At 62.0% G+C, this 109,705-nt stretch carries 105 protein-coding genes and 2 pseudogenes (1 of these 107 running past the window's edge); 62 read left to right on the top strand and 45 right to left on the bottom strand.

Annotated features, from left to right (window positions below; all coding sequences use genetic code 11):
- Positions 1–538, top strand: the 3' portion of a protein-coding gene (locus BP38_RS0112355; RefSeq protein ID WP_026987980.1) for a hypothetical protein. Its footprint begins 440 nt before the window's first position; only the last 538 of its 978 coding nucleotides appear in the window; the start codon falls outside the window, past its left edge; its stop codon occupies positions 536–538.
- A gap of 280 nt (positions 539–818) precedes the next feature.
- On the opposite strand, the pseudogene BP38_RS20520 reads toward BP38_RS0112355, so the two are convergent.
- Positions 819–977, bottom strand: a pseudogene (locus tag BP38_RS20520) (IS5/IS1182 family transposase); the annotation flags it as partial.
- 61 nt (positions 978–1,038) lie between these two features.
- On the opposite strand from BP38_RS20520, the pseudogene BP38_RS23145 reads away from it, so the two are divergent.
- A pseudogene (locus BP38_RS23145) lies at positions 1,039–1,805 on the top strand (IS630 family transposase); the annotation flags it as partial.
- Between the two features lie 197 nt (positions 1,806–2,002).
- On the opposite strand, the gene BP38_RS0112340 reads toward BP38_RS23145, so the two are convergent.
- Positions 2,003–3,046 carry a hypothetical protein gene (locus tag BP38_RS0112340; protein WP_155992412.1) on the bottom strand — a complete coding sequence of 348 codons (1,044 nt, stop codon included), beginning with the start codon at positions 3,044–3,046 and terminating at the stop codon, positions 2,003–2,005.
- A gap of 657 nt (positions 3,047–3,703) precedes the next feature.
- Between BP38_RS0112340 and BP38_RS0112330 the strand changes: the two genes are divergently transcribed.
- Positions 3,704–4,612 carry a DMT family transporter gene (locus BP38_RS0112330; protein WP_051609315.1) on the top strand — a complete coding sequence of 303 codons (909 nt, stop codon included), beginning with the start codon at positions 3,704–3,706 and terminating at the stop codon, positions 4,610–4,612.
- Between the two features lie 155 nt (positions 4,613–4,767).
- Here the strand turns inward: BP38_RS0112330 and BP38_RS0112325 are convergent, their stop codons facing one another.
- Positions 4,768–6,249 carry a peptidoglycan-binding domain-containing protein gene (locus tag BP38_RS0112325; protein WP_026987977.1) on the bottom strand — a complete coding sequence of 494 codons (1,482 nt, stop codon included), beginning with the start codon at positions 6,247–6,249 and terminating at the stop codon, positions 4,768–4,770.
- 534 nt (positions 6,250–6,783) lie between these two features.
- On the opposite strand from BP38_RS0112325, the gene BP38_RS0112320 reads away from it, so the two are divergent.
- Positions 6,784–9,489, top strand: a complete 2,706-nt coding sequence (locus BP38_RS0112320) for a cation-transporting P-type ATPase (protein WP_026987976.1) — start codon at positions 6,784–6,786, stop codon at positions 9,487–9,489.
- Here the strand turns inward: BP38_RS0112320 and BP38_RS22635 are convergent.
- Entirely contained in the window at positions 9,437–9,769 is a 333-nt protein-coding gene (locus BP38_RS22635) for a winged helix-turn-helix transcriptional regulator (protein ID WP_155992410.1), read from the bottom strand. The genes BP38_RS0112320 and BP38_RS22635 overlap by 53 nt on opposite strands.
- Before the next feature lie 117 nt (positions 9,770–9,886).
- Here BP38_RS22635 and BP38_RS0112315 point away from each other — a divergent pair, with 117 nt between their 5' ends.
- The 3 genes from BP38_RS0112315 (at position 9,887) to BP38_RS0112305 (ending at position 12,972) form a co-directional block, all read left to right on the top strand.
- Complete coding sequence (locus BP38_RS0112315; protein ID WP_051609314.1) at positions 9,887–10,750, top strand: pirin family protein; 864 nt, start codon at positions 9,887–9,889, stop codon at positions 10,748–10,750.
- A 351-nt stretch (positions 10,751–11,101) separates the two neighbouring features.
- Positions 11,102–11,986 carry an NAD(P)-dependent oxidoreductase gene (locus BP38_RS0112310; RefSeq protein ID WP_026987974.1) on the top strand — a complete coding sequence of 295 codons (885 nt, stop codon included), beginning with the start codon at positions 11,102–11,104 and terminating at the stop codon, positions 11,984–11,986.
- A 32-nt stretch (positions 11,987–12,018) separates the two neighbouring features.
- Positions 12,019–12,972 (top strand): 2-hydroxyacid dehydrogenase, encoded by a 954-nt coding sequence (locus BP38_RS0112305; protein WP_035725083.1) that lies wholly within the window; start codon positions 12,019–12,021, stop codon positions 12,970–12,972.
- A gap of 16 nt (positions 12,973–12,988) precedes the next feature.
- Here the strand turns inward: BP38_RS0112305 and BP38_RS0112300 are convergent, their stop codons facing one another.
- From BP38_RS0112300 to BP38_RS0112285, 4 genes are all read right to left on the bottom strand, one after another.
- The gene (locus BP38_RS0112300) at positions 12,989–13,720 is read right to left on the bottom strand and encodes an FCD domain-containing protein (protein ID WP_026987972.1); all 732 of its coding nucleotides are present in this window, start codon (positions 13,718–13,720) and stop codon (positions 12,989–12,991) included.
- A gap of 170 nt (positions 13,721–13,890) precedes the next feature.
- A complete protein-coding gene (locus BP38_RS0112295; RefSeq protein ID WP_281174417.1) occupies positions 13,891–15,273 on the bottom strand; it encodes a TRAP transporter large permease in 1,383 nt (460 codons plus the stop codon).
- Entirely contained in the window at positions 15,270–15,848 is a 579-nt protein-coding gene (locus BP38_RS20510; protein WP_035725082.1) for a TRAP transporter small permease, read from the bottom strand. The genes BP38_RS0112295 and BP38_RS20510 overlap by 4 nt, the downstream gene beginning before the upstream one ends.
- A gap of 85 nt (positions 15,849–15,933) precedes the next feature.
- Positions 15,934–16,917, bottom strand: a complete 984-nt coding sequence (locus BP38_RS0112285; protein ID WP_155992408.1) for a sialic acid TRAP transporter substrate-binding protein SiaP — start codon at positions 16,915–16,917, stop codon at positions 15,934–15,936.
- Between the two features lie 416 nt (positions 16,918–17,333).
- Here BP38_RS0112285 and BP38_RS0112280 point away from each other — a divergent pair, with 416 nt between their 5' ends.
- The 7 genes from BP38_RS0112280 (at position 17,334) to BP38_RS0112250 (ending at position 25,568) form a co-directional block, all read left to right on the top strand.
- Positions 17,334–18,914: a UxaA family hydrolase gene (locus BP38_RS0112280; protein ID WP_081816642.1), complete on the top strand. Its 1,581-nt coding sequence runs from the start codon at positions 17,334–17,336 to the stop codon at positions 18,912–18,914.
- A 312-nt stretch (positions 18,915–19,226) separates the two neighbouring features.
- Positions 19,227–19,985, top strand: coding sequence for an ABC transporter ATP-binding protein (locus BP38_RS0112275; protein WP_026987968.1), 759 nt, complete (start codon positions 19,227–19,229; stop codon positions 19,983–19,985).
- Complete coding sequence (locus BP38_RS0112270) at positions 19,978–20,703, top strand: ABC transporter ATP-binding protein (protein ID WP_026987967.1); 726 nt, start codon at positions 19,978–19,980, stop codon at positions 20,701–20,703. The genes BP38_RS0112275 and BP38_RS0112270 overlap by 8 nt, the downstream gene beginning before the upstream one ends.
- A gap of 45 nt (positions 20,704–20,748) precedes the next feature.
- The gene (locus BP38_RS0112265; RefSeq protein ID WP_026987966.1) at positions 20,749–21,960 is read left to right on the top strand and encodes an ABC transporter substrate-binding protein; all 1,212 of its coding nucleotides are present in this window, start codon (positions 20,749–20,751) and stop codon (positions 21,958–21,960) included.
- Between the two features lie 57 nt (positions 21,961–22,017).
- The gene (locus BP38_RS0112260; RefSeq protein ID WP_026987965.1) at positions 22,018–22,908 is read left to right on the top strand and encodes a branched-chain amino acid ABC transporter permease; all 891 of its coding nucleotides are present in this window, start codon (positions 22,018–22,020) and stop codon (positions 22,906–22,908) included.
- 26 nt (positions 22,909–22,934) lie between these two features.
- On the top strand, positions 22,935–23,897 hold the full coding sequence (locus tag BP38_RS20505) for a branched-chain amino acid ABC transporter permease (protein ID WP_155992406.1): 963 nt from the start codon (positions 22,935–22,937) through the stop codon (positions 23,895–23,897).
- 138 nt (positions 23,898–24,035) lie between these two features.
- On the top strand, positions 24,036–25,568 hold the full coding sequence (locus tag BP38_RS0112250) for a malonate--CoA ligase (protein ID WP_026987964.1): 1,533 nt from the start codon (positions 24,036–24,038) through the stop codon (positions 25,566–25,568).
- Between the two features lie 91 nt (positions 25,569–25,659).
- On the opposite strand, the gene BP38_RS23140 is transcribed toward BP38_RS0112250, so the two are convergent.
- Positions 25,660–26,661, bottom strand: a complete 1,002-nt coding sequence (locus BP38_RS23140) for a helix-turn-helix domain-containing protein (protein WP_026987963.1) — start codon at positions 26,659–26,661, stop codon at positions 25,660–25,662.
- Between the two features lie 234 nt (positions 26,662–26,895).
- Here BP38_RS23140 and BP38_RS20495 point away from each other — a divergent pair, with 234 nt between their 5' ends.
- From BP38_RS20495 to BP38_RS0112215, 6 genes are all read left to right on the top strand, one after another.
- A complete protein-coding gene (locus tag BP38_RS20495; protein WP_211250302.1) occupies positions 26,896–27,510 on the top strand; it encodes a sigma-70 family RNA polymerase sigma factor in 615 nt (204 codons plus the stop codon).
- Complete coding sequence (locus BP38_RS0112235; RefSeq protein ID WP_026987962.1) at positions 27,507–27,740, top strand: zf-HC2 domain-containing protein; 234 nt, start codon at positions 27,507–27,509, stop codon at positions 27,738–27,740. Before BP38_RS20495 ends, BP38_RS0112235 begins: the two co-directional genes overlap by 4 nt.
- 40 nt (positions 27,741–27,780) lie before the next feature.
- Complete coding sequence (locus BP38_RS20490) at positions 27,781–29,022, top strand: MerC family mercury resistance protein (protein WP_081816639.1); 1,242 nt, start codon at positions 27,781–27,783, stop codon at positions 29,020–29,022.
- A 143-nt stretch (positions 29,023–29,165) separates the two neighbouring features.
- Entirely contained in the window at positions 29,166–29,735 is a 570-nt protein-coding gene (locus BP38_RS0112225) for a PAS domain-containing protein (RefSeq protein WP_026987961.1), read from the top strand.
- Positions 29,736–29,804: 69 nt separating this feature from the next.
- Positions 29,805–30,281: a nucleoside deaminase gene (locus tag BP38_RS0112220; RefSeq protein ID WP_026987960.1), complete on the top strand. Its 477-nt coding sequence runs from the start codon at positions 29,805–29,807 to the stop codon at positions 30,279–30,281.
- 260 nt (positions 30,282–30,541) lie between these two features.
- Complete coding sequence (locus tag BP38_RS0112215; protein ID WP_026987959.1) at positions 30,542–31,996, top strand: catalase; 1,455 nt, start codon at positions 30,542–30,544, stop codon at positions 31,994–31,996.
- A 26-nt stretch (positions 31,997–32,022) separates the two neighbouring features.
- On the opposite strand, the gene BP38_RS0112210 is transcribed toward BP38_RS0112215, so the two are convergent.
- The 10 genes from BP38_RS0112210 to BP38_RS20475 form a co-directional block, all read right to left on the bottom strand.
- Positions 32,023–33,081: a branched-chain amino acid ABC transporter permease gene (locus tag BP38_RS0112210; protein ID WP_026987958.1), complete on the bottom strand. Its 1,059-nt coding sequence runs from the start codon at positions 33,079–33,081 to the stop codon at positions 32,023–32,025.
- A gap of 19 nt (positions 33,082–33,100) precedes the next feature.
- Entirely contained in the window at positions 33,101–34,135 is a 1,035-nt protein-coding gene (locus BP38_RS0112205; protein WP_081816637.1) for a branched-chain amino acid ABC transporter permease, read from the bottom strand.
- The gene (locus tag BP38_RS0112200) at positions 34,132–34,857 is read right to left on the bottom strand and encodes an ABC transporter ATP-binding protein (protein ID WP_026987956.1); all 726 of its coding nucleotides are present in this window, start codon (positions 34,855–34,857) and stop codon (positions 34,132–34,134) included. The genes BP38_RS0112205 and BP38_RS0112200 overlap by 4 nt, the downstream gene beginning before the upstream one ends.
- Entirely contained in the window at positions 34,850–35,623 is a 774-nt protein-coding gene (locus BP38_RS0112195) for an ABC transporter ATP-binding protein (protein ID WP_035725079.1), read from the bottom strand. The genes BP38_RS0112200 and BP38_RS0112195 overlap by 8 nt, the downstream gene beginning before the upstream one ends.
- A gap of 71 nt (positions 35,624–35,694) precedes the next feature.
- Positions 35,695–36,897: a substrate-binding domain-containing protein gene (locus tag BP38_RS0112190; RefSeq protein WP_026987954.1), complete on the bottom strand. Its 1,203-nt coding sequence runs from the start codon at positions 36,895–36,897 to the stop codon at positions 35,695–35,697.
- 35 nt (positions 36,898–36,932) lie between these two features.
- Positions 36,933–37,322, bottom strand: a complete 390-nt coding sequence (locus tag BP38_RS20485) for a hotdog family protein (protein WP_035725077.1) — start codon at positions 37,320–37,322, stop codon at positions 36,933–36,935.
- Positions 37,319–37,738 carry a MaoC/PaaZ C-terminal domain-containing protein gene (locus tag BP38_RS0112180; protein ID WP_051609313.1) on the bottom strand — a complete coding sequence of 140 codons (420 nt, stop codon included), beginning with the start codon at positions 37,736–37,738 and terminating at the stop codon, positions 37,319–37,321. Before BP38_RS0112180 ends, BP38_RS20485 begins: the two co-directional genes overlap by 4 nt.
- On the bottom strand, positions 37,735–39,291 hold the full coding sequence (locus tag BP38_RS20480; protein WP_035725074.1) for an acyl-CoA synthetase: 1,557 nt from the start codon (positions 39,289–39,291) through the stop codon (positions 37,735–37,737). The genes BP38_RS0112180 and BP38_RS20480 overlap by 4 nt, the downstream gene beginning before the upstream one ends.
- A 16-nt stretch (positions 39,292–39,307) precedes the next feature.
- Positions 39,308–40,078 carry an enoyl-CoA hydratase/isomerase family protein gene (locus BP38_RS0112170; RefSeq protein WP_026987952.1) on the bottom strand — a complete coding sequence of 257 codons (771 nt, stop codon included), beginning with the start codon at positions 40,076–40,078 and terminating at the stop codon, positions 39,308–39,310.
- Positions 40,075–40,704, bottom strand: a complete 630-nt coding sequence (locus BP38_RS20475; RefSeq protein WP_035725072.1) for a TetR/AcrR family transcriptional regulator — start codon at positions 40,702–40,704, stop codon at positions 40,075–40,077. Before BP38_RS20475 ends, BP38_RS0112170 begins: the two co-directional genes overlap by 4 nt.
- A gap of 198 nt (positions 40,705–40,902) precedes the next feature.
- On the opposite strand from BP38_RS20475, the gene BP38_RS0112160 reads away from it, so the two are divergent.
- A complete protein-coding gene (locus tag BP38_RS0112160; RefSeq protein ID WP_155992404.1) occupies positions 40,903–41,769 on the top strand; it encodes an alpha/beta fold hydrolase in 867 nt (288 codons plus the stop codon).
- A 123-nt stretch (positions 41,770–41,892) separates the two neighbouring features.
- Here BP38_RS0112160 and BP38_RS0112150 read toward each other — a convergent pair whose 3' ends face one another.
- The gene (locus BP38_RS0112150) at positions 41,893–42,723 is read right to left on the bottom strand and encodes a class I SAM-dependent methyltransferase (RefSeq protein WP_035725062.1); all 831 of its coding nucleotides are present in this window, start codon (positions 42,721–42,723) and stop codon (positions 41,893–41,895) included.
- Positions 42,724–42,888: 165 nt separating this feature from the next.
- Between BP38_RS0112150 and BP38_RS20465 the strand changes: the two genes are divergently transcribed.
- Positions 42,889–43,638, top strand: a complete 750-nt coding sequence (locus tag BP38_RS20465; RefSeq protein ID WP_051609312.1) for a winged helix-turn-helix transcriptional regulator — start codon at positions 42,889–42,891, stop codon at positions 43,636–43,638.
- A gap of 83 nt (positions 43,639–43,721) precedes the next feature.
- On the opposite strand, the gene BP38_RS0112140 is transcribed toward BP38_RS20465, so the two are convergent.
- The 4 genes from BP38_RS0112140 to BP38_RS20455 all read right to left on the bottom strand — a co-directional run bounded on the left by BP38_RS0112140 (position 43,722) and on the right by BP38_RS20455 (position 48,741).
- Positions 43,722–44,900: a serine hydrolase domain-containing protein gene (locus tag BP38_RS0112140; protein ID WP_026987949.1), complete on the bottom strand. Its 1,179-nt coding sequence runs from the start codon at positions 44,898–44,900 to the stop codon at positions 43,722–43,724.
- A 199-nt stretch (positions 44,901–45,099) separates the two neighbouring features.
- The gene (locus BP38_RS20460) at positions 45,100–46,878 is read right to left on the bottom strand and encodes a SulP family inorganic anion transporter (RefSeq protein WP_035725058.1); all 1,779 of its coding nucleotides are present in this window, start codon (positions 46,876–46,878) and stop codon (positions 45,100–45,102) included.
- Positions 46,879–46,963: 85 nt separating this feature from the next.
- Entirely contained in the window at positions 46,964–47,242 is a 279-nt protein-coding gene (locus tag BP38_RS0112130) for a helix-turn-helix domain-containing protein (protein WP_367401682.1), read from the bottom strand.
- A 179-nt stretch (positions 47,243–47,421) separates the two neighbouring features.
- The gene (locus BP38_RS20455) at positions 47,422–48,741 is read right to left on the bottom strand and encodes a dicarboxylate/amino acid:cation symporter (protein WP_035725054.1); all 1,320 of its coding nucleotides are present in this window, start codon (positions 48,739–48,741) and stop codon (positions 47,422–47,424) included.
- Positions 48,742–48,862: 121 nt separating this feature from the next.
- On the opposite strand from BP38_RS20455, the gene BP38_RS0112120 reads away from it, so the two are divergent.
- Both BP38_RS0112120 and BP38_RS0112115 read left to right on the top strand, forming a co-directional pair.
- Complete coding sequence (locus BP38_RS0112120) at positions 48,863–49,864, top strand: HAD family hydrolase (protein WP_035725122.1); 1,002 nt, start codon at positions 48,863–48,865, stop codon at positions 49,862–49,864.
- Complete coding sequence (locus tag BP38_RS0112115; protein WP_026987946.1) at positions 49,861–50,478, top strand: methyltransferase; 618 nt, start codon at positions 49,861–49,863, stop codon at positions 50,476–50,478. Before BP38_RS0112120 ends, BP38_RS0112115 begins: the two co-directional genes overlap by 4 nt.
- Positions 50,479–50,520: 42 nt before the next feature.
- Here the strand turns inward: BP38_RS0112115 and BP38_RS0112110 are convergent, their stop codons facing one another.
- Positions 50,521–50,991 carry a pseudoazurin gene (locus BP38_RS0112110; RefSeq protein ID WP_026987945.1) on the bottom strand — a complete coding sequence of 157 codons (471 nt, stop codon included), beginning with the start codon at positions 50,989–50,991 and terminating at the stop codon, positions 50,521–50,523.
- Positions 50,992–51,251: 260 nt separating this feature from the next.
- On the opposite strand from BP38_RS0112110, the gene BP38_RS23215 reads away from it, so the two are divergent.
- Positions 51,252–51,383, top strand: a complete 132-nt coding sequence (locus BP38_RS23215) for a hypothetical protein (protein WP_281174416.1) — start codon at positions 51,252–51,254, stop codon at positions 51,381–51,383.
- A 37-nt stretch (positions 51,384–51,420) separates the two neighbouring features.
- Complete coding sequence (locus BP38_RS0112100; RefSeq protein WP_026987944.1) at positions 51,421–51,822, top strand: SirB2 family protein; 402 nt, start codon at positions 51,421–51,423, stop codon at positions 51,820–51,822.
- Positions 51,823–51,843: 21 nt separating this feature from the next.
- Here BP38_RS0112100 and BP38_RS0112095 read toward each other — a convergent pair whose 3' ends face one another.
- Both BP38_RS0112095 and nirK read right to left on the bottom strand, forming a co-directional pair.
- Positions 51,844–52,503 carry an alternative oxidase gene (locus tag BP38_RS0112095; protein WP_026987943.1) on the bottom strand — a complete coding sequence of 220 codons (660 nt, stop codon included), beginning with the start codon at positions 52,501–52,503 and terminating at the stop codon, positions 51,844–51,846.
- Positions 52,504–52,610: 107 nt separating this feature from the next.
- On the bottom strand, positions 52,611–53,660 hold the full coding sequence (gene nirK / locus BP38_RS0112090) for a copper-containing nitrite reductase (RefSeq protein WP_026987942.1): 1,050 nt from the start codon (positions 53,658–53,660) through the stop codon (positions 52,611–52,613).
- A gap of 178 nt (positions 53,661–53,838) precedes the next feature.
- Here nirK and BP38_RS0112085 point away from each other — a divergent pair, with 178 nt between their 5' ends.
- The 5 genes from BP38_RS0112085 to BP38_RS0112065 all read left to right on the top strand — a co-directional run bounded on the left by BP38_RS0112085 (position 53,839) and on the right by BP38_RS0112065 (position 59,295).
- The gene (locus tag BP38_RS0112085) at positions 53,839–54,534 is read left to right on the top strand and encodes a Crp/Fnr family transcriptional regulator (RefSeq protein WP_026987941.1); all 696 of its coding nucleotides are present in this window, start codon (positions 53,839–53,841) and stop codon (positions 54,532–54,534) included.
- A gap of 425 nt (positions 54,535–54,959) precedes the next feature.
- Entirely contained in the window at positions 54,960–56,021 is a 1,062-nt protein-coding gene (locus BP38_RS0112080; protein ID WP_026987940.1) for a TRAP transporter substrate-binding protein, read from the top strand.
- A 16-nt stretch (positions 56,022–56,037) separates the two neighbouring features.
- Complete coding sequence (locus tag BP38_RS0112075; protein ID WP_026987939.1) at positions 56,038–56,640, top strand: TRAP transporter small permease subunit; 603 nt, start codon at positions 56,038–56,040, stop codon at positions 56,638–56,640.
- Positions 56,633–57,976 carry a TRAP transporter large permease gene (locus BP38_RS0112070; protein WP_026987938.1) on the top strand — a complete coding sequence of 448 codons (1,344 nt, stop codon included), beginning with the start codon at positions 56,633–56,635 and terminating at the stop codon, positions 57,974–57,976. The genes BP38_RS0112075 and BP38_RS0112070 overlap by 8 nt, the downstream gene beginning before the upstream one ends.
- Before the next feature lie 41 nt (positions 57,977–58,017).
- Positions 58,018–59,295, top strand: a complete 1,278-nt coding sequence (locus BP38_RS0112065) for a hydroxymethylglutaryl-CoA reductase, degradative (RefSeq protein WP_026987937.1) — start codon at positions 58,018–58,020, stop codon at positions 59,293–59,295.
- Between the two features lie 12 nt (positions 59,296–59,307).
- Here the strand turns inward: BP38_RS0112065 and BP38_RS20450 are convergent, their stop codons facing one another.
- The 4 genes from BP38_RS20450 to BP38_RS20445 are packed head-to-tail and all read right to left on the bottom strand — an operon-like array spanning position 59,308 to position 63,936.
- Positions 59,308–60,081 (bottom strand): HpcH/HpaI aldolase family protein, encoded by a 774-nt coding sequence (locus BP38_RS20450; RefSeq protein ID WP_051609311.1) that lies wholly within the window; start codon positions 60,079–60,081, stop codon positions 59,308–59,310.
- Between the two features lie 14 nt (positions 60,082–60,095).
- A complete protein-coding gene (locus tag BP38_RS0112055; RefSeq protein ID WP_035725051.1) occupies positions 60,096–60,833 on the bottom strand; it encodes an SDR family NAD(P)-dependent oxidoreductase in 738 nt (245 codons plus the stop codon).
- Entirely contained in the window at positions 60,833–63,019 is a 2,187-nt protein-coding gene (locus tag BP38_RS0112050) for an alpha-ketoacid dehydrogenase subunit alpha/beta (RefSeq protein ID WP_026987935.1), read from the bottom strand. The genes BP38_RS0112055 and BP38_RS0112050 overlap by 1 nt, the downstream gene beginning before the upstream one ends.
- A gap of 14 nt (positions 63,020–63,033) precedes the next feature.
- Positions 63,034–63,936 carry an isocitrate lyase/PEP mutase family protein gene (locus tag BP38_RS20445; protein ID WP_162175160.1) on the bottom strand — a complete coding sequence of 301 codons (903 nt, stop codon included), beginning with the start codon at positions 63,934–63,936 and terminating at the stop codon, positions 63,034–63,036.
- Positions 63,937–64,109: 173 nt separating this feature from the next.
- Here BP38_RS20445 and BP38_RS0112040 point away from each other — a divergent pair, with 173 nt between their 5' ends.
- From BP38_RS0112040 to kce, 5 genes are all read left to right on the top strand, one after another.
- Positions 64,110–64,871: an SDR family oxidoreductase gene (locus BP38_RS0112040; RefSeq protein ID WP_026987934.1), complete on the top strand. Its 762-nt coding sequence runs from the start codon at positions 64,110–64,112 to the stop codon at positions 64,869–64,871.
- A 38-nt stretch (positions 64,872–64,909) separates the two neighbouring features.
- Positions 64,910–65,713 (top strand): SDR family NAD(P)-dependent oxidoreductase, encoded by an 804-nt coding sequence (locus BP38_RS22275; protein ID WP_026987933.1) that lies wholly within the window; start codon positions 64,910–64,912, stop codon positions 65,711–65,713.
- Positions 65,714–65,787: 74 nt separating this feature from the next.
- Complete coding sequence (locus BP38_RS0112030) at positions 65,788–66,576, top strand: SDR family oxidoreductase (protein ID WP_026987932.1); 789 nt, start codon at positions 65,788–65,790, stop codon at positions 66,574–66,576.
- Between the two features lie 2 nt (positions 66,577–66,578).
- Positions 66,579–67,517, top strand: a complete 939-nt coding sequence (locus BP38_RS0112025; protein ID WP_026987931.1) for a 3-hydroxyacyl-CoA dehydrogenase — start codon at positions 66,579–66,581, stop codon at positions 67,515–67,517.
- Positions 67,518–67,559: 42 nt separating this feature from the next.
- A complete protein-coding gene (gene kce, locus BP38_RS0112020; RefSeq protein ID WP_026987930.1) occupies positions 67,560–68,498 on the top strand; it encodes a 3,5-dioxohexanoate:acetyl-CoA acetone transferase in 939 nt (312 codons plus the stop codon).
- 19 nt (positions 68,499–68,517) lie between these two features.
- On the opposite strand, the gene BP38_RS0112015 is transcribed toward kce, so the two are convergent.
- A complete protein-coding gene (locus BP38_RS0112015) occupies positions 68,518–70,977 on the bottom strand; it encodes an ATP-binding protein (RefSeq protein ID WP_026987929.1) in 2,460 nt (819 codons plus the stop codon).
- 295 nt (positions 70,978–71,272) lie between these two features.
- Between BP38_RS0112015 and BP38_RS0112010 the strand changes: the two genes are divergently transcribed.
- The gene (locus BP38_RS0112010) at positions 71,273–72,397 is read left to right on the top strand and encodes a zinc-dependent alcohol dehydrogenase family protein (protein WP_026987928.1); all 1,125 of its coding nucleotides are present in this window, start codon (positions 71,273–71,275) and stop codon (positions 72,395–72,397) included.
- A gap of 18 nt (positions 72,398–72,415) precedes the next feature.
- Here BP38_RS0112010 and BP38_RS0112005 read toward each other — a convergent pair whose 3' ends face one another.
- On the bottom strand, positions 72,416–73,591 hold the full coding sequence (locus BP38_RS0112005; protein WP_026987927.1) for an acyl-CoA dehydrogenase family protein: 1,176 nt from the start codon (positions 73,589–73,591) through the stop codon (positions 72,416–72,418).
- A 129-nt stretch (positions 73,592–73,720) separates the two neighbouring features.
- Between BP38_RS0112005 and BP38_RS0112000 the strand changes: the two genes are divergently transcribed.
- Positions 73,721–74,671, top strand: coding sequence for a LysR family transcriptional regulator (locus BP38_RS0112000; RefSeq protein WP_026987926.1), 951 nt, complete (start codon positions 73,721–73,723; stop codon positions 74,669–74,671).
- Here BP38_RS0112000 and BP38_RS0111995 read toward each other — a convergent pair.
- Positions 74,668–75,249: an exopolysaccharide biosynthesis protein gene (locus BP38_RS0111995; RefSeq protein ID WP_035725046.1), complete on the bottom strand. Its 582-nt coding sequence runs from the start codon at positions 75,247–75,249 to the stop codon at positions 74,668–74,670. The genes BP38_RS0112000 and BP38_RS0111995 overlap by 4 nt on opposite strands.
- A gap of 342 nt (positions 75,250–75,591) precedes the next feature.
- Here BP38_RS0111995 and BP38_RS0111990 point away from each other — a divergent pair, with 342 nt between their 5' ends.
- From BP38_RS0111990 to BP38_RS0111945, 10 genes are all read left to right on the top strand, one after another.
- On the top strand, positions 75,592–76,890 hold the full coding sequence (locus BP38_RS0111990; RefSeq protein WP_026987924.1) for an ABC transporter substrate-binding protein: 1,299 nt from the start codon (positions 75,592–75,594) through the stop codon (positions 76,888–76,890).
- Between the two features lie 80 nt (positions 76,891–76,970).
- Complete coding sequence (locus BP38_RS0111985) at positions 76,971–77,876, top strand: branched-chain amino acid ABC transporter permease (RefSeq protein ID WP_026987923.1); 906 nt, start codon at positions 76,971–76,973, stop codon at positions 77,874–77,876.
- Positions 77,877–77,879: 3 nt separating this feature from the next.
- On the top strand, positions 77,880–78,890 hold the full coding sequence (locus tag BP38_RS20440) for a branched-chain amino acid ABC transporter permease (RefSeq protein WP_051609308.1): 1,011 nt from the start codon (positions 77,880–77,882) through the stop codon (positions 78,888–78,890).
- On the top strand, positions 78,887–79,627 hold the full coding sequence (locus BP38_RS0111975) for an ABC transporter ATP-binding protein (protein ID WP_026987922.1): 741 nt from the start codon (positions 78,887–78,889) through the stop codon (positions 79,625–79,627). The genes BP38_RS20440 and BP38_RS0111975 overlap by 4 nt, the downstream gene beginning before the upstream one ends.
- Positions 79,628–79,631: 4 nt before the next feature.
- Positions 79,632–80,309 (top strand): ABC transporter ATP-binding protein, encoded by a 678-nt coding sequence (locus BP38_RS0111970; protein ID WP_026987921.1) that lies wholly within the window; start codon positions 79,632–79,634, stop codon positions 80,307–80,309.
- A 91-nt stretch (positions 80,310–80,400) separates the two neighbouring features.
- Positions 80,401–81,147, top strand: a complete 747-nt coding sequence (locus tag BP38_RS0111965; protein WP_026987920.1) for an SDR family oxidoreductase — start codon at positions 80,401–80,403, stop codon at positions 81,145–81,147.
- Between the two features lie 129 nt (positions 81,148–81,276).
- Complete coding sequence (locus BP38_RS0111960; RefSeq protein WP_035725043.1) at positions 81,277–82,266, top strand: cyclase family protein; 990 nt, start codon at positions 81,277–81,279, stop codon at positions 82,264–82,266.
- 122 nt (positions 82,267–82,388) lie between these two features.
- Positions 82,389–83,111, top strand: coding sequence for a spermine/spermidine synthase domain-containing protein (locus tag BP38_RS0111955; RefSeq protein ID WP_026987918.1), 723 nt, complete (start codon positions 82,389–82,391; stop codon positions 83,109–83,111).
- Between the two features lie 116 nt (positions 83,112–83,227).
- Entirely contained in the window at positions 83,228–84,043 is an 816-nt protein-coding gene (locus BP38_RS0111950) for an undecaprenyl-diphosphate phosphatase (protein ID WP_026987917.1), read from the top strand.
- Between the two features lie 44 nt (positions 84,044–84,087).
- Positions 84,088–84,681, top strand: coding sequence for a class I SAM-dependent methyltransferase (locus tag BP38_RS0111945; RefSeq protein WP_035725041.1), 594 nt, complete (start codon positions 84,088–84,090; stop codon positions 84,679–84,681).
- Between the two features lie 13 nt (positions 84,682–84,694).
- Here BP38_RS0111945 and BP38_RS0111940 read toward each other — a convergent pair whose 3' ends face one another.
- From BP38_RS0111940 to BP38_RS0111925, 4 genes are all read right to left on the bottom strand, one after another.
- The gene (locus tag BP38_RS0111940) at positions 84,695–85,456 is read right to left on the bottom strand and encodes an ADP-ribosylglycohydrolase family protein (protein WP_026987915.1); all 762 of its coding nucleotides are present in this window, start codon (positions 85,454–85,456) and stop codon (positions 84,695–84,697) included.
- A gap of 91 nt (positions 85,457–85,547) precedes the next feature.
- Positions 85,548–86,114 (bottom strand): cysteine dioxygenase family protein, encoded by a 567-nt coding sequence (locus tag BP38_RS22630; RefSeq protein ID WP_051609307.1) that lies wholly within the window; start codon positions 86,112–86,114, stop codon positions 85,548–85,550.
- A 10-nt stretch (positions 86,115–86,124) separates the two neighbouring features.
- Complete coding sequence (locus BP38_RS0111930; protein ID WP_026987914.1) at positions 86,125–86,991, bottom strand: NAD(P)-dependent oxidoreductase; 867 nt, start codon at positions 86,989–86,991, stop codon at positions 86,125–86,127.
- Positions 86,992–87,127: 136 nt separating this feature from the next.
- The gene (locus BP38_RS0111925) at positions 87,128–88,144 is read right to left on the bottom strand and encodes a 1-aminocyclopropane-1-carboxylate deaminase (RefSeq protein ID WP_026987913.1); all 1,017 of its coding nucleotides are present in this window, start codon (positions 88,142–88,144) and stop codon (positions 87,128–87,130) included.
- 139 nt (positions 88,145–88,283) lie between these two features.
- On the opposite strand from BP38_RS0111925, the gene BP38_RS0111920 reads away from it, so the two are divergent.
- Positions 88,284–88,802, top strand: coding sequence for an Lrp/AsnC family transcriptional regulator (locus tag BP38_RS0111920; protein ID WP_051609306.1), 519 nt, complete (start codon positions 88,284–88,286; stop codon positions 88,800–88,802).
- Between the two features lie 5 nt (positions 88,803–88,807).
- Here the strand turns inward: BP38_RS0111920 and BP38_RS0111915 are convergent, their stop codons facing one another.
- The 3 genes from BP38_RS0111915 to BP38_RS0111905 form a co-directional block, all read right to left on the bottom strand.
- Entirely contained in the window at positions 88,808–89,464 is a 657-nt protein-coding gene (locus BP38_RS0111915) for a dioxygenase family protein (protein ID WP_051609305.1), read from the bottom strand.
- A gap of 44 nt (positions 89,465–89,508) precedes the next feature.
- On the bottom strand, positions 89,509–90,477 hold the full coding sequence (acuI, locus tag BP38_RS0111910) for an acrylyl-CoA reductase (NADPH) (RefSeq protein WP_367401683.1): 969 nt from the start codon (positions 90,475–90,477) through the stop codon (positions 89,509–89,511).
- Positions 90,478–90,578: 101 nt separating this feature from the next.
- Positions 90,579–92,003, bottom strand: coding sequence for an FAD-binding oxidoreductase (locus BP38_RS0111905; RefSeq protein WP_162175159.1), 1,425 nt, complete (start codon positions 92,001–92,003; stop codon positions 90,579–90,581).
- A gap of 458 nt (positions 92,004–92,461) precedes the next feature.
- Between BP38_RS0111905 and BP38_RS20430 the strand changes: the two genes are divergently transcribed.
- Positions 92,462–93,304 (top strand): endonuclease/exonuclease/phosphatase family protein, encoded by an 843-nt coding sequence (locus BP38_RS20430; RefSeq protein ID WP_211250301.1) that lies wholly within the window; start codon positions 92,462–92,464, stop codon positions 93,302–93,304.
- 24 nt (positions 93,305–93,328) lie between these two features.
- Here the strand turns inward: BP38_RS20430 and BP38_RS0111895 are convergent, their stop codons facing one another.
- On the bottom strand, positions 93,329–94,456 hold the full coding sequence (locus BP38_RS0111895) for a CaiB/BaiF CoA transferase family protein (RefSeq protein WP_026987908.1): 1,128 nt from the start codon (positions 94,454–94,456) through the stop codon (positions 93,329–93,331).
- 132 nt (positions 94,457–94,588) lie between these two features.
- A complete protein-coding gene (locus BP38_RS0111885) occupies positions 94,589–95,350 on the bottom strand; it encodes a class I SAM-dependent methyltransferase (protein ID WP_026987907.1) in 762 nt (253 codons plus the stop codon).
- A gap of 164 nt (positions 95,351–95,514) precedes the next feature.
- Between BP38_RS0111885 and BP38_RS0111880 the strand changes: the two genes are divergently transcribed.
- From BP38_RS0111880 to glpK, 9 genes are all read left to right on the top strand, one after another.
- The gene (locus tag BP38_RS0111880) at positions 95,515–96,297 is read left to right on the top strand and encodes a DeoR/GlpR family DNA-binding transcription regulator (protein ID WP_081816631.1); all 783 of its coding nucleotides are present in this window, start codon (positions 95,515–95,517) and stop codon (positions 96,295–96,297) included.
- Between the two features lie 126 nt (positions 96,298–96,423).
- Positions 96,424–97,971, top strand: coding sequence for a glycerol-3-phosphate dehydrogenase (gene glpD, locus BP38_RS0111875; protein WP_437123997.1), 1,548 nt, complete (start codon positions 96,424–96,426; stop codon positions 97,969–97,971).
- Positions 97,972–97,975: 4 nt separating this feature from the next.
- Complete coding sequence (locus tag BP38_RS0111870; RefSeq protein WP_026987904.1) at positions 97,976–99,064, top strand: ABC transporter ATP-binding protein; 1,089 nt, start codon at positions 97,976–97,978, stop codon at positions 99,062–99,064.
- 16 nt (positions 99,065–99,080) lie between these two features.
- A complete protein-coding gene (locus BP38_RS0111865; RefSeq protein WP_026987903.1) occupies positions 99,081–100,166 on the top strand; it encodes an ABC transporter ATP-binding protein in 1,086 nt (361 codons plus the stop codon).
- A gap of 3 nt (positions 100,167–100,169) precedes the next feature.
- Positions 100,170–101,051 (top strand): carbohydrate ABC transporter permease, encoded by an 882-nt coding sequence (locus BP38_RS0111860; protein ID WP_026987902.1) that lies wholly within the window; start codon positions 100,170–100,172, stop codon positions 101,049–101,051.
- Positions 101,048–101,845, top strand: coding sequence for a carbohydrate ABC transporter permease (locus BP38_RS0111855; RefSeq protein WP_026987901.1), 798 nt, complete (start codon positions 101,048–101,050; stop codon positions 101,843–101,845). Before BP38_RS0111860 ends, BP38_RS0111855 begins: the two co-directional genes overlap by 4 nt.
- 12 nt (positions 101,846–101,857) lie before the next feature.
- Positions 101,858–102,142: a DUF2160 domain-containing protein gene (locus BP38_RS0111850; RefSeq protein ID WP_026987900.1), complete on the top strand. Its 285-nt coding sequence runs from the start codon at positions 101,858–101,860 to the stop codon at positions 102,140–102,142.
- Between the two features lie 77 nt (positions 102,143–102,219).
- A complete protein-coding gene (locus BP38_RS0111845; RefSeq protein WP_051609301.1) occupies positions 102,220–103,941 on the top strand; it encodes an ABC transporter substrate-binding protein in 1,722 nt (573 codons plus the stop codon).
- A 112-nt stretch (positions 103,942–104,053) separates the two neighbouring features.
- Positions 104,054–105,559 carry a glycerol kinase GlpK gene (gene glpK, locus BP38_RS0111840; protein ID WP_026987898.1) on the top strand — a complete coding sequence of 502 codons (1,506 nt, stop codon included), beginning with the start codon at positions 104,054–104,056 and terminating at the stop codon, positions 105,557–105,559.
- Between the two features lie 5 nt (positions 105,560–105,564).
- Here the strand turns inward: glpK and BP38_RS0111835 are convergent, their stop codons facing one another.
- Together BP38_RS0111835 and BP38_RS0111830 are read right to left on the bottom strand one after the other, a co-directional pair.
- Positions 105,565–106,590 carry a YeiH family protein gene (locus tag BP38_RS0111835; protein WP_026987897.1) on the bottom strand — a complete coding sequence of 342 codons (1,026 nt, stop codon included), beginning with the start codon at positions 106,588–106,590 and terminating at the stop codon, positions 105,565–105,567.
- Between the two features lie 182 nt (positions 106,591–106,772).
- Positions 106,773–107,432: a haloacid dehalogenase type II gene (locus BP38_RS0111830; protein ID WP_035725036.1), complete on the bottom strand. Its 660-nt coding sequence runs from the start codon at positions 107,430–107,432 to the stop codon at positions 106,773–106,775.
- 128 nt (positions 107,433–107,560) lie between these two features.
- On the opposite strand from BP38_RS0111830, the gene BP38_RS0111825 reads away from it, so the two are divergent.
- Genes BP38_RS0111825 through BP38_RS0111815 form a run of 3 tightly spaced genes read left to right on the top strand, consistent with a single transcriptional unit; the run spans position 107,561 to position 109,593 of the window.
- Complete coding sequence (locus BP38_RS0111825) at positions 107,561–108,226, top strand: L-fuculose-phosphate aldolase (RefSeq protein WP_026987895.1); 666 nt, start codon at positions 107,561–107,563, stop codon at positions 108,224–108,226.
- A 30-nt stretch (positions 108,227–108,256) separates the two neighbouring features.
- A complete protein-coding gene (gene otnI / locus BP38_RS0111820; protein ID WP_026987894.1) occupies positions 108,257–109,054 on the top strand; it encodes a 2-oxo-tetronate isomerase in 798 nt (265 codons plus the stop codon).
- A gap of 23 nt (positions 109,055–109,077) precedes the next feature.
- Positions 109,078–109,593 (top strand): CC0125/CC1285 family lipoprotein, encoded by a 516-nt coding sequence (locus BP38_RS0111815; protein ID WP_026987893.1) that lies wholly within the window; start codon positions 109,078–109,080, stop codon positions 109,591–109,593.
- The last annotated feature ends 112 nt before the right edge of the window (positions 109,594–109,705 follow it).

The following is a 109,705-nucleotide window of genomic DNA, read 5'->3' as shown; positions in this document are numbered from 1 at the left end:
GCGCCAGGGCGCGCTGCCCGCAGACCTTGCCCCCGAGGCGCCGGCAGGCACGCCGGAGGATCTCGAGCGCATCCTTGACGAGGCGGCCACGGCGCGCGATCCCGAGGCGCGCCCAGGCGTCAGCGGCACGCAGGCGCGCATGGCCGTCGCCGAGGCGATTACCGGCATGTCCAGTGCGGCAGCCCAGATCGCGATGGAGCCCTACACGAGTACCAAGTCAAGCGGCTCGGCCCAGGTCGTCCATATCCGCCTCGACGAAAGCGACCGTCCGCTCCTGGCAGAGCGCAAGCTGCCCGATCCCTGCGCTGTCCCGCCGGGAAGCCAGACGCCCGCTGACCGCCTCCTGATACTCAAGATGTTTCACCATTCGGATTTCGACGAACACCAGGTCTTTGGCCGCGTCTACGACATGGCCGAGAACGGGATCGCGAAAGCAAGCGAGGGCGATGGCACCGCGGGCCGGGCCGGCCGGGTCGAGGCCGTGCGCGAGGCCATCGACGGTCTGGGGCTCGATATAGATCTCCCAGATCTGCGGTGATGTCGTAGAACCGTGATCGTGACACCATTTTCACACTGACTGGTGCTGCCGCCCCATGCTATCCAACGTAAGTAGTCGGTCTGCGGCGTTGCCGATCATATTTTCATTACCAGTCGAACAGAGGATATACTGGTCGGCATTAAAATATTCAAAGCAAAGAACGCACCTCGGGCATGCAAACGGCTTCAAACGGCAAGGGCGTCGATTGCGCTTGTGAGTTCGGAAGGGCGTTGTTGCGAAATTCAGGCCTGAGGCGTGACTTGCCCTTACCCCACTGGAGTCATGCCATGCGGACGATCTCGGCAGTGCCGAGGGCCGAGAAGCTGTTCATGAGGGCGATGCGGATGTGGATTTCGGCGGTCTGGCGGTCTGGGTCTCTGGCGGCGATGCGTTCGCCAAAGGATTTCAGGCAGCGCATCCTCGCTTCGATGCGGCTTCGGGTGATCGCGAAGACGGTGCAGGAGAGCCCTCTCAATGCCACCCACTGAACCCGCAGTCTGATGGCCGAGGCGATCGGCATCTCGCCATCGAGCGAGGGGAGGATCTGGGCGGCGGCGGGGCTGAAGCCGCATCTGACGAATTCCTTCAAGGTCTCGAACGATCCGATGTTCGAGGAGAAGGTCACCAACATCGTGGGGCTCTAGCTCGACCCGCCGGAGCGGGCGGTAGTGCTCTGCGTCGACGAGAAGTCTCAGATCCAGGCGCTCGACCGGACGCAGCCGGGGCTGCCCCTGGAGAAGGGCTGTGCCGCTACCATGACCCACGACTACAAGCTCCACGGCACGACCACGCTGTTCGCGTCGCTCGACGTCAAGTCGGGCCAGGTGATCGGAGAATGCCTGCCGCGGCACCGCGCAAAGGAGTTTCTGAAGTTCCTGCGCCGCATCGGCCGGACCGTGCCGAAGTCGCGCGATATCCACCTGGTGCTCGACAACTATGCGACCCAAAAGACGCCCGAGGTGAGGGCGTGGCTGGAGAAACATCCGCGCTTCCGACTTCATTTCACGCCGACCAGCGCGTCATGACTGAACATGGTCGAACGGTTCTTCGCCGAGATAACCGCGAAGCGCATCGGCGCGGCAGCTACGCCAGCGTCGGCGACCTCGAAGCCGCCATCTACGACTACCTCCTCCAGCACAACAACAGCCCGAAGCCCTTCACATGGACCAAATCGGCCGAGGACATCCTCGCCCGAGAGCGTCGCGCGCTGAACGCCCTCGATGAAACCCGGGGGAACAGGCAGCAAGCGTCAGACTTGGAACACTAGCACGCCACGAGTGATTGCTGTGCGCCCGAAACCAGCGACATAAAGCTCCGTAGGCCGCAGCCCGAAGGGCTTTCGCGCGTTCGGTGGTAAATCTGCTTTCGGGCCACATTCTCCTAACGGCTACCTACATTCCAGCACCGAGAACGAGCAAGGCCAGAGCGGCGTTTGCGTTCTCAACCCTCTTGTAATGGGGTGGATTAGCCTGAGACCTCGTATTGCAGTTCAAGTTTGAAGCCCGTGGCCGTGCCGGCGCAGACCTTGTTCTTTTTGTACGTATTATAATCCCGGCCTAGCAACGCCAATCCGTGGTTCGGCGAGCTGCCATCCAGCCAATCCTGAACAATGCCGGTGATGTCCACCTCTTTAAAAGGTGATCGGTCGGTAACGGGCACACCTGCCGTCACGGGCATGTGACCTTCTTCCGAAACAGTGTGCTTGCCAGCGGGCCATTCCTCGCTCGCAGGGCCGACCAGGCTTGTCACGTCGCCCGTTGCCCTGCGTTCCACGATTTCCCCGTCTTCGTTCTGCTGCATGCAGAATTCGGTATTATCCGCATGGCCTGCGGTGTTTACGTCAACTTCCGTGAAGTGAAGGAGGGCTTGGTCAAGCGGTCGGTCCGGCAGATCCGAAAGGTCGAACTTCACCAAGCCCAAGAAAGTATCGCTGAATCCCGACTCGCATCGTCTGCGCGGACTGTTGTCCCAGAAATGATCATACCCCACGGGAATGCCGAAATCCCGGTTCCAGAATACCGAGGCAAGCCCATATCTGCGAACCGGACAAAAGGCATTGGGCGCGTCAGAACCATGGCCTACACGAACTCTTTCCGCCCCCGTTTTCATGGGGGTGAGCACTTCCTGCAGGTTGGATTGAAACGGCGCTTCAACAATAAGATCGGTTTCATTGGGGCGACCGGAGTCACCACCAAAATCCAGGCCGTAAGCCCGCAACCGCGTCCTGATTTCCTCCAGGTCTTCTGTATCTGAAGACGAAACCTGCAGATCGCCGGTCAACACCAAAGCTGTGCGCGGGTCTTCGGGCACGCTCCGCACTTCCAGCACGCGCGTGGTGCCGTCCACCTCGTTGGAGACCGATCCAGTGCCCTCGATGGATGAAATATCGACAATCTCGTTGTCCACTTCCAGCCGGGCTGAGGAAACACCGCCTGCGTCGGTGACGGTAAGAGTGAAATCGTAGGGCCAACCAATGACCATACGCCCCGGCGTCGTGTCGGTCTCCAAGCGGGGATCCCCGATCCAAAGGAAGTCGGGCGGGTTGGACATGCGCCCGCCGCCAGGTCCGGTTAGCTGCAATTCCACCCTGGGCGGCGTAGAATCAGTGGTAGGGATTGTCGTCTCGCAAGCCCCCAAGGCAAGCAGGGCCGTCAGACCGGCGAGCCCTGCCGCCACTTGTGGTGCCGCTCGAATAGCCGTGTTCGTGAATAACCCGGGCATGGCGCTGCCGCGCCTTTGGCGGAAAGCGTGCTTCCTGGCTATGGATATCGGCATCGAAAACCCCTTTGTCTGTTCACTGACCTCAGCTTTGAACCGACATGGGAATCCCAATCAACTCTACCCTGTTCGTTACCAGGAACGCAACGAAGGAACGCTCGCCATCGACCTCTATTGTCAATCCGGCGCGGCGCAGGGGGGCGAGGTTGCGCCGTATCGGTGTAAAGGCGGGAATTGGCCTGCTTTATAGAGCTGAATTGGATCGGTTCGGCATGCCAATTCTATGGTAATGCTCGGTCTCATCACTTTAGAGGGAAGCCCCTTTGTCACAATCGAGGAAGTTTTCTTGACGGATCTGAGCAAGCTGCAGCCCGGCTATGAACGTCGGCTGAGCGCCGACAATTTCTCTGCGACAGGAGGTCGGTTGAGCCAGCTGACGTTCGATCGGTGAGCGCCGGTATCGGGGCACAGGCTGACACGTCCGATCCTCTTGGAGCCCGCGCAACGCTGCTGTTGGTCGCGCTCGTGTGGGGCGTGAACTTCGTGGCGACGAGCTTCGCCCTGCAGGGCTTTTCGCCCTGGACCTTCCGCACGCTGTCTTTTTTGGCCGGCGGGATCCTGCTTCTGCCCCTGGCGCGTGCACTCGGCGCCGACCTGCGTGTGCGTTCTGCTCGCGACAGGCTGCATCTGATCGTGTCGGGGATGTTTGCCTGTGGCGGTTTCGGCGCCCTATCGGCGATCGCAATCCTCCTGACCTCGACCGGTCGGGTCGCGATCTGCATCTATACCATGCCCATATGGGTCGTCCTGCTGGCCCGCATTGCGCTGAAGGAAGCACTGACGCCGGCACGCACCTTGGCGCTGACGCTCTGTTGCCTGGGGCTGCTCATCCTTCTTTGGCCGCTGTTGCAGGCCGGGGGCTCCCTGGGTGCGCTGGCCGCAGTCGGCGGAGCCATGAGCTGGGCGATCGGGATCGTTTACCTGAAATGGGCGCGGGTGGCGGCGCATCCCTTGACGGTCGCCGTCTATCAGATATTTGCCGGCGCCCTGGTGTCCGTGTTGGGGATGCTCGTGGCCGGAGAGAGCCTGGAGTTTGCGATCGGCCTGCCACCCTGGTTGGGCCTGCTCTACGGCATCGTGGGAGGCACCGCGCTCGGGTATCTGCTGTGGTTCCGGGTCCTGGAGCGCCTGCCGGCCGGGACGGCCGGTCTTGGCGTGCTTCTGGTGCCGGTCTTTGGCGTAATCGCCTCGGCGGTCATGCTGGGGGAACGGCCTACGTCGACGGACCTGGTGGGCTTCGCCCTGATCCTGGCGGCCGCCCTGGTCGCCCTTAGAGCCCCGGTCCGAACCGCCTGAAGCCAGGTAAAGGTCTATCGCGCATTCGTCATCGGCCTTTCCGGCGGTTCGGTCGAGGCTGCAAAGGCTGATCCCGAAGCGCCAAGGCGGGGAATGCACACGGGACGGGCAGAGTCATCCTGCGCGCGCCCGTGTGGCATTCACCTTCCTGAAGCCTAGTTGCGGCTTTGGACCGTCACGTTGTGAAGGGTCCATTCACCGCCGGCGTTGATCAGCGAAAAGCCGTCGAAGCCGCCGGAGACCCCATTGTCCTGGGCCTGCAGCAGGACGTTGCCGTTCGCAGAGACCGTCATCAGGCCGTTCTCCTGGCGTTCCCAATCCAGCGACACCGTCTCCTCGTTGGACAGCGAGAGTGATGTGCTGTCCAGTACCACTTGGTTGTCACTTGTTATGCGCAACAGTGTCAGGAGTCCTTCATCGTCCTCGATATAGGCCAGTCGATAGCCATGACCGAGTTGGTTGCCGCTATAAGGGCCGATATTGACCTGGCCGTCGGCGAAGTTGCGTCCGGACAGTTCCGCCGTGATCCGGAAGTCGTTGGACATTGATACGGCGGTCTGGGCGGCGTCCACCCCGCCCTGGGACGGCAGGCGGATGCCCAGTTCCCGTTGCAGAACCGAACCCAGCAACTCCATGCCGGTGCCCTGCACGGTATCCGTGCGGGACGCGTCCATACGGCTGGTCAAGCCGCCATTGCGTACCGAGAATTCTCCCGCCGCGATGCGCCATCTGGGGTTCGAGGTGTAATTGCCGTCATCGAAGTTGTCGGACAGCAGGGTTTCGAACTCGCCGTGGTCGCTATCGTCGTCTTCCTCATTCCAGGTGATGTCGTCATCATCCGAGGCATCACCTTGCAGACGTGCGTGCAACTCGTCCGAGACGCGACCGGTCGGGTCCATGCCGGCATCGGACTGATAGGTCCGGATGGCTGTTCGAGTCTTCGGACCAATGACGCCATCGGCCGGCCCGGCATCGTAGCCGCGGTCATTCAGGCCCTGCTGAACGTCGGCGATGTCGCTCGTCGTCAGATTGTCGCTGTCGTCGCTGTCGTCAGACTGCAAGGCTTCTAGCAGTTCCGCCGTGGCGCGGCCTGTTACAAGGTAACCCCGCTCGCGCTCATAGGCGCGGATCGCTTCCCGCGTCGCCTCGTTCATTTCGCCCGAGACAACCGGAATGCGATAATCGCGCTGGCGCAATTCGGATTGAATGGCCGCGATCCTCTCCGATTCCGCGTCGTCGTTCGTGGCCTGGGTGCTGCTAGCCTCTTGGCGTTCCTCAATGCTGTCGCTGATATGGTTCAGCAAAGAGCGCGACGGCTGCCCCGTTACAAGCAGGCCTTCATCTTCCTGATAGGCCCGGATCGCAGAGCGCGTGCGCGATCCCATCAGACCGTCCTCCGGCCCGGCCTCGTAACCGAGACGGTTGAGCTGGGTCTGGACCTCCCGGACATCGCGCGATTGCGCGATCTGGACGGCGCCGGCCCGCCCCGAAGCGGGTTGTACGCCAACGGAACCGCGATCCGCCGTGGTCCAGGCGGGTGTGATGCTGCGCTCGGATGCCGCAAAGGCCGGCGCTGCCATCGCCGTGGTGGCCAATAGAATGGCGGCGAGTGCTGTTGAATGCCGCTTAAGGGTCATTTCCAAATTCCTTCTGATTAGATCATCCGTACAGGCGTAAGTATCGCAACTGTACAGGCCTATAGATGACCATTATGCGCTCAAATTCAATAAGTAGAACTACCTACGCCCAAGAAGCTTGGCGTGACATCTTGGTATTTAAATGAGTTCTTGTTTACATGCATTGATGTATATGCATCGAAAACTTGGCCGGAAGCTTCCGGTTTTGTTTCCGTTTTGTATCCCTGGATGCCGATTGGCGAAAGCGCAGTTGGCGCGTTTAGGCTCAGGAGCCGATCGCGGAAATGTCCTCGAACGGGTTGGGAAACCTGCCATCCTCGACGAAACCGCCAAGGCAGGCGCCTTATCTTCATAGCGCTTGAACCGGACTGGTGGTAAAGGCAGCCAGAAGAGTTGGCCAGGGCTGCATGCTCGGGCACCGGCGAACTGGGGTCTCGGTCGTCTCGGTGGTGATTCTGCCTAGCGTCGGCTGAAACGATGCCGCACTCGGCAGACAGCACCACACATGCTAAGCAGGCGGCCTGGAGAGCGCGAATGGAACCTATCGATAAGACCACCATCCATCACGCCAGGACAGCGTCGGATAGCCTGTCCGCACTGGATGCGACGGCCTCGGGGCTGAGCGAATCCGAGGCGGCCGAGCGTTTGGCGAAGCATGGCCACAACCGCTTGGCGCCACCAGCGAAGCGCAGTCCAATCCTGCGCTTCCTCTCGCATTTCCATAACGTCCTGATCTATGTGCTGCTTGGCGCCGCGGTCGTCACGGCGAGCCTGGGCTATTTCATCGACACCGGCGTCATCCTCGCCGTCGTCGTCGTCAATGGCATCATCGGCTTCATCCAGGAAGGCCGCGCTGAACAAGCGATGACCGCCATTCGCGACATGCTCGCACCCCATACCTCGGTGCTGCGCAACGGTCGGCGCCAAACCATCGACAGTGCCGAGGTCGTGCCGGGTGATATCGTCCTGCTGGAAGCGGGCGAGAAGGTTCCCGCCGACCTGCGTCTGCTGGAAGCGAGCGGCCTGCGTATCGAGGAAGCCATCCTGACCGGCGAGTCGGTGCCGGTGGAAAAAAATACGGAACCGGTGCCGACCGACGCAACGCTTGGCGACCGTACCTGCATGGCCTACAGCGGCACGCTGGTCTCCGGCGGAGCCGGCCGCGGCGTGGTGGTCGCAACCGGCGAGGCGACTGAGATCGGCCGCATCAGTGGCATGCTGTCGCGGGTAGAGAAGCTGACGACCCCGCTGATCCGGCAGATGGACGACTTCGCCCGCTGGCTGTCAGTCTTCATCCTGCTTATCGCGGCAGTCCTGCTGCTCTATGGCCATTTCGTCGGGCACGCCTCGTTCTCGGAGCTGTTCATTGTCGTGGTGGGGCTTTCAGTGGCGGCCATTCCCGAAGGTTTGCCTGCCGTGCTGACTATCACGCTTGCCATCGGTGTGCAGGCCATGGCGCGGCGTAACGCTATCGTCCGTCATCTTCCGGCCATCGAGACCCTAGGCTCGGTTTCGGTCATCTGTACCGACAAGACCGGCACTTTGACCCGCAACGAGATGATGGTCGCCACTGTGGCGACGGCTGACCATACTTATACGGTGGAGGGCAGCGGCTATGCTCCCGAAGGAAGAATCCGGCTTGGTGAAACGGAAGATGATGTTGAAGAAGACGCTATTCTGCCCGAGATCGCCCGCGCCGCGGCCCTCTGCAACGATGCGGTGCTGCACGCCGACGAAAACGGCTGGCATGTCGAAGGCGGTCCGATGGAGGGCGCCTTGCAGGCGCTGGCCGGCAAGATCATGGATGCGAATCCCGACGCGTTCGCCGGATGGACGCGCACCGACAGCATTCCTTTTGATGCCAGCTATCGCTACATGGCCGTCCTCCATCACAATCCCGATGGCCACACTCGCATCAACTTGAAGGGTGCGCCGGAGCGCATCCTGCAGATGTGTGCCGACCAGCGCGCGCCGGGCGGCGGTACCCAGTTGCTGGATACCGACTATTGGCAGGGGCAGGTCGAGGCCATCGCTGCGCAGGGTCAGCGTGTGCTGGCGCTCGCAACGCGAACCATGCCGCAGGAGCATGAGGCAATTGACGCTTCGGACCTGGACGGTCGGATGACATTGCTCGGGATTGTGGGTCTCATCGACCCGCCGCGCAGCGAAGCCGTCGCCGCTGTCGCTGAATGCCACGAGGCCGGCATCCGGGTGAAGATGATCACGGGCGATCATGCCGGTACGGCCCGTGCCATCGGCAGCCAGATCGGCCTGAAGAATGTCGAACAGGTGCTGACTGGCGCCGAGCTCGAAGACATGGACGATGCGCAGCTCACCGCCGCCGTCGTGAGTACAGACATCTTCGCTCGCACCAGCCCCGAGCATAAGCTGCGTCTTGTGATGGCGCTTCAGGCCCATGGGCTGACCGTAGCCATGACCGGTGACGGCGTGAACGATGCGCCGGCATTGAAGCGCGCGGACGCTGGCATCTCCATGGGGCGGAAAGGCAGTGAGGCGGCCAAGGAGGCTTCCGAATTGGTTCTCGCCGATGACAACTTCGCCTCGATTGCGGCCGCGGTAGGCGAGGGGCGGACGGTGTATGACAACATCAAGAAGGTCATCAGCTGGACCTTGCCCACAAACGCCGGCGAATCGCTGACCATCATTACTGCACTATTTTTCAGTATGGCCCTGCCGGTGACGGCCGTGCAGATACTATGGATCAACCTCATCACCGCGACCACGCTCGGCCTGGCATTGGCCTTCGAGCCTATGGAAGACAACACCATGCGACGGCCGCCGCGACCACGCAACGCGCCGATCCTGACCGGTCAACTGATCTGGCATGTCGTGTTTGTCTCGGCGCTGTTCGTCTTCGCCGTGTTCGGCATCTATGCCTATGGGGTCGACAAGGGCTACGCGCCGGAACTGGCCCGGACCATGGCGTTGAATACGCTGGTGGTGCTGGAAATCTTCCATCTGTTCTTCATCCGCAACATCCATGGCACCTCGCTCACCTGGAAGGCGGTGCGCGGGACAAAGGTCGTATGGATTGCCGTGATCGCCGTGACCGCCGCACAGTTCGCCGTCACCTATCTCCCGCCACTGCAGAAGGTCTTCGACACCCAGGCGGTGTCCTTCCTCGACGGCGCGCTGATCGTTGCCGTCGGCTTCGTGTTCCTCGCCATCACCGAGGTGGAAAAGCAACTTCGACTGGTGTTTCGTCGGTCTGAGGAATAGCGGATGTAGAAAAGTGAGGCGAATATGGGCGATGAAGAATGTGCTCTTGTCGTGTGTTCTTCAAAGCGGCAAGGCTCTCCCCATGGCAAACGCCAATCATCTCTGAGCGTTTTCGCCCCGATGGGTAGGTCGCAGTACCTTTGCGCGGCTGCAACTTATTGAACAGCACCGGGTTCCCGAGCAGCCAGTAGATGATCAGCGGGCGCCATTTCCCGCCGAGGAACTCCAGCGTTATCTCGGCCGGACAGCCGGGCGGTTCGGATGCGCGCTGTCTGCTCATCTTCGGTATCCTTTGGGACCGTACTTGCAGAAAGTTTATAGGGCCCCATTGTTATGGCAATCGCAAATACTGTCAGACAGGCGAGCCGGTATCTCGCCTGAATCGAGAGGTGCAGCCATGAAGACTCTTCGCAACATCATCCATCCCCCGGACGGCCACTGGGTCGGTGACGGGTTCCCCGTACGCTCCCTGTTCAGCTATCACGGCGACACGAAGGCCATCAGTCCCTTCCTGCTGTTCGACTATGCGGGACCTCACACCTTTCCGCCCAAGGAGGGGGCGCCGCGTGGCGTCGGCGAGCATCCGCATCGCGGGTTCGAGACCGTGACCATCGTCTATGACGGCGAGGTCAGCCACCGGGATTCGAGCGGCGGAGGCGGAACGATCGGCCCGGGCGACGTCCAGTGGATGACCGCTGGTGGCGGCATCGTCCACGAAGAGTTCCATTCCTCCGGCTATTCGAAAAGCGGCGGGCCGTTCCGCATGGTCCAGCTGTGGGTCAACCTGCCTGCCAAGGACAAGGGCGTGCCGCCAAGCTATCAGGCGATCACCGACGGCGAGATTCCGCTCGTCCCTTTCGAGGGCGGGCGGGCAAGGATCATCGCGGGGGCCTTCGGAGACACGAAAGGCCCGGCACGAACCTTTACGCCGGTCAACCTGTGGGATGTGCGGCTTGATGCCGGGGCGGAGACCGTGCTGCCGCTGCCGGCGGGCCATAACAGCATGGTCGCGGTCCTGTCCGGGCATGTCACGATTGACGGGAAAGGCTGCGGTGAAGCCGAGATTGCGCACCTGTCGACGGACGGCGAAGGCGTGAAGCTGCAGGCCGATGGCGAGTCCATGATCCTGGTGCTGACCGGCGAGCCGATCGACGAACCCGTCGTGGGCTACGGTCCCTTCGTGATGACCAGCAAGGATGAAATCCGCGAGGCGATCGAGGATTTCCAAAGCGGCCGCTTCGGCCAGATGCCGGCCAGCTGATCGGTGACAGCTGGGCTTCAAATGTGGGGCCCGGCTGCTGATCCCGCAGAACTGAGCCGCCGTGCGGATCGACTGCCGGCCCGACCACGTCGCCAATCCGGGTGCACCAAGGGCATGGTTCGAAGACCCGGTTCCCTTGTAGCGACCATGATGCTTCCTCTGCGCGACTGTTCTACCGAAACTGGCACCTGACAGAACGGGCTGATATACTTACCCTTTCAGACTGTTCCAGTAGCGAACGCCTGGACGGACTCACCAGCCTGTGCGGTGTGCAGGAGGGACTGCCCCTGAGGGGGATGCAACCATGGTTCCCTTCACCTGCATTCCCCGCCAACACCAACGGAGGCATTCATGACAAAGCGTATCGGCTTCATCGGGGTCGGGCTCATGGGGTATGGGCCGGCGCGGCTGCTGCTGGAGGCGGGCTATCCGCTCACGATTCTCGGCCATCGCAACCGCGAGCCCGTGGACGACCTGGTCGGGCGCGGCGCGCAGGAGGCCGGGACCGCGGCGGAACTGGCCCGCAACGCGGATGTGATCATCACCTGCGTGACCTCCTCCGCCGTGATGGAAAGCCTGGTGAACGGCGAGCAGGGCATCCTGACGGAGGCGCGTGAGGGGCAGATCCTGGTCGACATGACGACGGCCGATCCCCAGTCGACGCAAGTCCTGGGGGCTGCCCTGGCGGAAAAGGGGGTGCGGATGATCGACGCGCCCATGAGCCGGACGCCGCGGGAGGCGCGGGAAGGGCGCCTGAACCTTTTGATCGGGGGCGAGGCAGCCACTATTGACGAGGTCGAGCCCATCCTGTCGGTCTTTTCCGAGAACCGCTTCCGTGCCGGGCCGTTGGGCAGCGGACACACCGTGAAGCTGGTGAACAACGCGCTTTCGCTGGGGCACGCCGCCCTGGCGGCCGAAGCCGCGGCAACCTGCGAGGCCGCCGGGGTCGATCCCCAGGTGCTCTACGACATCGTCACGGCCGGCGGTGCCGACAGCAAGATGTTCCGCATGGTGATGCCGGCGGCCCTGGAGGGACGTACCGATGGCCTGGAATTCACCCTGCAGAATGCGCGCAAGGACTATGGCTATTACCTGAAATCCGCCCGCGATGCCGGTTGCGTTCCCATGACGACTCAGGCCGTCCACCAGCTGTTCGAGCTGGCCCTGGCCCAGGGCAAGGGCGACGAGTATGTTCCCTACCTCTATCGGTTAATGCAGGGCTGGCGCACCAAGTGATCTGACCCCCAATCGCGCGGATAGGAGAATTCATGTCCAAGTTTCCACTGCTTTCCCTGGCGCCCCTGGGGCCGCCGGACATTCAGGAACAGCTTGATTCGGAGTTCGAGGTCCATCTGGTCGGCCGTGACGGAACGCTGGACGAGCTGATCGGGCGCGTTGGCGGCCAGGTCACCGCCCTGGTCACCACCGGCGGGCGTGGTGCCGAGGCCGAACTGGTCGAAGCGCTGCCGAAGCTGCGCGTGATCGCCTGCTATGGTGTTGGGGTCGACGCGGTCGATCTTGCGGCTGCGGCACGGCAGGGGGCGGCCGTCACCAACACGCCGGACGTCCTGACCGACGATGTTGCCGACCTGGCGGTCTTCCTGCTGGGGGCCCTGCATCGTCTGCTCGTGCGTGGCGATCGCTGGGTCCGTGCCGGGGACTGGTCCCGTTCAGGCGATCTTCCGCTGGGACGCAGCCTGCGCGGACGCCGTGCCGGTATCCTGGGGCTGGGGCGCATTGGCGAGGCCACGGCGCGGCGGCTGGAGGTCTTCGGGATGGAAATTCTCTATCACAAGCGCAGCCCCCTGCCGGACTCGAACTGGACCTACCTGGACAGTCCGCTGGCGCTGGCCCAGCAGTGTGATGACCTCATCGTCTGCTGCAGCGGGGGTGCGGCGACCCGTCATCTGGTCGATGCCAAGGTTCTGGAGGCGCTTGGACCGGACGGGACGCTGGTGAACATCGCGCGCGGCAGTGTGGTGGATGAGCAGGCGCTCGTGGCCGCCCTTCAGTCGGGACGGACCGGGGGCGCGGCGCTGGATGTCTTCGAGAAGGAGCCGGAGGTGCCCGAGGCCCTGGTCGGTCGCGACAACGTGGTCCTGGCCCCACATATCGGCAGCGCCACTTGGGAAACCAGGCGCGCGATGGGCAACCTGGTGCTGGACAATCTGCGGGCCCATCGTGACGGGCACGCGTTGCTGACGCCCGTAGTGCCAGGTTAATCCATCTGAACCCGCGCTAGCGCGATCCCTCCGTTTCGGGTCCGCTTTCCTTCAGGGTCCTGTATGTGCCGTAGTGGTGTTCCAGGTGCCGGCGCATGGCATGCTCGGCCATGTCGGGATTGCCGCTTTCGATGGCTTCGACGATCTCGCGATGCGCCTCGGAGGCCACCTTGTCCTCGCCGGGCCGCTGCAGGACGTGCGCGCGCCGGTCGTCCAGCAGGGTGGACAGCGCGTCGTGCACAGCCATGATGATGGGATTGCCGGTCGTCCGGGCCAGGGCCGCATGGAAGGCGACGTCCGAACGCTTGAAGGCCGGCTCGTCGCCAATGGTGCTCAGGTTGCTTTCCAGCGCCTCGCGCAGGGCCTTGTGGTCGGCCGGCGTTCCGTGCTCGGTGGCGTGGCGCGCAATCGCGACTTCGAACAGGACGCGGGCGTCCTGCAAGGAGGTTTGCCCGTCGGGATCTTCCAGCAGGCTGCGCACCGCCCCCGACAGGCGCGGCAGCACGCTATCCAGCGTGGGCTTGATCACGCGCGGCCGGGTGCCGCTGCTGATGGCGACGAACCCGAGCTTCTGGAGATAGAACAGCGCTTCGCGAATGGCCGGCCGGCCGACGCCGAACTGTTCCATCATTTCCCGCTCGGCCGGCAGCTTGTCGCCGGTCTTGTAGTGGCCGTCGCGGATGTCCTGTTCGAGGCGTTCCGCGACCTGTTCCGACAGCGTCTTGCGCTCGATCCTGTAGGTCTTCATCTCATTCCTCGCGCGCCCCGTATTCAGGCCCGGCAGGACGGTCCGGGTTGCCTACGGCCTGCTACAGCTTTCTGTACGAGGACTCCAGCACGTTTTCCAAAGGCAGGGACCTGCGCCGCCTGGAAAGAAACCGCTTCGTTCCGAGGTCCGCCCCCGAAGCAAGGCAGGGCTCAGCGATAGATCAGGCTCGGCAGCCACATGGAGATCTCCGGTATGAAGGTGATGAGCAGCAGCGAGATCACCAGCGGAATCAGGAAGGGGATGGTGCCCCGCATGCAGCGTTCGAAGGAGACGCCGGATACGCGGGACAGGACGTAGAGGACCATGCCCACGGGCGGCGTCAGCAGGCCGATCATCAGGTTCAACACCATGATCACCCCGAAATGCACCGGATCGACGCCCACCTGGACGGCGACCGGCAGCAGCACCGGGACCAGGATGGTGATGGCGGCCACCGTCTCCATGAAGCAGCCGACCACCAGCATGATGAGGGTCATGATCAGCAGGATGACCGCCTGGTTGTCCGTATAGGCGGTCAGCAGGCCGGCGAACTGGTTGGTGAACTGGTTGCTGATCAGGATCCACGCGAAGATCGAGGCCGAGGCGACGACAAGCAGGATGATCGCCGTGGTCTCGATCGTCTCCATGCTGATGCGCAGCAGCCGGCGTGGCGGCAATGTGCGGTAGACGACGGCGCCGAGGAACAGCGCGTAGACGACGGCGGCGATCGCTGCCTCGGTCGGCGTGAAGGCGCCGGAGATGATGCCGCCGATAATGATGAGGGGCGTCAGCAGCGACAGAAAGGCCTTGGTAAAGGTCGACCACAGGCGGCGGAGGCTGAATTGGGTGTCGCGCGGATAGCCTCGGCGGCGCGCAATCCAGGCGACCATGATCATCAGGGTCGCGGCCATGAGCAGGCCCGGGATCAGGCCTGCGATGAACAGCTGGCCGATCGAGGCGGATGCCATCACGCCATAGATCACCATGGGCAGGCTGGGGGGAATGATCGGCCCGATGGTCGAGGAGGCGGCGGTGATGCCGATCGCGAAGTCGGAGTCGTAACCGCGCTCGCGCATCGCCTTGATCTCGATGGTGCCCAGGCCGCCGGCATCCGCCACCGCCGCCCCGGACATGCCCGAGAAGATGATGCTGGCGCCGATGTTGACGTGCCCCAGACCGCCGCGCATCCAGCCCATCAGCGCATTGGCAAAATTGAACAACCGGTAAGTGATGCCGGCGCCGTTCATCAAGGTGCCGGCCAGGATGAAGAAGGGGATCGCCAGCAGGGGGAAACTGTCCACGCCGTTGATCATCCGGTGGGCCACGACGAAATCCGGAACCTGGCCGGTGACATAGACGAACAGGAGGCTGGCGCCGCCGAGCGACACAGCTACGGGGATGCCCACAAGCAGCATCGTGAAGAGAGCGGCAAACAGGAAGCCCAGGTCCTGTTCGGTCCAGGCCAGCCATACGGAGAGCAGTGTGCCAGCGGCGAGTATAACAGGCGCCACGACCCTCGCTCGCCCGCCCGGTGCCATGGGAGTCACGGTCATCGGGGTGTTTCCTCGTTCTCTGGAGATCCGGGTTGGTGGGACGACTCTGCGCCTCCGAAACGCTGCGGCCAGACGGTCAGAATGCGATAGACCGTTCGCAGGGCCATGAGGGCGAACCCCGCACAGGCCACGTAATAGACGATGCTCTTGGGGATATCGACGGAGGCCATGTAGGAGCCGGTGCGCGCGCCCACTTCATAAGTCAGCCAGGCCAGGATGACGAAGAACACAAGGTTCACCAGGTCGACCAGCGAGGCCAGCGCGCGTCCGAGAGGGGCGGACAGGTAGCGATACATGAACTCCATCATGATATGGCTGTTCCGGCGCACCGCTATGGCGCCGCCCAGGAAGCCCACTCCGATCAACAGATAGCGCGCCATCTCCTCGGTCCAGCCGATCGAATCGCCAAGGACGAAGCGCGTGAAGAACTGGGCGAAAACGTCGAGCGCCAGTAGCCAGAAGACGAGGAGGACGACGTAATCCTCCAGGGCAAACTCGGAGGGGTCGAACGGCGGCTCAGCCTCGAGCTCGAACGATTCTGATTCGGCATCGCCCCCCGGACTCGGATCGGTCATCGTCACCTCCAAGGCTGTAGACGCGGAAGCTGGAAAAGGCCTCCCCGCCGGCCGCGTCAGCGGCCGACGGGGAGGTGATGCGTGATCAGAGGTCCTGGAGACGGTCGAAGGTTTCCTGGGACCAGTCGACGTCTTCACCCGTCAGGTGCGGGCGCACGGTTTCGCGGAAGGCCTCGCGGTCGACATCCTTGTTGACCGTTGTGCCTTCCTCCTCGAACCAGGAGACGAGTTCGTCCTCGGACTCGATGATGTCCTGGGTGGCCCCCTGGGCCGCTTCCTCGAGGACGTTGGTCAGGATCTCCTGATCCTCTTCGGAGAGGGAATTCCAGGTGATCCCGCTGACGATGGTCAGCAGCGAGTCCGTGATATGGCCGGTCAGGTTGATGTAATCCTGGACCTCATAGAACTTCTTCGCCTGGATCGTGTTGAGGGGGTTCTCCTGGGCATCGACCGTGCCCTGCTGCAATGCCAGGTAGACCTCGGCGAAGGCGATGGGCGTCGGGTTCGCGCCGACGGCATTCGGCATCATCATGTAGAGCGGAGCGTTCGGCGTGCGGATCTTCAGCCCCTCCATGTCGGAGGGCGTATCGATCTCGACATTCGATGTGACGTGACGCTGGCCGTAGTAGGTCTGGGTGATGACCTTGTTGTCGGTCTCGTCCCGATAACCCTGGGCCAGATCGCGGAACAGATCGCTTTCGCGATAGGCCTTCCAGTGATCGACGTCACGGAACATGTAGGGCGCGCCGGCAATGCCGATCGGCCCATAGGAGCGGGCGGCAAACTGGTTGCCGGTGTAGATCACGTCGACCGTGCCGAGGCCGAGGCCTTCGTTGATGTCCACTTCCTTGCCCAGCGAGGAGGCCGGGAAGACCTCCATCGTATGGCGGCCGTCAGTACGCTCCTCAAGTTCCTCCGCGGCCCAGACGGCCCATTCGTGGAAGGGTTCCGAGGTTTCGTAGACGTGGGCGAACTTCAGATCCTTGGCGGATGCGGTATGTGCTGTCGCCAGCGCCCCCACCGCGAGTGCCATCAATCCACATTTTCCCAGAAATGAAAGCTTGGTCATGAGCTGTTTTCCTCCGTGTACAGGTCTTATTCTGCTTTTCCAGTCCTGGTCGCGATACAACCGCGACAGACATGTGTCATTCTTGCTTTTGGCGTGGGATAATATACCTTTCATACCAACACACCAAATAATTTTACGTGACTTTACATGGTCATGCGGGCAGGCGCCGTGGACGGAAGCCTCCATAAGCCAGGTCAACGGACAGTACTATTAGCTGAGTGCAAGCCTGGTGGTGTAACTTTCCATCAAGTTTTCCGGGGCATTGCAGCAACCATTGTTTGCAAATCCTGGGACAGGAAATTGCGCAGGATTTGCCATAGTCCCACCTTTCATACTGGTATACATTTATGGGCAACCTGGTGCGGAATCGGACCTGTCGGTTCGGGCGGAAACCAGGACAGGAGCGGAGGACCATCATGACGCAGACCGAGACGCAATTGGCAGAGACGGAACGGAACCCGACGGTGCAAGCGACGCCTGCGCCGGCTGTGGTGCGCCTGAATCCGGATGACAATGTCATGGTGGCCTGTCGCCGCTTGGCGGCGGGATCCGAGCCATCCGCGCTGGGCGTGAAATGCCGCGACGACATCCCATCGGGGCACAAGGTGGCCGCGCGTCCGATCATGGAGGGCGAGGCCGTCCGCAAGTATGGCCAGATCATCGGTTTCGCCACGCAGGACATCGCCGAGGGCCAGCACGTGCATACGCACAACTGCGGCATGGGCGACTTCGAGCGCGACTATGCCTACGGGGCCGAGGCGCGCCCGACCGACTCCGTTCCGGTGGACCAGCGTGCCACGTTCCAGGGCATCGTGCGGCCCGACGGGCAGGTTGCCACACGCAACTATATCGGTGTCCTGACCACGGTAAACTGCTCCGCGACGGTCGCGCGGGCCGTCGCAAGTGCCTTCAATGATCCGGCGCTCGATGCCTTTCCCAATGTCGACGGGGTCGTTGCCTTTGCGCATGGGACCGGCTGTGGCATGGCCGGTTCGGGTGAGGGCATGGAACTGCTGCAGCGCACCCTGCATGGCTACCTGACGCATCCGAATTTCGCCGGCGTACTGCTGATCGGCCTCGGTTGCGAGATGAACCAGATCAATCGCATCGTGGAACGTTTCGGGCTCGAGCGTGGCAGCAGCTTCGATTACATGAAGATCCAGGAGGCCGGGGGCACGCGCGCCGCCGTGCGCGATGGCGTGGAGCGTATCCAGGCCATGCTGCCGGCCGCGAACGAGGTGAGCCGGCAGCCGGTTTCCGCCAGCCACATCAAGCTGGCGCTACAATGCGGTGGCTCGGATGGCTATTCCGGCATAACGGCGAACCCGGCCCTCGGCGCCGCTGTCGACAAGCTGGTGCGCCATGGCGGTACGGCAATTCTCAGCGAGACGCCGGAGATCTATGGCGCCGAACACCTGCTGACGCGGCGGGCCGCCAGTCGCGAGGTGGGCGAGAAGCTGATCGAGCGCATCCACTGGTGGGAGGACTATACCGCGCGCAATTCCGGTTCCATGGACAACAATCCCTCTCCCGGGAACAAGGAAGGCGGCCTGACCACGATCCTCGAGAAATCCCTGGGTGCGGCGGCCAAGGGGGGCACGACACGGCTGGAGAACGTCTACGGTTATGCCGAACCCATCGAGGGCCCGGGCTTCGTGTTCATGGACTCGCCCGGCTACGACCCCTGTTCGATCACCGGCCAGATCGCAAGTGGTGCGAATATCGTCTGTTTCACCACCGGCCGCGGTTCGGTCTCCGGCTTCAAGCCGTCTCCGTCGCTGAAGCTCTGCACAAACTCGACGACCTACCAGCGCATGTCCGAGGACATGGACATCAACTGCGGACCCGTGCTGGACGAAGGTGTTTCCATCGAGGAGATGGGAGACAGGATTTTCGATCTGGTGCTGCGCACCGCATCGGGCGAGCAGAGCTGCAGCGAGGCCCTGGATTTCGGAGACAATGAGTTCGTCCCCTGGCAGATCGGTGCCGTGATGTAGGCGGTTGGCTGGCCGTGTACGGACAGCAGCAGGTTCTCACGAGCACCGGTTGAAATTCTCCAGGGCACTGTCTCTGATTGTCAGAAAAAGTTCTGATTCAACAAGTTGTACCGTTTCAAGCAGCTTGCAATTTTGTGGTTCGCTGTCTAATCTCGCGAACAACAGGTGGTGCCCGCAAAATGTGTCCCGTCAAGAGGATGCGCTCGGGTATCGTAAGCAAGTACCGGCCTTGCATGGCTGCTCTGGGAACGTCGATACGGACGTGGCAGGCGGGGTCGGGATGAACAGGGAAGAGGGGAGTGCCGGACAGGTATGACCGGGTCCGACTATGTGCTGGAAGCCGAAGGGCTGACCAAACAGTTTCGCGGCTTCTATGCCGTGAATGGTGTGAATCTCAAGGTCCGGCGCGGGAGCATCCATGCGCTGATCGGCCCCAACGGGGCTGGAAAGACCACTGTCTTCAATCTTCTGACGAAATTTTTGGACCCCACGTCCGGGCGCATTCTCTATAATGGGGAAGACATCACGCGCAGTGGCTCAGCCGCCATTGCACGCAAGGGTATGGTGCGCTCGTTCCAGATTTCGGCCGTGTTTCCGCAACTGACCACCCTGGAGAACGTACGGGTGGCCTTGCAGCAGCCAACAGGCCTGACCCACAAGTTCTGGAAAGCCGAAAAGGTTCTGGACTCCATGAACGAGCAGGCCATGGGACTGCTGGAAGCTGTGGGGCTGCAGGATTTTGCGCGGGTGCATGCCGGCGAACTGCCCTATGGGCGCAAGCGCTCGCTTGAGATTGCCACGACCCTGGCGCTCGATCCGGAGTTCATGCTGCTGGACGAACCGACCGCCGGCATGGCGCACGAGGATGTCAGCAGGATATCGGCCCTGATCAAGCGGGTGTCGAAGGACAGGACGATCCTGTTGGTCGAGCATAATCTGAGTGTCGTGTCAGATCTTTCCGACACCATCACGGTGCTCCAGCGTGGCGAGATCCTGGTCGAGGGCGATTACGAGACGCTGACGAACAACCCCGATGTGCGAGAGGCTTATATGGGAACGGGTCATGCCTGAGCGTAAAGCGACGGAGGGAACGCCGCTTCTCGAGGTCTCGGACCTGCATGCCTATTATGGGGAATCCCACGTCCTGCACGGCAGCAGCTTTGTCGTGCCCGAAGGACAGGTCGTTGCCCTGCTTGGCCGCAACGGGGCGGGGAAAACGACCACGCTGCGTGCCATCATGGGCATGGTCCGTGATCGGCGTGGCTCGATCCGTTTCCGGGGGCAGGAGTTGATCAAGCTGTCCTCGGACAAGATCGCAAACCTGGGCATCGGCTATTGTCCCGAAGAGCGCGGTATCTTTGCCAGCCTGGATGTCGAGGAAAACCTGCTGCTGCCGCCGACCGTGGCCGAGGGCGGCATGAGCCTGGAGGAGATCTACAGCCTATTTCCCAACCTGAAGGAACGCCGGCGAAGTTCGGGCACACGTCTGTCGGGCGGTGAGCAGCAGATGCTGGCCATCGGCCGCATTCTGCGCACGGGCGCGCGCCTCCTGTTGCTCGATGAGCCGACGGAAGGTCTGGCGCCCGTGATCGTGCAGCAGATTCACGATGTTATCACCCAGCTGAAGGGCAAGGGCTATACGATCCTGCTTGTCGAGCAGAACTACCACTTCGCCGCCACTGTCGCCGACCATCACTTCATCATGGAACAAGGCAAGGTCGCCGAGGAGGTGCGCAAGGACGAGCTGGAAGAGAAACAGGATATGATCGAGACCTATCTGGGGGTCTAGCTGTCCGCGGGACGGAAGCGCCCCCAAAACCACAGGGAGGTAAAAATGAAACGTACAACAACAGCAACTTTCGGAGCCCTGGCGGCGTTGACACTGGCGCTGCCTGCACAGGCCGAAATTTCGGACGATGTCCTGAAGATCGGTGTGCTCAATGACCAGTCCGGGCTTTATACGGACCTGGCCGGGCCTGGGTCCGTCGAGGCCGCGCGCATGGCGGTCGAAGACTTCGGCGGCACCGTCAATGACAAGGAGATCGAAATCCTGTCAGCGGACCACCAGAACAAACCCGACGTCGGTTCCAGTATCGTGCGCGAGTGGATCGACGAGGAAGGCGTGGACGTAATCGTTGACGTTCCCACGTCCTCCGTGGCCCTGGCCGTCAATGAGATCACGCGCGAGAAGGATACGGCGCTGCTGGTCAACGGTGGCGGCACCACGCGCCTGACCAACGATGACTGTTCGCCGACCACCGTGCACTATGCCTATGACACCTTTTCCCTCGCCAAGGGAACGGGCCAGGCCATTGTGCAGGAAGGCGGCGACAGCTGGTTCTTCATCACAGCCGATTATGCCTTCGGTCATTCGCTCGAGCAGGATACGGCGGCCGTGGTCGAGGAGAACGGTGGCGAGGTGCTCGACACCATTCGCCATCCCCTGGATACCTCGGACTTCTCGTCCTATCTGCTTCAGGCCCAAGGTTCTGGTGCGAAGGTGATCGGCCTGGCCAACGCCGGCTCGGACACCACCAACGCCATCAAGCAGGCCAACGAGTTCGGAATTGTGCAGGGCGGCCAGTCCCTGGCGGCGCTGCTCATGTTCATCACCGACGTGCACGCGCTTGGGCTCGAAACGGCCCAGGGGCTGCAGCTGACCACCGGTTTTCTCTGGAACATGAATGATGACACCAAGGCCTTTGCCGAACGCTTTGCGGAGCGCCGGGACGGTCAGTATCCCACCATGGTGCACGCCGGCGTCTATTCCTCTGTGAGCCATTACCTGAAGGCCGTTGCCGAGATCGATGACGATGGCGGCGAAGCTGCGGTTTCTCAGATGAAGCAGATGCCTGTCGATGATTTCTTCGCGCCGAACGGCGAGGTACGTGAGGACGGTCGCATGGTGCACGACATGTACCTGGTCGAGGTCAAGTCGCCGGACGAGTCCGAAGGCGATTGGGACTACTACAACCTGGTTGCCACCATCCCGGGTGATGAGGCCTACAAGCCGCTCTCTGACAGCACCTGCTCGCTGGTGAATTGACGCCAGGGTAACAGCAACAAACGGGGCCGGGACAACCGGCCGGGAGAGGAGGCATCGATGACGGAACTGCTGGGGATACCGCCTCAGGTCCTGTTCGGCCAGGTCATGCTCGGGCTGATCAACGGGTCCTTCTACGCCTTGTTGAGCCTGGGCCTGGCCGTGATCTTCGGCATGCTCAACGTCATCAACTTCGCCCACGGCGCACTCTACATGGTGGGTGCCTTCGTGGCCTGGATGATGCTGAACTATCTGGGCATCGGCTACTGGCCGGCCTTGATCCTGGCTCCGCTTGTTGTCGGGGCGCTGGGCGTGGTGCTGGAGCGCACCATGCTGGCGCGCCTCTATCATCTGGATCACCTCTATGGGCTGCTGCTGACCTTCGGCCTGGCGCTGATCATCGAGGGTCTGTTCCGCAATGCCTATGGCGTTTCGGGAACGCCCTATCCGATTCCCGAAGCCCTGGCTGGCGGCCAGAACCTGGGCTTCATGTTCCTGCCGAATTACAGGGCCTGGGTGGTGGTCGCGGCGATCGTCGTCTGTTTCGGGACATGGTTCCTGATCGAGCGGACCCGGATTGGTTCGTATCTGCGGGCCGCCGTCGAGAACCAGGAACTGGTGCGCGCCTTCGGGATCAACGTTCCGCTGTTGATGACGCTGGCCTATGGCGGCGCCGTGGCCCTGGCCGGTTTTGCCGGCGTCATGGCGGCGCCGATCTATCAGGTCAGTCCGCTGATGGGGCAGGACATCATCATCAAGGTCTTTGCCATCGTCGTGATCGGTGGACTTGGGTCCATCTTTGGCTCGATGGTCACCGGTCTGGGTGTGGGAGTCATCGAAGGCTTGACCAAGGTCTTCTATCCCGAGGCATCCAGCGTCGTCGTCTTTGTTCTGATGGCCATTGTCCTGCTGGTCCGGCCCCATGGACTGTTCGGCAGGCCACGCACATGACGGCCGCAAAGGAAAACACGCAAACCATGTCAACGGGACAGAAGATTTCGAACGCACTGTCCGATCGCCGGGTCCACTTGGCGGGATTCGGGGTCGGGATCCTGCTGATTGCGATCGCGCCCTATCTGGGGCTCTATCCCATCTATCTCATGAAGCTTCTGTGCTTCGCCCTGTTCGCTTTCGCGTTCAACCTGCTGCTGGGGTTCGTCGGGTTGCTGTCCTTCGGGCATGCCGCCTTTTTCGGCATGGCCTCCTATATATCGGCCCATACGATCAAGGTCTGGGGCTTTACCCCGGAACTGGGGGTCGCCGCGGGGACTCTGGTGGCCTGCGTACTGGGACTGGCTTTCGGGTCGCTGGCGATCCGCCAGCGCGGGATCTATTTCGCCATGATAACGCTGGCCCTGGCACAGATGGTTTACTTCTTCGCGCTGCAGGCCCCCTTCACGCATGGCGAGGACGGGATTCAGGGTGTGCCGCGCGGCGAGCTTTTCGGCTTCATCGACCTGTCCCAGACGATGAACCTCTATTACTTCGTCATGGCCGTGTTCATCCTGGGATTCTTCATCATCTATCGGGCCATCCATTCACCTTTCGGCCAGATTCTCAAGGCCGTCCGCGAGAACGAGAGCCGCGTGACCTCCCTGGGCTACAATGTCACTGCCCTGAAGGTCGGCGCCTTTACGCTTTCGGCCACCATCACGGGTCTGGCAGGCGCCACGAAGGCCGTGGTCTTCCAGTCGGCGACACTGACCGACGTCCATTGGTCCATGTCGGGTGAGGTTGTCCTGATGACCCTGCTTGGTGGCATGGGCACCGTTCTCGGCCCGCTTTTCGGGGCAGGCATCATCGTGACGCTTCAGGACTACCTGGCGGGCATGGGATCGTGGGTGACCGTGATTACGGGAACGATCTTCGTGGTCTGTGTGCTGACCTTCCGGCGCGGTGTCGTGGGCGAGCTGACGCGCATGCTGCGCATCCACTCGTAGACAATCTAGCACAGAGCAACCTGCGCGCCCTTTGACGGAACACCGGCGCATGCGCAACCTTGATAATCGGGACGCCTCGATACACCGTGCGGTGCGCCATCCTGTCCCTTTCTCATGACCAAGCACACGTGATCGCAAATGACTGACGAGACCCTCTACAATCGCCTGTTCCGCAATGTTCCAGACGCTGACAAGCTGTTCCTGGAAACAGCCGAAGGGCGAAGCCTGACCTATGCGGATGTGCAGGCCGGGGCTGGACGCATGGCCAACGCGCTGGTGGAGCTCGGTATCAAACCGGGTGACCGGGTCGCAGTCCAGGTGGAGAAGACCCCCGAAGCACTGCTCCTTTATCTGGGCACGATTCGGGCCGGGGCCGTCTACCTGCCACTCAACACCGGCTATACACTCACCGAGCTGGCCTATTTCCTGGAGGATGCGAAGCCCACAGTCGTTGTCTGCGATCCACAGGCGCGTACGGAAATCGCCAGCTTGCCGGAGGCCCAGTCGGTCGCTTCCGTCGAGACACTCGATGCAGCCGGAAAAGGCAGTCTGGCCGAGCGCATGGCGCGGCAGGGTGATGCCTTCGAGACCGTACAGCGCGCAGGCGATGATCTTGCCGCCATCCTCTATACTTCGGGCACGACGGGGCGGTCGAAGGGGGCCATGCTGACCCAGGAGAATCTCGCCTTCAATGCCGGAATTCTGGTCGATTACTGGCGCTTCACGGCCGATGATGTCCTGATCCACGCCCTGCCATTCTTCCATACCCATGGGCTGTTCGTTGCCACCAACACCCTGCTGATGGCCGGCGGCAGCGTTTTCTTCCTGCCCAGGTTCGATGCCGAGACGGTGGTCCGGTTGATGCCGCGGGCCACCGCATTGATGGGCGTGCCGACCTTCTACACGCGCCTGCTCGCCCATGAGGCTTTCACAAAGGAAGTGGCGCAGGGCATGCGCCTGTTCATTTCCGGTTCGGCCCCGCTGTTGGCCGAAACCCATCGTGAATTCAGCGAACGCACGGGACATGCCATTCTCGAGCGCTACGGCATGACCGAGATCAACATGACAACGTCCAATCCCTATGAGGGTGAGCGCCGGCCGGGCACGGTCGGTTTTCCCCTGCCGGGCACCGAGCTGCGCGTGGTCGACCTTGAAACCGGCACCCCGATTGCGACGGATGAGGTGGGCGTCATCGAGGTGCGCGGTCCCCATGTCTTCAAGGGCTATTGGCAGATGCCGGAGAAAACGGCCTCGGAATTTCGTTCGGACGGCTTCTTCATCACCGGGGACCTCGGCAAGATCGACACGGATGGTTATGTCCATATCGTGGGACGTGACAAGGACCTGATCATATCGGGCGGCTTCAACGTCTATCCCAAGGAAGTGGAATCGGAGATCGACGCGCTGGAGGGGGTTGTCGAGTCCGCAGTCATCGGTGTGCCGCATCCCGATTTCGGGGAAGGTGTCACAGCTGTCGTTGTCAGGAAGGCGGGCTCAAACCTTGACGAGGCTGAGGTGCTGGACGCCCTCAAGGACAGGCTTGCACGCTACAAGCAGCCTAAGCGGGCCTTCTTCGTCGATGAATTGCCCCGCAACACCATGGGCAAGGTCCAGAAGAACACCCTGAGAGAGACCTATGGCACACTCTACCAGCCGGCCCATTCGGGTTGATGGAGAATGAGGGCCCTCTTCCCGTTATGTAGGAAGGGCGTGCCCGACACTTTGGCCTGAAGCGCGCCGCAGCAACAGCTTGCTGTTCTGATCATGCAAAGCCCTCGACACGGTGCGGAAGACCGCCGGCTTTCATCGGATTTGGCTGTTGAGCAGCCAAAGGCGTCCTGGTGCGTGTCCGCCGTGCCTCACCGGGTGAAACGCCGTACTGCCTGCCGAAGCGGCGATAGAAGGTCGAGAGGTCGTTGAAGCCGCAGAGAAAGGCGATTTCCGCGATGGACAGCCGTTCGGATCCTGGGTCTCCAAGCAGTGCCAGGCTGTTCTCCAGCCGGCGTCGCGCGACGAGATCTGCGAAACTTTCGCCCATATCCTCAAGCAAGGCATGAAGCCATCGTGACGACATCCCCAGCTCGGCTGCGGCCTGTCGGACGGTCAGGTCCGGATCACGCAGATGCGTTTCGATGTAGGTCAGAACCCGCTGACGCTGAAAGCTGCGATAGTTGTAGTGGCGTTTCGGTTCCGGTCGATCCCTTGCCTCGATGGCCAGGCCCAGAAGACCGCAGAGATGTGTGAGCAGACCCTGTTGAATGCAGTCGTCGAGATTGTCAGCCTCGCGCGCCAGTTCGCACATATGGCGGGTCAGGATCCCCATCAGGCCGTCTCCGGCGGGCAGATGCAGGAGCGGATTGCTTTTCGATAGCGGCAGGAAGGGGTGCACGAGTGACTGGGGAAGACACCAGCGTACAAGGCGCGCAGGCGTGTGCGAGATCACCTGGGAGGGCATTGTGGTGTCCAGCAGGACGATATCGCCCGGCTTCTGTGGCTGGCTGCCGTTCGCCCAGTGATAGGTGCCCTCGCCCTCGAATACGAGAACAAGGTGATAGTGCTGCGCTTCGCTGTCCTCACCGGACAGGCAGTCCTGAGTCACGATGACAGGGGGGGTGGCAATCTCGGACAGTGTGACGTTGGCCACGCGGCGGCTACGGATACTGAGATCCGCCGGGTGATCGCTGAGAAGCTCGACCGTCTTGTCCATCAGCTGAGGACAGGCAATCTGCTTTTCTGCGCTGCACTTGCTTCTTGACTCCATCATGAATCCCTCCCGGTTCTTTTTTCCCTCAAGCCTTAAGGACGCAAAAGCCTGTCGGAAAGTTCCCGAAAACAAGAATTCAGGGGTAATGACCTGAATCTTGCAGGTGAGACTGCCCGGAATGCCAAGCCTCGCTTCGCGGGGTGCGAAGACAGGATTCGGGGCAGCTGCTATCCTTAAGCTGGGTAGTATCCAAGCATGCCGGTTCTTTGGGCTCGGCCTGGAAGGTCATGATACATGACTGGCGACAAGGGAAATGAGATATGGCGGCAATCAGCCCGGGCCTTCTTCCAGGCTGAGGTGGAGCGCCTGATGGATCGCCTTTACGGTACGGCGCTGCGCCTGACGGGCAATCGCAGCGACGCCGAGGATCTGGTGGCCGACAGTCTGGCCAAGGCCTGGAACAGACTTTCCGGATTACAGGACCGCCAGGCCTTCGAGAAATGGGTCTTTCGCATCCTGATCAATGGCTTCATCAGTGATTGCCGGCGGCAGAAAACCCGCCCGTGTGAAGTGGGGGCGGACAGGGAGGGAGAGTTCTCCCTGTTCGAGAAACTGCACCAGCCGTTCCTCCTGTGGTGGGGCACGCCCGAGCAGGAGCTTCTCGACAAGCTCTTGCGTGCGGATATCGAAAATGCCTTGGATGCACTGCCGGAAGAATTTCGGCTTGCCGTCGTCATGGTTGAGCTGTGGGGGCTCAGCTATGCGGAGACGGCGGAGATGCTCGATGTTCCGGTGGGAACGGTACGTTCCCGGATTAGTCGTGGTCGCAGCCTGCTGCAGAGTGCGCTGTGGCATCAGGCCCGTGAAGCCGGACTTCTTAAGGGCGAAGCGAAAGGGACCGCCGGATGACACAGGATCTGCGCTGCGAAGAGGTCATCGACAAGCTGCTGGAGTACCTTGATCGTGAGCTCGACCGCGAAACGGAAGATGCCCTGGCACAACATATGGAAACCTGCCGGGCCTGTTTTTCCCGGGCCGAATTCGAGCGGAGACTGCGGGCCAGGGTTCGCGAGACAGGCAAGGCCAGAGCGCCGGAGTCTCTGCGACAGCGCGTTCATGCTATCATGGAGCGGTATTGAGGCGAGAGACGTGAGGCAGGACTTGTCCGAGGGGGCTTGAATGGTTGCTATCCTGGGATTTTCCAAGGATAAGGTCACGGCTGCCGTGCAGGCGATGTATGGAGATGTGGCGCGCGATCCGCGACAGCATTTTCACTTTCCTGTCGGCCGTACGGCCGCGCGGGCGGTGGGCTATCCCGAAGACACCCTGGACCGTCTGCCGCAGCACGCGGTCGAGCGCTTCGTCGGCGTGGGATATCCTTTTCGCGCCAGCGTAATCCAGGAGGGTGACCGGGTGCTCGATATCGGCTCTGGCGCCGGATGCGACAGCCTGATCGCCAGTTCCCTGGTCGGTGACAGCGGCAAGGTCTGGTCCCTCGACATCACGCCGGAGATGCTTGGCCGTTTGCGAGCGACGCTGTCTGAAGCCGGTATCGACAATGTAGAACCTATCGAGGCCGATGCCGAGCATATCCCCCTGCCCGACAATTCCGTCGACGTTGTCACCAGCAATGGCGTCCTGAACCTGATCCCTGCAAAGCGCACGGTCCTGGCCGAGATCTTCCGCGTGCTCAAGCCCGAGGGCCGGATGCAGCTGTCGGATATTGTCATCGACAGGCCCGTGCCGCTGGGGGGACGGAGCGATCCCGAGTTATGGGCGGAATGCGTGGTTGGCGCCTCGGTCAAGGAGGACTACCTGGCCCTGTTCCGGGAAGCTGGCTTCACGGACATCGTCGAACTGCGCGAATTCGACTATTTTTCAGAAAGCCCCAGCGCGGACACGCGCCGCATTGCGGCCGGCCTGGGTGCACGTTCCATCGATATCGCGATGCGACGGCCCGCACATGCCGTGTCGCCTGGGCGCCTTGACCGCCTCACCAGCCGCCTACACCCGAAGCGGCTGGCTCGTGTCGGTGCGCGCGGCCTGTGGGGTGCCGTGGCCGCAGCGACCGCCATACTCGCCTGCTATGGCCTCGTGGCTCTCTTGGGGCTGGCCTCGCTCTTGGGGCTTGGCCTGACCCTTCCCGAGGGGCTCTGGGCTGTCGCAATCTTTGCCGCTACAGTCCTTGCCGTTGTTGCCACGGCCGTGAACTTGCCCCGCCATGGCCGGCCCTGGCCCTTGCTGGTATCGGGAACTGGGGCTGCCCTTGTCGGCTATGTGCTGTTTGTCAGCTATGACCCCCTGATCGAGGCCCTGGGCTTCATTATACTTGTCGGTGCAATCGGATGGGATCTCTATCAGGTCTACCTTGCCGAGTGCGTTCCGGAGCCCCGCAGGCGGTTGCGCCAGTCCAGGGCTTGATGAAGCGACCCTCCAGATTCTCAAGATAGCGGGCTTTTCTCCGCTTGTTGTCACCGATCCTGGCATTTGGGCTTCAAGGAGCAAAGTTCATGTGTATGGTGATCCAATATGGACCAAGAGCCAGCTGCTTGAGACGGGGTGGAATGCTTCAGGCGCTCGAAGAGGAATATCGCCATTTAATCGGCCTCTGGAAAGGGGCGCGCACGGGGCAGGGCGTGCCCACACGCGAGCGCTTTGACCCCATGTCCTTGCGCGGCCTCGTCGCCCGGGTTCACTTGCTGGAATTCGAGGAGCAGGACAAGCTGATCTTTCGTCTTTCGGGCGCGAACGAGCAGGCGCGTTTGGGAGAGAACCCGAAGGGGGAAGATTACCTGGCCCTGGTCGACGCTCCAGCACGCGCTTACCTTGGGCGGAATATGCACAATATGCTGTTCCATCCGACGGGCCTGGTCTTCACGACGGAAGAGATCCATGCAGACGGCAGCCGCATAACCACGCGCTTCATTGCCTTGCCGCTACGTGATACGAGACGCGGGCGCGACCAGGTGATTGCCCTTGTGAGCGAAAAGGGCCCCAAGCAGCATCTCCAAGCCACTTTTCCGGTGCCGCGCGACCGTGAATGGCACGATGAGGTGATTGCCGTTGAAACCGTGGACTTGGGCAACGGAATACCGGACATTCCCGTTTACAAGCGCGAAGTCCCATCCTCTTGAGCGGATCGCATTGCCGCGGCACTGTCGCTGACAGGATCGAGGGACAGACGGCGCTATGCAGGAGGTGGAATGATTGATGCAACTGACCATGCGCACCTGAAGCGCTGTATTGATCTTGCGACAGTTGCGCTTGAGGCCGGGGACGAGCCCTTCGGCTCGGTGCTTGTCTCTGCCGAAGGTGAGGTTCTGGCTGAGGATCACAATCGCGTGGTCTCCGGGGACCAGACGCGCCATCCGGAATTCGCCCTGGCGCGCTGGGCGGCTGTCAACATGACACCTGAAGAACGAGCAGGCGCGACGGTCTATACCTCAGGTGAGCATTGTCCCATGTGTGCAGCGGCGCATGGTTGGGTTGGCCTGGGACGGATCGTTTATGCCAGTTCGTCTCGGCAACTCAGGTCATGGATGGCGGAGATGCAGGTGCCGCCTGCGCCTGTCCGGGCATTGCCGATCCAGGAGGTGGTTCCCGGGCTGGAGGTCGAGGGCCCAGTGCCCGATTTGGCTGAGCAGGTTCGCAGCTTGCAACAGAAGCGGCACCAATCCTGACACTCTTGGCTGGCGAACGCCATGAGGACTGATCCCTTAATGACGCTGGACGCTTTATATGCAGGGGATAAGTGGACTTTCTTACCACCGATGACGTAGTGGTTACGGCCTGATTCGGGGTCTGCGCGCATTGCCCTTTTCTTCAGAAAGGGTCTAAACTGTGGTCTAAGGTGTATACGTGCTTTAACTCTGGACGTTGCAAGCCCACGTTCTAGTTAGAGAAATTCATTCAATGCAAACCTTGAACCAGGGAGAGAAACATGGCGGGCAAGGACCGAAAGCCGACGACAACGGATGCGGGGATTCCTGTTTCCAGCGATGAGCATTCGCTGACGATTGGGCCGGATGGCCCGATCCTCTTGCAGGATCACTATCTCATCGAGCAGATGGCGAATTTCAATCGGGAGCGGATTCCGGAACGCCAGCCACATGCCAAGGGCGGCGGCGCCTTCGGCCACTTCGAGGTGACCCAGGACGTCAGCAAGTACACCAAGGCCGCAGTGTTCCAGCCGGGCACCAAGACCGAGACACTGATCCGCTTCTCGACGGTTGCCGGCGAGCGCGGCAGCCCCGATACCTGGCGCGATCCGCGCGGCTTCTCGCTGAAGTTCTATACCAGCGAAGGCAACTACGACATGGTCGGCAACAACACGCCGGTCTTCTTTTTGCGCGACCCCTTGAAGTTCCAGCACTTCATCCGTTCGCAGAAGCGCCGGGCGGACACCAACCTGCGCGACCATGACATGCAGTGGGACTTCTGGACCCTCTCGCCCGAGTCCGCACACCAGGTGGCCTGGCTGATGGGTGATCGCGGCATTCCCAAGACTTGGCGCAACATGAACGGCTATTCGAGCCACACTTACATGTGGGTCAACGCAAAGGGCGAGAAGTTCTGGGTGAAGTATCACTTCAAGACTGACCAGGGCATCGACTTCCTGCCCCAGGAGGAGGCCGATCGTCTGGCCGGTGAGGATGGCGACTATCACCAGCGCGACCTCTATAATGCGATCCAGCGCAAGGAGTATCCCAGCTGGACGCTCTACATGCAGATCATGCCCTTCCACGAAGCCGATAGCTATCGCTTCAATCCCTTCGACCTGACCAAGGTCTGGCCGCATGCGGACTATCCGCTGATCGAGGTGGGACGGCTGACGCTAGACCGCAATCCCACCGACTATCACACCGAGATCGAGCAGGCGGCCTTCGAGCCGAACAACCTGGTGCCGGGCATCGGGCCGAGCCCGGACAAGATGCTGCTGGGACGTCTCTTCTCCTATGCCGATGCGCACCGCGCCCGCATGGGGGTCAACTACAAGCAGATACCGGTGAACCGCCCCAAGGCGCCTGTCCACAGCTACAGCAAGGATGGAGCGATGCGGGTTGAGAACGTGTCAGACCCCGTCTATGCGCCGAACTCGAAGGGCGGCCCGGCGGCCGATCCCGAACGCTATCCCGAGGATGCAACCTGGCAGGCTAGCGGAGAGTTCGTGCGCGCACCTTACAGCAAGCGCAAGGACGACGACGATTTTGGCCAGGCCGGTACGCTGGTGCGTGAGGTCATGGACGATGCCGCGCGCGACCGCCTGGTCTCGAACGTCGTGGGGCACCTGAAGGACGGCGTGTCCGAGCCGGTGCTGGAGCGTGCCTTCGAGTACTGGCGCAACATCGACCCGGACATAGGCAACCGCATTGCCAAGGGTGTGAAGGGCGGCTGACCGCCCTGGCGCGCGGGTCGACTGTCCTATCGGCCCGCGCGCAGGCGCCCGACGATGCCGCTGGGGAAGAAGTAGACGCTGAGGATGAACAGCACGCCCAGCCAGAGCAGCCAGCGGTCGGGGTCGATGAGAGCTGGAAGCAGGGGCAAGTCGCCAAGAGCCGAGGCGCCGATGTCCATCAGGTTCTGCAGGTAGTTGCGGGCCAGGATGAAGAGCGTGGCGCCCAGTACGGCGCCGTAGATGGAGCCCATGCCGCCGATCACCAGCATCAGCAGGATATCGATCATGATGGTCAGGCTGAGCGTGGTGTCGGGACCGGTGTACTTCAGCCAGATCGCCATCAGCGAGCCGGCCAGCGAAGCCACACCGGCCGAGAGACAGACCGCGATGGTGCGGTAGATCACCGTGCGATAACCGATCGCCTCGGCGCGGAAGGTGTTCTCGCGGATCGCCTGCAGGACGCGGCCGAAGGGCGCGTTGACGAAGCGCAACAGCAGCAGGACGAGCCCGGCGGAGGCGAGGAACACCAGGTAGTAATTGAGCAGGCGCCCATCGACCTTGACGCCGAGAATCTCCGTGTCGATCAGCTTGAAGGCGGGGCCGAGCTCGCGCGGCACCCGGTAGCTGAGGCCGTCCTCGCCGCCGGTCAGTCCGGAGAGCTGCGAGGCGAGGATCATGAAGGCGCTGGAAACCGCCAGGGTCACCATGGCGAAGAAGATTGCTCTTACACGGAGTGAGAAGAGCGCGATGACGAAGGCAAGGGCAATCGACACCGCCAGTCCTGCCAGGCTGCCGAGCAGTATGCCGCCCCAACTCGCCGGCCAGAGCTCGAGCATGATGGCGACGCCATAGGCGCCGATGCCGTAGAACATGGTGTGCGCGAAAGAGACCACGCCGGTATAGCCAAGCAGCAGGTCGTAGCTCGCCACCAGGACGATGAAGACGCAGATGGTCGCGGCGGTGTTGAGCGAGCGCGTGCCGGGAAAAAGGAAGGGGGCGAAGGCGAGACCCACCAGGATCGCCAGCAGAATGAGCGTCAGGCCGCGGCTGCGCGGCAGGTCGCCGGAGAGCAGAGCGTTCAGCATGTCCTTGATCCTCCCGCGCTCATTGCTTGTTGATCGGCAACAGGCCCTGCGGCCGCCACATCAGCACCGCCACCATCAACAGGATGTTGGAGCCGAGCGCCAGCTTGGGCATCAGATAGCCGGTGTAGTTGGCCAACAGCCCGACCAGCAGCGCGCCGATGAAACAGCCGTGCACCGAGCCGAGGCCGCCTATGATGACGACGATGAAGACCAGCACCAGGACGTCGAGGCCCATCTGGGCGGTGATGATCTGCTCGTAGAGGCCCCACATCACGCCGCCCAGGCCGGCAAGCGCCGACCCGGCGACGAACACCAGGATGAAGATCAGGCGGATGCGATAGCCCAGCGCCTCGACCATCTCGCCGTTCTCGACCCCGGCGCGAATCAGCAGACCGGTCCGGGTGCGTCCCAGCACCCAGAGCAGGGCCAGGAAGATGATGAGGCCGAGAATCACGGAGTAGACGCGGTACTTCTCGATCGCCACCATGCCGAAGATCCAGGCGCCTGTGAACGCTTCCGGGCGCGGCAACGGAATGGCATCGGGCCCCCAGATGAGGCGAATCAGTTCCTCGGCAACGATCAGGCCGCCCATGGTCACCAGAATCTGCTTCAGGTGAGCGCCGTAGACAGGGCGCACGATGACCCGCTCAAAGACGTAGCCAAGACCTCCTGCGACCATCATGGCCGCCAGCATGGCCGGGAGCACTGCGCCCAGATTGAGCAGCACGGAGTCCGCGCCTGTCCACCCCCCTGCAGATAAAAGGACCGTGGCGCCGACGAAGGCGCCGATGGAGATGAAGGCGCCGTGGCCGAAGTTGAGAATGTCCATCAGGCCGAAGACCAGGGTCAGGCCCGAGGCCATGACGAAGATCATCATCCCCATGGCAAGCCCGGCCAGGGTCAGGGTCGCCCAGGTTGGGCCGCTGCCGATCAGGAGGTAGCCCAGGATCAGGAAGACCGGGACGAGGAGATAGGGCACCCACTTTCCGAACCGTTCGGAGAGCGGCGCCCGTGGGGCAGCGGTTTCGGTCTGGCTGGCGGTCTGATCGGTCATTGGTGGGTATCCAGGCTGAGGCCGAGAAGGCGTTGCTGCAGGGCCTCGTTTTCGGCCAGTTCGGACATGGCGCCGGTATGGACGATCTGTCCGTCATCCATCACAGCCACGCTGTCGCCGACAGCGCAGGCCATGCGGAAGTTCTGTTCGACAAGCAGAATGGTGGTTTCGCTGCGCTTGAGGTCGAGAAAGGCCTCGATCAGGGCCTCGACGATCGAGGGGGCGAGCCCCTTGGTCGGTTCGTCGATCAACAGCAGGCGGCGTGGCTCGCTGATCGCCCGGGCAATCGCGAGCATCTGTTTCTGGCCACCGGAGAGATTTCCTGCCGGCAGCCGCCAGAATTTCTTGAGCGCCGGAAAAAGCTCGAAGATCCAGTCCAGCCGCGCATTGTCCATGGGGCCCTTCCGGGCCGCCAGGACCATGTTTTCCTGGACCGTCAGGTTTCCGAAGAGACCCATGTTCTCCGGAACGTATGCAAGGCCCAGGCGGGCGATGTCCGCCGTTCCCATGCCACCGATTTCGGTGCCGTCGAAGACGACCCGCCCCTGAGATGGATTCCAGAGGCCCATGATGCTGCGCAGGGTGGTGGTCTTGCCGGCACCATTGCGGCCCAGCAGCATGGTCAGGCCTCCGGCGGGTACATCCAGGTCGACGCCCTGCAGAATATGGTACTGGCCAATGTGGGTGTGGACGCCCTCGAGACGCAGCAATGGTTCAGGCATGGCCGCTCCTGACGCCGAGATAGGCTTCCTGGACAATGGGCGAGGCGATCACCTCCTCGGGCGGGCCGTCGGCGACCAGGGCACCGTTGTGCAGCACGATGATCCGGTCGGCCAGCGAGCGCACCACGTCCATCTTGTGCTCGACCAGCAGGACGGTCTTGGTGCGATCGCCCTTGATCTCGCGGATCAGGTCGAGAATGACCGGCACCTCGTCGGCGCTCATACCCGCGGTGGGTTCGTCGAACATCAGCACCTCGGGCTCGAGTGCCACAAGCACAGCGACCTCGAGGCGGCGCTGGCCGCCGTGCGGCAGTGCTGCGGCCGTTTCGCCGGCGCGCTCGATCAGGTTTGTGCGGTCCAGCAGGATCTCGGCCTCCTCGATCAGGCTGCCGAGAGCGCTCGCGCGTGTCAGGAGGTTGAGGCCGAGGCCGCGCCGGCTCTGGATTGCCAGGCGCACGTTCTCCAGCACGGTCAGGTTGGGAAAGAGGTTGGTCAACTGGAAGGCGCGCCCGATGCCGCGGTGGGTGCGTGCTGGCGCGCTCAGGCCGGTGATGTCCTCGCCGAACAGGCGGACCTGGCCGGCGCTCGCCTTGAGCTGACCGGAAATCATGTTGAAGTAGGTGGTCTTGCCCGCGCCGTTGGGCCCGACGATGGCGGTCAGGCTGCCGCTCTCGTAGCGGCAGGAGACAGAATCCACGGCGACGTGGCCGCCGAAGCGGATCGTCAGGTTCTCGGTCTCGAGCACAGGGTGGCTGGATGCGGGCATTGGCTTGGCTCTTTGAGGGACGGAACTGGCGGGGCACAGCGTAGCGTGCCCCGCCAGGTTAAGATCGGATCTTACCGATCGTTGCGGATGGGGATGTCCATGTCTTCGATCTCGAGTGTGCGGACAAGCTCGGGGATACCCCAATCGACGTCCTCCTCGACCCGGATCTTGAAGTGGTACATCGCCTGCAGGGCCTGATGATCCTCCTCGCGGAAGCGCATGGTGCCCTTGGGCGTCATGAACTCCATGCCTTCCATGGTGGCGATCAGGTCCTCGGTCTCGGTGCTCTCGGCCCGGCGCAAGGCTTCGACGATGGCGACGCCCGCCGACATGCCGCCGGCAGTGAAGAAGTCCGGCGGTTCGTTGTGGCGCTCGAAGTGCTCTTCGACGAACCAGTCGTTCATCTCGTTCTCGGGGATCTCATAGTAGTAGTAGGTGGCACCTTCCATGCCCGGCAGCTCCTTGTACGCCGCCATGGCGGCCAGGATGTTGCCGCCCGAGGCGAGCTCGATGTCGAAGCGCTCCGGTGCCAGGGCCTTGATCTTGCCCAGCGGGTTGCCGCTGCCGGCCCAGACCACCCAGATGATCTTGCGTTCGCAGTTCTCCGCCGCGTTCAGTTCGTCGAACAGACGCTGAGCGTGGGCGGTGAAGTCCGTCGCATCCTGCGGGGCGTACTCCTCGAAGACCAGGCGCGCGTCCGTGTCGGCGAGCGCCTCCTTGAAGGCGGCGACGCCGTCACGGCCGAAGGCGTAGTCCTGGGCCAGTGTGGCGATGCAGTTGCCGTCCTTGCCGAGAGCGACCGCGTTGGCAATGGCGTCCTGCGAGGAGTTGCGACCGGTCCGGAAGATATAGCGGTTCCACGCCTCGCCGGTGATGGAATCGGCGACCGCCGGCTCGACCAGCAGGATCTTCTCGTACTCCTGGGCGACCGGCAGCATGGCAAGCGCGACGCCGGATGAGACCGCCCCCACCGCCAGGGTGACCTCGTCGTCTCCATAGGCTTCGGCCAGCATGGTCTTGCCGATATCCGGCTTCAACTGGGTGTCCTTCTCGATCACCTCGATGGGCCGGCCGTCGATCTCCATGGTGCCCTCCGTGGCGTACTCCAGGCCCATCATCAATCCGATATGGGACTGCTCGCCGTAGGCCTCGTATGCCCCCGTCTTGCCATAGACATGGGCAATCTTGATGGGATCCTGGGCAAGCGCACTGCCGCCGGCCAGGAGTCCCGCGGCGGCCGTCGCGGCCGCCAGGGTCGATAGCAATCTCCGCATTGGTTTCTCCCTTTCCATGATTGTGGTTATCATTTTTATTCTCTCTTTGCCGCTGCACCCGAAACGCGGTAACCGACATCCTTCACCAGCACCAGGGCCCGCCCTTCGCAGATCGTGCGGCTCTCGCCGTCGCGGCAGAGGGTGGCCAGGTCCACGAGATTCTTCTCCGGCCGGATGCGCGTGATGGTGACGCTCGCCGTCAGCGGTGCGCCCACCTCTGCGGTGCCGACGAAGTCCAGTGTCTGTTTCAGGTAGTTCGTGCCATATCCGGGTAGCTCGGCGCCCAGCAGATAGGAAAACAGCCCGCCAATCAGCGGCTCCGGCACGCCATGTCCTGTATTCGGCGCTCCGCTGAGTGCCTCGTAACCGGCGATGGCCTTGGCATCAAAGGTGCGGGTGGTGCTGGCGGAGTCGCCGGTCTTCATGGCAGTGTCTCCTCACCGAGCGAAATGCGCGTTTCGCCGTCCAGGGTCAGCGTCCCGTCCGCCGTGCGGAGGATCCGTGTGGCGAGGCGGCACTCCCGGTCCGAGGGATAGTCGAGAACCTCCACTTCCAAGCGTACGATCTCACCCGCAAAGGTCGGGGCCGGGAACATCAGGTTCTGCGTCGTCTGCCGCGTCCCGGGGAAATGAGTGGCGACCAGCCCGCGCAGTGCCGCATAGAGCAGCATGCCGTGGGCGACCGTACGCCCGAAGCGGGTCTCCGCTGCGAAGGCGGGATCGACATGGATGGGATTGTCGTCGCCACTGATTGTGGCGAAGCGGTCGAATTCAGCTTGGGTGAACTGGCGATCGGACGAGAAGATCGTGCCGACGGCGGGCTGCTCGCTGTGCGTCCTCATTGCGCTCCTCCTGCCCTGGCGGACGGTTCCTCCTCGCTGTGGGAACGCGCGCGCAGCACGTGCTTCTGCACCTTGCCCGCCGGCGTGCGCGGGAAGTCCTCGACAACGAAGAAGCGCTTGGGAATGCGGTAGCCGGCGAGATGCTCGCGGCAATAGGCGGCAATGGAGTCCAGGTCGATTTCCTCGCCGGGTCGTGGCCGGAGATAGGCGTGGCCGATCTCGCCCCAGCGCTCGTCCGGAACGCCGACCACGGCCACCTCGAGCAGCTGGGGATGGGTCAGCATCATCGCCTCGACCTCGGCCGGATAGACGTTTTCGCCGCCGGAGATGTACATGTCCTTGATGCGGTCGACGAGGTAGAAATAGCCCTCGTCATCCCGGCGCGCCACGTCGCCGGTGTGCAGCCAGCCATCGACGATGGTCTTCTCCGTGATCTCGGGCCGGTTCCAGTAGCCGGGCGTGATGTTGGGCCCGCGCAGCAGCAGCTCTCCCGCCTCGCCGTCGGCGACGTCCCGGCCCTCGTGATCGACGATCCGGGCTTCCACCAGCAGCTGCGGCTTGCCCACGGAGCCGGGCTTGTGGGTCACGTTCTCGGCATCCATCAGGAAGGTCGTCGGTCCGGTTTCCGTCATGCCGCAGCCCTGCTGGATGTAGGCGCCGCGCACGGCGTAGGTCTGCAGCACGTGATCCGGCAGTGGTGCACCGCCGGCGCTCCAACTGCGCACCCGGGTCAGGTCGACCTCCGCGAAGCGCTCATGCAGGCTGAGCGCCTGATAGACCGCCGGCACGGCGAGCAGCGCCGTCAGTTCGCCGCCGCCGATCAGGTCGAGCAGCCGGTCGGCGTCGAAACCGGGCAGCACCTTGACGGAGCCGCCGCAGATCAGCGTGGGCAGGGTGTGCAGGTTGATGCCGGCCGTGTGGAACAGCGGCAGGTAGCAGGGCGTGGTGTCGGCGCCGGTGAGATGGGTCGGCTGTGCGATGTTGATGTAGTTGGCGAGCGCCATGCCGAAGGTCTGGATCACCGCCTTGGGCGTGCCGGTCGTGCCGGAGGTATAGAGCATGTACCAGGCGGCGTCGGGATCGCGCTCCTCGACGCGCGGCGGCCAGCTCGGCGTTTCTTCGGCGGCGATCAGGTCCTCATAGCTTTCCGTGCCCTGCGTTTCCTCCAGCGGGACCAGCGACAGGTCGCGCCCCGTGGCCAGCTTGCCGGCGAGTTCGGCCGTGGCCGCGTCGTGCAGCAGGATGCGGGGCGTGCAGTCCTCGACCACCGGTGTCAGTTCGCTTGCGGTCTGGCGCCAGTTGAGCGGTGTCAGGATGACGCCGGCCTTGCCGCAGCCGAAGAGGATCTCGAAGAAGGCGATGCAGTTGTGACAGAGGATGGCGACACGCTCGGCGGGCTCGATGCCGCGCCGGCGCAGGGCCGCGGCGAAGCGCTCGGCCCGATCGTTGAGCTCGCGATAGGTCACGCTTCGGCCGGTTGCGACCTCGTGCATGGCCGTCTTGTCCGGCGAGAGACTTGCGCGCTTGGCGGCGAAATCGAAGACCTGGAACATCCTGCCTCCTCCTTCGCTAGGCGGCCCGGCCAAGGAACCGCGCCACGCCGGCGCGGGTTTCCGGGCGTGTGACGTGATCGACGAAACTGCGGCGCTCGGCCTCGAGGGCCTCAGCGATCGAGGCGCGGCGAGCGGCATCGAACAGCCGCGCCTTGGCGGCGCGCAGGCCGCCGTCGACCTTGGCCGAGAGAGCTTCGGTCCAGGCCTCGACCTGACGATTCAGCTCCGCTGCCGGCGCGACGGCGTGGGCGAGGCCCAGAGCCTTGACTTCCTCTGCGGCGACCCGGCGGTTCAGCAGCTGGATCTCGGCGGCCCGGGCATGCCCGATGCGCTCGGGCAGCAGCGCGCTCCAGCCGCCGTCGGGGCTGAACCCGACCTCGACGTAGTAGGGGGCGAGGAAGGCATCTTCGGCCAGGACGACGAGATCGGCGGCGAGCACCAGGCCGAGGGAGCCGCCGGTCACCGGACCCTGGACGCGGGCGATTACGGGCTGGGGCAGGTCGAGCAGCGCCAGGATCGCCTCGTTGAGCAGGCCCACGAGCTGCGTTGAATAGGCGGCGACGTCCTCAGCCTCGTGGAAAGCGGCGAGATCGCCGCCGGTGGAAAAGCTGCGGCCTGCGGCGGCGAGCACCATGAGGCGCGCGCTGTCGTTCCGGCGGACCTCAGCGATGGCCGTGAGCAGCTCCTCAAGCAATTCGGGCACCAGGCTGTTGTGCCGGTCCGGCCGATTTAGGGTCAGCCGGGCGATGGCGCCGTCGATCTCGCAAAGGACCAGCGTCCCGCTCATGCCGAGCCTCCCTCGGCGGCGCGCGGCTTGAGACCGTTGGCGATCATGTCCATCACGCTGGCGACCACGGGGCCCGGATCGCGCTCTACTTCCCAGATGCCATAGCGCAGCCCGAGGAAGAGCGAGATTCCCATCAGCGCCCAGCTCTCAGCATCGGCGTCCTGGACGCGGATCTCGCCGCGCGCGGCCGCCGCCTCGCAACGCGCGCGATAGGCCGCACCGAAATCCTGGAAATAAAGACGGAACGCCTCGGGGTCGACGAACTGAGCCTCGAGGACGATACGATAGAGGTCGGGGTAGAGCCGCACGAAGCGGATGAAAGCCTCCATGCCCTGCGCCTCGGCGGTCAGGCGGTCGGCGCCCTCGTCCACATTGTCGCTGAGGAAGTCGCGCAGCCGCCGGCCGAGATCGAAGACCAGGGTGCGGAACAGCTCCTCCTTGCTGGCGAAGTAGATGTAGAAGGTGCCCTGGGCGGTGCCGGCGGCCGAGGTGATGCCGGCCACAGAGGCCTCGTGAAAACCCTTGCTGCCGAACTCAACCTGCGCCGCATCGAGCAGCTTGCGCACGGTGCGCGCGCCGCGGCGCGTCTTCGGCGGGTTGTTCAGTTCCGGTAGGGCCTGGTCCAAGGCGCGACTCCCCAAGTGTTTCTTCCCGTGACAGCTTTCGCCGGACCGATGGCATCGGCTTGCAATTTCCACTGTCGTGCGTTTTCTTATTATGAGACATGACTCAACTGTCATGTTTATACTAAGACCGCTTATAAGCTCCTGTCAATTCGATCGATTGTTTGCAGAGAGCAAAGGGCCGCAAGCCGGGAGAAGGGTGTGAGCGAAACGCCGTGGACGGCACTGCCGATGGAGGAGGGAGCTCCGCTGCACTATCGCGAACTGGGGGAGGGACCGCCGCTGTTGCTCCTGCATGGGTTCGGCTGTGACGGTCACAGTTTTGACGGGCTGGCCGACTGCCTGAAGGAGCGATTTCGCGTCATCATTCCCGACCAGCGCGGGCACGGCCGCTCGGCGGCTTGTACCTTCCCGAATGTACGAGACGTAATGGATCCTCTTGATTGCCTTGCCGACGACGCGGCCCACCTGATCGACCGCCTTGCCGGGCAGCCGGTGGTGGCGCTGGGCTGGTCCATGGGCGCAGCGGTGCTCTTTGCCACCATTGCACGCCATGGTCAGGCGCGCTTTGCCGGGCTGGTCGTCGAGGACATGGCGCCGCGGGTCGCCAATGACTCCGGATGGGACCTGGGCCTGATCGGTGCCGGCTCCCCCAAGGAGACCGCCGCGGTGTCCGAGCGCATGGCGGAAGACTGGCCGCAGGTGGTCGAACGCATGGCGCCGCGCGTCTTTGCCGATGCCGAGACATCCCTGGTCGGCGAACTACAGCGGACCATGCTGGACAGCGATCCCGGGGCCATGGCGCTGCTCTGGCGTGCCCTGGCCACGGCGGATTTCCGCGAGACCTGTTCGGCGATCGATCTCCCCGTCCTGCTGACGCGCGGCGCGCACAGCCGGCTCTATCCTGCCGAGACGATGGACTGGCTGGCCGCACGCATGGTGAAGGCGGAGTGCCGGACCTACCTGCACTCGGGCCACGCCCCCCATCTCGAGGAGCCCGACCGTTTCGCCGCGGACCTTGCTGCGTTTGCCGGGCGATGTGTTGCCGAACGGGGTGAATCCATCTGAGGTGAGGGCTTCTGAACTCCGAGCATGGCGCCAAGGCTTGGTAACCCTGTGGCGGAAGGCGGGAAAAATTGACATTCCTCCCCTCCCTTCCGTTTCCATCGGGTTCGGTTGGGGGACGCTGTCTCAGCGACGCGTGCCCACGATGATCCAGTAGTCACGGGGCACGCAGATGCCGAGTTCGGTGGCGAAGCCATCGTGAAAGGCGATCCAGTCCCGCTTGAGGGATTCGAGCTGGTTGGCGTCCAGCTTGCCTGCCAAGGTGTGGAGGGGGCCATAGCCGTTGAGGAAAGTCTCCCAGGCGGTTTGGCCATCGGGTTCGCGATAGAAGGAGGTGCCTCGCTCCAACCTGAGGTCGAAGGCTTCGCCCAGCAATTCGCCCACGCGTTCCGGCTTGCCCCATTCGAAGGGCGAGGGGGGCGGCGACCCCGCGGGGGCGGGCATGTAGCCCTTCATGATCTTGAACATCTCGAAGACGTTTCCGTCGGGCGTCCAGGTGGCCAGCGCCAGTCGGCCGCCGGGACGGCAGACCCGCGACAGCTCGGCGGCGGCGTCCTCGGGCCGCTGCACGAACATGACGCCGAAGGTCGATATGACCGCGTCGAAGGAGGCATCTCGATGAGGCAGCGCCTCGGCATCGCCCAGGTCGAAGGAGATATCGAGATTGCGGGTGGCGGCGATCTCCTTTGCCGTGGACAGCATGTCGGGTGCAAAATCGACACCCGTGACGTCGAAGCCGCGTTCGGCAAGGCGTCGGGCTGTCCAGCCCGTGCCCGTCGCGACATCCAGAATCCGCTCTTCGGCTACTGGTGCAAGAGCGTTGATGCAGTGTTCGATCGCGTCGAGGATGCCGCGACTGATCTCGTCATAGGCGCGGCCGGCGCTCGACCAGGTGGCCGAGGGCGTTTCGTTGTGGCTCCGGATGGCATTGTCCGGATGTTCCGTTGCTGTCGTCATCGTCGTCTCCTTCAAAAGTGATATACAGCTAAGGAAAACCTGCGATAGGGTGACAGCATTCCCGATCCCGCCCGTGTCCTTCCAGTTCACAAAGTGAACTTCGGATGATCGAATGCGGCGGGTTATGTACCCCGGGGAACCAAGGAGAAGCCGGGAGGCGATCCGATGTTCGAGGACAGTGGGTACGGACAGTTCTGTCCTGTCGCGAAAGCCGCCGAGATCCTTGCAACGCGCTGGACGCCGCTGATCCTGCGCGAGTTGATCAGTGGCAGTTCACGCTTCAACGACATTCACCGCGGCGTGCCACTGATGCCCCGTGCGTTGCTGTCGAGGCGCCTGAAGGAACTCCAGGCCGCGGGCATCGTGGAGCGCGTGCCGGCGGAGCATTCGAAGAATGCAAGCTATGTGCTGACCCAGGCGGGCGCGGACCTGCGCCCGATCATCGTCTCCATGGGCATCTGGGGGCGGCGCTGGGTGGAAAGCGCACTGGAAGGCCCCGACTGGGATGCCGGCGTGCTGATGTGGGACATGCGGCGCAGGGTCGATATCGGCTGTTTGGAGAGACCTCGCATCGTCCTGCAGTTCGAATACCACGACGCGCCCGCTGAAATGCGCCGCTGGTGGCTACTGATCGAGAACGGGGCGATCGACCTCTGCCAATCGGATCCGGGTTTCGAGGTCGATCTCTACGTGCTGACAACGGTGCGGGTCATGAGCCAAGCCTGGATCGGCAAACTGTCGCTGGGGCGGGCCATTGCAAACGAAGAGATCGTTCTGCATGGCGACGCCGAACTGCGCCGGAACTTCAGCCGCCTGTTGCAGCTCTCCGTGATCGTCGAAGCCACCAGCCAGCCGCCGCGCATGCAGTCGCAATCGCACTTGGCACGAAACCGGGCAAGCGGCCCGAGACCTTGAATTACGACATGACGGTCGAGGGAAGCCAGCTACCCGGATCCGCTGGTGGTGTCACAACAGTCCCGCCATGTGTTGCCAGAATTTCAGTCCTCGCCATAAGTGAGATAGAGGGCCTTCATGACTTGGCCTGCGGCCAGGTTGGCCTGCTCGCCGCCGATGTTCGTGGCGACAACGATTGCCAGATCCTGGTCCCGGTCGATCAGGATCTTGGCCAGGTTCATACTATTGGAGCCATTGTGGGTGTGCAACGGGCGTTCGGCCCAGTCGAACTGCTCGAAGCCCCAGCCGAGGGCATAGCCGCCTTCTTCGGGGGTGCCGGGCGGGGGGTTCGGGATTTTTGCCTGGACCTTGGGTTCCATGATGTAGGCCAGGGTTTTCGGTTCGACCAGATCGGGCCCGCTTTCCGCCTGGCCGGCGACCCAGCCGCCCCAGCGCGCGAAGTCCAGGATGGACATGTGGGCTGTCCCGGCCGGCCCCATGACGGGCGGAATATCCGCCGCAGCACCCCAGAGCCTGGCTTCGGGCTGACCGGCATCATCCGGCAGGTGTCCGACAAGCGCATCGATCAAGCCGGGCGTGGCAGTGGCGCCCAGGCCGGCTGTCTCAAGCTCAAGCGGCTGGAAGATCCGCTGCTGTATCAGCATCTCCCAGGGCTGTCCCATGGCCGTCTCGATCATGGTGCCAGCGATGAGATAACCGAAGTTGGCATACTGGAAAGGGGAGTCTTCGGGAACTTTCGGTTCGTGCTTCTTCCAGGCATCCAGTGCCATCAGACGCAAATCCGTCAGGTTGTGCTCGAAGGCATCGACGTTGAAGTAGATGTCGATCATCTCCTGCGTGTCGCTTGGAATGCCGCTTGAGTGCGAAAGAAGCTGCTCCAGACGGACCGCGGCCAGGGTTTCGTTCATGTCCGGGACCTTATCGCCCAGCACCTCCCCGATGGTGCTGTCCCAGCTCAGAAGGCCCTCCTCGACAGCCATGCCCGCCAACAGCGCCGTCATGGCCTTGGTGTCGGAGCCGATGTGAATCCGGTCCTGAACCCGGGCCTCTGCATCATGGCCGAGTGCCCTTAGTCCTGTCGCCCCTGCGGCAACGATTTCGCCTTGGCTGGCAACAGCGGCCACCAGGGCGGGCAGGGCATAGTCTTGCCGCACAGGTTCAAGTTGATCAGCCAGGTTGTCACGCGCCGAGGATACGCCTGGCAAGAAACTGGTGATGACGAGGGTAAGAACTGGCAGGAGAGCCAGGCGGAGAAGCGGCATGTCAGTCTCTTTCTTCTTGGTGGGACCGGTTGGTCCGGGCATTGGTTCCGGCCAGGAACGGGCTGGCTGCAGCCTGTGGCCGGAACGCAGTATGCGCGGAAGCTTCTTACTGCTTCAAGCCTGTCTATCGGGCAAGTCAGCGTGCACTTGCCGATGCGGGTCTTCCCAATAACGGCCAGGGGACGGGTCGAACCTCTGCTCAGGCGTTCGGTCTAGCCCCCAGGCTGTTCCTTGGCGAAGCCCCGGAATCAAAGGTTTTGTCGTGTCTATCCCGGAGGATCAGGCGATGGCGTTCGAGGGCTTTTTCCAGCGAGGCTTCGTATCGCACCAGAGGCGGCTTGAGTCCGTGCAGGAACAACTCCTTGCGCAGGTCGCGGGTTGTGCCGGTCAGGCTGACCTTCACGCCGCGCCGCTTGGCCTTCCTAGCCAATCCTTCCAGTGTGTTGGCCGCCGTGGAATCGAGGAAGGGCACGGCTGAAAGGTCGATCACCAGAGCCCTGTGGGAATCGGAGATACGTTCCAGGACCGCGGCGACCGATGCGGCCGCTCCAAAGAAGAAGGCGCCGGAGATCCGGTAGACCACGACATCGGGATCAGCGCTGGTCTGCTCGTCATAGGGCTGGCGTACGCTGCTTGGGCCATCGGCCTTGTCTTCCGGAACCAGCGGCACATGCCTGGCGACAGCAGTGGTTTTCGACATGCGATGAATGAAGAGGATCGAGCCCAGTGCGACACCCACGATAATGGCTTCGGTCAGGTCGCGGAAAATGGTCAGCAGGAAAGTCGACAACAGGACCGCGGCGTCACCGCGCGAGGCTCGCAGGAGGGTGGAGAAGGCCTGCTTCTCGATCATGTTCCAGGCGACAACGGCCAGGACCCCGGCCAGGCTCGCCAGCGGGATATAGCTGGCCAGCGGGGCGGCAAAGAGAACAAAGAGCAGGAGGAAAACGGCATGCAGCATGCCAGCCACAGGGCCATGTGCCCCGGCCCGGACATTCGTGGCCGTCCGCGCAATCGTTCCGGTCACGCAGATGCCGCCAAAAAGCCCGGATGCGACGTTTGCTGCACCCTGGGCCACCAGTTCGCAGTTGGAGCGATGGCGCCGTCCGGTCATGCCGTCCGCCACCACCGCGGAAAGCAAGGATTCTATGGCGCCAAGCAGGGTGAAGGCGAAGGCGCTTGGCAGGACGGCGAGGAGCTTATCCCAACCGAAATTCGGCAGGCCTGGCCGTGGCAAGCTGCTCGGAATGCCACCGAATTTCGTGCCGATGGTCTCGACCGGCAAGGCGAAGATACCGGCGGCAAGCGACGTCAGCACCACGGCGATCAACATGCCAGGCAAATGCGGCCGCAGCTTCTTCAGCCCCACGATCAGGAGGATCGTTACCAGTGATAGCACCAGGGTGGGCGTGTTGAAGCTCGGCAGGTGGTCCCAGAGGAAAGGCAGCTTCTCCAGCATGGGACCGGGTGCAGCGCGTTCGGGATCGAGCCCCAGCAGTTCCTGAAGCTGGCTGGCGAAGATGATCACGGCGATACCAGACGTGAAACCAACGGTGACAGGATAGGGGATGAACTTGATGTAGGTGCCAAGGCGCAGGAAACCCGTCAGCATCAGCATCAGGCCCGAAAGGATGGTGGCGAGTAGCAAGCCATCCATGCCATGGAGCTGAACCGTGGTGGCGACCAGCACGATGAAGGCGCCTGCGGGACCGCCGATCTGGAAGCGGCTGCCGCCCAGGGCTGACACCAGGAAGCCGCCAATGATGGCGGTATAAAGCCCCTGGGCCGGACTGGCGCCGGAGGCAATGGCAATGGCCATGGACAGCGGCAGTGCAACGATTGCCACGGTCAGACCTGCCATCAGGTCCGAACGCAGCTGAGTCAGGCCGTAGCCTTCCCGCAGGACCGTGAGCAGCTTTGGTGTGAAAAGTTCGAAAAAACTTATAGTGGAAGAGGGCGTGGATGTTTCTGGCTTCATTCTGTCCGGCTGCCTTTTACAAGGCGGCGGGATCGTCGGCATGGCTCGGCGGTCGCCGTCGCGGTGTGTTCTGGACTAAGGCTGTTCAGTTGTGCGGTGTTTCGACCGGGGATTTGAGACGGACCCCCCGACCGAGGGCATAGCTGGTGGCCTTCTCACCGATCAGTTCGATTCCCGCGAGATCCAGGGCCTCGACGACCCGGGTCAGACTTTCCACCACGCCCCGGACATTGCCTTGGCTGGCCTCCATACGCTGGATGGTGGGAAGCGAAACACCCGCCATTTCGGCAAGTGTCCTCTGGTCGATGCCCAAGAGTGCTCTTGCCGCACGCATCTGTGCTGCAGTGATCATTGCCGTGCCCATACTATATCCGTATCAGGATATATATAATATGCTTAATGATGTTTCAAACATTAATATTGATGCTATTGGTGAGTCCAATCTTAGGGCATCAGTGCCATCGGACGACGAGGAAACTTCAGGAGGGGAGAAGCCAGGTGTCTTGGTGAGCCGAAATTTCTGGCGTCTTTGTTCGTGGAGATTCAGGCAGGACTCGGATCGGCCGCCTGCGCCTTGACGCGCGGGTTCAAAAGCCTGGCGGCCACCAGGTCGCCGGTCACGTTTACCGTGGTGCGGCTCATGTCCAGGAGGCGATCGACGCCCATGATGATCACCATGCCCTCGACAGGAATGCCAAAGTTCGCGGCCACGCTGAGCAGGATGGCGATGCTGACCCCGGGTGTGCCAGGGGCCCCTATGGAGGAGGCGACCAGTGTGCCGGTAATCAATAGAGTTTGGGCGAGCGAGAGATCGATGCCGCTCAACTGGGCCAGGAAGAGAATGGCCACACTCTGATAAAGCGCGGTCCCGGCCATGTTCATCGTGGCTCCGAGCGGGACCACCAGGTTCGCTACAGCTTCCGCAACGCCCAGGCGGCGCGCCGTGGCAATGGTCATCGGCATGATGGCCGAGGAGCTGGAGGTTGAGAAGGCGAGCAGCAGGGTGCCCCCGCTCCGCGAGAGGAAATCCCAGGGGCGCAGGGAACTGAACAGCAGCAGGAGTCCCATGTAGAGCAGGAAGAGCAGGGCGAGACCCAGCAGCACGGTTCCGACATAGCCCGACATGCCGATCACGGTGTCGAGGCCGGCGCGCATCACCAGCTGTGCCATCAGCCCGAACACCGCAAAGGGGGCCAGGAACATCGCCCATTTGACGATGGTCATGGCAATGGCCAGCAGGGCGTCCATCACGGCGAGGAAAGGTGCCACCTTCTCGCGGCTGACCTGTATGGCCGCCAGGCCCACCAGCAGAGCCAGGACCACCACGGCCAGCATGTCACCCTGGACAATGGAGGCGGTCGGGTTGGTGGGCAGTATGCCGGTGATCGCCTCCGGAATCTTCGCGCCATCGATGGCCTCGCCGCCGCTCTCGTTGCTTGCCGGCGGAGTGGAGAAGCCGGCCAGCCCGCTGCCGGGCGTCAACCAGCGCGCCAGCCCCACGCCGATCCAGGCGGCCGCAAAGGTGGTGGCCAGGATGAAGCCGGCCAGTTTCAGGCCGATACTGCGCAGGTTCCCGCCGGAGCCTGCGCCGGTGATGCCGCCGATGATCGAGCCGAAGATCAGAGGCACCAGCACCATGGCGATAAGCCCGAGGAAGAGCTGGCCGGGCAGGGCCATCCAGGCGCCGAGCAGGTCCGCCGTGCGCGGGTCGAGCAGCCCCAGGTCCGGGCTGAGCAGGGAACCGACGGCAAAGCCAAGGACCATACCGAACAGGACCTGTGCCCAAAGCCGTGTGCGAATCCAGGCGCGCAGCTTGTAGCGCTGTTGGACGACCTGGAGTGTGTCTTGCCTGCTGTCTGCCATGAACCTGCCGATGCATGCTTTTCAGTCGCTGGGGGCACTATTCCTGAGGCGAGTGACATAGACAAGCAGCAGGGGCATAACAGAGGACTACGCCGATATATTTGGGGCAATGGGTGGCAGTATGCGTATTTCCAAGACCATCATCGGCTTTTTTCTGCTGGCGCAGCTCGCTTTTGCCAGCCTGGCGCAGGCACAGGAGGATCCACTGGCCTCCTGGAACGAAGGGCCGGCCAAGTCCGCCATCCTGGAGTTCGTGGTCGAGGTCACAGAGCCGGACAGCCCGGGCTATCTTGCGCCCGACGAACGGATCGCCGTATTCGACAACGATGGCACGCTCTGGTCCGAGAAGCCCCTGTACTTTCAGGTGCTCTTTGCCGTTGAGCGGGTCCAGGAGATGGCCGGGGACCACCCGGAGTGGACAGATACCCAGCCGTTCGAAGCGGCGCTCGAAGAGGACTGGAAGGCTGTGGCGGCTTCGGGAGGCCAGGGCCTGATGAAACTGCTGGCCGCGACCCAGAGCGGCATGACCGACAGCGCGTTCACAGCGAAAGTTGAGGACTGGCTCGATACGGCGCGCCACCCGCGTTTCGATCGACCGTTCACTGAACTGATCTTCCAGCCGATGCTCGAGGTGCTGACGTATCTGCGGGCCAACGGTTTCCGCACATGGATCGTTTCCGGCGGAGGCATCGATTTCATGCGCGCCTGGACGGAGGAGACCTATGACATACCGCCCGAACAGGTGATCGGCAGCCAGGTCGATCTCGATTACCTCTCCGACGCCGAGGCGCCCACCTTCGAGCGCAAGTCGGGAACCTTCTTCTTCACTGACGGAGCGAACAAGCCCATTGGCATCCAACGTCACGTGGGCCGCCGGCCCGTCATCGCCTTCGGCAATTCCGACGGCGACCTGGAGATGCTCGAATGGACGACGACGGGCGAAGGACCGCGCCTTGGGATGCTCATCCACCATACGGATGCGGAACGCGAGTGGACCTATGATCGCGAGAGCGATATCGGCCGGCTGGACAAGGGGCTCGACGCAGGGCCGGCGCGCGGCTGGATCATCGTCGACATGGCGGCGGACTGGGCGCAGGTCTATCCGTGGCAGAGCCTCCCATGACCACCTGGATTCACGAGCAGAGGCTGGCGGCCGTTCACCAGGCTGTTCTGGACACCGGGGCCCGCACGGTGCTCGATCTCGGCTGTGGCGACGGGGACCTGTTCCTGCGTCTTGTGCAGGAGTCCCGTTTCGAGAAGCTGGTGGGCGTGGAACTTTCGGCAGACGCTCTGGACAGGCTGCGCGCCAAGCTTGCCGAGCAGGCAGAGCCTCCGGCTGCCCACATCGAGCTGGTGCATGCCTCGATGATCGAGCCCGGGCCGGGCCTTTCGGGCTTCGATTGTGCCGTGTTGCTGGAGACGCTCGAGCATCTCGAGCCCGAGCGCCTGACGGTGCTGGAGACCGCCCTGTTCCACAAGATGCGCCCCACAAGCGTGATCGTGACCACCCCCAACGCCGACTACAACGAGCTTCTGGGTGTCCCGGCGCATCGTTTTCGCCATCCCGATCATCGTTTCGAGTGGGGACGGCGGAAATTTCGAAGCTGGGCCGAGGGAGTCGGGCGACGCAACGGCTGCCGGGTTGTGCTGTCCGATCTGGCCGGTGCGCATCCCTTCTATGGGGGCGTCAGCCAGATGGCTGTCTTTACGAAGGAGTCAGTGACGGCCGCGCGATAGGCGTGTCCCACGCGCGGCCGCTACACTATCCGACAGGTCGTATTACTGCGCCTGAGCGGTCTGGCTGGTCTTCAGCTGTTCGAAGAGCTCCGCCATCTTCTGGCCTGCGCGTCCGGGGTGCTTGACCTCCTCGGCTGCGTCGGCATTGGACATCTCATCACCGACCTTGATGACGCCCACCATGCCCATGCCGTAGTGGGGCAGGCACTTGTAGCCATAGAGACCTTCCTGATCGAAGGTCACGGTGAATTCTTCGTTCATGGCGCCTTTCCACGCCTCGGCGCCCTCGGGCAGCATGCCGGGAATGATCTCTGCGTTGTGAGTCCCCTCGGTCAGCACGAAGGTCACGCTGTCGCCGGGCTCGATCTCGAGATAGGCTGGCTCGAAGGCCATGGGCTGGCCATCATTGCCTCGGTTCAACATCTCGACTTCGTAATCGGCGGCCAGCGCCGTGCCCGAGATCAGTAGCGTACCTGCAATCGCAAGGGCCAGCTTGAGTGTCTGCGTTTTCATGGCTCATATCCTTCCTTGGCCGTGATGTCCTCGCCTCTTTGGGCGAATCTCCTCGTCACGTCATCTCGTGACCTGTCCTAGTTTATAGACGAGATGGCCGGAGAGAACTTTGCGCTGGAACAAATTCATGCATTGAAAATACTTTTTATCGCACATACGCTCGAGAAGTTCTCAAGTGAAAGACACCGACAGCATATGACGTTGTTTTGTCTCCACTGCATAAGGGCAGCTGCAAAAATGCAGGCGATAGTTTCGAGGGGATGTCCAAGACGGCGCTGGTGGTGTTCGTCATCCAGCTGTGGGTCTTCCCCCGGCACGAGGATGAGGTTCCTGTCGAAGAGGGTGAGCGTGAGGCTGGCGCCTATGCCGGTTCAACGGGATTGCGCCGTTGACTGGGCCGGTCTGGCAAAAAGGGTGTGGCCTGCCTGAATGATCGAATTCTATTCGGAGATCAGGCAGGTCCACATCTGGGCCGTGCTTGCCAGCGGCGGGCTCTTCCTGCTGCGCGGAATCGCACTCTTTGCAGGCACGCGCTGGTCCATGGTCGCGCCGGTGCGCTATCTCAGCTACAGCATCGACACGATCCTGCTGACGGCGGCCCTGATGCTGATGACCATCGTCCGGCAGTATCCCTTCTTCCACAGCTGGTTGACCGTGAAAGTACTGCTGCTGGTGGTCTATATCCTGCTGGGCTATTACGCCTTCTGGAAGGCACCGACCCGGACGATCCAGGTTGGTGCCTGGACAATGGCGCTGCTGGTCTACGCCTTCATCTTCTCCATCGCGCGCGCTCATCATCCCCTGGGGGTGTTCTACACGCTTGCGGGCTGACGCCGCCGTGCGGGCTTCTTACTAGAGGATGGGAGTGGGTGGGGCAGGTAGGTCCCGGCCCTCCGACAGAACAGTTGCAAAACTGTGATTGATGTCGCGATGAATGGCCTCGTCCTCCTGCATGGCGACGATGGCGTCTCGCAGTCGCGCGTCCGGGGAAAGGTTCCAGTAAGCGATGGCCAGGTCCGGAGTCGGCGGGTTTTCCCGGCGTCCGGCATCGATTTCCTGCAGATACTCGCCATAGCCGCGCACGGCATCCTCCGCAAAGTAACCGGCGATTCGATGCGCCGTTCGTGGCGAGAAGAGACAGATCAGGAAATGGGTGTTGTAGAACAGGCCCTGGGCCAGGAGGATCAGGACGCGTTCGAAGCCGTTCGGCCGGTCGAGGGAGACGAAGACCATCAGGTGTGTCCGCTGGGTCTCGGCTTCGTCCATCAGGCTGCGCACCCAGCCGCGGTCGTCCTGAAGACGACGCAGGCATTTCAGGTGCAGTATCGTGGCGGCCACCATGCCCGGGACGGCCGCGATGGTTTCAAGGACAATCGTACGATTTCCATAGCGGCGCCCGAAAAGGGTTCGTGCAAGTGCGCCGAGACCACGCACCAGGGCCAGGGCAAAGCGGTCCGAAAAACCACTGGGTGTGTGATGGCGTGTCAGGTCCGTCTTGTCGATCTGCAACATGGAGCGGTCTGCACCTGTCAGGGTTGAGGGGGCCACTATACAGATCGGCTGCCCAGAGGGCAGCCGATTCGTTGCAGTTACTGTATCAGTCTATACGATATCAGAACTCAGGAAGTCGGTTCCTTGGCTTCATGCTCCTTGAAGATCTCGGGGTTTTCCGGTCCTTCCACCACCAAGTGTCCGGCCAGGCCCCGTTCGGCCCGCGAGAGGGCATGGTCCACCAGGATGTAGGTGCCCGGCACTTCGAGCTCCATGTCGACGATCGACGCACCGCCCGGGGGCACGCTGATGGTCTGCACGTCCATCAGGGGTTCGCTGGTCAGCGACGCGAAAGGATAGGCGTTGTCAAAGATCTCGCCGATCACGTGGAACGAAGAAGTCTTGTTCGGCCCTCCGACCCCGAAGAAGATCCGGACTGTCTCGCCCACTTCGGCCTTTAGCGGATTTTGCTCCGTGAGCGCCCCGACTGCGCCGTTGAAGACGTAGTACTCGGGTTGTTCGGCCGAGAGCTTTTCGTAGCTCTCCAACAGCTCGCCCTTGGAGCCGAATACCTCCTCGGTATAGATTTCGCCCTGCATGACGTAGTATTCGCGATCCACCGGGGGCAGTCCGCCTTCCGGCTCAACCAGGATCATACCGTACATGCCGTTCGAGATGTGTTGTGCCACACTGGGAACCGCGCAGTGGTACACGTAGAGTCCGGGCTTGAGGGCCTTGAAGGTAAAGCCGTTGGACTCTTTACCTGGATCGGCCCAAGTAGCCTCCGCGCCGCCGCCGGGACCAGTTACCGCATGGAAGTCCACGTTATGCGGCATCCAGCTGTCGTCGGCATTCTTGAGTGAGACTTCCACTGTGTCGCCGGCTCGGACCCGAACCATCGGACCCGGCACCTGGCCGTTGAAGGTCCAGTAGCGGTAGGATGTGCCGTCGGCGAGTTGGCCCACCTTCTCGATGGTTTCCAGCTCAACCTTGACGGTCTCGGGTTCCGTGCGGTCGATGGCTGGTGGTAGATCAGTGGGAGCGCGCACGATGTCGGCAACTCCTGCTGCGTCGGCGCCTGCAGGCGCCTTGTCTTCTGCCAGGGCAGAACCGAAACCGCCAAGGGCTATGGCCAGGGCCAGTGCGCTTGTCGTGGTGACCAGGGTATTGCGTTTCATCGTCTTGCTCCTTGAACTGAACGCTTGTCAGGACATCCCGTGATGTCCCGACCCTTATGGGGCAAATTGCGTGCGCGAACTTTGTTCCGGAACAAACTACGGTGATTTTTATCGCTCAGCCGGGATACAGCCGCTAGACTCCGGGGCAACACGCAAGGGCCCAGGATCGAGAGCGCGTATGGAGGGGAAAGCCGACCTGGATGTGCTGGCCGGAACGGAGTTGTTTCGTGGTCTATCCCGCCAAGCACTTGAGGACATCTGGACCCAGGGATTCCGCAAACAACTGCCGACTGGGGCTGCCCTCTTCCTGCAGGATGATTCCGTCACGGCGATCTATGTCCTGATTGCAGGACGTTTGCGTGTCACTCAGACCACCGCAGAGGGGGCGCAGGTCATCCTGCGTTATTTGGGCCCTGGCGAGTTGGCTGGCTATACCGCCCTGTCCGGAGGTGATAGCTATCCCGGCAGTGTGACGGCCGTTGAGGATTGTCATCTCCTGGGGTGGTCCAGGCAGGGTATTCTGGACTTGATGTCACGCCATGCGCAGGTGGCGCTCAACAGCGTGACGGTCCTGGGGCGGCGCTACCAGGAAACACAGCTGCGCCTACGTGAGCTGTCCACGGAAAAGGTCGAGCGGCGCATTGCCCATACTCTTCTGCGCCTTTCGGTTCAGGCCGGCAGGCGAACCGCCGAAGGAATCGAGATCGCATTTCCCCTGTCGCGCCAGGACCTGGCCGAGATGGCCGGCACTACACTGCACACCGCGAGTCGCATCCTGAGCACATGGGAAAAGCAGGGCCTGGTCCTGAGCGGCCGCCGTCGCATCATGGTCCGGCAGCCGGATCACTTGAGCACGATCGCGGAAAGTGGTTGAATTCTCTCGTGAATTCCTATTCCTGGCTGCAGGCATGAAATTGGCACTGGCGGAGCAGCCCATGGCATTTTGCCCCTGAAATTTTGCTTTAAGTTGTATTTCCTGTTCGAGGCAGACTGTCGAAGGGCAGTTGGTTTTGTCGTTCAGGTAAGGAGTTAGTGAAAGGCCCTGCGCGCTAATAAGTTGTTCTCAAGAAGAAAAGCGCAGATAATTGAATCATGAAAGGTTTGTACAAGACGACGCAATTTTTATGCAGGAGGGGCATAGTCGTTGACATCTTTGCGCGCAGTTTGAAAGACTGAGGCCAATCGCAGTCCTTTGGTGCCGGTTTGGTGTCTGGACATTCAGGCGGTTAACGATACGAAGCGGACAAACTGCCCCAAGAAGCAGGGAAACCGCACAATACAATATTGGGAGGACAGTAAATGAAAGTTTCCTTTAAAACCTGTGCGCCTGTCGCTGCGGCTGCCGCACTGGCCTTTGGCGTCTCCACGTCTGCTGCAGCACAAGGGCCGTCCGAGTTGGACGTAGCCAGTACCTTTCCGAAAAACCTGACTTATCTGGGCGAGGGCGGCGAGAAGTTCGCTGATCTGCTTGCGGAAGTCACCAAGGGCGAGATCACACTGAACATTCATGGTGATGGAGATCTCGTGCCCGCGTTGGAGGTCTTCAATGCCGTCAGCCAGGGCTCCGTCCAGGCTGGCTGGGACTGGATCGGCTATTGGGGCGGCACCGTTCCTGTGGCAGGTCTGGCCGGGGCCATGCCGTTCGGGCCCGATCCGGAGCTGTTTCTCGGCTGGATGTGGGAAGGCGGCGGACTGGAGATTCTCCAGAAGGCCTACGACGAATACAACGTCCAGGTTCTGCCCTGTCACCTGACAGCCCCGGAATCGGGTGGCTGGTTCAATCAGGAGATCAACTCGCCGGAGGACTTCGAGGGCCTGAGCATGCGCATCTCGGGACTGGGCGGAAAGGTCCTGAACAAGCTGGGCGCCTCGACGCAGCTGATTCCGGCCAGTGAGCTCTATGTGGCCCTGGAACGTGGTCGCATCGATGCCACTGAATTCTCCTTGCCGATTATCGACGATAGCCTCGGCTTTGCCGAGATCGCCGACTACTACTACTTCCCGGGTTGGCATCAGCCGGCCAGCTGGAACTCCTTCATCATCAACCAGGATGTCTGGAACCAGTATACTGAGGAAGAGCAGGCTCAATTCTGGGCCGCCTGCAAGGCGAACATCGTCTGGTCCATGGGCTCTGCTCCCGAGGCGCAGGCCGATACCATCGACAAGTTCGAGGAAGAAGAGGGTGTCGAGGTGAAGCGCTTCCCCGACGAAGTCCTGGATGCACTGCGCGAAGCCTCCAGAGAGGTCCTTGAGGAAGAGGCCGCCAACGATCCCCACTTCAAGGAAGCCTATGAATCCCTCCTGGCTTACATGGAAACTGCGGGCCGTTGGCAGGAGCTGCAGACCCTGCCGAAAGAGTGATCAGGGTTCCTGACCCATGTCCTTTTTCAAAGGAATAGAACGAGTGGGCCGCGCGCTGGGAGAGGCCAGCGCGTGGCCCGGTCGTTTGGCATCCTGGCTGATTCTGCCGGTGATCGTGGCAGCGCTCTGGGTTGTGATCGGAAGTCTGTTCGGCGTGGGCACCATCGCCCAGTGGAACGACCGCATCCTGCTTTTCTCCAATCAGTTGAACCTTACCGGTTTGGTCGAACTGCAATGGCACCTCTTTGCCGTCATGATCATGCTGGGCGGCGCCTATGCCTTGCGCGAGAACCATCATGTAAGGGTGGACCTGATCTATGCGAACGTCGGGCAGAAATGGCGGCGGATCATCGACATCGTTGGCGATCTCGTCCTGCTGCTGCCCTACTGTGCCCTGATTGCCTGGTTGTCCCTGGGCTTCGTCGACATGGCCTATCGCTCCGGAGAAGGTTCGGACTACGGCGGCCTGGCGGATCGCTACCTGGTCAAGTCGGTTCTGACCATCGGGCTCTGCATGCTCTTCTTGGCAGGACTGGGACGGATTCTCGAAAACCTGGGCGCACTGCTGTCCGGGTCGGACAGCGAACAGGGTAGAGGAACACAAGAAACCAATGGGTGAATACACACTCCCGCTTCTGATGATCCTGGCCCTGATGGGGGGGATCTTCACGGGCTATCCCGTCGCGTTTGTCCTGGCCGGCCTCGGCATCCTTTTCACGTTCATCGCCGACCTGCCCTTCCTGTTTCTTGGCTCGGTGGTCAATCGGACCTTCACGGGCGTCATCGGAAACTGGCTTCTGCTGGCCGTGCCCCTGTTCGTGTTCATGGGACTGATGCTGGAGAAGTCCGGCTTGGCCAGAAACCTGCTTCTGTCCTTGGAGCGGCTTTTCGTGGGGATGCGAGGCGGTCTGGCCGTGTCCGTGGCGCTGCTTGGAATCGTCATGGCGGCCTCGACCGGGATCATTGGTGCCTCCGTCGTGATGCTCGCCATGCTGTCGCTTCCGGTCATGATGAAACAGGGATATGACAAGTCTCTGGCCGTCGGAACCGTGTGCGCCGCGGGAACATTGGGAATTCTCATCCCGCCCAGCATCATGCTGGTGCTTGTCGGGGATATTCTGCGCATTTCCGTAGGTGATCTCTTCACGGCCGCAATCCTGCCCGGCTTGCTGCTTGGTGTGATCTACATCGGCTACATCATTGCCGTTGCCATTCTCCAGCCACACAAGGCTCCGGTGAATGTCATCGAGGACGACAGCGGGCGGCTTTCGATCATCCTGCAGTTGGCGAAGGACCTGATTGCACCCATCCTGCTGATCATGGGGGTGCTGGGGTCCATCATCGCGGGCATTGCAACCCCCACGGAGGCGGCGGCTGTTGGCGCTGCGGGGACGATCCTTCTGGCGGCCATCAACCGGACGCTGAACCTCGATACCCTGCGCAGCTGCGTGTACGAGACAGGCAAGACCTCCGCCATGATTCTCTTCGTGGCAATCGGTGCGACCTGTTTCAGCGCCATTTTCAAGCGCATCGGCGGCGAGGACATGATCTTCGATGCCACGACGGCACTGGGAACCGGCCCTTACGGTACTTTGATCGTCCTCATGCTGATCATTTTCATCCTCGGTTTCTTCCTGGAGTGGATCGAGATCAGCTATGTGGTGCTGCCACTGTTCGCGCCCATCGTTGCGAGCCTTGAATTCGGATTGGACATGCACAGCGGGGAACGTCTGGTGTGGTTTGCCATCCTGGTGGCCGTGAACCTGCAGACCTCGTTCCTGACACCGCCCTTCGGATACGCGCTTTTCTACCTGAAGGGTGTGGCGCCTCCGGAAATCTCCATGAAGGACATCTACGGCAGCATTCTGCCCTTTGTCATGCTTCAACTTGTGGGGCTGGCATTCTGCCTGGCGTTCCCCAGTGTTATTCTCTGGTTGCCGCGTGTCCTGGGATAGGGCGCAGGGTATGCAAATCCGCAAAATTGTGAGTTGTGACAATGAGTGAGCAGAAGTCTTCGCGTATCGGCGGTTTCTACAAGCTTTCCCGCGAAGAAAGACTCGATGCCGTTAAGGACATGGCCGGCCTGGCGCAGGAGGATATCGACAGGCTGCTGTCCAAGGAATCCCTGCCGTTCGATTTGGCGGACCGCCTGGTCGAGAACGCTGTTTCCAGTTTCGGCGTACCGCTTGGCATTGCCACGAACCTGACCGTGGACGAACGCGATGTCCTGGTTCCCATGGCCACCGAGGAGTCCTCGGTGATCGCGGCGGCCAGCAATGCGGCGCGCCAATGCCGGGATAGCGGTGGGTTCCACACCTCCCTCAGCGCCACGGAAATGATCGCCCAGATCCAGATTCTCGGCCTTTCCGATCCCTGGGCCGGGCGTGCCAAGATCCTGGAGCGCAAGGCAGAGATTGAAGAAATCTGCAATGGCTGCGATCCGATGCTGGTCAAGCTGGGCGGCGGCTTCCGCGACTTGGAGGTCCGTGTCCTCCCATCTGCCTCTGGGGCAATGGTGATCACCCACATCATCGTCGATACGAAGGATGCGATGGGCGCCAATGCCGTGAACACCATGGCGGAGCGCCTGGCGCCGACGCTGGCCTCCTGGACCGGAGGCCGGCATCACCTGCGCATCCTCTCGAACCTGGCCGACCGGCGCCTTGCCCGGGCCAGGGCAGTCTGGCCCAAGGAGGCGATCGGCGGGACGGAGATCGTAGATGCCATGCTGGATGCGGCCGAGTTCGCCGAGGTTGATCCTTACCGCGCCGCCACCCACAACAAGGGGATCATGAACGGAATCTCCGCCGTGGCCCTGGCCACCGGAAACGACACCCGAGCGATCGAGGCCGGCGCCCATGCCTATGCTGCGTCTTCCGACGCCTATCGTCCGCTCAGTCATTACGAGAAGACGGCCGATGGAGACCTGGCGGGCAGCATCGAGCTGCCCCTGTCGCTGGGGCTCGTGGGCGGCGCCACCAAGGTGCACCCCATGGCGCAGGTCTGCCTGAAGATCCTGGGCGTGCAGAACGTAGTCGAGTTCTCGGGCATCGTGGCCGCCGTCGGCCTGGCCCAGAACTTCGCGGCGCTCAAGGCCCTGGCGACGGTGGGCATCCAGAAGGGGCACATGACATTGCATGCCCAGAACGTGGCCATTGCCGCCGGCGCCGTCGGCGAGGAGATCGCCGAAGTGGCCGCGGAGCTGGCCCGACGCGGCGAGGTGCGCGGAGATGTGGCCGAGACGGTCGTCGCGGAGATCAGGTCAAAGAAATAGCGCCCCGCCGTTTCAGCGCTTCAGATGGCCAGTATAGCGGCTGCAATAGTCCGCGAGCAGCAGCTTGTCGGTTCCAATTGTGAAAGCGCTGACGCCCTGGGCCTGCCAATCCCGCATTTCCCTGCGTGCCTGGTCCATGTCCGGCGAGAAGACGGGCATGATGACCGGCAGGTCCGCTGTCCTGGCCTGGGCCGTCATGGCCTCCAGGGCTGCCACGACTTCAGGGTGGCGGAAATCGCCCTCCTTGCCCATGGCGACGGAGAGGTCGAAGGGACCGAAGAGGACGGCTTTCAGCCCGTCTGTCGCGGCAATTTCCGGAAAGGCTTCTACACCGGCCGGGCTCTCGACGAGTGCGATGACTCCGCTGGAGCGGTTGGCCTCCTGGGCATAGGCCGGCCAGTTGCGCACGAACTGCTCGCCCGAGCGCACGCAGGGGCAGGCACCGCGCCGTCCATGGGGTTCATAGCGTGCTGCGGCGACGGCTGCCTTGGCCGCCTCGGCTGATTCGATCTTCGGCACCAGGACCGTTCCGGCGCCCGCATCCAGGGCCTTCATGATCATCCAGGATTCATTGGTGGGTACGCGCACGATGGGCTCCAGGCGGTTGGCGTTGCAGGCCCGTACAAGGTCGGCGGCTGTTTCCAGCCCGAAGACGCCGTGCTCTGTGTCGATGATGGTGAAGGCAAAGCCCGAGGCGCCGATGATGTCGACGACTTCGGCGGAGGCAATCTGGGACCAGGTGCCGAGGATCGGCGCTGGCGTGTCCAGCAGGTCCTGGAAGCTCATGAGGAAAGGCTCCTTCAGTTCATGAAGACGCCGCCGTTAACGTCCAGGATGGTCCCGGACATGTAGCTGGCGGCACCGGTCAGCAGGAAGACGATCGGCCAGGCGATCTCCTCAGGATCGGCCATGCGGCCGAGCGGAATGCGGGAGAGATCGAAGTCCTGGCCGTGTGTCATGGGCGAGGAGGTCGCCCCCGGCGCCACGCCATTGACCAGGACGCCGTGGGGAGAGGCACGCCGGGCCAGCCACTTGACCAGGGTGTTCACGCCGCCCTTGGAGGCGACATAATGCGGACTGGCGTTCAGGCCACCCATCCGTCCCGCCACCGAACTGACGATGACCATGCGTCCGTCCTTCTGCTCCTGCATCACCGGCAGGCAGGCGCGCGCGCAGTGGATCACGCTCAGGACATTGGTCTGCATGACCTCGTCGAAGACGGCATCCCAGCCGTCTTCCATCCAGTCGTCCCAGGGGCACATGGCGGCCAGCGCGACCAGGCCGTCGATGCGCCCGGCCTCGCCGATCAGCTGTTCCACGCTGCGCCGGTCCGAGATGTCGCAGGCTTGCGCCCGGACGCGGGTGCCCTGGGCCTCCAGTTCCTCCTTCAGCGGCTCCAGGCCACCGCGGTCGGTCAGGACCAGGTCCGCACCCAGCTGGGCCGAAAGGCGTGCGACCGCGGCTCCGATGCCGCCCGCCGCGCCGGTGATGACAATCTGCTTGCCCTCGAGATTGAGGCCGCTCGGCAGCTCCTTCATCACGCCGCTGCCCGCTGGGCCGTGTCGGCCAGCATCTCCCGCAGGGTTTCCTCGATGTCGCCGCGTCCGGCGACAGCGGCCTGTTCCAGGGCCTTGGACACCGTGGGTGCCGCCCAGCGACCGACCACGCGCTTGACCGGCTGGTCCAGGTGGTCGAAGCAGCGCCTCTGGATCTCGTCAGAGAGGAAGGCGCCCAGACTGGTGCCACGTGTGCTCTGCTCGACGATGGCCACATTGTTGGTCTTCCTGACCGACTCCTCGATGGCTTCGTAGTCGATATCGCGCTGGGAGAGGCTGCGCAGATCCAGGATGTCGGCAGAAATGCCCATCTCTTTTGCTGTTTCCCGCGCCAGTTCGCACATGGTCAAGGTGGTGAGCAGGGTTACCTGGTGGCCGTCCGCTACCTTGCGCGCCTTGCCGATGGGAATGTGATAGTCGAGCTTCTCCGGGACCGGGCCTGTCTTTTTCTGCAGGGACTGGTGCTCCACGACCAGGACAGGGTCCTGGCAGCGCAGGGCCGCGTTCATAAGACCGGCGTAGTCGAAGGGCGTGGCCGGTGCCACGATGCGCCAGCCCGGGAACATGGCGAAGATGCCCGAGGGGTCCATGGAGTGCTGGGACCCATAGCCTTCCGTGCCCGGAATCCGGCAGCGCAGGACCAGCGGTACGGAATAGCGGCCGCCGAAAAGGTGGCGCATCTTCGCGATCTGGTTCAACAGGGCGTCGGTCGCGTTGAACATGAAGTCCGAGTACATCAGTTCGACGATGGGCTTCAGGCCCGCCGAGGCCATGCCGGCGGCCATGTTGCAGAAGCCGTTCTCGTTGATCGGCGTGTTGACGACGCGCTCCGGAAAGCGGTCCATCAGCCCCTTGGTGGCGCCCACCGTGCCGCCGCCCATGTTGGCGACATCCTCGCCCAGGACATAGATGCTCTCGTCCTCGGCCATGCGCTCGGCCACCACGCGTGGCATGACATCGATCAGGCGGGACTCGTCCAGTTCATTGGCGGCGTAATCCTCCGGCTCCGCAAAGCGCGCGCCCTCGAATTCGCTGAGGTCGCCGGTGATGTCGTTGTCCACCGTGGCGGGATCGGGCCAGAGGTCCGGCTTGATGCGCGCGGAGCTGCCACGCCCCTCGACGCAGCTGTCCACGGCGGCCTGGACCGCGTCCTTTACCAGGCTGTCGATATGCTGGCTGTCGTCCTTGCCCAGGATCTTTCGCTTGTCCAACTCCGCGATGAGGAAGTCGAGGGGGTCCTTCTTGCGCCATGACTCCTCCTCGTCCTTGCTGCGATAGCCGAAGGCGCTGCCTGGATAGGGTGCGCTCTGGTGGTAGTAGCGATAGACGTCCGCCTGGATAAGCACAGGCCCGCGCTTTTCCGAGATTTCCCGGCCGGCCCACTCCGCGGCACGGTAGGCTGCCAGGGGATTCATGCCGTTCAGCTTGAGCGAGGGGATGCCATGGCCCTGGGCCCGGGTCAGCAGTTCGCTCTCGCGCGTCGACTGCTCGATGGACATGGATACGGAATACTGGTTGTTCTCCATGAAGAAGATCATGGGCAACTCATAGAGCGCAGCCAGGTTGAGGGCCTCGTGGGCCGTTCCCTGGTGGATGGCACCATCGCCGAAGAAGGCCACCGTCAGATCGCCGCTCTGCCGCACTTTCTCGGCCCAGGCGATGCCGCAACCGATGGCCATGCCGCTGGCGACGATGGCCTGGGTGCCGACCACGCCGACCGCGTCGTTGCGCAGGTGCATGGAGCCGCCCCGGCCTCCGGACCAGCCTTCCTTGAGCCCCAGGATGTCGGCCAGGAGGGTGCGGGTGATCTCCCGCATGTCCTCGGGCAGCTGCGTGGCCTTGGCCGGGTCGAAGTTCTTTGCCCAGAGCGCGTGCAGCATCTTGGCCACGACCTGGTGGTGGGCGCGGTGGGTCGCCGTGATCTTCGTCGTGGGCGCGAGCGCCGCCAGGCAGCCGGCGGTGGCACCTTCCTGGCCGATGCTGGAATGGGCGGGCCCATGGACGAGACCGCGCTTGTCCAAATCCAGAATGGCCTCCTCGAAACGGCGGGCACCCAGCAGCAGGGTGAGCGTGCGCTTGGCCTCTTCCGCCGTGAAGCTCTTCCAGTCCTTCTCCTCAAGGGACAGTTTGTACATCGGGGTCTGGTTGCGGATCTGCTGTGTCTTCATCTCCGTCTCTTACCTCAACTCTTGTTGTTCTTTTCGGTTTGGAATTGTTCACCGTTTCGGCTGGACGCTTCTTCGCGCTGGCGCATTCCGTCGATGTCGATGAAGTCACTGAACCAGTCGAAGGAGGTCATTTCTCGATCGGCATGCTCCGGCGTAACCTGGTCGGCATCTTTCATCTTCCGATAGAAGTCCTGCATTGCCCGGGCGGCGGTGAAAAGCGATGTGAAGGGATAGATGACCAGTACGATTCCCAGGTCGCGATAGGTTGCACTTGTCTCGAAGGATCCCGACCAGCCGGGTACGCCGCCACAGATCGCCAGGGGGCCATTCACCAGGCGGGACAACTCCTGAAGTTCCGCGAATGAGTAGTTCTCTGCCGCAAAGCCCAGGTCCGCGCCGGCTTCAAAATAGCTGTTCAGGCGTTCTGCAGCCATTTCGAGTCCCTCGCTGTCCTTGGCATCCGTGCGGGCTATGACCAGGAAGTCAGAGGTGCGCCGCGCCTGACAGGCTGCCCGGACCTTCGTCGTCATTTCGTCAATCGGGATCACCTTGCGGCCGGGCAGGCCGCCACAGCGTTTCGGGCTTCCCTGATCCTCGATGTGTATGGCCTGTACACCCTGGCTCTCCAGGCGGCGGGTGGTCTCCCAGACCTGCGCCGGGCCGCCATAGCCGGTATCGGCATCACAAATGACAGGGACATCAACGGCTGTGACAATCCGTCCGGCGATTTCCACCATATCGAACAGACCGGTGAAGCCCAGGTCCGGCAGGCCGAAGCTGCTGGCTTCCACGCCGTAGCCTGATATGGAAATGGCCTCGAAGCCGGCCGTCTCGGCGATACGGGCACTGACGCAATCGTAAACGCCAGGCGCAAGCACACAGTTTCCTTGCACAAGCTTTCGCTTGAGATCGGGCATCTTCCATTCCTCCATTATCATTTTTTAAAAGCAACCCTAGCCCATAAGCTTCCGGCTCGATAGGGTGTATATTGGACCATTCCTGAGGGCGCAGTTTCCTGTGTCCGGAGGCAAACAGAACAAGGCCTGATGCCGCACGCAGAACAGGCTATAGAGGGAGACCAGAGACGGACATGACAAGCGGGGATCAAGACGCCTACGTCGTCGTGACCGGCGGCAGCCGGGGAATCGGAGCGGCAACCGCGCGCGTTGCTGCACAGGCCGGGTACAATCTGGCACTTACCTACAAGAGCAATCAAAGCGCCGCCGATGCCGTCATCCAGGCCGTGGAAGAAGAAGGGCGCCGTGCGGTGGCACAGCCCTTCGACATGGCGACCGGGAATGTCGAAGAGCTGTTCCAGACCTTTGACGCGGCTGGCCTGGGCCGCCTCCATGGCCTTGTGAACAACGCGGGCATCACCGGGCCAATCAAGTGCCTGACCGAGATTGACCAGGCGATGCTGGATGATCTCTTCCGGATCAACATTACCTCCCTGATGCTCTGCATGAAGGAAGCGGCACTGCGCATGTCGACCGCCCGCGGCGGTGCGGGTGGTGCCATCGTCAATGTCTCTTCGCGCGCCGGGCAGCTGGGCGGTGCCGGAGAATGGATCCACTACGCCGCCAGCAAGGGGGCCGTGGATACACTGACGGAGGGAGCCGCGAAGGAGCTCGGCGGCGAGGGGATTCGTGTCAACGCGGTTTCTCCGGGCCTGATCGAGACGGAAATTCATGCAGCGGCCGGTGCGCCCGAGCGTTTGGAGAAGATGGTGGGCGGCGTTCCCCTGGGCCGGGCCGGCGCGGCCGAGGAGGTGGCCGAGGCCATCGTCTGGCTGCTCTCGGGCAAGAGCAGTTACGTCTCCGGCGCCAATATTGCGATTTCAGGCGGCCGCTGAGCCCTCAGGATATCACCAGCCGATCAAGGGAGAGCAGCTTGGACACGTCAGAGAGAGAAAACGGGCGCATTGCCGTCGTGACCGGCGGGGCCAGCGGGATAGGCCTGGCCGCGGTAGAGCGTCTTCTGGCAGACGGATACCGGGTTATTGGTGCTGACAGGAACAGGGAGCAGTTGGCGCGCCTTTCAGAGGAGAAACCGAATGTGGACTGGCAGGGCCTTGATGTCAGTTCGCAAGCGGAGATAGACGGATTCAAGCAGGATGTCGAAGGCCGTTTCGGCTGTCCGCATGTCATCGTGAACGCGGCGGGCATCCTGCAGGACAATGTTCCCCTGGATGCCATGGGCATGGAGGAGCACGACCGTATCTGGGACGTGAATTACCGCGGCAGTTTCCTCATGTGCCGGAACTTCGGCCTGGCCATGTCCAGCCTGGGACGTGGCGTTTTGATCAATATCGCCTCTATCACGGCCTTGCGCCCTTTGCCGCTGTTTGCCTATGGGCCGGGAAAAGCAGCTGTCGTATCCATGACCGAAAGCCTGGCAGGACATCTGGGGCCTACGGGCGTGCGCGTGAATGCCGTGGCGCCCGGTTTCGTTCTGACCCCGCCCATCAAGGCAAAGATCGAGGCGGGCCTGCGGGACGCTGAAGACCTGTCCAGGGCGGCGGCACTCAAGAGAATGGTCACGCCGGAAGAGATCGCCGAGTCGATTGCCTTCCTGGCCAGTGACAGGGCAGCGGCCATCACAGGGATCACGCTGCCGGTGGACGCGGGTTGGCTGGCCGGCTCTGCCTGGGACACCTATGGCGGCCTGGGGACTTCCAGGAAGACAGAAGGATGACTGTGCCAGGAGGTGGCTGAAAGCAAGACGCAGCCAGCAAGAACAAGACCCCCCAATCATGAAGGGATGGATGCATGACACTTGCCAATCTTTTACGACCTGATTCGGGCCTGAGAGTTCTCGTGACCGCCGGGGCCGGGGGGATCGGGCGGCGAATTGTCGAGGGCTATCGCGAGATCGGGTCACAGATCGCAGTCTGTGATGTCTCGGACGATGCGCTGTCGGCCTTTCAAAGCGAGGTTCCCTCTGCGCTTGCCGTCAAATGCGACGTGGCGGATCGCGAAGCGGTGGCGGACATGGTTCGTCAGGCTCGCGAGTCGCTGGGTGGTTTCGATGTCGTGGTCAATAACGCCGGTATTGCCGGGCCCACCGGGGCGGTGGAGGATATGGATCCCATCGAGTGGGAGCGCACGCTTCGAACCGACCTGGACAGCCAGTTCTACCTTGCCCACGAGACGGCTCGGGACCTGAAGGAAAGCCACGGCAGCCTGATCAACATCGCCTCGGTGGCGGGGCGTCTGGGTTACGCCTATCGCACGCCCTATGCCTCGGCCAAGTGGGGGATCGTCGGCTTCACCAAGAGCCTGGCCGCGGAAATGGGGCCGGATGGTGTGCGGGTGAACGCAATCCTGCCCGGGATCGTCGAGGGCGAGCGCATTCGCGGCGTGATCTCGGCCCGGGCGCAGGCGCTGGGGGTTTCCTACGAGGAGATGGAGAAGCGCTACCTGGCGAATGTCTCCCTGCGCCGCATGGTCAGCGCGGATGACGTGGCCACCACCTGCCTGTTCCTGACATCGCCCGGTGGGGCGAACATCAGTGGCCAGGCGATCAGCGTCTGCGGCAATGTCGAGGTGTTGATGTGAGTATGGAGACGACAACAGTCGCCCTGATCGGCGGCGGGCTGATCGGCTACAGCTGGGCGGCGATCTTTGCGCGCGCCGGCTGTCACGTACGAATCTACGATGCCTCCGAAGAGCAACGCGAACGTCTGCCGGGGCTCCTGAAGGCGCAGCTCGAGGAGCTGGAGGCCGCCGGGCTGGCCGAGGATGCCGCGAGCGCCATCGCGCGCATCTCGGTCAGCGACAGCATGGCCGAGGCCATCGAGGGCGCCGATCATATCCAGGAGAACGGCCCGGAGCGCCTGGAGGTCAAGCAGGAACTCCTGAAAGAAGTGGACAGCCTGGCCGATGAAGCCGCCACCATCGCCAGCTCGACCTCGGCCCTGTTGCCCTCGGCCCTGTCCGAGCAGCTCGCCGGCCGGCACCGCTTCCTGGTGGCCCATCCGGTCAACCCGCCGCACCTGATACCCGTGGTGGAACTCTGTCCGGCACCCTGGACGGAGGAGTCTGCCATGGAGAAGGTCCGGGTCCTGACGCAGGCCATCGGACAGAAGCCGCTGATGATGAAGCGCGAGATCGATGGCTTCATCCTCAACCGCCTGCAGGGTGCCCTGCTGCGCGAGGCCTTTTCCCTGGTCGAGCAGGGCTATGCCCGGGTCGAGGATGTGGATGCCGCCGTTTCCGAAGGGCTTGGCCTGCGCTGGTCCTTCATGGGACCCTTCGAGACCATCGACCTGAATGCGCCCGACGGACTGGCCGATTACGGCCGGCGTTATCGGGAGATGTACGCCAACATGGCGGGATCGGAGGCGAAGCCCTGGTCGGACGAGCTGCTCGCCAAGGCCGAGGCCCAGCGGCGGGAGATCCTGCCGGCCGGGGACCTGTCCGCGCGTCAGCGCTGGCGTGATGCCCGCCTGCAGGCCCTGGCCCTGCACAAGCGGGACCAGGACGATCGCGAGAGATAATCAGATCAGTTTGCCAGATTTAGTTTGGAGGACAACAAGCCCATGGCCGCGACGAACAAGAACAAAGTCATCATCACCTGTGCCGTGACCGGCGGCATCCATACGCCGTCCATGTCGCCGAACCTGCCGGTGACGCCGGACGAGATCGCCGAGCAGTCCATCGCGGCCGCCGAGGCCGGTGCTGCGATCCTGCACCTGCATGCGCGCGATCCGGAGACGGGACGTCCCACCCAGGATCCCGAGATGTTCGGGCGTTTCCTGCCGCGGATCAAGCAATCGACGGACGCGGTGGTGAACATCACCACGGGCGGCAGCCCGCACATGAGCGTGGATGAACGCCTGCAGCCGGCCAAGCACTACCAGCCCGAGGTGGCCTCATTGAACATGGGCTCCATCAACTTCGGACTCTTCCCGATGCTGGACCGCTACAAGGAGTTTAAGCACGATTGGGAGCGCCAGCACCTGGAGAACAGCCGGGACCTGGTGTTCAAGAACACCTTTGCCGACATCGAGTACATCCTGGAGACCTGCCAGGCCAACGGCACGCGCTTCGAGTTCGAGTGCTATGACATCGGGCACCTCTATAACCTGGCGCACTTCCTGGACCGCGGCCTGGTGAAGCCACCGCTCTTCGTGCAATCGGTCTTCGGCATCCTGGGCGGGATCAGTCCGCATCCGGAAGACATCATGCACATGCGGCGCACGGCCAATCGCCTGTTCGGCGACGACTATCGCTGGTCCGTCCTGGGTGCCGGCGCCAGCCAGATGCGGGTGGCCTCGATCGCGGCTTCCATGGGCGGCAACGTGCGCGTCGGCCTGGAGGATTCGCTCTGGGGTGCGCCCAAGAAACTGGCAGAAAACAATGCTGAACAGGTGAAGCGGGTGCGCCAGATCCTGGAGGGCCTCTCCCTGGAGATCGCGACACCTGCGGAGGCGCGCGAACTGCTTACCCTCAAGGGCGGTGACCAGGTCAACTTCTGAAGCTGGGGCCGCCTCCAGCTCAGTTTTCCGGAAGGTGGCGCAGCAGCGTTTCCGCCAGGCTGTTCCGGGTATAGGGCTTGCGCAGCACCTCGAAGCCCCGGGCCCTGTCCGGAGACAGCGCTGCCCCCGGATCGTGGCCGGTGGTTATGACGATCGGCAAATCGGGGTGGGTCTTGCGCAGGTCCTTGGCAAGTTGCAGGCCCGAGCGCCCTCCTGGCATGACCATGTCCGTCAGGACCAGGTCAACGGAAAGGCCCTTTTCCATCTGATGAAGGGCGTCCTGGGCGTTTTCCGCGGTTACCGTTGCGAAGCCGATCTGTTCAAGCATGAGTCGGGTCTGTTCGCGTACCAGATCATTGTCCTCGACCAGCAGCAGCTTTCCGCCTCTTGCAGATGTGCGCCGCGTCCCAGATTGCGAGATGTTCTCGACCTCCGAAGCGGCCGGAAAGACAAGCTCGATCATGGTTCCCTGGCCGCGTTCCGACGTCAGGCGTACGTCACCGCCCAGCTGCCTCATGAACCCCTGAACCATGGACAGGCCGAGACCCGAGCCTTTGCCCACTTCTTTTGTGGTGAAAAAGGGTTCGAAGATTCGATCGAGGACTTCCGGCTCAATCCCGAAACCATCGTCCTTTACGCGCAGACCGACATAAGCCCCGGGAGACAGTTCATGGCTGTCCCGGGCAGGCAACAGCTTCTCGGGGTCAACGCGGAAGGTACGCAGGCGCAGGCAGCCACCTTCCGGCATGGCGTCGCGTGCGTTGGCGACAAGATTGAACAGTGTTGTCGTCAACTGTGCTGAATCCGCCGTGCAGGCGGGACAGTCCTGCTCTTTGTCGATTACAAGGTGATTGATCTCACTCAGGGTGGAATACAGCAAGGGTTTGACCTCGTTCAGAAAGGCATTGAGGTCGATGGGGCGTGTGACGAGCGCCTGGCGGCGAGAGTAGGCGAGGAGCTGATTGGTCAGGCCGCCGGCACGCTCCGCGGCAAACATGGCGCTTGATGCCAGCTTGTGATCCCCCGAGCCTTCCTGCAGGTCATCTTGCAAGGCCTCCAGACTGCCGACAATGACGGTCAGCAGGTTGTTGAAGTCGTGAGCCAGGCCTCCGGTCAAGTTCTCGATTGTTTCCAGGCGCACGCGCTCGGCACGCTCTCTTTCCAGGGCAGCGCGGTGGCTGATGTCGCGAATGATGGTCAGGGCGCGGGTTTCCCCGTTTCTCAGGGTTACGAGATTCGAGGTCACTTCAGTTTCCAGGCTGTCTCCATCCTTAGTTCGGAACGTCAGCTCGCCGACGTAGAAGCCGTGCTTGGAACGCTCCACCAATGCAGCCCTTGCGCTCTGGTCCTGCGGGAAGAAGAATTCGGAGCGACTTTTTCCGATAACCTCGTCCGGTCTGTAACCCAACATTCTGCATGCGCGGGGATTGGCCGCCAGAACAATCTCGTCATCCACCACGGCACCGCTGGTGGACAGGTAGACGACCCCATCGCCGATATTGTCGAAAAGGAACTGGTAAAGTGTTTCCTGTTCGGCCTTTTCCTGGTGAACCTTGCCAATTTCCGATTGCCGCGTTTCCACAGCTTGGAGAGTGCTGTTGAAACGTGCAGCCACGCTGTGTGCGAACGCGGAATGACTGCCTGCTATGGGGACCAGTTTGTGGGGCACCAGGATGAGAATGCCACGCAGCCGGTCGTTGTGTCCGCGCAGTGCGATTGCATGGGCGCTGTCTGCCCAACTGGGATCTGTATCCAGTCCGTCGAGTGGGACAGGTTCAATATCCTCGCTGCCATTGCGCAGGGCCTGAGCTGCTAGAGGGCGCAAGGTTCGTGCCATACTTTCGTCCAGGCGCAACTTGCAAATCTCGCCTTCCGGATTGGAAGTGTGCTCATCGACGGAATAGAGTGCCGCTGCTGCGCAATCCATCTCGTTCGGCTCAAGGATTGCGTGCAGGCGTTTGGTCAGGTCTTCGAGGCTTGTGTCGTCCGCCAGACCGGAATCCAGGTTGAAAATGGCTTGCCGCCGTTTCGCAACGACCGCGCTGGTGCGCTCCGTGGCAATCGAGACGACACCCAGGGTTTCGCCTTCCGCTGTCAGTACCGGGCTGTAGGAAAAATCGAAGTAGCACTCTTCCGGAATCCCTTTCTTTGCAAGGGGAAGAAGGCTTCTTGAAAAAGACAATTCCTGCCGGGTTGTGAGAACCTTTTCGAAGGCCGGTCCAAGAAAGGACCAGATCTCCTGCCAGCACTCGCGGGCAGGCATTCCGAACGACTCAGGGTGCTTGTCTCCGAGTATCGGGTTATAGGCATCGTTGTAGACTTGAATGAAATCCTTGCCCCAAGCGGAGTAGACCGGAAACCCAGAAGCCATGGACATGCGGATAATGGCCTTCATGTCGGGGTGCCAGGTTTCAGGACTTCCCAGGGGCGTTTCCTGCCAGGGGTAGGTTTCGAGCAACCTGCTGTTGCTACTGTCCATTATGCCTTCCTACTCTCGGCGTATAAAAAATCATGCATTTTGACGCCAAGTTTTTTTACTTTTGATGCTGTGGAAATAGCGCGATGGCGCCACGAGAGCTGAGCCTGCCTATTTGATTTTTTCCCTCCACATGGCGGGCCTGTGACGGCTCTCGGGAGGCGGGGTATAAGCTTGAATGATGAGCTTCAGAACAAGGCTGTATTGGAGTGATTGCCATTCCCTGCGTGATGGTTAAGCATTCCAGACAGCGAACGCCCGCCTTGGCGGACAGACGAATTGAGCAGAGGAAACACCGATGAAGACACGCGCCGCGGTTTTGAACGAGTCCCCCGTCGAACGGCCCTATGCTGAAACCCGGCCTCTGAGGGTCGAGGAGGTCGAGCTGGACGAGCCTGGGCATGAGGAGGTGCGGGTCCGCATCCGTGCAGCAGGCCTCTGCCATTCTGACCTGTCGGTGATCAATGGCGACCGCCCGCGGCCCGTGCCGATGGCGCTGGGCCACGAGGCTGCGGGTGAGGTCGAGGCCGTCGGCCCCGGCGTGAAGGACCTGGAGCCCGGTGACCACGTGGTGATGATCTTCATGCCGTCCTGTGGCCACTGCATGCCCTGTGCCGAAGGGCGACCTGCGCTGTGCGAACCCGGGGCGGCGGCCAACGGTGCCGGCACCCTGTTGGGCGGGGCCATGCGGATTCATCGCAATGGCCAGGACGTCTATCATCATGTGGGCGTCTCCGCCTTCGCCGAGCGGGCCGTGATCTCGCGTCACTCCATGGTGAAGATCGACCGCGAGCTGCCGTTCGAGCACGCAGCGCTGTTCGGCTGTGCCGTGCTGACCGGCGTCGGGGCCATGGTCAACACGGCGGCGGTCAAGGCCGGGCAATCTGTGGCCGTCATCGGCCTGGGCGGGGTCGGTCTGGCCGCTGTCCTGGGCGCGGTGGCGGCTGGTGCCTCACGGATCGTTGCCGTCGACCTGTTGGAGGAAAAGCGCGAGTTCGCGCGGCAACTGGGGGCGACTCATGCCATCGATCCGCGCGACGACGAGGCGGTGGCGAAGGTCAAGGAGTGGACGAACGGCGGCGTGGATGCCGCCGTCGAGCTAGCCGGCTCCGTGCCGGCCCTGGACTTTGCCTATCGCATCACGCGTCGAGGTGGCACCAGCGTCACCGGCGGACTGGCGAACCCGGAGAAGAAGCTGGAGATCCAGCAGGTCTCGCTGGTGGCGGAGGAACGTACGCTGAAGGGCAGCTACATCGGAAGTTGCATTCCGTCACGCGACATTCCGCGCTACATTGAGCTCTTCCGGGCCGGGCGCTTGCCCGTGGACCGCCTTATGACCGGCCGTGGCACGCTGGAGGACATCAACGAGGCCTTCGACCGCCTGGCTGACGGCACCGCCGTGCGTCACGTCATCACACCTTGATGGGGCAGAGCCTGCTCTTCAGAAGGAGCGGGGCAGGCCCAGGACCTTCTCAGCCACGTGGGAGAGGATGAGGTTGGTGGAGATCGGCGCAATCTGGTAGAGCCGCGTCTCCCGGAACTTGCGCTCCACGTCGTATTCCTCGGCAAAGCCGAAGCCGCCGTGTGTCTGCAGGCAGGTGTCGGCGGCGTGCCACGAGGCCTCCGAGGCCAACAGCTTGGCCATGTTGGCCTCGGCGCCGCAGGATTCCCCGCAGTCATACATGTCCGCAGCGTGCTTCACGGCCAGGTGCGCGGCATGCAGTTCCACATGATTGCGGGCGATGGGGAACTGTACGCCCTGGTTCTGTCCGATGGGCCGGCCGAAGACCTTGCGCTCGTTGGCGTAGTTCGTGGATTTCTCGATGAACCAGCGGCAGTCGCCGATGCATTCCGATGCGATCAGGATCCGCTCGGCATTCATGCCGTCCAGGATATAGCGGAAGCCCTTGTGCTCCTCGCCCAGCAGGGCATTTGCCGGGATTTCCAGGTCGTCGAAGAATATCTCGGTCGTCGAGTGGTTGATCATGGTGTTGATGGGCTGGATGCGCAGCTTGTCGGCCGGGGCTTCGCGCATGTCCACCAGGAAGACCGAGAGGCCGTCGGTGCGCTTTTCCATGGAGCCTTTGGGCGCCGTGCGCGCCAGCAGGATCATCAGGTCCGAGTGCTCGGCCCGGCTGGTCCAGACCTTCTGTCCGCGAATGATGTATTTGTCGCCCTTGCGCTCGGCCGTGGTCGAGATGGACAGCGTATCGGTCCCGGCGCCCGGCTCGGTCACGCCGAAGGCCTGAAGACGCAGATCTCCCGAAGCGATGCTCGGCAGGTAGGCCAGTTTCTGTTCTTCACTGCCGTGCCGCAGCAGGGTTCCCATGGTGTACATCTGGGCATGACAGGCTGCACCATTGGCGCCGCAGGCATGCACCTCCTCCAGGATCGTGGCCGCAACCGACAGGGGCAGGCCACTGCCGCCGTAGGCCTCGGGAATGAGTGAGGCCAGAAGGCCGGCCTCCGCCATCGCATTCACGAATTCCGTTGGATAGGCGCGCTCGCGATCGAGCTTGCGCCAGTATTCGTCCGGGAAGCGCGCACAGAGTGCGCGTACGGTGTCGCGAATGGCTTCGATCTCGGCGCTTTCGGGCGCTGTCGTGGTCTCGTTCATGTTCGGGAAAGCCCTGTGGTACTGATCCGTTCAGCCGATGGCCGCAGGAAAGAATTTGGGATGGTCCATGCTATAATGCAAAGATAATATAAAGCTATCCTCAATAAGAAAATGATATGACTGGGCGCCATGGACATTCGCCACCTGCGCTATTTCGTAACCATCGCCGAACAGGGGTCCCTCTCGAAAGCGGCAGAACGCCTGCATGTGGCGCAGCCGGCGCTCAGCCAGCATGTCCGTAACATGGAGCGTAACCTGCGTACGGAATTGCTTTTCCGGACTTCGCGGGGTGTCCAGCTGACGGAAGCAGGTCAGCGCCTGCTGCAGCAATCGCGCCATCTGATCGATCAATTCGATCAACTGGAAGAGGTTGTGCGCGCAGAAGATGTCGAGCCCTCGGGGGAGGTACGCTTCGGTGTTCCAGGCACGGTCAGCCAGATGCTCAGCGCGCGTTTGATCCAGGAGGCTTCGCGACGCTATCCGGCGATACGTCTGCGCATTGCCGAGGCCATGAGCGGATTCATCTTCGACTGGTTGCGAGAGGACAAGATCGATGTGGCGGTTCTCTATCGCGGCATGGATTCTCGTGGCATTCGCCTGAAGCAGGTCCTGTCCGAGGAGTTGAGACTGTTCGGGCCGCCGGATGCGAAACTTGGTGCTGGCACGTCCCTACAGGAGTCCGTGGATTTCTCGGAAGCCATATCGTTGCCCTTGGCCATACCGAGCCGAGGGCATGGCTTGCGCGACCTGCTGGATGATGTGGCCTCACAGCACTGTGGCCGGACATTTGAAGCCCATACCGAAATCGATTCCTATGCACCGATCAAGACCCTGGTCGAGGAGGGGTTGGCCTTCTCCATCCTGCCGGCCATGGCGATAAAGGCAGAATGCCAGCAAGGGCGCCTGGTTTCCTGGTCCATCACCAATCCGGAACTACGCAGGAACATATTTATTTCAGTGCCCGCAGACCGTCCCATATCGGCGGCCACGCTCGCCATCGAGACGCTGTGTCATGAACTGCTGCAGCAGCTTGTACAGGAAGGAACCTGGGAGGCGCGGCTGGAAGAGGGCCATTCCTAGACGAGAAGGCCGACCTCGACAGCAGACCAGATCGCTGCGGCGCTGAGGACGAGCGAAAGGAGGGCGGTAAAGTAGGCGCATGCCAGCAGAAGGCCATCTTCTTCCAGAAAGGCGAAGGCCAGAAGCATGATGGTCAGGGTGGGGATCACATGACTGAACGGGACGGGGATCAGCATTGTTGCTCCAAGCAAGAGCATGACAGACCCGACAACGCGTTTACGTGTCTCGAAATGTATGCCCCATCGCGGTCGCACAACCCGCTCGAGCAGGCGAAGAGCGGGAATCATGCGCCGCACAAGGCGTTCCAGGCGCGTCGTGGAAAACTTGCGCGCCGCGATTCTTCTGGGCAAGGCCGGGACGGCCCGTCCGAGGATCATCTGGATGGCGGGTACGAACAGCAGCAGACCGGCGAACAGCGATGCGCCGGGCAATAGCCCGACAAGCGCAATGAGCAGCATCACGATGCCGAACGACCGTTCTTTCAGGTGCTCCAAGATCCACCCGAGCGTGACCCTGTCTGTCGGGGCCTCCTGCATCAGTCTTTCCAGGATCTTCGAGGTGGGTACGTGAGAGGGCATGCACTTGGGCCTGATACAGCGAGAGTCTGAGGTGAGGTTCCAGCGCCGCCAACCTGATCATGCAGGCCGACAAGACTCAACGGAGATGTAGGAGACTGCCCGGAGCGGGGCCAGAAGGGGAAGGCAGGGTGCGGGCTTGGGCTGTGTTTCTCCGCCCATGCTACACCTTCTTGCAGCTATAAGAAAATCTTATGGCTAGTAAAGCGAAATAATCTTTGCATCTGATTTAAACTTCAACCACGCTTCTAAATCGATGAAAATGGAAGCTTTGCTACAGCACTTCGATCTGTGGCTGTTCCGATAAATACATCAAAAAACAAAAACTAGGGAGGAAATGAGAAGATGAAATCCGTATCCATCGCGGCTCTCGGACTTGCTGCGCTGCTGCCGTTCCAGGCCGTGGCACAGGACAAGCCCGAAGAAATCAATATCGGCATTACGACCTTCACGTCCGGTCCGGCTTCTGTCTTCGGCGTGCCGGGCCAGGAGGCAGCTCGGATGCTCGCCGAAAATCTCAACGAGGCTGGCGGTATCCAGGGTGTTCCAGTTTCCTTGAGCTTCATCGACGAGGGTGCTGGAGCCGAGACCCTGACCACCGAGTACCGGCGTCTTGTTCAGGACGAGAACGTGGACGTGATGTTCGCGTCGATCTCGTCGGGTAACTGCATCAACATTGCGCCCTTGGCCGAAGACCTGGAGATGTTGAATATTCTCTGGGACTGCGGGACACAGCGGATCTTCGAGGAAGCGGACTACCGCTACAACTTCCGGACCCAGGCCAACGCCACGCCCGAGATGCTGGCGCCGCTGCTTTACCTTCTGAAGAACAACCCGGATTTCGAGACGATTGCCGTGGTCAACCAGGACTACGCCTGGGGTCGTGACAGCTGGGAGTTGTTCTCCACGGCGCTCAAGCAGCTGAAGCCGGATGTCGAGGTTGTCGGCGAGTTCTTCCCGAGTTTCGGTGCCTCGGACTATTCCGCGGAGATTTCCCGTCTGCTGGCCACGCAGCCCGATGTCATTCTCTCGACGTCCTGGGGCGGCGACCTGGATACCTTCGTGCGCCAGGCCAACCAGCGTGGTCTTTTCAGCAACTCGCAGTTTGTTTTGCCTTTGGTGGAATCGTCGCTTGAACGTCTTGGCAGCGACCTGCCGGACGGCGTGATTGTCGGCGGTCGTGGCGACCACTACTTCCTGCATCCCGAGTACAAGGACGGTGAGGAGCTTCAGGATTTCGTTGCCCAGTACCGCGAACGTACCGGCGACTATCCGATCTATCCCGCTTTCCACATGGCCCAGGCCTTCGCCGCGCTGGAGGCGGCCTATGACAAGGCGATTGAGGCCAATGACGGAGGCTGGCCCGACCGCGAGCAGTTGGTCGATGCCATGGCAGGCCTGGAGTACCGAGGTCACGGCCGTCCTTTGACGATCCGTGAAGACAATCAGGCCATCGAGGCCCAGCTGATCGGCACCACCAAGCATGTCGAGGGATATGATTTCCCGATCATCGACAACATGATGATCTTCGACGGTGCGGATCTCATGCCGCCAGCTGGTGAGAATTCGATCGAATGGATCGAAACCCTGGACGAAAGCTTCGTGGAAGAAGTCTCGGCTGACGAGTATCAGCACGAAGAGTGATTCTTTGATCGGGGCCGCGTGGTTGTTCCATCCACGCGGCCCCAGCTTTCCTGCGTAATCCAGAGCTTCGTGTAAAATCCATGTCCCTGCAGATTCTTGTACTCACCGTCCTGGACGGCATAGCCTACGGTTCACTCGTATTCCTGGTGGCTGTCGGGCTGACACTGGTTTTCGGTGTCATGCGGATCCTGAATGTTGCGCATGGCAGCTTCTATGCGCTTGGTGCCTATGCCGCGGCCAGCCTCGGCCTGGTGCTTTCCGCCTACGGCATATCCGCCTGGTTCGCCTACCCGCTGTTCATTGTGGCGGCCGTGGCCGTCGGCGTGTCTGTCGGCGGGCTGATGGAGCGCTTTATCCTCAGGCGCATCTATGTCCGCGAAGAGTATCTGCAACTGCTTGTGACCTTTGCTATTTTCATGATCCTGGACAACGTGCAGCGCCTTGTCTGGGGCGTTCAGCCCTATTTCTACACCGAGCCGCTGAGTCTCATGGGGAACGTCACAATCGTCGGCATTCCCTATACAGCCTACCAGGTCATCTTTCTGCCGCTGGTCGCACTGTTCATTCTTTTCGGTTTGCGGTGGTTCCTGCGCAAGACCCTGGCCGGTTCCCTGATCGTTGCGGTGACCGAGGACCGGGAGGCTGCAACCGCGATCGGCATCAATGCGCGCAAGGTCTTCTTCCTGACCTTCATCATCGGAACGACCCTGGCATCCCTGGGCGGCGCGCTGGCTTCGCCGACAACCTCGGTCCTGCCGGGAATGGGGGCGGAGATGATCGTCCTGTCCTTTGCCGTCGCGGCAACTGCCGGCCTGGGCCAGATCGGGGGGGCGGCCATCGCCGCGCTGCTGATCGGACTGGGGCGCTCGAGTGCTGTCTTCTTCATGCCGGAACTGGAAGTCGTCGTGCCTTACCTGATCATGGTGATCGTTCTGCTGTTCCGGCCCGAAGGCCTGTTTGGCAAAACCACGGCGAGGAAGATCTGATCCATGCTGATGCGCATCGTTCTGCCCGTCGTCGTCCTCGTCGCCATCGTCCTGCCACTTGCGACAAGCGGTTGGGATGCCTTCCTGACACTGGTCTGGGCCAAGGCCCTGCCGGTTCTTGGAATCATCCTGCTTCTGCAGGCGGGGCAGGTGTCTTTCGGTCACGCCATGTTCTTCGCCACAGGCGCCTATACAGCCGGTTTCGTGATACGCGCGATCCCGGGCGGGGAAATTGTCATCGCGCTTGCCGCAGCCATTGGGGCCTCGGTTGTCGCGGGGCTGTTGGTCGGCGTTTTCGTGGTCCGCTATCGCTATATCTTCTTCGCGATGTTCAATCTGGCCTTCTCGATGGTGTTCTATTCCCTGCTGGAGAAGTTCATTCATATCACGGGCGGTTCGGATGGTCTCAGCATTCCCCGGCCCGAGATCCTGGGACAGGCGATGGAGCGTTCGGAGTATGAATTCGTCCTGTATTACCTCGCCTTGGCCCTTCTTGTAATCTGCCTTTACGGCGTACATCGTTTTCTCGACAGCCCTTTGGGCCATACCCTGAAAGCCATCAAGACGAACGAAACGCGTATCGAGTACCTTGGCCTTTCGCCCCGGCGCGTGCTGCTGATCGCCTATATCATTTCGGCGTTCTTGGCCGGTCTGGGCGGGGCGCTGGTGGCTGTGTTCCAGGGGATCGCCACACCGGAATATGCCTATTGGGTGCGCTCGGGCGAGTTCGTCTTCGTGGCCATTCTGGGCGGAACCGGCAATGTCTTCGGCGCGTTGGCCGGTTCGTTCGTCTATGAATACATCCGGGTGACCGCCACGGCCTATGTCGGAGATACCTGGCAATTGACCTTGGGGCTCGTGCTGCTGGTCATTATCCTCTTTGCCCCCAGTGGCCTTGTCGGTGTCTTGAATGACATCCGCGGCTACCTGGGCAAAGGCAGGAGAGAGCCCACTCCCAGTGGCGGCAAGCAACCTTCGGGCAAGACGGAAAAGCAGAGGGGAGAAGAACAGTGACCGCTCTGATTTCCGCCAAGGACCTCGCCATCAGCTTTGGAGGCGTTATTGCTGCCGAAGGTGTTTCCCTGGACGTCTTCGAGGACGACCACCTTGCCATCATCGGGCCGAACGGTGCCGGCAAGACGACCTTCCTGAATATCTGCACAGGTTACCTGAAGCCAAGTGCCGGAAGTGTAACCTTCCAGGGCAGAAGCATTCTTGGGTCGTCTCCACGTGCTATCACGCGCATGGGCATTGCACGTGCCTTCCAGATACCGCAGCTATTCACGGAGCAGACCGTTCTGGAAAACATGCTGATTGCCGCTGCCTCGCAGGCTCGGCGCTTCGCACCCTTTACGCCGCTCATGCAAATACCGGAGCGCAAGGAGGCCGAGCATATCCTGGAACTCGTGGGCTGTGACGATGTATCGGATCGCCCTGCTTCGGAGTTGCCGGAGGGCAAGCGCAAGCTGGTCGACATTGCCCTGGCGCTAGCACTGAAGCCCAAGGTCCTTTTGATGGATGAGCCGACGTCGGGTGTGGCTTCATCGGAGAAGTTCGACATCATGGACACCCTGATCGGTGCCTTGCGGGAACAGCAGGTCACCTCGGTTTTCGTCGAGCACGACATGGAGATGGTCTCGCGTTATGCCAATCGTGTCGCTGTCTGGAATGCCGGCCATATCCAGAGCCAGGGCACGCCGGAGGATGTCCTGCAGGATCCGGAAGTCGTCAGAACCGTGATCGGAGTATAGGGAAATGCTCGAACTCAAGGACCTGTCTGTTTCCATTGCCCGCATTCCCATCCTCAGGAATGTCTCTTTTGAGGTCCAGGAAGGGGAAACCATCGCCTTCGTGGGGCGCAACGGGGCGGGCAAGACGACGACACTGCGCGCCATCATGGGACTGGTCACGGCACAGGGGTCGATCCTGCTGAACGGCCAGGCTGTCGACCATGTGCAGGCCCACGAACGGCCCGCGTTGGGGATCGGTTATGCCCCCGAGGACCGGCGCCTGTTCTCGGCCTTCACGGTCGAGGAGAATATCCTCTTGCCGGCACGGGTTGCGCAGCTGACCCAGGACGAGACCAACCGCCGGCTCGAGCGGGTTTATGGCATCCTGCCGGAGCTGAAGGAGATGGCGAAGCGGCCGGCCGGCTCGGTTTCGGGCGGACAGGGCAAGATGGTGGCGCTGGGGCGTGGCCTCATGCTCGGTACGCACCTTCTTCTGCTGGATGAGCCCTTCCAGGGACTGGCGCCCGTGTTGGCCAATCGTTACGCCGAAGCCTTGCGTGCCTTGCGCGACACGGATCGTTCGCTGTCAGTGATCATAACGGAATCGAATCCGGGCCTGCTGAAGAATTTCGCCAGCCGCGTGATCACCATCGAACGCGGCGAGATAGAAAGTGTCGAGGACGTTTCGAAGGTCGAAGCCTAAAGCGGTCAATGGCTGTCTCCGGGCGCCTGCCAAGGACATCCTTCGAAGCTTCAAGTCATGTTCAAGCAAGAAGAGAAGGGAGATACAAGCCATGCGCCTGAAAGGAAAAACAGCCCTGGTGACCGGAGGTGCTTCCGGGTTCGGGGCAGAGATCGCCGCCGTCTTCGCGCGCGAAGGCGCAACGGTCACCATCATGGACCTCAACAAGGACGGCTCCGAGCAACAGGCCAAGAAAATCGGTTCCGGGACGAAGGCGGTTGCCGGCGACGTAACCAAGCGCAGCGACGTGGACCATGCCATCGAAACGGCCAAAGAGAATGGCCGCCTGGACATTGTGGTCAACAACGCGGGCTGGACGCATAAGAACAAGCCGCTCCTCGAGGTGACCGAAGAAGAATTCGATCGCATCTACGACGTCAACGTGAAGGCGATCTATCACATGACCAATGCTGTGGTGCCCGTGATGAAAGCGGCCGGCAGCGGCGTGATCCTGAACATTGGATCCACGGCCGGCATTCGCCCGCGACCCGGCCTGACCTGGTACAACTCCAGCAAGGGCGCCGTGAACCTGCTGTCGCGTTCCCTGGCGGTCGAACTGGCGCCGGACAAGATTCGCGTGAACTGCGTTGCGCCAGTCATGGGCGCGACGGGCCTTCTGGAGAGTTTCATGGGCGTTCCGGACACGCCAGAGAACCGCGAGAAATTCATTTCCACGATTCCCCTGGGACGCATGTCCGAGCCGCGCGACATCGCCAATGCCTGTCTCTATCTGGCTTCCGACGAGGCGGATTTCATCACCGGCGTTGTGATGGAGGTCGATGGCGGACGCACGATCTGAGTACTGCAGAATTGGTTCAATAAAGAGTGATGGAAGACAGCTTTTAATGGTTTCTGGACGGTTACAGCACCAATAGGGAAGGCCGCCGCAACGGTTTTCCCAGCTCTATCTCAAGAAAGGGAGGAAAGGATGTCAGGAAAACCGTTTGCTTTGGCCTGTGCCGCGATCGTGTCGGCGGGCCTTGTTGCATCGAGCGCAGTTGCGCAGGACGAAGAACAGGAATGGCCCGCCAATGCGCCGGATGCACCGGAATGGTGCCAGTCCGAGTGGGGCGCCGATGATGAGATCGGTGCTGCCAACCTGTTGTCTGAAGAGCTGGTTCTTGAAGCTGCCAAGCTGGTCAAGACCGGCAAGACCTATTCCCTGGGCGCCGAGACCAATTCCGAGACACCGGCCTTCGGCCCGCGCAGCTGGGCCCTGGTGATCAATCAGCCAGGCCAGGTTGGCGGTGTCGGACTTGGCCCTAACAAGATGAACTACAACGACGATATCTACATGGGCTATGTCGGCACGGGCTCGCAAATCGACGGGCTGGGCCATATCGGCGTCGATAATGTCTACTACAACTGTCACCACAACAGCGATTTCGTCCAGGCCGACGGACTGACGAAACTGGGCATCGAGAAGATCCCCAATTTCGTGACCCGGGGCATTGTCCTCGACATGACCGATCACTTTGGCCAGGACGTGCTGGACGAAGGAACGGTCTTCAACAGTGAAGAGATCGAGGCTCAGGCCGATAAGCAGGGTGTCGAGATCCGTGAAGGGGACGTGGTCCTGTTCCACACCGGCTGGCTGTCGCTGGTGGGTGAGGAAGATGACCGCTATATCGCGGGCGAGCCCGGGCTGGGCCTGGATGGGGCCGAGTACCTGGTCGAAAAGAACGTGCTGGCCGTCGGAGCTGATACCTGGGGGCTCGAGGTCATTCCCTTCGAGGAAGGTGTCGGAGTCTTCGAGGTGCATCAGGAACTGATCGCCAAGAACGGCATCTATATCCTGGAGAACATGAAGACCGCGGAACTGACTGCCGACGAGGCCTGGGAATTCATGTTCGTCATGGGGCATTCGAAGTTCACGGGCGGCGTTCAGGCGGTTATCAACCCGACTGCAATCAGGTAGGCTACATCTGTCTTGAAAGCACAGGCCCGGGCAGGCAGAAGGCTTGCCCGGGTCGTCGTTTGTCTTCCTGGCGCGTAGGGTCTTGACTGCAGTCGGAACGGGAGCCTTGTTGGAGCCATGACTTGAGCCTGTATTTCGAAGAGCTCGATTATCGACCTACGGCTATCGGTGCCCTCAGCCTGCGGCGCCGGCGGGAGCTTTCCATGGGCGTGGATGTCTACGAGATCAAGCTGGGCGATGAATTCCTGATGTCCAGCCTGTTCACGGCTTCGGAAGTGGCGTTGGCGCACCTGGGATTGGCCGAGCTCGACAAACCCGAAGTCTCCGTGCTTGTGGGCGGTCTCGGGCTTGGCCATACGGCGCAGGCCGTGCTGGAACATGCGGCCGTGAAAGACCTGGTCGTGGTCGAGGCGCTGGAGGTCGTGATTGACTGGCACAAGCAGGGACTGGTTCCCCTGGGTCGGGAATTGACGGTCGATCCCCGCTGCCGCTTTCACCATGGCGACTTCTTCGCCCTGGCGACCTCGGACCAGGGATTGTCCAGACTTTCGCCTGAGCGCCCCTTCGACGCCATCCTGGTGGATATCGATCACACGCCTGAGTTCCTGCTGGATCCGCAGAATGCAGATTTCTACGGCCCAGAGGGGCTACAGCGTTTCGCGGCGCAGCTTTCACCGGGCGGCGTCTTCGGTCTCTGGTCCAACGAGCCGCCGGATGCAGCCTTCACGGAACGCCTGGCTTCCGTCTTCGCGCAGGCACGCGCAGAACCAGTAACCTTCCATAACCCCCTGCAACGCAAGGACTTCACCCAGTGCGTCTATCTGGCCCGTACCAAGGCCACATGAGTTCTTAAGGTAATTGCGATCGAAGCTTTTCCCGAGGCGCAGGAGGCGATATTTCATGAACTGCCCGTGGAAACGGCTAGGGATATACAGGGTTTGAGAAAGGGCAGGACGGCCTGATGGATATACTGCAGATCGTGGTTCTGGCCATCGTTCAGGGCATTACCGAGTTCCTGCCGATCTCTTCGTCCGCACACCTGATCCTCGTTCCGGTCCTGACAGGCTGGCAGGACCAGGGCCTGCTGATGGACGTAGCCGTGCATGTGGGCACCCTGCTGGCCGTAATTGCCTATTTCCGACGCGATGTGCTGCGCCTGATCCGGGGTGGCTTCCAGGTTCTGGGCCTGAGATACGGCCCCGATGCGCGCTTGGCCCTGCAGATCGTGGTGGCGACGATCCCCGTGGTAATCGTGGGCTTCCTGATGAAGGACCTGATCGCCACGGAGCTGCGCAGCACAACCCTGATCATCGCGACGACGGCGGGCTTCGGCCTGCTGCTGGCCCTGGCCGACTGGCGCGCCCGAACGGCCAGGGGGAGCATGCCGGATCTTGGCTGGCGCGAAGTCATCATCATCGGACTGGCGCAGGTGCTTGCCCTGGTTCCAGGGGTCAGCCGCTCCGGCATAACCATCACAGCGGCCCTTTTCCTGGGTCTGCGGCGGACCGAAGCAGCACGCTTTTCCCTGCTCCTGTCCATACCCACGATATTGGGAGCGGGTACACTGGCCGGTCTGGAGCTGGTACGCTCGGGAGATGCGGCGCTGCAGATCGATGCGGTTCTGGCCGCCGGCCTCGCCTTTGCCAGCGCCCTGGCCGCAATTACCGCCATGATGACCTGGCTGAAGCAGGCCTCTTTCATGCCCTTCGTGGTCTACCGGCTTCTCCTGGCGGCGTTTCTGGCGCTTCTGATTGTCTTGGGTCTGATTGGGGGATGAGTGGTCGCGAGGCCCCAGCTTGCCCGGTTTGTCTTGGAAGGGGTGTGTGGCATTTCGGATGCTTCGAGGCGAAGCACTATTGGCGATGCGAGGACTGCCTGGCGGATCCTGCCGAACGTTTGACCCCCGAGGCGGAGAGGCAGGTCTACCTGGATCATGAGAACGACCCTCATGACCCGGGCTATCGTCGTTTCCTGTCAAAGTTGGCGGACCCGCTTTGCGAACGCCTGTCGGAGCCGGCAGATATCCTGGATTACGGCTGCGGTCCCGGACCTGCCCTGGCCCAGATGCTGCGAGAGGCAGGGCATCGCGTCACGCTTTACGATCCCTTCTTTCACGCGGACGAGACGAAACTCGTGGGCGGCTACGACGCGATAACCTGTACGGAAGTGGTGGAACATCTCCACGATCCGGCCAGCGAGTTCGAGCGCCTTGGGGGCTTGCTCCGACCAGGGGGCTGGCTGGCGATCATGACCTGTTTCCAGACCGAGGATGCGCGCTTTGCCAACTGGCATTATCGCCGCGATCCCACCCATGTCGTCTTCTATCGTGCTGAAACGCTTGAATTCCTGGCGGCCCGACATGGCTGGCGTTGCGAAATTCCGGTCAAGGACTTGGCCCTAATACAGGTTCCCTGAGGGACCCCGGCCTCTAACGTTGGCCCGCTTGCTCGAAGCGATTCAGGACAGTCTGTAGATCCGAGGTCAGGTGGCGTCGTGCCTGTTCGGCCACCTCCCGGGGCAAGCCGTGCAGGGCCTCAGCTACGGCGCCCGTGATGCAGGCCAGGGTGTCGGTGTCACCGCCCAAGCAGACGGCTGTGCGCACCGCCTGTTCCCAGTTGGTCGCCGTAAAGGCAGCCGCCAGGGCAGGTGGCAGGGTGCCGGCTGATGAAACGTTGAACCCTCGGCTCTTGAGCGCACGTTCAGGGCTCAGTTCATAGCCGAACTGCTCGGTCAGGCGTTGCTGTACGCTGGCAGGTTCATGACCCTGCCGCAGGCAGAAGATGGCAAGGGAGACCGCCTGTGCCGCCGTTACGGCCGAGGGGTGGTCATGACTGACCTTGGCCTGGGCTGCGGCCTGGTCCAGGACCGCTTTCTCGCTGTCCGCCAGCCAGCCGATGGCCGCCGTTCGCATGGGCGCGCCGTTGCCCCAACTGCCGTAAGGTCCGGCGTTGTTGCTCATTGCCCAGCGGATGAACATGCCGCCGTAGCCGGCGTCAGGGTACCGGCGTACGAAATCACGCAAACGCGTTGCATAGTCGGCCCGGTCGAGAAAGGCATCGGCGACCGCCAGACTGCAGACGCTGTCGTCCGTGAAGCGGCAGTCGGCATGCCAGACTGTGAAGTCATGCGGCGGTCCGGGGTGCCCCTCGAAGCGTGAACCTATGATATCGCCCGCGATTGCGCCCAGCATTCTCGGCCCCTTTCCGTACCTTGGACGTGGGGTCTCCTTCCTCTTCGTCAAGTCAGGCAGCCAGAGGCTGCGTCGTGCCGTCGAACTTGATCTAGGGAAGCGGCAGTCCGACGGCCTGGTTGGAATAGCCGGAGGTGAAACTGCGATAGGCTTGCCGGTCAGGGTCCCACATGATCCGCTCCAGCCGCCCGATATCCGCGCCATAGACGTGCAGACTGATGCTCGGGACCTCGCTGGCACATTCCACTTCATGGAAGTCCAGTTCGCCATCGCCAACGGTCGTGACATCGCCGGCCGAGAGCAGGTGGCTGTCCAGGAAGCGCGGAGCGTCCCTCATGTCGGGGGCAACGGCATAGCGGCTGTTGCGTTCGCAGCCCTCCAGCGTGCCGACAGCACCCCAGGTGCGATGGTGGTGAATCCCGGTCAGCTGCCCGGGAGCGAAAACGTCCTGAACCACACAGAAATCGCCTTCAGGCGAAAGGTGCAGCAGGTAGGAGCCATAGGGCAGGCCGGGCTGAAGCGTGCGATAGCGGGGATCTGGGGCTTGCCAGCCCGAGGCAATCAGGTTCGAGAGCTCGGCGGCGACGGCTTCGGCCGGTGAGGTCGAGCGCGTCGCCGCCTGTCCGCGTTCCAGGAAGCGCGTAAAGGCATCCTGCATGTGAAGGAACTCAGTCCTTCAGGTTCTTGAGCAGGCTGGAGGTGTCCCAGCGACCGCCGCCCATGCCCTGGACAGCTGCGTAGAACTGGTCGACCAAGGCGGTGACCGGCAGCTGCGAGCCGTTGCGCTGGGCTTCCGCCAGGGCAATGTTCAGGTCCTTGCGCATCCAGTCGACGGCAAAGCCGTGGTCGAACTTGTCTTCCAGCATGGTCTTGTGGCGATTGTCCATCTGCCAGGACTGGGCCGCGCCCTTGCCGATGACATCGAAGACCTTCTCGCAATCCAGGCCGGCCTTCTGGGCGAAGTTGACCCCCTCGGCCAGGCCCTGGACCAGTCCGGCGATGCAGATCTGGTTGACCATCTTGGTCAGCTGGCCGGACCCGGCGTCCCCCATCAGGGTGACGGCACGGCCGTAGCAATCCATGGCGCTCTTGGCGCTGTCGAAGGTTTTCTCGTCCCCGCCAACCATGATGGTCAGCGCGCCGTTCTCGGCACCGGCCTGGCCACCGGAGACGGGCGCGTCCAGGAAGCCCTTGCCATCATCCTTGCAGGCTTTCTCCACCTCGCGGGCCACCTCTGCCGAGGCGGTGGTGTGATCGACCAGGATCGCACCGTTCTTCATACCGGCCAGGGCGCCGTTCTCGCCATATACCACCTTGCGGACGTCGTCGTCGTTGCCGACGCACATGAAGACGATATCTGCCTCGGCGGCCGCCTCTGCGGGTGTTGCGCCCGTTTGGCCGCCGTGCTCCTGGGCCCACTTGGAGGCCTTCTCCGCCGTACGGTTGTAGACGCGAACGTCGTGACCGGCCTTGGCCAGATGTCCCGCCATGGGATAACCCATCACGCCCAGTCCCAGAAATGCCAGCTTTGCCATGTCTTGTTCCCCCTGTATGCATTAGCGTATCGGTGATTGCGCGCAAGGTTAGTGGCTTTGAAGGAAAGCGACAAGGTGTTCCCTGGGCCAAACCCAGATCGGGGTGTTTACCTGTATTGTTTGCACATTTCCTCTATCAGCCGTCCTTGAACAGGTAACTGTAGCCGTTGATGGCCGGCACGCCGCCCAGATGGGCATAGAGCACGCGGGCGCCGGCCGGGATTTCATCGTGCTGGATCATGTCGATCATGCCCTGCATGGATTTTCCTTCATAGACCGGGTCGGTCATCATGCCCTCCAGGCGTGCGGACAGCCGGATGGCTTCCAGCGTTTCCGCGGACGGCAGACCGTAGGCCGGATAGGCATAGCGGGTGTCCAGGACCACGTCGGTGTCCTCTATGGCCCGGCCAGGTTCCACGAGATCGGCCGTGGCCCGGGCGATGCGAAGCACGGCATCGCGTGTCTTCTCCGGCTCGGCCGAGCCATCGATGCCGATGACCCGGTCGGCGCGTCCATCTGCGGCAAATCCGGCCACCATGCCGGCCTGGGTGCTGCCGGTGACAGCACAGACAACGATGTAGTCGAACTTGAAGCCCAGTTCGGCTTCCTGTTGGCGGACTTCCTCCGCGAAACCGACAAAGCCGAGACCGCCCAGCTTGTGGTCCGAGGCCCCGGCCGGAATGGCGTAGGGCTTGCCGCCCCGTTGGCGCACGTCCTCCAGCGCATTCTCCCAGCTTTCGCGGATGCCGATGTCGAAGCCGGCGTTCACCAGTTCCACCTCGGCGCCCATGATCCGACTCATCTGGATGTTGCCCACGCGGTCATAGACAGCATCGTTCCAGTCGACCCAGTGCTCCTGCACCAGTCGACATTTCATTCCCAGTTTCGCGGCCACCGCGGCCACCTGGCGCGTATGGTTCGACTGGATGCCGCCGATGGTCACCAGGGTGTCGCAACCCTGCTCGAGCGCATCCGGCACCAGGTATTCCAGCTTGCGCACCTTGTTGCCGCCGAAGGCCAGGCCGCTGTTGCAGTCCTCGCGCTTGGCCCAGATCTCCACCTTGCCGCCCAGGTGTGCGCTGAGGTTGGCCAGCGGCTCGATGGGGGTGGGGCCGAAGGTGAGTGGATGGCGCTTGAAGCGGTCGAGTTTCATCTGCTGTCTCCGAAGGTGTTGCGGGCGAACGGCGTTTCAAGAAACATCACTCTAGGCGCAATCGAGAGGAAATTCCCTGCTTTCTCTGGCAGGAATCATTCCATAGATTGTTTCGTGAAGCCCAAGGAAAGCAATTGAAATGAACAAGGACGTGCGTCCACGCAATAAGGCACCCGAAGGCGAGGCCTCCCTCTCCGCCCTCGATCGGATCGACCGCCGGATTCTCAATCACCTTCAGCAGGATGCCCGCATCACCAACGAGGAGCTGGCGATGAAGGTCGGGTTGTCACCGGCCCCCTGTTCGCGCCGGGTCAAGCGTTTGCGCCAGGAGGGCTATATCCTGCGCGACGTGTCCCTGGTGGATACGGCCAAGACGGGACATGCGTTGATTGCCTTCGTCAGTGTCGAGCTGGACCGGCAGCGCGAGGATGCGCTGGCCGCCTTCGAGCGGCACATTTCCGCCCAGCCCGAGGTCCAGCAATGCTATTTCATCTCGGGCGAGAGCGATTACCTGCTGCTCGTCTCCTGCCGTGACATGGAGCACTACAACGACTTCGTGCGCGACGTCCTGGCACGCGAGCACAACATCCGGCGGTTTCGCACCAGCTTCACGCTACGCCGGGTGAAGTACGACACGGCCGTGCAGATCGAGGAGTAGAGGGCTCAGGCCCGGCGCGGCAGGACGATAGGGAAGTGCCCCGTCCAGGCGGCCTCTTCGTCTTCCTCGAACGGTTGCAGGGAAACCGTGACAAGGGCCTGCTCTTCAGGACTCAAACGGTTGTAGAGCCAGTCGCTCTCGTTGAGCTGTTCGTCGGCCACGTACATCTGGGTGGTCAGCACTTGGCCGTCGGGATGATGGACCTTGAAATGGATATGCGGTGTGCGCGATCCGTAGGGGACGGGCCGAATGGTGCGGAAGCTGTAACGCCCCTCACTGTCCGTCCGGGTGGTGCCATAGCCCTGAAAGGCCGGGTCCCGCGCGCCCTCTGCGCGATCCTCGCTGTGATGGTAGCGTCCCGCGGCATCGGCCTGCCATATCTCGAGCAGGCAGTCGGCAAAGGGTTGGCCCTCAGGGTCGGTCAGCGTGCCCGCCAACTCCAAGGACTCGCCCTTTGCGTGCCCCTCTTCATCTGCAATGCGCAACAGGTCGTTGTCGCGATCATCCGGCAGGCTGTCGGGATAGAAGGGGCCTTCGGTCTGCGGCGGGGTCAGACCTGGTTCGCTTGCCAGTGCCGGGAACTGCAGGCGAGGGGCCAGGGCCATGCCCGCGACGGCCAGGGGGCCGGCCAGCAGGAAACCACGTCTTGAGAAAATCCACATTCCACTGTCCTTTCCGGCGCGCTGCCAGAGAGGCAGAGGCCGTATCAACGCGCAATATCGACGATCATTCGGCCGCGGACCTTGCCGGCCATGATGTCGTGTGCCGCCGGGATCACTTCTGACAGGCCGACGGTCTGGCTGATGCGTTCCAAGGCTTCGGCATCCAGTTCGCGTGCCAGATGCTTCCAGGCCTCAAGGCGCAGTTTACGTGCGGCATAGACGCTTTCGACACCGGCCAGGGTCACGTTGCGCAGGATGAAGGGGGCTACGGTCGTGGGCAGGTCCATGCTGGCGGCCAGGCCGCAGGCCGTGACGATTCCATCCTGTCGGGTGCTGGCCAGCAGGTTGGCCAGGATCTGGCCGCCCACCGTATCAACCGCACCGGCCCAGATGCCCTTTTGCAGGGGCTTGCCCGGTTCGTTGTAGTCGGCCCGGTTGATCACTTCGCTGGCCCCCAGGGCCTTGAGGTAGGCCTCTTCCTCCACGCGCCCGGTCATGGCGCTCACTTGATATCCCCGTCCGGCCAGCAGCTTGACCGCCACGCTGCCGACACCACCCGAGGCGCCGGTCACCAGGACCGGTCCGCTGTCGGGTCTCAGGCCAAGCTGTTCCAGGCGCATGACGCAGAGCATCGCCGTGAAGCCGGCGGTTCCGATGGTCATGGACTGCGACAGTGTCATGCCTTGCGGCAGGGGGACCAGCCAATCGCCCTGGACGCGGGCGCGTTCGGCATAGCCACCCCAGCGTTCCTCGCCGAGCCCCCAGCCGGTCAGGATGACTTCGTCGCCGGCCTTGAAATCCTCGTGGTGGCTTTCGGCCACGACGCCGGCAAAGTCGACACCGGGAACCATGGGAAAGCTGCGCACCACCGGTCCCATCCCGGTGATGGCAAGGCCGTCCTTGTAGTTGAGGGTGGAATACTTCACGTCGACGAGCACATCGCCCTCGGGCAGGTCCGCCTCGTCCACCTCGGTGAGCTCGGCGTGGGTCTTCTTGTCCTCGCCGCGGGTCAGTAGCAGGGCACGAATGGCTCAATCCTCCTGTTTGCATGCACCGGACAGGGTGGACGATAGCGCAGCATTGAAGAGCCCGCAAATCTTCCTGGCTGCGATTTCTAGAGCACCTTGCCGGGATTGAGCAGGCCTTGCGGATCCAGCGCCTTCTTCAGCTTTTCCATGACGGCGATTTCGGATTCGCTGCGGTAGCGGCGCAGGGCGTCACGCTTCATGGAGCCAACCCCATGCTCCGCCGAGAAGCTGCCGCGATAGTCCTGTACCAGGTCATAGACCGCCCGTGTTACCTCTTTCTTGCGCGTTGCCAGACTGCCGTTGGGATTGTTCTCGTCGTGACAGATGTTGAAATGGACATTGCCATCGCCAACGTGCCCGAAAGCGATCAGCATGGCGTCCGGGGCAATCTCCTGGACCTTATCCGTGGCGGTCTCGATGAAGTCGGCCATGTCGGAAATGGGGACCGAGACGTCGTGCTTCAGCAGGTGGGGCATGTCGTTGTGGGCCTCGACCAGGGCTTCACGAATGCGCCAGAGCTGGGCACGCTGGCTTTCACTGTTGGAAACCGTGCCGTCCAGAACCAGGCCTTCCTCCATCAATCGCTCGATCAGCCCTTCCAGCATTTCCTGAAGGCCAGAGCCTTGCTTGCTGGCGGAGACTTCCAGCAGGGCATACCAGGGATAATCCCCCTCGACAGGGTCCACGACATCTGGAACGCGCTCACAGGCCAGCGTGATGCCGTTCTGTGGCATCATCTCGAAGGCCGACAGACGGTCGTTTGTGCTTTCCCGGGCGATGGCAAAGCTTTGCATGACGGCCGGAAGGGAGGGGAAGGCCAGAAGCGCGCACTCGCGCTCGGCCACGGCCGGATAGAGTTTCAGGACCGCCCCGGTCACGACGCCCAGGATACCCTCGGAGCCGATGAAGAGCTGCTTCAGGTCGATGCCCGTATTGTCCTTGCGCAGCGCGCGCATCATGTCGAGAACCGTACCGTCGGCAAGTACCACCTCGAGCCCCAGGATCAGGTCGCGTGTATTGCCGTAACGCAGAACCGCCGTTCCGCCGGCATTGGTCGAGATCGAGCCGCCGATCTGGCAAGAGCCTTCCGCGCCATAGCTGAGCGGGAAAAGCCGGTTGGCGTCAGCGGCCGCCTTCTGGACATCGGCCAGGATGCAGCCGGCGTCGACGGCCATGGCGTGGTTCTTCTCGTCCAGCCAGCGGACCTTGTTCATGCGCCCCAGGCAGAGGATGACCTCGTGATTGGGGCGCGTTGGGACGCCGGCGCCCGTCAGTCCGGTACGCCCGCCCTGGGGGACGACCGAAAGGCCATGTTCGGTACAGATGCGCAGGGCTTCGGCCACCTGTTCAGTTGTTTCCGGACGCAGCACGGCCAGAGGGGCATTGTCCACTTCCCCCATGAAGTCACGGCCGTACTCCTGGGCCGCCTCACCGGTCAGAAGGCCCTTCGAGCCAAGCAGATCCTCGAGGCCTTCCGGCAGGCCTGACTGCTGCATCTTCAGCGTGGACATGTCCATTTCCTCCATAGTCGCCACAGGGGCGTGTCGTCTTGCGCGCAGGGGAATTGTCTGCGTGATACCCCGATCCTGCAAGGGCATTACAGGGGTCCATGGCGTTGCCAGGCATCGCACACTTTGTCGGACGTGCTCATGATATTGTGATTGGGCTTGCCATGTTCCTGCTTGCCAGAGCGCGGCAGAGCGCTAGCCTTCAAAGGATTCAGTCTATTGAGGACGACAAATGCTGCGTTTGCTGCGGGCCGTACTCTGGGCACTGGGACTGCTTCTTGTGGTTGCGACCCTGCTGCCCTTCTTTCCGGGTGAAGCCTGGTGGATCCGCATTTTCGACTTTCCACGCATGCAGCTGGCCGCCATATTGGCCGTTGTTTTCCTGTTGTGCCTGGCTGCCTTTGATTGGCGACAGGCAAGGTTCTGGTTCCTGGCGGTGCCTGGCTTATCAATCCGCGCGCATGCTGCCCTATACCGCCTACTGGCCGAACCAGGCGGTGACGGCTGTCGAGGCGAAGTGCCCGGACAGCAACCGCTTGAGCCTGATGGTGGTGAATGTTCTGCAGGACAATCGTGACAGCGAGGCCGTCATGGAACGGATCGGAACGCATGAGCCGGACCTCGTTTTCCTGATCGAGACCAATGACTGGTGGGCAAATGCCATGGTCCCGCTGGAGGAAGACTATGCAGAGGTCATGGCCCAACCGCAGGAGAACAAGTACGGCCTGTTGTTCTTTTCGCGCCTGGAGCTGATCGAGCCGGAGGTCCGTCGGCTGGTCGAGGACGAGGTGCCGTCGATCCATACGCGCGTTCGTCTGCGTTCCGACAGGGAGGTGGCCTTTTATGGCCTGCATCCGCGCCCGCCGGAACCAAGCCAGGATACCGAGGAGCGCGATGCCGAGCTGGTGCTGGTCGGCCGCGAAGCGCGCGAAGTGGAGGTCCCGGTGATCGTGGCCGGGGATCTGAACGATGTGGCCTGGTCGGATACCACCCGGCTGTTCCAGGAATTGAGCGGTCTGCTCGATCCCCGGATCGGTCGCAATCTCTATCCCAGTTACCATGCGCAGTGGCCTTTCCTGCGCTGGCCCATCGATCATGTCTTCTTCAGCGCGGACTTCACGCTGGTGCAGATGAGCCGGCTTGAACCCGTGGGCTCCGATCATTTCCCCATCCTGGTCGAAGTCTGTCATCAGCCGGCCAACGAAGGGCAGGAGAACGCGCCCGATGCGGTGCCGGAAGACCAGGAAGAGGCACGGGAGACGGTGGAGGAAGGCCGCGAAGCTGCCGAAGATGGCGAGGAGTAGTCTTCGAATGCATGCTCTGAGGCCTCAGGAACTCGAGAATTCCTCACGAACCTGCGTGTCGTCGGCGCCCAGGTCCGGAACCGCCCCGTAGTGATCCTCGAAGTCCGGGGTGATGGGCGGCGGCGCTAGGACCTTGACTTCGCCTGCTGAGGTCTCGACCTGGATGAAGCGGTTCTGGGGATGGGTAACGACATCTTCCATGGTGGAAAGCTTGCCGTAGGCCACATTCGCTTCATTCAGTCTCGCGATCACCTCTTCGCGGTCCAGTCCGGAGAAAACGCCGTTGATGATCTCGTCCAGGACCGCTCGGTTGGCCACGCGGTCCGGATTGGTGGCAAAGCGTGGATCTTCGGTAATGTCGGGGCGCTGCAGAACGATCTCACAGAGGTTCTTCCATTCGCGCTCGTTCTGGATGGAGAGCAGGACGGCTTTGCCATCCCGGCAGTCGTACGCTCCATAGGGGGCAATGGTGGGATGGCGCAGGCCCTCGCGCTGCGGTGTCTTCTGGCCGTAATGGTGCTGCAGATAGGGCACGTTCATCCAGTCGGAGAGGCTGTGATAGAGCGATACCTCGATGCCACGTCCGCCCTTGCCGCGTTCGCGGGCAAACAGCGCCTGCAGGATGGCCTGCTGGGCATACATGCCGGCGGCAATGTCGCAGACGGAGACGCCAACCCGGGCGCCGGATTCCGGTGTCCCGGTGATGTTGGCCAGGCCAGTTTCGGCCTGGACAAGCAGGTCATAGGCCTTCATGTCGCGGTAGGGGCCTTCCATGCCATAGCCACTGATGTCGCAGGTGATCAGTTGGGGATAGCGCTCGCGCAGGCTCTTGCTGCCAAAGCCTGCGCGTTCGGTGGCGCCCGGGGCCAGGTTCTGGATGAAGACGTCCGCCTTTGAGAGCAGGTTATGCAGCAGTTGCTGGTCCTGCGGATCCTTCAGGTTGAAACGTACGGACTCCTTGCCGCGATTGAGCCAGACGAAATAGGCGCTGAGGCCATTGACGCAACGATCATAACGCCGGGCGAAGTCGCCTTCCTCGCGTTCCAGCTTGATAACGCGTGCGCCTGCATCGGCCAGGCGCGACGACGCATAGGGGGCTGCCACGGCCTGCTCAAGCGTGACAACAAGAAGGCCTTCGAGATCCTTGGGCATGTCAGAAACCGCTACTTCCATCCGTGTCCGGGGTCATGGGAAGACCATCGGTGATTTGCCCGGGAAGTTCAAACCCCGGGACGTTATAATCCTCGCCTACGACGTATCCTGACAGGCCGTTCGGAGGCGCGGTCATCCTTCACGCTTGGCCGCAAAGCGCAGGCGCACGTAATCGGCGGTCCACTTGCCCTCCTCGTCGCAAAGGATGGGGCGCAGGCGATCGGTGACCTCTTCCAGGATCTCGGAGCGCTCATTTTCTGAAAAGGGGGCCAGAAAGGCTTGCGCAAAGATTTCCAGCCAGGCCGGAAGGTGGGACGGCAAGGGGGTGGGGCGCGGGAAGCTGTAGATTTCCTCGACCCGGAAACCATGGTTTTCCAGGCGGCGAGCATAGGCATCGGGCGATGGAAAATACCAGGGACTGAGTGCCAGGGGGTCCTGCTGACGCCGGCTGAGCGCTTCATGGAGAGCCGTGCGAATGGCGGCGACGTTTCCGTGCCCTCCGAACTCGCCAACGAAACGCCCGCCAGGCTTCAACGCCCTGGTGACACCGTCGAGGACACGGTCCGGCTGGGTCATCCAGTGCAGGGCCGCATTCGTGAAGACCGCATCGAAGGGAGCGTCGAATGCCAGTTCGTGCCCGTCCATCAGGCGCGCATCCAGCCCGCGCCCTTGGCTGGCGGCCACCATGTCCGGCGCGGAATCGCTGCCAATGACCTCGGCACCGCTGGCGGCAATCACTTCGGTCAGCGTTCCGTCGCCACAACCGAGGTCCAGAATGCGTTCGCCGGGCCTGGGAGCCAGGAGCTCAACCACGCCCTGGCCCAGTCGGGCCACGAAGCCCGCATCACGCTGGTAGCGTTCGGCATTCCAATCCTGTTTCGTGGGCGCTTCCATTGCTTTCGCTTTCCGCTGGATTTACTGGGATAAAGCTCCGCCGGCGCGACGGGACTGTCAATGCACATGAAGCAAGCCACAGATAATCCGCGCCTTTACCGCCTGCGGATTGTTTTGCAAAAGCGAAAATTTCTGTATGCTCCAGGGCCGTAAAACGAAAATAAATGAACATGGAGGCCTTCGTGCAGGACCTTTCCCCCCGGCTTGAAATGATCCTGGAGCAGGCCCGAGAAGCCGGACGGGTGACCGTGGAAGATCTGGCCGCGTATTTCTCGGTGACGCCCCAGACCATAAGGCGGGACCTGAATGAACTTTGCGACCAGCGCCTGCTGAAGCGTGTTCATGGGGGCGCCGTACTGGCCACGGGAATAGAGAACGTGAAGTACGAAGCCCGCCGCCTGCTGGCTTCCGAAGAGAAGCAGCGGATCGGACGCCGGGCCGCGGAACTGATTCCCGACAATTGCTCTCTGTTCATCAACATCGGGACGACCACCGAGGAGGTGGCGCGCGCGCTGGCGGGTCATCGCGGCTTGATGGCCATTACCAACAACATAAACGTTATCAATATACTGCACAGCCAGCCTGAAATTGAGACGATCGTGACGGGAGGCGTGCTGCGCCATTCCGATGGCGGCATTGTGGGCGAGCAGGCCACGGACTTCATTCGCCAGTTCAAGGTGGACTATGCCGTGATCGGTGCCTCGGCCATAGAGGAAGAGGGCGACCTGCTCGATTACGACTACCGAGAAGTGCGTGTTTCTCAGGCCATTATCGAGAATGCGCGCACGGTCTTCCTGGTGGCCGACCACATGAAGTTTTCGCGTTCGGCGCCGGTGCGGATCGGACACCTTTCGCAGGTGGATCGCCTCATCACGGACGAGCCGCCCCCGGCAAGCCTGCGCCGGATCTGCGAGGAATCCGGGGTCAGGGTCGAAATTGCGACCTAGCTCCTGGTCGGCCGCAAGGCGTGATGGAACTCTTCAATTGAATGTTCGTTTGTTTTCGGATAATGTTCGTTTGGTGGCTATACGAAAATAATAATAATCAAATAGAATCAGGGAGCAGGGAAGCCCTTGGCGAACGAGATGCCCGATATCTACGACATCGCCATCATCGGTGGCGGCATCAACGGATGCGGAATTGCTCGCGATGCAGCCGGGCGCGGCGCCAGCGTATTTCTCTGCGAACAAGGCGACTTTGCCGGCGCAACCTCCTCCTCGAGCACGAAGCTGATACACGGCGGTCTTCGCTATCTGGAATACTACGAGTTCCGCCTGGTGCGCGAAGCGCTGATCGAGCGCGAGGTCCTGTTGCGCGCCGCGCCTCATATCATCTGGCCTCTGCGGTTTGTGCTGCCGCATCACAAGGGACTGCGTCCGGCCTGGCTGATTCGGCTCGGGCTGTTTCTCTATGACCATCTGGGCGGGCGCAAGATCCTGCCGGGGACCAAGTCCCTCGATTTGCGCCGCTCCCCGATCGGGGCACCTCTGAAGCAGGAGTACACGCGTGGCTTCGAGTATTCCGATTGCTGGGTGGATGATGCGCGCCTTGTCGTGCTGAATGCCCTGGATGCCGCGCATCACGGTGCTGAGCTACATCCCCGCACAGCCTGTACCTCGGCCGAACGGCGTGATGGTCTCTGGCATGTGGAGGTAAAGGACAGCGAAACCGGGCAACAGCGGGAAATTCGAGCCCGAAGCCTGGTCAATGCGGCCGGCCCCTGGGTCTCCGAAGTTCTGGCGAACCGACTGCATGTCAACAGTTCCGAACACACGCGCCTGGTCAAGGGCAGCCACATTGTCGTGCCCAGCCTCTTCGAGCATGACCGCGCCTATATCTTCCAGAACTCAGATGGCCGCATCGTCTTTGCGATCCCCTATGAGCAGGATTTCACGCTGATCGGCACCACCGACGAGGATTTCCAGGGGGATCCCAAGGACGTCCATATCTCGCAGAAGGAAACGGAATACCTGGTTTCTGCCGTCAGTCAGTACCTGGAACGGCCGCTTTCCACCGACGATGTCGTTCACAGCTATTCGGGTGTTCGGCCTCTCTACGACGATGGGGCTGGTGCGGCCCAACAGGCCACCCGGGATTATGTACTTTCGCTGGATGCAGGTCAGGATGGCCAGCCGCCTCTGCTGAATGTCTTTGGCGGCAAGATCACGACCTATCGAAAGCTGGCGGAGCACGCCTTGCAGAAACTCTCCCCTCATCTGGAGGGGCTGTCCGGCGACTGGACGGCCGGAGCCACCCTGCCAGGGGGCGACTTTGTTGTGGGTGGGCAGGCCGACCTCAAGTCGCAGATGCTGCGGGACTACCCCTTCCTGACCGAGGCCTGGGCGCGTCGCCTCATACGCTCCTATGGTTTACGCTCAAGGGAGTTGCTTGGAAAGGCGCAGACGCTAGAGGACATGGGGCAGAATTTCGGTGCCGATCTCCATGCACGCGAAGTGGACTTCCTTATGCGTGAGGAATGGGCCCGCAGTGCCCAGGATGTACTCTGGCGGCGCAGCAAACTGGGGCTGCGTTTGACAGGCGAGGAAGTCAGGGCACTTGAAGGCTGGATAGGATCCTGGCTGGATCGACAGGAAGAACAGCTGAAGCAGGCCAAGGGGTAGGGGAATGTCCGTGGAGCTTGTAGAGGTCAGCAAGGTTGTCGGATCGGAAACGCACATCCGGTCGGTTTCCATGAAGCTGGAGCCCGGCAGCCTCAACATTCTCCTGGGTCCCACGCTTTCCGGCAAAACAAGCCTGATGCGCCTGATGGCGGGCCTGGATGAGCCCACATCCGGACGCGTGCTGGCAAACGGCCAGGACGTGACGGCCGTGCCCGTGCGCAAGCGCAATGTGGCCATGGTCTACCAGCAGTTCATCAACTATCCCACACTTTCGGTCTTCGAGAACATTGCCTCGCCCCTGCGTGTTGCCGGGCGCCCGAAAGCCGAGATCGAGAGCAAGGTGAAGCAGGCCGCCGAGCTGTTGAAGATCACGGCGATGCTGGACCGCACTCCGCTTGAACTGTCCGGTGGACAGCAACAGCGCACCGCCCTGGCGCGGGCCCTGGTCAAGGGGGCGGAGTTGGTTCTGCTGGACGAACCCCTTGCGAACCTGGATTACAAGCTGCGTGAAGAACTGCGCGAAGAGCTGCCCCGGGTTTTCAGCGAAAGCGGCACTGTCCTGGTCTATGCCACCACGGAACCGACGGAGGCCCTCCTGCTGGGCGGCAATACGGCCACTCTACACGAGGGGACGGTAACGCAGTTCGGCCCCACGCTGGATGTATATCGACGCCCGCACGACCTGCTGACAGCCCAGGTTTTCTCGGACCCGCCCATGAACCTGATGCAGGTGCGCCTTGAAGGCGGTCGACTCCAGTTGACTGATGGACAGGAGATGCCTGTGGCCGGCCTTCTGCAAGGCTTGCCGGATGGTCGCTACACCCTGGGCATGCGGCCCAACCACCTTGCCCTTGAACGGCCTACCGAAAGCGCCGTCGAGGTTACGGCAGAGGTGACGGTGACCGAGATCACCGGCTCCGAGAGTTTTGTCCACGTTGACTTCGCCGGTGAGCGTTGGGTCGTGCTGGCACACGGCGTGCGGGATCTGTCGGCTGGAGACCGTGTGCCGGTCTATATCGATCCTGAACGACTGTTCATATTCGATGCCGAGCAGCGCCTGAAGGCGGCCCCCGGTTTGCAGGCGGCGGCATAGGGCAGGAGGGAAGACAATGGCGCGCATCGAACTGAAAAATCTGGCGCACTCCTACCTCGACAGGCCGCGGGATGAGGCCGACTACGCCCTGAAGGAGATGACGCATGTCTGGGAGGACGGGGGCGCCTATGCGCTGTTGGGGCCTTCCGGCTGTGGCAAAACCACACTGCTCAACATCATCTCGGGCCTGCTGGTGCCAACGCAGGGACAGGTGCTTTTCGACGGGCGGGACATGACCCGCGAACCACCGGAAGCGCGCAACATCGCCCAGGTTTTCCAATTCCCGGTCATCTACGATTCCATGTCTGTCTATGACAATCTGGCCTTCCCGCTACGCAATCGGAAATTCCAGGCTACGGAGGTGGACCGTCGCGTCAGGGAGGTGGCCGAGATGCTGGACCTGACGGATCGGCTGAAACGCAGGGCGGAAAACCTGACGGCCGACATGAAGCAGAAAATCTCTCTAGGGCGCGGCCTGGTGCGACCCGACGTCAACGCAATCCTGTTCGACGAGCCGCTGACGGTGATCGATCCGCACATGAAATGGCTGCTGCGCGGCCAGCTGAAGCAGCTTCACAAGGATTTCAATCACACCATGGTCTATGTGACCCATGACCAGACCGAGGCCCTGACCTTCGCCGACAAGGTCGTGGTGATGTATGAAGGGGAGGTTGTTCAGATCGGCACCCCCGAGGAACTCTTCGAGAAGCCGGCACATACATTCGTGGGCTATTTCATTGGTTCGCCTGGCATGAATGTCCTGGATTGCCGACTAGAAGGCAGGCAGGCCTGGCTTGGAGAACACAAACTTGACCTGCTGGCGGGCCACCATGTTCCCGCAGCCCTGGGCGACAAGGTCCAGCTTGGCATCCGGCCCGAGTTCGTGACCGTGACCCGTCCGGAAGAGGGCTTGCCGGCCCGTCTGGAACGGGTTGATGATGTAGGGCGCTATCGCATAGCGCGGCTGACGCTGAATGACCAGGCGGTTGCCGCGATACTGCCTGAAGGCAGCGAGCTTCCTTCGGACACGGCAGGGGTGCGCTTCGAGCCCTCGCACCTGCATGTCTACATGGACGGTCATCTCAGCGAAGGGGGGGCCTGAGTCATGGAGCGCAAGGTCAATCAGAAAGCCTGGTTCCTGGTCCTGCCGGTGGTCCTGATCGTCTGTTTCAGCGCGCTCATTCCGCTGATGACCGTGGTCAACTATGCCTTCCAGGATACCTTCGGCGGCAATGAATTCTTCTGGGCGGGACTTGTCTGGTTCGAGGACATCCTGAATTCCAGCAGGTTCCATGACGCCCTCTGGCGCCAGTTCCTGTTTTCCGGTCTGATCCTGTTGATCGAGATTCCCCTTGGTGTGGTGGTGGCGCTTTCCATGCCGCGGCGCGGACTCGGTGTGCCGATCTGCCTGGTCCTGATGGCCCTGCCATTGCTGATTCCCTGGAACGTTGTCGGCACCATCTGGCAGATCTTTGGACGCGTGGATATCGGCCTGCTTGGCTGGGCCGTGAACAGCTTGGGTATCAGTTACAACTACACGACTGATCCGCTCAGTGCCTGGGTGACTGTGGTGCTGATGGATGTCTGGCACTGGACATCCCTGGTCGTGCTGCTGGCCTATGCCGGCCTGCGCTCGATCCCGGAAGCCTATTACCAGGCCGCCCGCATCGATGGCGCCTCGCGCTGGGCGGTCTTCCGTCACATTCAGCTGCCCAAGATCCGCCGGGTCCTGGTCATTGCCATCCTGCTGCGCTTCATGGACAGCTTCATGATCTATACCGAGCCCTTCGTAGTGACGGGTGGTGGCCCAGGGAGTGCCACAAGCTTCCTGTCCGTGGACCTGGTGAAGATTGCCATCGGCCAGTTCGACCTGGGCCGCGCCGCCGCCATGTCGATCATCTACTTCCTGATTATCCTGGCGCTGTCCTGGGTGTTCTACACGGTCATGACGGCGAAGCGGCGCGACGACATGGAGGTTGGACAATGAAGGGACGCTGGCTGATACCGACGATCTATATCATCCTGCTGATGATACCGATCTACTGGCTGGTCAACATGTCCTTCAAGACCAACCAGGAAATCCTGTCGGTACTTTCCCCCATTCCGCTGAACCCGACGCTGGACAACTACCTCGTCATCTTCACGGATGCCTCCTGGTATTCGGGCTACATCAACTCGACGATCTATGTCGTGATGAACATGATCATCTCGGTTTCCGTGGCCCTGCCGGCAGCCTATGCCTTCTCGCGCTACCGCTTCCTGGGTGACAAGCACCTGTTCTTCTGGCTGTTGACCAATCGCATGGCACCGCCTGCTGTCTTCGCCCTGCCGTTCTTTCAGCTCTATTCCTCGGTGGGCCTGTTCGACACGCACATTGCCGTTGCCCTGGCGCACTGCCTGTTCAACGTGCCGCTGGCGGTCTGGATCCTGGAGGGCTTCATGTCGGGGGTTCCCAAGGAGATCGACGAAACGGCCTATATCGATGGCTATTCCTTTCCGAAGTTCTTCGTGAAGATCTTCATGCCGCAGATTGCATCGGGCATCGGCGTGGCCGCCTTCTTCTGTTTCATGTTCTCCTGGGTCGAATTGCTGTTGGCGCGTACCCTGACTTCCGTGAATGCAAAACCGATTGCAGCGACAATGACGCGCACGGTCTCGGCATCGGGCCTGGATTGGGGCGTCCTGGCGGCGGCCGGAGTCCTGACCATCATTCCGGGCGCACTGGTGATCTATTTCGTGCGTAACTACATCGCCAAGGGCTTTGCCCTGGGCCGCGTGTAAGGGAGGTTTGCCATGGAGCTCAATCTTCAATGGATGGCCTGGACCTGGCAGACGGGCCTGTTCTTCGTCGGCATCTTCCTGGGCCTGGTGGCCATGTCGCTGTGGCAGCAGGTTTCGCCCACTGTGGAACGGGTCGGTATCCTGGGAATCGTCACCACGCGCGGGGACCGCTTCTTCATCTCGCTGCTCGGCAGTGCATACATACACGTCATCTGGATCGGTTTTGTCGATCTCGACCTGCTCTGGGCCTCTGCGCTCAGCATCGCCTATGCGATTGCGGTTTTCCGGTGGGTCTAGATCGATGAAGGGGCTGAACGGGCGCCCATGGAAAGCCCGCATAGAGTAGAAAAACCAGAAACTAGGGAGGAAATCAGATGTTGAGAAAAACACTCTTTACCGCCTCCGCCATGGTACTCGCACTGGGCATCCAGAACGCCATGGCGGACATGGAGGCGGCGGAACGCTGGATCGACGAGGAATTCCAACCGTCGACCCTGTCCAAAGAAGAACAGATGAAGGAAATGGAATGGTTCATCAAGGCGGCTGAACCCTTCCGCGACATGGATATCAATGTCGTTTCAGAAACTCTCACTACCCATGAATACGAATCAAATGTCCTGGCCGAGGCTTTTGAGGAAATCACGGGCATCAATGTAACGCATGATCTGATCAGTGAAGGGGATGTGATCGAGAAACTGCAAACGGAAATGCAGTCAGGGCGCAGCATCTATGACGCGTATATCAACGACTCCGACCTGATCGGGACCCACTCGCGCTACGATTCAGTCTTTCCGCTCGAGGATTACATGGAAGGTGAAGGCGCGGATGTCACCAACCCCATGCTGGATATCGACGATTTCATGGGGATCTCCTTTACCACGGGTCCGGACGGCAAGATCTATCAGCTGCCAGACCAGCAGTTCGCCAACCTCTACTGGTTCCGCTACGACTGGTTCCAGCGCGAGGATTTTCGGGAACAGTTCCAGGAGATCTATGGCTACGAATTGGGCGTGCCGGTGAACTGGTCGGCCTATGAGGACATCGCCGAGTTCTTCACCGAGCATGTGGGAGAGATCGACGGCGAGAAAGTCTATGGTCACATGGACTACGGCAAGCGCGATCCCTCACTGGGTTGGCGTTTCACGGACGCCTGGCTGTCCATGGCGGGAGCAGGCGACAAGGGCATTCCCAATGGTGTGCCGGTGGATGAATGGGGCATCCGCATGGAGGAGTGTCGTCCTGTCGGCTCTTCCGTCGAGCGCGGGGGCGCCACCAACGGTCCGGCTGCGGTCTACTCCTTGCAGAAGTATATCGATTGGCTGAAGGCCTATGCCCCGCCGGAGGCCGCCGGTATGACCTTCTCGGAAGCCGGTCCGGTGCCAGCCCAGGGCAATATTGCCCAGCAGATCTTTTGGTACACCGCCTTTACCGCCGACATGGCCAAGGAAGGCCTGCCGGTCGTGGACGAGGACGGCAATCCGAAATGGCGTATGGCTCCCTCGCCGCATGGTCCCTATTGGGAGGAGGGCATGAAGCTGGGTTACCAGGACGCCGGTTCCTGGACCTTGATGAAGGCCACCGAGCCGGATCGCCGTAAGGCCGCCTGGCTCTATGCCCAGTTCACCGTGTCCAAGACGGTCAGTCTGAAGAAGACCCATGTTGGCCTGACCCCAATCCGGGACAGCGACATCCGGCATGAGTCCTTCACGGAGCGTGCTCCGAAGCTGGGTGGCCTCGTGGAGTTCTATCGTTCTCCGGCCCGCGTCCAGTGGACCCCCACAGGCGTAAACGTGCCGGACTATCCGCGTCTTGCACAGCTGTGGTGGCAGAATGTGGCCGAGGCCGTGACCGGTGAAATGACCGCTCAGGAGGCCATGGATAGCCTTGCCCAACAGCAGGACGACATCATGGCGCGCCTGGAGCGTGCAGGCGTCCAGGGTGACTGCGGACCCAAGCTGAACGAGCCGCGTGATGCGCAGTACTGGTTCGATCAGGAAGGGGCGCCGAAGCCCAAGCTGGACAACGAGAAGCCCCAGGGCGAGACCGTCAAGTACGACGAACTGGTTGAGCAGTGGCAGGACGCTCAGGAAGACTGAGCTGATTTCCACAAGGATCTGGGCCGGAAACCATAGAGGTTTCCGGCCCTTTTCTATCTGCCAGGCTGATTATACAACATCGAAACGGGTTCATGCATAGGGAGGCGAAGTCATGGCCAAGTATGTGATGGCAATTGATCAGGGAACCACGTCTTCACGGGCCATCCTTTTCGACAGGGACCATCAGATTGCCGCCGTGGCGCAGCAGGAATTCAAGCAGCATTTCCCGCGCTCTGGCTGGGTTGAGCATGATCCCGAAGATATATGGCGCAGTGTGCTGGAAACCTGCCGCCAGGCCATGGAAACGGCGGGTGCCTCGGCAGCGGACCTTGCCGCGATCGGCATCACGAACCAGCGCGAAACGACCCTGGTCTGGGACCGCAAAACGGGCGAAGCCATACACAAAGCCATTGTCTGGCAGGATCGCCGCACGGCGGACAACTGTGCGGCCATGAAGAAGGCCGGCCATGAAAGCGAGGTGCGCTCGCGCACAGGCTTGCTGTTGGATTCCTATTTCTCAGGTACGAAGGTGGCCTGGATTCTTGATCATGTGGAGGGGGCGCGCGCAAGAGCGGAGCGCGGCGAACTCGTATTCGGGACCGTGGATAGCTTCCTCATCTGGCGCCTGACAGGGGGAACGCGGCATGTCACCGATGCCACCAACGCCTCGCGCACCCTGCTGTACAACATTCACAAGGGAACCTGGGATCCGGAATTGCTGTCCATCCTGAACGTTCCTGAAAGCATGTTGCCGGAGGTGCTGGATTCCGCCGCCGAGTTCGGCGAGACCGATCCGGAGCTGTTCGGGGGGACGATCCCTATTCTTGGCGTGGCCGGCGACCAGCAGGCGGCCTCGGTCGGGCAGGCCTGTTTCGAGCCGGGCATGATCAAGTCGACTTATGGCACCGGGTGCTTCGCTCTTCTGAACACGGGCGCGCAGTCGGTGATTTCGCGCAACCGCCTGCTGACCACTGTCCTCTACCAACTGGATGGCAAGCCGACATATGCCCTGGAGGGCTCGATCTTTGTCGCGGGAGCTGCGGTCCAGTGGCTGCGCGATGAACTGGGGTTGATCGAGACGGCGCCCGAGACAGCAGAACTGGCGGATCGCGCCGACCCGAACCAGGATGTCTATCTGGTGCCGGCCTTTACGGGCATGGGCGCCCCTTATTGGGATTCACGTGCGCGCGGCGCCATGTTCGGCCTGACCCGCGGAACCGGCGTGCCCGAATTTGCCCGCGCGGCGCTGGAGGCTGTGGGCTACCAGACCCGTGACCTGCTTGAGGCCATGCGCGGAGACTGGGGCGGCGGGTCGCTGGGCGACACCATCCTACGCGTGGACGGCGGCATGGTGGCCAGCGACTGGCTGATGCAGTTCCTGGCGGATATTCTGGATGCCCCTGTCGACCGCCCGACTGTCCTGGAGACGACGGCCTCCGGCGCGGCCTACCTGGCCGGTTACAAGGCAGGCTTCTATGAAGAACCGAAGGTCTTTGCCGAACGCTGGCACCTGGACCGGCAGTTCGCACCGCAGATGTCGGAGTCGGACCGGGCGCGCAAGTATGAAGGCTGGAAGGATGCCGTTTCCCGCACCCTTGTGCGTGATTCCAGCGGTTGACCGAGTCAGATCGCCAGCAGGGCGGCAATCACGATTGTGGCGATGAAGACGGTTTCGGCCACGATCATGCCGATGGCACGGCCGCCGACCTTCACCATCTCGACCAGTGAGGTCTTGACCCCCAGAGCCGCAATCGCGGTGATGATACACCAGCGCGACGCCTCGCTGAGCAGGTTCTGAACAGTGGTTGGAATCAACGTCAGGCTGTTGGCGCCCACGATCAGCAGGAAGGCAATCAGGAAGCCGGGCAGCAGGTTCCCGGCCTTGCCGCCGCCTTCGCCATCGGACATACGGCGCGCTGCCAGCGAGATGGTCAGGACCACCGGGACCAGCAGCGCAACGCGCAGCAGCTTGATGATGGTGGCCGTATCGCCTGCCTCGTCCGAGACGCTGTAGCCCGCGCCCACGACCTGGGCAACGTCGTGAATCGTGCCGCCCAGGAAGACACCGGTCTGGGTGTCGTCGAAATTGAATATGCCCGCGATCAGGGGATAGAGGATCATGGCGGCCGTACTGAGCGTGGTGACGCCGATGATGGTAAAGACCGTATCGCGTTCCTTGCTCTTGTAACTCGGCAGGACCGATGAGATGGCTGCTGCGGCCGAAGCGCCGCAGATGGCCACCGAACCGGCGGAGAGGATTCCGAAACGGCTGTTGAGTGCCAACGCCCGGGCGGCCAGGAAACCGAATCCGATGGTCAGGACGACCGCGGCGGCCACGGCCAGCATGACCTCTCCACCCAGTGCCAGGATCTGTTCCACCGTAATGCGGGCGCCCAGAAGGGCCACGCCGATACGCAGGACCTGCTTTGCTGTGAAGCTGATGCCCGAGGCAAAGCGGGGCTCGGCGGAGACAAAGTTGAATGCCATGCCCAGAAGCAACGCAAAGAGAATCGTCGGGCCGCCGTAGTGATCGGTAATGAAATGTGCGGCCATGGCGATCAGCACACTGAACAGCAGGCCTGGCAACAGTCCGGGGAACTCCCGAAACCAGCCATTCAGTTTGCGGGCGGCATCTTTACTTCTTGTCATGTTATCGCGTGTTATCGCGGGACTGACCTGTCCCTCGCGCCTTTCCTCGTGGTTTGTCTTCCGATGGTTCGATCGGGCAGGGCCGATAGGTTTGAGGGGCCCATCATGCACGTGAGGGCGGTGCGGTAAATCGCTATTGCCGTATTTCTGGCATGCGGGCCAAGAGCTGAGGCCGCGAGCGTTCAGTCGATCAGTTCGGCGACGGCATCCAGGTCTTCCAGCTCGTCGAGCGGCGGGCTGTCCGGGTACTCCTGCGGTATGCCACCGCGATTGACCCAGGTTGCGCGAAACCCGAAGGAAGCGGCGCCAGCAGCGTCCCAGGGGTTTGACGACAGAAAGACCACCGAACCGGGACTGACGGAGAAATGATCGCAGCCCATCTGGTAGACACGCGGGTCAGGTTTGTAGATCCCGATCTCTTCTATGGAAAGGACGGCGTCCAGCAGATCGGATAGGCCGGCTGTCCGGACGGCCGGTTCGAGCATTTCCGGCGCGCCATTCGACAGGATGGCCGTCCTGATTCCTCTTTCCTTCAGCTCCTGCAGGCAGGTCACGGCATCGGGATAGGGCTCCAGGTTCAGGTAGGCCTGCAACAGCTCGTCCCGGATCATTTCATCGCGCACGCCGTACACCATCAGCGCGTGGTCCAGGGCACGCTGGGTCAGTGTCCAGAAATCCCGGTGATGCCCCATGAGGGCATGGACCCATGAGTATTCCAGCTGCTTGCTGCGCCAAAGGGAGGATATCGCGCCTGCTTCCGGCTCCAACAGGTCCGCGTGACGGGCAACGGCGGAATGGACATCCAGGAGAGTGCCGTAGGCATCGAAAAGACAGACGGTCATGGAAAGCTCCTTCAGTGGCGGCGATCAACTGCGGCCCTCAGCTTGACAGGCTGTGCCCGGCAAGTCATAGCCCGAAAGGCTGCCTTGGTGCCACAAGGCAGCCGTGAGCAAAACCGACAGGCAAGGTGATGACGGACCGGGAACTGCGCAGCGCGATCATACAGGCCTGCCTTGAAATGAACAGGAACGGTCTGAATCAAGGCACATCGGGCAACATCAGTGCAAGGCTCGAGGCTGGCCTGCTCATAACGCCGAGCGGTCTGCCTTATGAGGCTCTTCAGCCTGAAGACATCGTTTTCCTTGATATGCAGGGACGGCCCGAGGGCCGCTGGAAGCCCTCCAGTGAATGGCGCTTCCACAGGGATATCCTGCACGCGCGTCCGGAAGCGGGCGCCGTGGTACATGTCCACTCACCCTATGCCACGGCGCTTGCCATTCTGGGTCGCGGCATACCGGCCATTCACTACATGATCGCGGCTGCCGGCGGTCCGACCATTCGCTGTGCGCCCTATGCCACCTTCGGCAGCGAAGCGCTTTCACAGTACGCCCTGGAAGCCCTGGAAGGACGCTCCGCCTGCCTGCTGGCCAACCACGGCATGATTGCCGTGGGAGCGGATCTGGCAAAAGCCCTGTGGTTGGCAGGTGAAGTCGAAACCTTGGCGCGCCAGTATCATGCCTGCCTGCAGGTGGGAGAACCTGTTATCCTGTCCGATGCGGAGATTGCTCGTGTGGTCGAGAAGTTTCGTTCCTATGGGCCGAAAGCCCAGGACACTGCTCCACCGACGTCGGGCTGATCGTTCCCCTAGTCGTTCCAAGGAGGTGCCATGCCCCGCTTAGCAGCCAATCTTTCCTTCATGTTCACGGAATGGCCGTTTCTGGAGCGTTTCGATGTGGCGGCAGCCTGCGGCTTCACAGGCGTCGAATATCTCTCGCCCTACGATATTCCCGAGCAGGAACTGGCGAAACGGCTCAAGGACGCAGGCTTGCAGACGGTGCTGTTCAACCTGTCGCCAGGGGACAGGGATGCGGGCGAGCGCGGGCTGGCGGCCCTGCCCGGACGTCAGGCAGAGTTCCGGGAAACGCTTCAGCAGGCGTTGGAATATGCAGCGATTCTGGACTGCCGGCAGCTCCACGTCATGGCTGGCATCCCTCATGCCGATGAGCCGCATGCGGTTTGCCGCGAGGTCTACCTCGACAACCTGCGCCAGGCGAGCGAAGAGGCCGCGAAGGCGGGGTGTCGATTGCTGATCGAGCCGATCAACCAGCAGGACATGCCGGGGTATTTCCTCAGCCTGCAGGAGGACGCCATGACGTTGCTGAGCGAGGTTGGCGCGGACAATCTGGGCCTGCAGTTCGACCTCTATCATTGCCAGATCATGCAGGGCGACCTGGAAAGGCGCCTTCGCGCACAGATGCCACAGATCTTCCACATCCAGGTGGCCGGGGTGCCGGGACGCCATGAGCCCTCCGTGGGAGAGGTCAAATATCCCTATCTTTTCAATGTAATGGATGAGCTTGGCTACGACGGCTGGGTTGGCTGCGAGTATCATCCGCTCGCCGGGACGCTCGAAGGGCTGGACTGGGCGCGGGCGTATGGGGTTTCTGCCCGCTTGCCCGGGTGAAAGGAGCGCTTACATTAGTCTTCATGAAACGCCTCATCACGATTGCCGCTGCCTTTCTGTTTCTGGGCGCTTGCAGCACCTCGCCCTCGGTCTATGCACCGGCCGCGGACGGGAGGTATGGCTATTCAGAGCAACGGCTTGAGGAGAATCGCTACCGTGTTTCCTATGCCGGGAACAGTGCGACGTCGCGTGAAAAGGTCGAGGACTATCTGCTCTATCGCGCCTCGGAGCTTACCCTGCAGACCGGCCACGACTATTTCGTGATAACGGCCCGGGATACCGAACCGCGCACCTCCTATTACGGCACTGGCTCTCCCTATGCCGGCTGGCCGCCGGGTTATGGCTTCTACGGCTATGGTGGCAGCGGTTTCGGGTTGGGTCTGTCCACCAGTACGACCCGCCCCGTCACGCGCTACAGGGCGTATGCCGATGTTGTCCTGCATCGCGGCGAGAAGCCGGAGGGGAACAATTGGGCCTACGACGCGCGGGATGTCATGGACCAGCTGGGGCCAGGAATCGTACGCCAGGTTGAAAATTGACCCATTTGCCCTCGAAACGTCACGGATAATCCATTCGTCAATACAGTGTCCTGATCCCAAATGAAGGTTTCGCCGTCACCACTGAATGGCGGCGATGCAATCGAACCAAGCA

Origin of the sequence: Fodinicurvata fenggangensis DSM 21160 (genome assembly GCF_000686045.1) — a bacterium.
Classification (GTDB): Bacteria; Pseudomonadota; Alphaproteobacteria; order Kiloniellales; family DSM-21159; genus Fodinicurvata; species Fodinicurvata fenggangensis.
This window is presented reverse-complemented; position numbering and strand designations above follow the sequence as displayed.

Excerpts from the sequence above, each read along its gene's own strand:
- BP38_RS0112325 (WP_026987977.1), bottom strand. The coding sequence starts at position 6,249 with ATGACCCTTAAGCGGCATTCAACAGCACTCGCCGCCATTCTATTGGCC.
- BP38_RS0112320 (WP_026987976.1), top strand. The coding sequence starts at position 6,784 with ATGGAACCTATCGATAAGACCACCATCCATCACGCCAGGACAGCGTCG.
- BP38_RS22635 (WP_155992410.1), bottom strand. The coding sequence starts at position 9,769 with ATGAGCAGACAGCGCGCATCCGAACCGCCCGGCTGTCCGGCCGAGATA.
- BP38_RS0112315 (WP_051609314.1), top strand. The coding sequence starts at position 9,887 with ATGAAGACTCTTCGCAACATCATCCATCCCCCGGACGGCCACTGGGTC.
- BP38_RS0112310 (WP_026987974.1), top strand. The coding sequence starts at position 11,102 with ATGACAAAGCGTATCGGCTTCATCGGGGTCGGGCTCATGGGGTATGGG.
- BP38_RS0112305 (WP_035725083.1), top strand. The coding sequence starts at position 12,019 with ATGTCCAAGTTTCCACTGCTTTCCCTGGCGCCCCTGGGGCCGCCGGAC.
- BP38_RS0112300 (WP_026987972.1), bottom strand. The coding sequence starts at position 13,720 with ATGAAGACCTACAGGATCGAGCGCAAGACGCTGTCGGAACAGGTCGCG.
- BP38_RS0112295 (WP_281174417.1), bottom strand. The coding sequence starts at position 15,273 with ATGACCGTGACTCCCATGGCACCGGGCGGGCGAGCGAGGGTCGTGGCG.
- BP38_RS20510 (WP_035725082.1), bottom strand. The coding sequence starts at position 15,848 with ATGACCGATCCGAGTCCGGGGGGCGATGCCGAATCAGAATCGTTCGAG.
- BP38_RS0112285 (WP_155992408.1), bottom strand. The coding sequence starts at position 16,917 with ATGACCAAGCTTTCATTTCTGGGAAAATGTGGATTGATGGCACTCGCG.
- BP38_RS0112280 (WP_081816642.1), top strand. The coding sequence starts at position 17,334 with ATGACGCAGACCGAGACGCAATTGGCAGAGACGGAACGGAACCCGACG.
- BP38_RS0112275 (WP_026987968.1), top strand. The coding sequence starts at position 19,227 with ATGACCGGGTCCGACTATGTGCTGGAAGCCGAAGGGCTGACCAAACAG.
- BP38_RS0112270 (WP_026987967.1), top strand. The coding sequence starts at position 19,978 with ATGCCTGAGCGTAAAGCGACGGAGGGAACGCCGCTTCTCGAGGTCTCG.
- BP38_RS0112265 (WP_026987966.1), top strand. The coding sequence starts at position 20,749 with ATGAAACGTACAACAACAGCAACTTTCGGAGCCCTGGCGGCGTTGACA.
- BP38_RS0112260 (WP_026987965.1), top strand. The coding sequence starts at position 22,018 with ATGACGGAACTGCTGGGGATACCGCCTCAGGTCCTGTTCGGCCAGGTC.
- BP38_RS20505 (WP_155992406.1), top strand. The coding sequence starts at position 22,935 with ATGTCAACGGGACAGAAGATTTCGAACGCACTGTCCGATCGCCGGGTC.
- BP38_RS0112250 (WP_026987964.1), top strand. The coding sequence starts at position 24,036 with ATGACTGACGAGACCCTCTACAATCGCCTGTTCCGCAATGTTCCAGAC.
- BP38_RS23140 (WP_026987963.1), bottom strand. The coding sequence starts at position 26,661 with ATGATGGAGTCAAGAAGCAAGTGCAGCGCAGAAAAGCAGATTGCCTGT.
- BP38_RS20495 (WP_211250302.1), top strand. The coding sequence starts at position 26,896 with ATGACTGGCGACAAGGGAAATGAGATATGGCGGCAATCAGCCCGGGCC.
- BP38_RS0112235 (WP_026987962.1), top strand. The coding sequence starts at position 27,507 with ATGACACAGGATCTGCGCTGCGAAGAGGTCATCGACAAGCTGCTGGAG.
- BP38_RS20490 (WP_081816639.1), top strand. The coding sequence starts at position 27,781 with ATGGTTGCTATCCTGGGATTTTCCAAGGATAAGGTCACGGCTGCCGTG.
- BP38_RS0112225 (WP_026987961.1), top strand. The coding sequence starts at position 29,166 with ATGCTTCAGGCGCTCGAAGAGGAATATCGCCATTTAATCGGCCTCTGG.
- BP38_RS0112220 (WP_026987960.1), top strand. The coding sequence starts at position 29,805 with ATGATTGATGCAACTGACCATGCGCACCTGAAGCGCTGTATTGATCTT.
- BP38_RS0112215 (WP_026987959.1), top strand. The coding sequence starts at position 30,542 with ATGGCGGGCAAGGACCGAAAGCCGACGACAACGGATGCGGGGATTCCT.
- BP38_RS0112210 (WP_026987958.1), bottom strand. The coding sequence starts at position 33,081 with ATGCTGAACGCTCTGCTCTCCGGCGACCTGCCGCGCAGCCGCGGCCTG.
- BP38_RS0112205 (WP_081816637.1), bottom strand. The coding sequence starts at position 34,135 with ATGACCGATCAGACCGCCAGCCAGACCGAAACCGCTGCCCCACGGGCG.
- BP38_RS0112200 (WP_026987956.1), bottom strand. The coding sequence starts at position 34,857 with ATGCCTGAACCATTGCTGCGTCTCGAGGGCGTCCACACCCACATTGGC.
- BP38_RS0112195 (WP_035725079.1), bottom strand. The coding sequence starts at position 35,623 with ATGCCCGCATCCAGCCACCCTGTGCTCGAGACCGAGAACCTGACGATC.
- BP38_RS0112190 (WP_026987954.1), bottom strand. The coding sequence starts at position 36,897 with ATGCGGAGATTGCTATCGACCCTGGCGGCCGCGACGGCCGCCGCGGGA.
- BP38_RS20485 (WP_035725077.1), bottom strand. The coding sequence starts at position 37,322 with ATGAAGACCGGCGACTCCGCCAGCACCACCCGCACCTTTGATGCCAAG.
- BP38_RS0112180 (WP_051609313.1), bottom strand. The coding sequence starts at position 37,738 with ATGAGGACGCACAGCGAGCAGCCCGCCGTCGGCACGATCTTCTCGTCC.
- BP38_RS20480 (WP_035725074.1), bottom strand. The coding sequence starts at position 39,291 with ATGTTCCAGGTCTTCGATTTCGCCGCCAAGCGCGCAAGTCTCTCGCCG.
- BP38_RS0112170 (WP_026987952.1), bottom strand. The coding sequence starts at position 40,078 with ATGAGCGGGACGCTGGTCCTTTGCGAGATCGACGGCGCCATCGCCCGG.
- BP38_RS0112150 (WP_035725062.1), bottom strand. The coding sequence starts at position 42,723 with ATGACGACAGCAACGGAACATCCGGACAATGCCATCCGGAGCCACAAC.
- BP38_RS20465 (WP_051609312.1), top strand. The coding sequence starts at position 42,889 with ATGTTCGAGGACAGTGGGTACGGACAGTTCTGTCCTGTCGCGAAAGCC.
- BP38_RS0112140 (WP_026987949.1), bottom strand. The coding sequence starts at position 44,900 with ATGCCGCTTCTCCGCCTGGCTCTCCTGCCAGTTCTTACCCTCGTCATC.
- BP38_RS20460 (WP_035725058.1), bottom strand. The coding sequence starts at position 46,878 with ATGAAGCCAGAAACATCCACGCCCTCTTCCACTATAAGTTTTTTCGAA.
- BP38_RS0112130 (WP_367401682.1), bottom strand. The coding sequence starts at position 47,242 with ATGGGCACGGCAATGATCACTGCAGCACAGATGCGTGCGGCAAGAGCA.
- BP38_RS20455 (WP_035725054.1), bottom strand. The coding sequence starts at position 48,741 with ATGGCAGACAGCAGGCAAGACACACTCCAGGTCGTCCAACAGCGCTAC.
- BP38_RS0112120 (WP_035725122.1), top strand. The coding sequence starts at position 48,863 with ATGCGTATTTCCAAGACCATCATCGGCTTTTTTCTGCTGGCGCAGCTC.
- BP38_RS0112115 (WP_026987946.1), top strand. The coding sequence starts at position 49,861 with ATGACCACCTGGATTCACGAGCAGAGGCTGGCGGCCGTTCACCAGGCT.
- BP38_RS0112110 (WP_026987945.1), bottom strand. The coding sequence starts at position 50,991 with ATGAAAACGCAGACACTCAAGCTGGCCCTTGCGATTGCAGGTACGCTA.
- BP38_RS23215 (WP_281174416.1), top strand. The coding sequence starts at position 51,252 with ATGTCCAAGACGGCGCTGGTGGTGTTCGTCATCCAGCTGTGGGTCTTC.
- BP38_RS0112100 (WP_026987944.1), top strand. The coding sequence starts at position 51,421 with ATGATCGAATTCTATTCGGAGATCAGGCAGGTCCACATCTGGGCCGTG.
- BP38_RS0112095 (WP_026987943.1), bottom strand. The coding sequence starts at position 52,503 with ATGTTGCAGATCGACAAGACGGACCTGACACGCCATCACACACCCAGT.
- nirK (WP_026987942.1), bottom strand. The coding sequence starts at position 53,660 with ATGAAACGCAATACCCTGGTCACCACGACAAGCGCACTGGCCCTGGCC.
- BP38_RS0112085 (WP_026987941.1), top strand. The coding sequence starts at position 53,839 with ATGGAGGGGAAAGCCGACCTGGATGTGCTGGCCGGAACGGAGTTGTTT.
- BP38_RS0112080 (WP_026987940.1), top strand. The coding sequence starts at position 54,960 with ATGAAAGTTTCCTTTAAAACCTGTGCGCCTGTCGCTGCGGCTGCCGCA.
- BP38_RS0112075 (WP_026987939.1), top strand. The coding sequence starts at position 56,038 with ATGTCCTTTTTCAAAGGAATAGAACGAGTGGGCCGCGCGCTGGGAGAG.
- BP38_RS0112070 (WP_026987938.1), top strand. The coding sequence starts at position 56,633 with ATGGGTGAATACACACTCCCGCTTCTGATGATCCTGGCCCTGATGGGG.
- BP38_RS0112065 (WP_026987937.1), top strand. The coding sequence starts at position 58,018 with ATGAGTGAGCAGAAGTCTTCGCGTATCGGCGGTTTCTACAAGCTTTCC.
- BP38_RS20450 (WP_051609311.1), bottom strand. The coding sequence starts at position 60,081 with ATGAGCTTCCAGGACCTGCTGGACACGCCAGCGCCGATCCTCGGCACC.
- BP38_RS0112055 (WP_035725051.1), bottom strand. The coding sequence starts at position 60,833 with ATGAAGGAGCTGCCGAGCGGCCTCAATCTCGAGGGCAAGCAGATTGTC.
- BP38_RS0112050 (WP_026987935.1), bottom strand. The coding sequence starts at position 63,019 with ATGAAGACACAGCAGATCCGCAACCAGACCCCGATGTACAAACTGTCC.
- BP38_RS20445 (WP_162175160.1), bottom strand. The coding sequence starts at position 63,936 with ATGCCCGATCTCAAGCGAAAGCTTGTGCAAGGAAACTGTGTGCTTGCG.
- BP38_RS0112040 (WP_026987934.1), top strand. The coding sequence starts at position 64,110 with ATGACAAGCGGGGATCAAGACGCCTACGTCGTCGTGACCGGCGGCAGC.
- BP38_RS0112030 (WP_026987932.1), top strand. The coding sequence starts at position 65,788 with ATGACACTTGCCAATCTTTTACGACCTGATTCGGGCCTGAGAGTTCTC.
- BP38_RS0112025 (WP_026987931.1), top strand. The coding sequence starts at position 66,579 with ATGGAGACGACAACAGTCGCCCTGATCGGCGGCGGGCTGATCGGCTAC.
- kce (WP_026987930.1), top strand. The coding sequence starts at position 67,560 with ATGGCCGCGACGAACAAGAACAAAGTCATCATCACCTGTGCCGTGACC.
- BP38_RS0112015 (WP_026987929.1), bottom strand. The coding sequence starts at position 70,977 with ATGGACAGTAGCAACAGCAGGTTGCTCGAAACCTACCCCTGGCAGGAA.
- BP38_RS0112010 (WP_026987928.1), top strand. The coding sequence starts at position 71,273 with ATGAAGACACGCGCCGCGGTTTTGAACGAGTCCCCCGTCGAACGGCCC.
- BP38_RS0112005 (WP_026987927.1), bottom strand. The coding sequence starts at position 73,591 with ATGAACGAGACCACGACAGCGCCCGAAAGCGCCGAGATCGAAGCCATT.
- BP38_RS0112000 (WP_026987926.1), top strand. The coding sequence starts at position 73,721 with ATGGACATTCGCCACCTGCGCTATTTCGTAACCATCGCCGAACAGGGG.
- BP38_RS0111995 (WP_035725046.1), bottom strand. The coding sequence starts at position 75,249 with ATGCCCTCTCACGTACCCACCTCGAAGATCCTGGAAAGACTGATGCAG.
- BP38_RS0111990 (WP_026987924.1), top strand. The coding sequence starts at position 75,592 with ATGAAATCCGTATCCATCGCGGCTCTCGGACTTGCTGCGCTGCTGCCG.
- BP38_RS0111985 (WP_026987923.1), top strand. The coding sequence starts at position 76,971 with ATGTCCCTGCAGATTCTTGTACTCACCGTCCTGGACGGCATAGCCTAC.
- BP38_RS20440 (WP_051609308.1), top strand. The coding sequence starts at position 77,880 with ATGCTGATGCGCATCGTTCTGCCCGTCGTCGTCCTCGTCGCCATCGTC.
- BP38_RS0111970 (WP_026987921.1), top strand. The coding sequence starts at position 79,632 with ATGCTCGAACTCAAGGACCTGTCTGTTTCCATTGCCCGCATTCCCATC.
- BP38_RS0111965 (WP_026987920.1), top strand. The coding sequence starts at position 80,401 with ATGCGCCTGAAAGGAAAAACAGCCCTGGTGACCGGAGGTGCTTCCGGG.
- BP38_RS0111960 (WP_035725043.1), top strand. The coding sequence starts at position 81,277 with ATGTCAGGAAAACCGTTTGCTTTGGCCTGTGCCGCGATCGTGTCGGCG.
- BP38_RS0111950 (WP_026987917.1), top strand. The coding sequence starts at position 83,228 with ATGGATATACTGCAGATCGTGGTTCTGGCCATCGTTCAGGGCATTACC.
- BP38_RS0111940 (WP_026987915.1), bottom strand. The coding sequence starts at position 85,456 with ATGCTGGGCGCAATCGCGGGCGATATCATAGGTTCACGCTTCGAGGGG.
- BP38_RS22630 (WP_051609307.1), bottom strand. The coding sequence starts at position 86,114 with ATGCAGGATGCCTTTACGCGCTTCCTGGAACGCGGACAGGCGGCGACG.
- BP38_RS0111930 (WP_026987914.1), bottom strand. The coding sequence starts at position 86,991 with ATGGCAAAGCTGGCATTTCTGGGACTGGGCGTGATGGGTTATCCCATG.
- BP38_RS0111925 (WP_026987913.1), bottom strand. The coding sequence starts at position 88,144 with ATGAAACTCGACCGCTTCAAGCGCCATCCACTCACCTTCGGCCCCACC.
- BP38_RS0111920 (WP_051609306.1), top strand. The coding sequence starts at position 88,284 with ATGAACAAGGACGTGCGTCCACGCAATAAGGCACCCGAAGGCGAGGCC.
- BP38_RS0111915 (WP_051609305.1), bottom strand. The coding sequence starts at position 89,464 with ATGTGGATTTTCTCAAGACGTGGTTTCCTGCTGGCCGGCCCCCTGGCC.
- BP38_RS0111905 (WP_162175159.1), bottom strand. The coding sequence starts at position 92,003 with ATGTCCACGCTGAAGATGCAGCAGTCAGGCCTGCCGGAAGGCCTCGAG.
- BP38_RS20430 (WP_211250301.1), top strand. The coding sequence starts at position 92,462 with ATGCTGCCCTATACCGCCTACTGGCCGAACCAGGCGGTGACGGCTGTC.
- BP38_RS0111895 (WP_026987908.1), bottom strand. The coding sequence starts at position 94,456 with ATGCCCAAGGATCTCGAAGGCCTTCTTGTTGTCACGCTTGAGCAGGCC.
- BP38_RS0111885 (WP_026987907.1), bottom strand. The coding sequence starts at position 95,350 with ATGGAAGCGCCCACGAAACAGGATTGGAATGCCGAACGCTACCAGCGT.
- BP38_RS0111880 (WP_081816631.1), top strand. The coding sequence starts at position 95,515 with ATGAACATGGAGGCCTTCGTGCAGGACCTTTCCCCCCGGCTTGAAATG.
- BP38_RS0111870 (WP_026987904.1), top strand. The coding sequence starts at position 97,976 with ATGTCCGTGGAGCTTGTAGAGGTCAGCAAGGTTGTCGGATCGGAAACG.
- BP38_RS0111865 (WP_026987903.1), top strand. The coding sequence starts at position 99,081 with ATGGCGCGCATCGAACTGAAAAATCTGGCGCACTCCTACCTCGACAGG.
- BP38_RS0111860 (WP_026987902.1), top strand. The coding sequence starts at position 100,170 with ATGGAGCGCAAGGTCAATCAGAAAGCCTGGTTCCTGGTCCTGCCGGTG.
- BP38_RS0111855 (WP_026987901.1), top strand. The coding sequence starts at position 101,048 with ATGAAGGGACGCTGGCTGATACCGACGATCTATATCATCCTGCTGATG.
- BP38_RS0111850 (WP_026987900.1), top strand. The coding sequence starts at position 101,858 with ATGGAGCTCAATCTTCAATGGATGGCCTGGACCTGGCAGACGGGCCTG.
- BP38_RS0111845 (WP_051609301.1), top strand. The coding sequence starts at position 102,220 with ATGTTGAGAAAAACACTCTTTACCGCCTCCGCCATGGTACTCGCACTG.
- glpK (WP_026987898.1), top strand. The coding sequence starts at position 104,054 with ATGGCCAAGTATGTGATGGCAATTGATCAGGGAACCACGTCTTCACGG.
- BP38_RS0111835 (WP_026987897.1), bottom strand. The coding sequence starts at position 106,590 with ATGACAAGAAGTAAAGATGCCGCCCGCAAACTGAATGGCTGGTTTCGG.
- BP38_RS0111830 (WP_035725036.1), bottom strand. The coding sequence starts at position 107,432 with ATGACCGTCTGTCTTTTCGATGCCTACGGCACTCTCCTGGATGTCCAT.
- BP38_RS0111825 (WP_026987895.1), top strand. The coding sequence starts at position 107,561 with ATGACGGACCGGGAACTGCGCAGCGCGATCATACAGGCCTGCCTTGAA.
- otnI (WP_026987894.1), top strand. The coding sequence starts at position 108,257 with ATGCCCCGCTTAGCAGCCAATCTTTCCTTCATGTTCACGGAATGGCCG.
- BP38_RS0111815 (WP_026987893.1), top strand. The coding sequence starts at position 109,078 with ATGAAACGCCTCATCACGATTGCCGCTGCCTTTCTGTTTCTGGGCGCT.